General features: G+C 70.2%; 106 protein-coding genes, 1 tRNA gene and 1 pseudogene. 50 read left to right on the plus strand and 58 right to left on the minus strand.

Annotated features, from left to right (window positions below):
• Positions 1–24 precede the first annotated feature (24 nt).
• From SOM13_RS12220 to SOM13_RS12245, 6 genes are all read right to left on the minus strand, one after another.
• Entirely contained in the window at positions 25–1,779 is a 1,755-nt protein-coding gene (locus SOM13_RS12220; protein WP_320479863.1) for an ATP-binding protein, read from the minus strand.
• A gap of 70 nt (positions 1,780–1,849) precedes the next feature.
• Positions 1,850–2,542 (minus strand): response regulator transcription factor, encoded by a 693-nt coding sequence (locus SOM13_RS12225; RefSeq protein ID WP_146852589.1) that lies wholly within the window; start codon positions 2,540–2,542, stop codon positions 1,850–1,852.
• An 80-nt stretch (positions 2,543–2,622) separates the two neighbouring features.
• The gene (locus SOM13_RS12230; protein WP_192061370.1) at positions 2,623–3,186 is read right to left on the minus strand and encodes a hypothetical protein; all 564 of its coding nucleotides are present in this window, start codon (positions 3,184–3,186) and stop codon (positions 2,623–2,625) included.
• Complete coding sequence (locus SOM13_RS12235; RefSeq protein ID WP_192061371.1) at positions 3,183–4,817, minus strand: DNA repair helicase XPB; 1,635 nt, start codon at positions 4,815–4,817, stop codon at positions 3,183–3,185. Before SOM13_RS12235 ends, SOM13_RS12230 begins: the two co-directional genes overlap by 4 nt.
• A 70-nt stretch (positions 4,818–4,887) precedes the next feature.
• Positions 4,888–6,747, minus strand: coding sequence for a helicase-associated domain-containing protein (locus SOM13_RS12240; RefSeq protein ID WP_320479864.1), 1,860 nt, complete (start codon positions 6,745–6,747; stop codon positions 4,888–4,890).
• A gap of 40 nt (positions 6,748–6,787) precedes the next feature.
• On the minus strand, positions 6,788–7,066 hold the full coding sequence (locus SOM13_RS12245; protein WP_243215664.1) for a hypothetical protein: 279 nt from the start codon (positions 7,064–7,066) through the stop codon (positions 6,788–6,790).
• A gap of 84 nt (positions 7,067–7,150) precedes the next feature.
• Here SOM13_RS12245 and SOM13_RS12250 point away from each other — a divergent pair, with 84 nt between their 5' ends.
• Complete coding sequence (locus tag SOM13_RS12250) at positions 7,151–7,528, plus strand: cold-shock protein (protein WP_192061374.1); 378 nt, start codon at positions 7,151–7,153, stop codon at positions 7,526–7,528.
• Complete coding sequence (locus SOM13_RS12255) at positions 7,521–8,222, plus strand: DUF3027 domain-containing protein (RefSeq protein WP_320479865.1); 702 nt, start codon at positions 7,521–7,523, stop codon at positions 8,220–8,222. The genes SOM13_RS12250 and SOM13_RS12255 overlap by 8 nt, the downstream gene beginning before the upstream one ends.
• Before the next feature lie 107 nt (positions 8,223–8,329).
• On the opposite strand, the gene serC is transcribed toward SOM13_RS12255, so the two are convergent.
• The gene (serC, locus tag SOM13_RS12260) at positions 8,330–9,448 is read right to left on the minus strand and encodes a phosphoserine transaminase (protein ID WP_243215659.1); all 1,119 of its coding nucleotides are present in this window, start codon (positions 9,446–9,448) and stop codon (positions 8,330–8,332) included.
• Positions 9,449–9,536: 88 nt separating this feature from the next.
• Here serC and SOM13_RS12265 point away from each other — a divergent pair, with 88 nt between their 5' ends.
• The 4 genes from SOM13_RS12265 to SOM13_RS12280 all read left to right on the plus strand — a co-directional run bounded on the left by SOM13_RS12265 (position 9,537) and on the right by SOM13_RS12280 (position 12,413).
• Positions 9,537–10,229, plus strand: coding sequence for a metal-dependent transcriptional regulator (locus SOM13_RS12265; protein ID WP_192061377.1), 693 nt, complete (start codon positions 9,537–9,539; stop codon positions 10,227–10,229).
• A 226-nt stretch (positions 10,230–10,455) separates the two neighbouring features.
• The gene (locus tag SOM13_RS12270; RefSeq protein ID WP_320479866.1) at positions 10,456–11,376 is read left to right on the plus strand and encodes a C40 family peptidase; all 921 of its coding nucleotides are present in this window, start codon (positions 10,456–10,458) and stop codon (positions 11,374–11,376) included.
• A gap of 312 nt (positions 11,377–11,688) precedes the next feature.
• Positions 11,689–12,186 carry an HNH endonuclease gene (locus tag SOM13_RS12275; protein WP_320479867.1) on the plus strand — a complete coding sequence of 166 codons (498 nt, stop codon included), beginning with the start codon at positions 11,689–11,691 and terminating at the stop codon, positions 12,184–12,186.
• A gap of 155 nt (positions 12,187–12,341) precedes the next feature.
• A tRNA-Arg gene (locus SOM13_RS12280) sits at positions 12,342–12,413 on the plus strand.
• A 149-nt stretch (positions 12,414–12,562) separates the two neighbouring features.
• On the opposite strand, the gene SOM13_RS12285 is transcribed toward SOM13_RS12280, so the two are convergent.
• A complete protein-coding gene (locus SOM13_RS12285; protein WP_320479868.1) occupies positions 12,563–13,906 on the minus strand; it encodes an APC family permease in 1,344 nt (447 codons plus the stop codon).
• A gap of 234 nt (positions 13,907–14,140) precedes the next feature.
• Between SOM13_RS12285 and SOM13_RS12290 the strand changes: the two genes are divergently transcribed.
• Both SOM13_RS12290 and SOM13_RS12295 read left to right on the plus strand, forming a co-directional pair.
• Positions 14,141–14,710: a CrcB family protein gene (locus SOM13_RS12290; RefSeq protein ID WP_320479869.1), complete on the plus strand. Its 570-nt coding sequence runs from the start codon at positions 14,141–14,143 to the stop codon at positions 14,708–14,710.
• A complete protein-coding gene (locus SOM13_RS12295; protein ID WP_320477539.1) occupies positions 14,707–15,108 on the plus strand; it encodes a fluoride efflux transporter FluC in 402 nt (133 codons plus the stop codon). Before SOM13_RS12290 ends, SOM13_RS12295 begins: the two co-directional genes overlap by 4 nt.
• A 123-nt stretch (positions 15,109–15,231) precedes the next feature.
• Here SOM13_RS12295 and SOM13_RS12300 read toward each other — a convergent pair whose 3' ends face one another.
• The 7 genes and pseudogenes from SOM13_RS12300 to SOM13_RS12330 all read right to left on the minus strand — a co-directional run bounded on the left by SOM13_RS12300 (position 15,232) and on the right by SOM13_RS12330 (position 21,232).
• Positions 15,232–16,467 (minus strand): ABC transporter ATP-binding protein, encoded by a 1,236-nt coding sequence (locus SOM13_RS12300; protein ID WP_320479936.1) that lies wholly within the window; start codon positions 16,465–16,467, stop codon positions 15,232–15,234.
• A pseudogene (locus SOM13_RS12305) lies at positions 16,447–17,190 on the minus strand (ABC transporter permease); the annotation flags it as partial. The pseudogene SOM13_RS12305 and the gene SOM13_RS12300, both read right to left, overlap by 21 nt.
• Positions 17,191–17,228: 38 nt before the next feature.
• Entirely contained in the window at positions 17,229–18,080 is an 852-nt protein-coding gene (gene modA / locus SOM13_RS12310) for a molybdate ABC transporter substrate-binding protein (RefSeq protein WP_320479870.1), read from the minus strand.
• Positions 18,077–18,487, minus strand: a complete 411-nt coding sequence (locus tag SOM13_RS12315) for a TOBE domain-containing protein (RefSeq protein WP_320479871.1) — start codon at positions 18,485–18,487, stop codon at positions 18,077–18,079. Before SOM13_RS12315 ends, modA begins: the two co-directional genes overlap by 4 nt.
• 245 nt (positions 18,488–18,732) lie before the next feature.
• The gene (locus tag SOM13_RS12320) at positions 18,733–19,371 is read right to left on the minus strand and encodes a class F sortase (RefSeq protein ID WP_320479872.1); all 639 of its coding nucleotides are present in this window, start codon (positions 19,369–19,371) and stop codon (positions 18,733–18,735) included.
• Positions 19,372–19,457: 86 nt separating this feature from the next.
• On the minus strand, positions 19,458–20,174 hold the full coding sequence (locus SOM13_RS12325) for a CHRD domain-containing protein (protein WP_320479873.1): 717 nt from the start codon (positions 20,172–20,174) through the stop codon (positions 19,458–19,460).
• Entirely contained in the window at positions 20,171–21,232 is a 1,062-nt protein-coding gene (locus SOM13_RS12330; RefSeq protein WP_320479874.1) for a DMT family transporter, read from the minus strand. The genes SOM13_RS12325 and SOM13_RS12330 overlap by 4 nt, the downstream gene beginning before the upstream one ends.
• Positions 21,233–21,265: 33 nt before the next feature.
• On the opposite strand from SOM13_RS12330, the gene SOM13_RS12335 reads away from it, so the two are divergent.
• Complete coding sequence (locus SOM13_RS12335; protein ID WP_320479875.1) at positions 21,266–21,910, plus strand: TetR/AcrR family transcriptional regulator; 645 nt, start codon at positions 21,266–21,268, stop codon at positions 21,908–21,910.
• Positions 21,911–22,208: 298 nt separating this feature from the next.
• Here the strand turns inward: SOM13_RS12335 and SOM13_RS12340 are convergent, their stop codons facing one another.
• From SOM13_RS12340 to SOM13_RS12365, 6 genes are all read right to left on the minus strand, one after another.
• Positions 22,209–22,583: a hypothetical protein gene (locus SOM13_RS12340; protein ID WP_320479876.1), complete on the minus strand. Its 375-nt coding sequence runs from the start codon at positions 22,581–22,583 to the stop codon at positions 22,209–22,211.
• Positions 22,584–22,884: 301 nt separating this feature from the next.
• Positions 22,885–24,027 (minus strand): NAD-dependent epimerase/dehydratase family protein, encoded by a 1,143-nt coding sequence (locus SOM13_RS12345; protein ID WP_320479877.1) that lies wholly within the window; start codon positions 24,025–24,027, stop codon positions 22,885–22,887.
• Positions 24,028–24,106: 79 nt separating this feature from the next.
• On the minus strand, positions 24,107–24,328 hold the full coding sequence (locus SOM13_RS12350; RefSeq protein ID WP_320479878.1) for a hypothetical protein: 222 nt from the start codon (positions 24,326–24,328) through the stop codon (positions 24,107–24,109).
• 67 nt (positions 24,329–24,395) lie between these two features.
• Positions 24,396–24,914: a hypothetical protein gene (locus SOM13_RS12355; RefSeq protein WP_192061389.1), complete on the minus strand. Its 519-nt coding sequence runs from the start codon at positions 24,912–24,914 to the stop codon at positions 24,396–24,398.
• A 144-nt stretch (positions 24,915–25,058) separates the two neighbouring features.
• Positions 25,059–25,484 (minus strand): hypothetical protein, encoded by a 426-nt coding sequence (locus SOM13_RS12360; RefSeq protein WP_192061390.1) that lies wholly within the window; start codon positions 25,482–25,484, stop codon positions 25,059–25,061.
• Positions 25,485–25,681: 197 nt separating this feature from the next.
• Positions 25,682–25,879: a hypothetical protein gene (locus SOM13_RS12365; protein ID WP_192061391.1), complete on the minus strand. Its 198-nt coding sequence runs from the start codon at positions 25,877–25,879 to the stop codon at positions 25,682–25,684.
• 193 nt (positions 25,880–26,072) lie between these two features.
• Here SOM13_RS12365 and SOM13_RS12370 point away from each other — a divergent pair, with 193 nt between their 5' ends.
• Entirely contained in the window at positions 26,073–27,482 is a 1,410-nt protein-coding gene (locus tag SOM13_RS12370; RefSeq protein WP_320479879.1) for a hemolysin family protein, read from the plus strand.
• 4 nt (positions 27,483–27,486) lie between these two features.
• Here the strand turns inward: SOM13_RS12370 and SOM13_RS12375 are convergent, their stop codons facing one another.
• The 6 genes from SOM13_RS12375 to SOM13_RS12400 form a co-directional block, all read right to left on the minus strand.
• The gene (locus SOM13_RS12375) at positions 27,487–28,812 is read right to left on the minus strand and encodes an MFS transporter (protein ID WP_320479880.1); all 1,326 of its coding nucleotides are present in this window, start codon (positions 28,810–28,812) and stop codon (positions 27,487–27,489) included.
• An 85-nt stretch (positions 28,813–28,897) separates the two neighbouring features.
• Positions 28,898–29,494, minus strand: a complete 597-nt coding sequence (locus tag SOM13_RS12380; protein WP_320479881.1) for a helix-turn-helix domain-containing protein — start codon at positions 29,492–29,494, stop codon at positions 28,898–28,900.
• Positions 29,495–29,600: 106 nt separating this feature from the next.
• Positions 29,601–29,849 carry a hypothetical protein gene (locus SOM13_RS12385; RefSeq protein ID WP_320479882.1) on the minus strand — a complete coding sequence of 83 codons (249 nt, stop codon included), beginning with the start codon at positions 29,847–29,849 and terminating at the stop codon, positions 29,601–29,603.
• 50 nt (positions 29,850–29,899) lie between these two features.
• Complete coding sequence (locus tag SOM13_RS12390) at positions 29,900–30,379, minus strand: nucleoside deaminase (protein ID WP_320479883.1); 480 nt, start codon at positions 30,377–30,379, stop codon at positions 29,900–29,902.
• A gap of 184 nt (positions 30,380–30,563) precedes the next feature.
• A complete protein-coding gene (locus tag SOM13_RS12395; protein WP_320479884.1) occupies positions 30,564–31,142 on the minus strand; it encodes a YdcF family protein in 579 nt (192 codons plus the stop codon).
• A complete protein-coding gene (locus tag SOM13_RS12400) occupies positions 31,139–31,396 on the minus strand; it encodes a hypothetical protein (protein WP_320479885.1) in 258 nt (85 codons plus the stop codon). The genes SOM13_RS12395 and SOM13_RS12400 overlap by 4 nt, the downstream gene beginning before the upstream one ends.
• 155 nt (positions 31,397–31,551) lie before the next feature.
• On the opposite strand from SOM13_RS12400, the gene SOM13_RS12405 reads away from it, so the two are divergent.
• Entirely contained in the window at positions 31,552–32,166 is a 615-nt protein-coding gene (locus SOM13_RS12405; RefSeq protein WP_320479886.1) for an acetyltransferase, read from the plus strand.
• Positions 32,167–32,199: 33 nt separating this feature from the next.
• On the opposite strand, the gene SOM13_RS12410 is transcribed toward SOM13_RS12405, so the two are convergent.
• The 7 genes from SOM13_RS12410 to SOM13_RS12440 form a co-directional block, all read right to left on the minus strand.
• Positions 32,200–33,123 carry a PhzF family phenazine biosynthesis protein gene (locus tag SOM13_RS12410; protein WP_320479887.1) on the minus strand — a complete coding sequence of 308 codons (924 nt, stop codon included), beginning with the start codon at positions 33,121–33,123 and terminating at the stop codon, positions 32,200–32,202.
• Between the two features lie 89 nt (positions 33,124–33,212).
• Entirely contained in the window at positions 33,213–33,644 is a 432-nt protein-coding gene (locus tag SOM13_RS12415) for a DUF2255 family protein (protein WP_320479888.1), read from the minus strand.
• A 63-nt stretch (positions 33,645–33,707) separates the two neighbouring features.
• The gene (locus SOM13_RS12420; RefSeq protein WP_320479889.1) at positions 33,708–34,109 is read right to left on the minus strand and encodes a cupin domain-containing protein; all 402 of its coding nucleotides are present in this window, start codon (positions 34,107–34,109) and stop codon (positions 33,708–33,710) included.
• Entirely contained in the window at positions 34,106–34,450 is a 345-nt protein-coding gene (locus SOM13_RS12425) for a carboxymuconolactone decarboxylase family protein (RefSeq protein WP_320479890.1), read from the minus strand. Before SOM13_RS12425 ends, SOM13_RS12420 begins: the two co-directional genes overlap by 4 nt.
• Positions 34,451–34,561: 111 nt before the next feature.
• Positions 34,562–35,332, minus strand: a complete 771-nt coding sequence (locus SOM13_RS12430; RefSeq protein WP_320479891.1) for a glucose 1-dehydrogenase — start codon at positions 35,330–35,332, stop codon at positions 34,562–34,564.
• Between the two features lie 81 nt (positions 35,333–35,413).
• Positions 35,414–36,631 carry an MFS transporter gene (locus tag SOM13_RS12435; protein WP_320479892.1) on the minus strand — a complete coding sequence of 406 codons (1,218 nt, stop codon included), beginning with the start codon at positions 36,629–36,631 and terminating at the stop codon, positions 35,414–35,416.
• 86 nt (positions 36,632–36,717) lie between these two features.
• Positions 36,718–37,605: a helix-turn-helix transcriptional regulator gene (locus SOM13_RS12440; protein WP_320479893.1), complete on the minus strand. Its 888-nt coding sequence runs from the start codon at positions 37,603–37,605 to the stop codon at positions 36,718–36,720.
• 220 nt (positions 37,606–37,825) lie between these two features.
• On the opposite strand from SOM13_RS12440, the gene SOM13_RS12445 reads away from it, so the two are divergent.
• The 4 genes from SOM13_RS12445 to SOM13_RS12460 all read left to right on the plus strand — a co-directional run bounded on the left by SOM13_RS12445 (position 37,826) and on the right by SOM13_RS12460 (position 41,718).
• A complete protein-coding gene (locus tag SOM13_RS12445) occupies positions 37,826–38,860 on the plus strand; it encodes a zinc-binding dehydrogenase (RefSeq protein WP_320479894.1) in 1,035 nt (344 codons plus the stop codon).
• Positions 38,861–38,932: 72 nt separating this feature from the next.
• The gene (locus tag SOM13_RS12450; protein ID WP_320479895.1) at positions 38,933–39,523 is read left to right on the plus strand and encodes a cyclophilin-like fold protein; all 591 of its coding nucleotides are present in this window, start codon (positions 38,933–38,935) and stop codon (positions 39,521–39,523) included.
• 96 nt (positions 39,524–39,619) lie between these two features.
• Entirely contained in the window at positions 39,620–40,615 is a 996-nt protein-coding gene (locus SOM13_RS12455; protein WP_320479896.1) for an alpha/beta hydrolase, read from the plus strand.
• Entirely contained in the window at positions 40,612–41,718 is a 1,107-nt protein-coding gene (locus SOM13_RS12460; protein WP_320479897.1) for a PQQ-dependent sugar dehydrogenase, read from the plus strand. Before SOM13_RS12455 ends, SOM13_RS12460 begins: the two co-directional genes overlap by 4 nt.
• 51 nt (positions 41,719–41,769) lie before the next feature.
• Here the strand turns inward: SOM13_RS12460 and SOM13_RS12465 are convergent, their stop codons facing one another.
• A complete protein-coding gene (locus tag SOM13_RS12465) occupies positions 41,770–42,261 on the minus strand; it encodes a hypothetical protein (RefSeq protein ID WP_320479898.1) in 492 nt (163 codons plus the stop codon).
• A gap of 146 nt (positions 42,262–42,407) precedes the next feature.
• Entirely contained in the window at positions 42,408–43,109 is a 702-nt protein-coding gene (locus tag SOM13_RS12470; RefSeq protein WP_320479899.1) for a DNA polymerase ligase N-terminal domain-containing protein, read from the minus strand.
• Between the two features lie 122 nt (positions 43,110–43,231).
• On the opposite strand from SOM13_RS12470, the gene SOM13_RS12475 reads away from it, so the two are divergent.
• Together SOM13_RS12475 and SOM13_RS15385 are read left to right on the plus strand one after the other, a co-directional pair.
• Positions 43,232–43,801: a recombinase family protein gene (locus SOM13_RS12475; protein ID WP_320479900.1), complete on the plus strand. Its 570-nt coding sequence runs from the start codon at positions 43,232–43,234 to the stop codon at positions 43,799–43,801.
• Positions 43,802–43,806: 5 nt separating this feature from the next.
• Complete coding sequence (locus SOM13_RS15385; RefSeq protein WP_414655526.1) at positions 43,807–44,280, plus strand: HIT family protein; 474 nt, start codon at positions 43,807–43,809, stop codon at positions 44,278–44,280.
• 92 nt (positions 44,281–44,372) lie between these two features.
• On the opposite strand, the gene SOM13_RS12480 is transcribed toward SOM13_RS15385, so the two are convergent.
• Positions 44,373–44,966 carry a TetR family transcriptional regulator gene (locus SOM13_RS12480; protein WP_320479901.1) on the minus strand — a complete coding sequence of 198 codons (594 nt, stop codon included), beginning with the start codon at positions 44,964–44,966 and terminating at the stop codon, positions 44,373–44,375.
• 80 nt (positions 44,967–45,046) lie between these two features.
• On the opposite strand from SOM13_RS12480, the gene SOM13_RS12485 reads away from it, so the two are divergent.
• The 3 genes from SOM13_RS12485 to SOM13_RS12495 all read left to right on the plus strand — a co-directional run bounded on the left by SOM13_RS12485 (position 45,047) and on the right by SOM13_RS12495 (position 47,451).
• The gene (locus SOM13_RS12485; RefSeq protein WP_320479902.1) at positions 45,047–45,973 is read left to right on the plus strand and encodes an aldo/keto reductase; all 927 of its coding nucleotides are present in this window, start codon (positions 45,047–45,049) and stop codon (positions 45,971–45,973) included.
• Positions 45,974–46,037: 64 nt separating this feature from the next.
• Positions 46,038–47,000 carry an aldo/keto reductase gene (locus tag SOM13_RS12490; RefSeq protein ID WP_320479903.1) on the plus strand — a complete coding sequence of 321 codons (963 nt, stop codon included), beginning with the start codon at positions 46,038–46,040 and terminating at the stop codon, positions 46,998–47,000.
• 91 nt (positions 47,001–47,091) lie between these two features.
• Positions 47,092–47,451 carry a cyclophilin-like fold protein gene (locus SOM13_RS12495; protein WP_192043271.1) on the plus strand — a complete coding sequence of 120 codons (360 nt, stop codon included), beginning with the start codon at positions 47,092–47,094 and terminating at the stop codon, positions 47,449–47,451.
• A gap of 71 nt (positions 47,452–47,522) precedes the next feature.
• Here the strand turns inward: SOM13_RS12495 and SOM13_RS12500 are convergent, their stop codons facing one another.
• From SOM13_RS12500 to SOM13_RS12515, 4 genes are read right to left on the minus strand one after another with little or no spacing between them, the layout of a single operon-like run.
• Positions 47,523–48,956 carry a carboxylesterase family protein gene (locus tag SOM13_RS12500; protein ID WP_320479904.1) on the minus strand — a complete coding sequence of 478 codons (1,434 nt, stop codon included), beginning with the start codon at positions 48,954–48,956 and terminating at the stop codon, positions 47,523–47,525.
• 19 nt (positions 48,957–48,975) lie between these two features.
• A complete protein-coding gene (locus SOM13_RS12505) occupies positions 48,976–50,301 on the minus strand; it encodes a replication-associated recombination protein A (RefSeq protein ID WP_320479905.1) in 1,326 nt (441 codons plus the stop codon).
• Complete coding sequence (locus SOM13_RS12510; protein ID WP_320479906.1) at positions 50,298–50,657, minus strand: MmcQ/YjbR family DNA-binding protein; 360 nt, start codon at positions 50,655–50,657, stop codon at positions 50,298–50,300. Before SOM13_RS12510 ends, SOM13_RS12505 begins: the two co-directional genes overlap by 4 nt.
• Positions 50,654–51,040 (minus strand): MmcQ/YjbR family DNA-binding protein, encoded by a 387-nt coding sequence (locus SOM13_RS12515; RefSeq protein ID WP_320479907.1) that lies wholly within the window; start codon positions 51,038–51,040, stop codon positions 50,654–50,656. Before SOM13_RS12515 ends, SOM13_RS12510 begins: the two co-directional genes overlap by 4 nt.
• A 71-nt stretch (positions 51,041–51,111) precedes the next feature.
• On the opposite strand from SOM13_RS12515, the gene SOM13_RS12520 reads away from it, so the two are divergent.
• Positions 51,112–51,669 carry a TetR/AcrR family transcriptional regulator gene (locus SOM13_RS12520; protein WP_320479908.1) on the plus strand — a complete coding sequence of 186 codons (558 nt, stop codon included), beginning with the start codon at positions 51,112–51,114 and terminating at the stop codon, positions 51,667–51,669.
• 21 nt (positions 51,670–51,690) lie between these two features.
• Positions 51,691–52,695 carry a zinc-binding dehydrogenase gene (locus tag SOM13_RS12525; RefSeq protein WP_320479909.1) on the plus strand — a complete coding sequence of 335 codons (1,005 nt, stop codon included), beginning with the start codon at positions 51,691–51,693 and terminating at the stop codon, positions 52,693–52,695.
• An 8-nt stretch (positions 52,696–52,703) separates the two neighbouring features.
• Here the strand turns inward: SOM13_RS12525 and SOM13_RS12530 are convergent, their stop codons facing one another.
• Positions 52,704–53,180: a hypothetical protein gene (locus tag SOM13_RS12530; RefSeq protein WP_320479910.1), complete on the minus strand. Its 477-nt coding sequence runs from the start codon at positions 53,178–53,180 to the stop codon at positions 52,704–52,706.
• A 232-nt stretch (positions 53,181–53,412) separates the two neighbouring features.
• On the opposite strand from SOM13_RS12530, the gene SOM13_RS12535 reads away from it, so the two are divergent.
• On the plus strand, positions 53,413–53,871 hold the full coding sequence (locus SOM13_RS12535) for a hypothetical protein (RefSeq protein ID WP_320479911.1): 459 nt from the start codon (positions 53,413–53,415) through the stop codon (positions 53,869–53,871).
• On the plus strand, positions 53,831–54,169 hold the full coding sequence (locus tag SOM13_RS12540) for a transcriptional regulator (protein WP_243214692.1): 339 nt from the start codon (positions 53,831–53,833) through the stop codon (positions 54,167–54,169). The genes SOM13_RS12535 and SOM13_RS12540 overlap by 41 nt, the downstream gene beginning before the upstream one ends.
• Before the next feature lie 116 nt (positions 54,170–54,285).
• Here the strand turns inward: SOM13_RS12540 and SOM13_RS12545 are convergent, their stop codons facing one another.
• Together SOM13_RS12545 and SOM13_RS12550 are read right to left on the minus strand one after the other, a co-directional pair.
• Positions 54,286–54,783 (minus strand): DUF2231 domain-containing protein, encoded by a 498-nt coding sequence (locus tag SOM13_RS12545; protein ID WP_320479912.1) that lies wholly within the window; start codon positions 54,781–54,783, stop codon positions 54,286–54,288.
• A gap of 46 nt (positions 54,784–54,829) precedes the next feature.
• Positions 54,830–55,627 carry a hypothetical protein gene (locus SOM13_RS12550; RefSeq protein ID WP_320479913.1) on the minus strand — a complete coding sequence of 266 codons (798 nt, stop codon included), beginning with the start codon at positions 55,625–55,627 and terminating at the stop codon, positions 54,830–54,832.
• A gap of 118 nt (positions 55,628–55,745) precedes the next feature.
• Here SOM13_RS12550 and SOM13_RS12555 point away from each other — a divergent pair, with 118 nt between their 5' ends.
• The 4 genes from SOM13_RS12555 to SOM13_RS12570 are packed head-to-tail and all read left to right on the plus strand — an operon-like array spanning position 55,746 to position 58,912.
• The gene (locus SOM13_RS12555) at positions 55,746–56,546 is read left to right on the plus strand and encodes a phosphatase PAP2 family protein (protein ID WP_243214690.1); all 801 of its coding nucleotides are present in this window, start codon (positions 55,746–55,748) and stop codon (positions 56,544–56,546) included.
• Positions 56,543–57,178, plus strand: a complete 636-nt coding sequence (locus SOM13_RS12560) for a DedA family protein (RefSeq protein WP_320479914.1) — start codon at positions 56,543–56,545, stop codon at positions 57,176–57,178. Before SOM13_RS12555 ends, SOM13_RS12560 begins: the two co-directional genes overlap by 4 nt.
• 10 nt (positions 57,179–57,188) lie before the next feature.
• Positions 57,189–57,860 carry a response regulator transcription factor gene (locus SOM13_RS12565; RefSeq protein ID WP_320479915.1) on the plus strand — a complete coding sequence of 224 codons (672 nt, stop codon included), beginning with the start codon at positions 57,189–57,191 and terminating at the stop codon, positions 57,858–57,860.
• Complete coding sequence (locus SOM13_RS12570; protein ID WP_320479916.1) at positions 57,857–58,912, plus strand: HAMP domain-containing sensor histidine kinase; 1,056 nt, start codon at positions 57,857–57,859, stop codon at positions 58,910–58,912. Before SOM13_RS12565 ends, SOM13_RS12570 begins: the two co-directional genes overlap by 4 nt.
• A 55-nt stretch (positions 58,913–58,967) precedes the next feature.
• On the opposite strand, the gene SOM13_RS12575 is transcribed toward SOM13_RS12570, so the two are convergent.
• Complete coding sequence (locus SOM13_RS12575) at positions 58,968–59,369, minus strand: MerR family transcriptional regulator (protein ID WP_320479917.1); 402 nt, start codon at positions 59,367–59,369, stop codon at positions 58,968–58,970.
• Positions 59,370–59,464: 95 nt separating this feature from the next.
• Here SOM13_RS12575 and SOM13_RS12580 point away from each other — a divergent pair, with 95 nt between their 5' ends.
• Positions 59,465–60,466 (plus strand): arsenic resistance protein, encoded by a 1,002-nt coding sequence (locus SOM13_RS12580; protein ID WP_320479918.1) that lies wholly within the window; start codon positions 59,465–59,467, stop codon positions 60,464–60,466.
• Positions 60,467–60,517: 51 nt separating this feature from the next.
• Here the strand turns inward: SOM13_RS12580 and SOM13_RS12585 are convergent, their stop codons facing one another.
• The gene (locus tag SOM13_RS12585) at positions 60,518–61,636 is read right to left on the minus strand and encodes an MFS transporter (protein ID WP_320479919.1); all 1,119 of its coding nucleotides are present in this window, start codon (positions 61,634–61,636) and stop codon (positions 60,518–60,520) included.
• Positions 61,637–61,811: 175 nt separating this feature from the next.
• Here SOM13_RS12585 and SOM13_RS12590 point away from each other — a divergent pair, with 175 nt between their 5' ends.
• The 3 genes from SOM13_RS12590 to SOM13_RS12600 all read left to right on the plus strand — a co-directional run bounded on the left by SOM13_RS12590 (position 61,812) and on the right by SOM13_RS12600 (position 63,498).
• Positions 61,812–62,423 carry a TetR/AcrR family transcriptional regulator gene (locus SOM13_RS12590; protein WP_320479920.1) on the plus strand — a complete coding sequence of 204 codons (612 nt, stop codon included), beginning with the start codon at positions 61,812–61,814 and terminating at the stop codon, positions 62,421–62,423.
• Positions 62,424–62,526: 103 nt separating this feature from the next.
• Positions 62,527–62,934, plus strand: a complete 408-nt coding sequence (locus SOM13_RS12595) for an SRPBCC domain-containing protein (protein ID WP_320479921.1) — start codon at positions 62,527–62,529, stop codon at positions 62,932–62,934.
• Between the two features lie 222 nt (positions 62,935–63,156).
• Positions 63,157–63,498 carry a hypothetical protein gene (locus SOM13_RS12600; protein WP_320479922.1) on the plus strand — a complete coding sequence of 114 codons (342 nt, stop codon included), beginning with the start codon at positions 63,157–63,159 and terminating at the stop codon, positions 63,496–63,498.
• A gap of 24 nt (positions 63,499–63,522) precedes the next feature.
• Here the strand turns inward: SOM13_RS12600 and SOM13_RS12605 are convergent, their stop codons facing one another.
• Entirely contained in the window at positions 63,523–63,792 is a 270-nt protein-coding gene (locus SOM13_RS12605) for a DUF4190 domain-containing protein (RefSeq protein ID WP_320479923.1), read from the minus strand.
• 202 nt (positions 63,793–63,994) lie between these two features.
• On the opposite strand from SOM13_RS12605, the gene SOM13_RS12610 reads away from it, so the two are divergent.
• A complete protein-coding gene (locus SOM13_RS12610; protein WP_320477759.1) occupies positions 63,995–64,663 on the plus strand; it encodes a hypothetical protein in 669 nt (222 codons plus the stop codon).
• A 140-nt stretch (positions 64,664–64,803) separates the two neighbouring features.
• Here SOM13_RS12610 and SOM13_RS12615 read toward each other — a convergent pair whose 3' ends face one another.
• From SOM13_RS12615 to SOM13_RS12625, 3 genes are all read right to left on the minus strand, one after another.
• Entirely contained in the window at positions 64,804–65,475 is a 672-nt protein-coding gene (locus tag SOM13_RS12615) for a DUF4166 domain-containing protein (protein ID WP_192059018.1), read from the minus strand.
• Positions 65,472–66,173 (minus strand): SRPBCC family protein, encoded by a 702-nt coding sequence (locus SOM13_RS12620; RefSeq protein ID WP_320479924.1) that lies wholly within the window; start codon positions 66,171–66,173, stop codon positions 65,472–65,474. Before SOM13_RS12620 ends, SOM13_RS12615 begins: the two co-directional genes overlap by 4 nt.
• A 76-nt stretch (positions 66,174–66,249) precedes the next feature.
• Positions 66,250–66,897, minus strand: a complete 648-nt coding sequence (locus SOM13_RS12625; RefSeq protein WP_243213954.1) for a LysE family translocator — start codon at positions 66,895–66,897, stop codon at positions 66,250–66,252.
• Positions 66,898–67,067: 170 nt separating this feature from the next.
• Between SOM13_RS12625 and SOM13_RS12630 the strand changes: the two genes are divergently transcribed.
• Both SOM13_RS12630 and SOM13_RS12635 read left to right on the plus strand, forming a co-directional pair.
• On the plus strand, positions 67,068–67,727 hold the full coding sequence (locus tag SOM13_RS12630; RefSeq protein ID WP_320477761.1) for a hypothetical protein: 660 nt from the start codon (positions 67,068–67,070) through the stop codon (positions 67,725–67,727).
• Positions 67,724–68,227, plus strand: a complete 504-nt coding sequence (locus tag SOM13_RS12635; protein WP_192059012.1) for an RNA polymerase sigma factor — start codon at positions 67,724–67,726, stop codon at positions 68,225–68,227. The genes SOM13_RS12630 and SOM13_RS12635 overlap by 4 nt, the downstream gene beginning before the upstream one ends.
• 785 nt (positions 68,228–69,012) lie before the next feature.
• On the opposite strand, the gene SOM13_RS12640 is transcribed toward SOM13_RS12635, so the two are convergent.
• From SOM13_RS12640 to SOM13_RS12650, 3 genes are all read right to left on the minus strand, one after another.
• Positions 69,013–69,858 carry a hypothetical protein gene (locus SOM13_RS12640; RefSeq protein ID WP_320479925.1) on the minus strand — a complete coding sequence of 282 codons (846 nt, stop codon included), beginning with the start codon at positions 69,856–69,858 and terminating at the stop codon, positions 69,013–69,015.
• Positions 69,859–69,860: 2 nt separating this feature from the next.
• Positions 69,861–70,418, minus strand: a complete 558-nt coding sequence (locus SOM13_RS12645) for an RNA polymerase sigma factor (protein WP_320479926.1) — start codon at positions 70,416–70,418, stop codon at positions 69,861–69,863.
• A 125-nt stretch (positions 70,419–70,543) separates the two neighbouring features.
• A complete protein-coding gene (locus SOM13_RS12650; protein ID WP_192059004.1) occupies positions 70,544–71,143 on the minus strand; it encodes a TetR/AcrR family transcriptional regulator in 600 nt (199 codons plus the stop codon).
• Between the two features lie 117 nt (positions 71,144–71,260).
• Between SOM13_RS12650 and SOM13_RS12655 the strand changes: the two genes are divergently transcribed.
• Positions 71,261–71,926 (plus strand): SDR family NAD(P)-dependent oxidoreductase, encoded by a 666-nt coding sequence (locus SOM13_RS12655; RefSeq protein WP_320479927.1) that lies wholly within the window; start codon positions 71,261–71,263, stop codon positions 71,924–71,926.
• Positions 71,927–71,988: 62 nt separating this feature from the next.
• On the opposite strand, the gene SOM13_RS12660 is transcribed toward SOM13_RS12655, so the two are convergent.
• A complete protein-coding gene (locus SOM13_RS12660; protein WP_192059000.1) occupies positions 71,989–72,417 on the minus strand; it encodes a hypothetical protein in 429 nt (142 codons plus the stop codon).
• A 250-nt stretch (positions 72,418–72,667) separates the two neighbouring features.
• Here SOM13_RS12660 and SOM13_RS12665 point away from each other — a divergent pair, with 250 nt between their 5' ends.
• The 3 genes from SOM13_RS12665 to SOM13_RS12675 all read left to right on the plus strand — a co-directional run bounded on the left by SOM13_RS12665 (position 72,668) and on the right by SOM13_RS12675 (position 76,493).
• Positions 72,668–73,924, plus strand: a complete 1,257-nt coding sequence (locus tag SOM13_RS12665; protein WP_320479928.1) for an FAD-binding protein — start codon at positions 72,668–72,670, stop codon at positions 73,922–73,924.
• Positions 73,917–74,888 carry an aldose 1-epimerase family protein gene (locus SOM13_RS12670; RefSeq protein WP_320479929.1) on the plus strand — a complete coding sequence of 324 codons (972 nt, stop codon included), beginning with the start codon at positions 73,917–73,919 and terminating at the stop codon, positions 74,886–74,888. Before SOM13_RS12665 ends, SOM13_RS12670 begins: the two co-directional genes overlap by 8 nt.
• Before the next feature lie 63 nt (positions 74,889–74,951).
• On the plus strand, positions 74,952–76,493 hold the full coding sequence (locus tag SOM13_RS12675; RefSeq protein WP_320479930.1) for an LCP family protein: 1,542 nt from the start codon (positions 74,952–74,954) through the stop codon (positions 76,491–76,493).
• Positions 76,494–76,511: 18 nt separating this feature from the next.
• Here the strand turns inward: SOM13_RS12675 and SOM13_RS12680 are convergent, their stop codons facing one another.
• Complete coding sequence (locus SOM13_RS12680) at positions 76,512–76,823, minus strand: hypothetical protein (protein ID WP_192058996.1); 312 nt, start codon at positions 76,821–76,823, stop codon at positions 76,512–76,514.
• 483 nt (positions 76,824–77,306) lie between these two features.
• Between SOM13_RS12680 and chvE the strand changes: the two genes are divergently transcribed.
• The 8 genes from chvE to SOM13_RS12720 all read left to right on the plus strand — a co-directional run bounded on the left by chvE (position 77,307) and on the right by SOM13_RS12720 (position 88,844).
• A complete protein-coding gene (chvE, locus tag SOM13_RS12685; protein ID WP_192058994.1) occupies positions 77,307–78,434 on the plus strand; it encodes a multiple monosaccharide ABC transporter substrate-binding protein in 1,128 nt (375 codons plus the stop codon).
• A 115-nt stretch (positions 78,435–78,549) separates the two neighbouring features.
• Positions 78,550–80,079: a multiple monosaccharide ABC transporter ATP-binding protein gene (gene mmsA / locus SOM13_RS12690; RefSeq protein ID WP_197981772.1), complete on the plus strand. Its 1,530-nt coding sequence runs from the start codon at positions 78,550–78,552 to the stop codon at positions 80,077–80,079.
• Positions 80,066–81,334, plus strand: coding sequence for a multiple monosaccharide ABC transporter permease (gene mmsB / locus SOM13_RS12695; RefSeq protein ID WP_192058989.1), 1,269 nt, complete (start codon positions 80,066–80,068; stop codon positions 81,332–81,334). The genes mmsA and mmsB overlap by 14 nt, the downstream gene beginning before the upstream one ends.
• A 105-nt stretch (positions 81,335–81,439) precedes the next feature.
• The gene (locus SOM13_RS12700) at positions 81,440–82,477 is read left to right on the plus strand and encodes a LacI family DNA-binding transcriptional regulator (protein ID WP_192058987.1); all 1,038 of its coding nucleotides are present in this window, start codon (positions 81,440–81,442) and stop codon (positions 82,475–82,477) included.
• The gene (locus SOM13_RS12705; protein ID WP_192058985.1) at positions 82,474–83,484 is read left to right on the plus strand and encodes an LLM class flavin-dependent oxidoreductase; all 1,011 of its coding nucleotides are present in this window, start codon (positions 82,474–82,476) and stop codon (positions 83,482–83,484) included. Before SOM13_RS12700 ends, SOM13_RS12705 begins: the two co-directional genes overlap by 4 nt.
• Positions 83,485–83,562: 78 nt before the next feature.
• On the plus strand, positions 83,563–84,642 hold the full coding sequence (locus SOM13_RS12710) for a helix-turn-helix transcriptional regulator (protein WP_192058983.1): 1,080 nt from the start codon (positions 83,563–83,565) through the stop codon (positions 84,640–84,642).
• Positions 84,643–84,818: 176 nt separating this feature from the next.
• Complete coding sequence (locus SOM13_RS12715) at positions 84,819–87,983, plus strand: S8 family serine peptidase (RefSeq protein ID WP_320479931.1); 3,165 nt, start codon at positions 84,819–84,821, stop codon at positions 87,981–87,983.
• A 159-nt stretch (positions 87,984–88,142) separates the two neighbouring features.
• Positions 88,143–88,844, plus strand: coding sequence for an endonuclease/exonuclease/phosphatase family protein (locus SOM13_RS12720; RefSeq protein ID WP_320479932.1), 702 nt, complete (start codon positions 88,143–88,145; stop codon positions 88,842–88,844).
• Between the two features lie 142 nt (positions 88,845–88,986).
• Here the strand turns inward: SOM13_RS12720 and SOM13_RS12725 are convergent, their stop codons facing one another.
• Complete coding sequence (locus SOM13_RS12725) at positions 88,987–89,268, minus strand: hypothetical protein (protein WP_192058979.1); 282 nt, start codon at positions 89,266–89,268, stop codon at positions 88,987–88,989.
• Positions 89,269–89,583: 315 nt separating this feature from the next.
• Between SOM13_RS12725 and SOM13_RS12730 the strand changes: the two genes are divergently transcribed.
• Positions 89,584–90,420, plus strand: a complete 837-nt coding sequence (locus SOM13_RS12730) for an aldo/keto reductase (protein ID WP_243215774.1) — start codon at positions 89,584–89,586, stop codon at positions 90,418–90,420.
• A gap of 120 nt (positions 90,421–90,540) precedes the next feature.
• Complete coding sequence (locus SOM13_RS12735; protein ID WP_320479933.1) at positions 90,541–91,380, plus strand: Pr6Pr family membrane protein; 840 nt, start codon at positions 90,541–90,543, stop codon at positions 91,378–91,380.
• Here SOM13_RS12735 and SOM13_RS12740 read toward each other — a convergent pair.
• Positions 91,269–92,858, minus strand: a complete 1,590-nt coding sequence (locus SOM13_RS12740) for a flavin monoamine oxidase family protein (RefSeq protein ID WP_320479934.1) — start codon at positions 92,856–92,858, stop codon at positions 91,269–91,271. The two genes, SOM13_RS12735 and SOM13_RS12740, sit on opposite strands and share 112 nt — an antisense overlap.
• A gap of 134 nt (positions 92,859–92,992) precedes the next feature.
• Entirely contained in the window at positions 92,993–93,790 is a 798-nt protein-coding gene (locus tag SOM13_RS12745; RefSeq protein WP_192058969.1) for an alpha/beta fold hydrolase, read from the minus strand.
• 108 nt (positions 93,791–93,898) lie between these two features.
• Between SOM13_RS12745 and SOM13_RS12750 the strand changes: the two genes are divergently transcribed.
• A complete protein-coding gene (locus tag SOM13_RS12750) occupies positions 93,899–94,651 on the plus strand; it encodes an NAD(P)H-hydrate epimerase (protein WP_320479935.1) in 753 nt (250 codons plus the stop codon).
• Positions 94,652–94,729 lie beyond the last annotated feature (78 nt).

Raw genomic sequence — 94,729 nt, forward strand, 5'->3', positions numbered from 1 at the left:
CGCGGGCGCCGGCGCCGCGGGCGGCTAGGCGGGCTGCGGGCCGGCCGCGGGGGCGGTGGTGACGGCGGCGTCGGCGGGCATCAGGGGCAGGGCCACCTGGAACGTGGCGCCGCCGCCGGGGGTGTCGCGCACGTCGACGCTGCCGCCGTGCGCCGCGACGATGCCCGAGACGATCGCGAGTCCCAGCCCGCTGCCCCCGGTGTCGCGGGTGCGGGACGAGTCGGCTCGCCAGAACCGCTGGAAGATCTTCTCGCGGATCTGCGGCGGGATGCCCTCGCCGTGGTCGACGATCGCGAACGTCGCGACGCCGCGACCCGGGTCCGACTGCACCACGATCTCGATCGGGCTGTCGTGCTCGGTGAAGCGCATGGCGTTGCCCATCAGGTTGGTGATCACCTGACGGATCTTGTTCTCCTCGCCGATGACGATGGCGTGCGCCTCGTCGAGGGGTGTCTGCTCGACGGGCACGACGGCCGCGCTGCCGTCCGCGTTGCGGCCGCCGCGGGCACGCAGGCTCCGGAGGCGCGCGAGGGTGGCCCCCGCGAACGTCGCCGGTGCGCCGCCCGCCGTCGCCGACCCCGGCGCGACGGGCGCCACCGGGCCGGTCATCCGGCTCTCGACCGGGGCGCCGGGCGCCGCGTCGACCGCGGGCTCGGCCGCCTCGCCGTCATCCGCCGGGGTGGCCGTCGGCGCGACCGGGTCGAGCACGAGCACCTCGATGTCGCGGTCGGGGTTCGAGGCCATCGTGTCGAGGGCGGAGTCGCGGGCGAGCTGCACGAGGTCGACCGGGCCGAGCTCGAGGGGCTTCGACTCGTCGAGACGAGCCAGCTGCAGCAGGTCCTGGACGAGGACCCCCATCCGGATGGCCTCTTTCTCGATCCGCTCCATCGCCTGGGCGACGTCCTCCTCTTTCGTGAGGGCGCCCATGCGGTACAGCTCGGCGTAGCCGCGCAGACTGACGAGCGGGGTGCGGAGCTCGTGGCTCGCGTCGCCGACGAAGCGCCGCATCTGGTCGATGGTCTTCGCGCGGTCGTCGAAGGCGTCGTCGATGCGGTTCAGCATCGTGTTGAGCGATCGATTGAGTCGCCCGACCTCGGTGTTGGGCGTGGTCGAGTCGAGACGCTGGCTGTAGTCGCCGTCGGCGAAGCGCGCGGCCGTGGCCTCGACGTCACGCAGCGGGGAGAACGTCGACGTGACGAGCAGCCGGGTGAGGGCGGCGCCGAGCACCACGACCGAGACGCCGAAGCCGAGGAAGATCCCGCCGAAGCGGTTGATCGTCGCGTTGGTCGCGGCGAGGTTCGTGCCCGTGACGATGGTGGCGTCGATGGTCTGCGTGGAGCCGGTCGTCGAGGTCAGTGTGAGCGGCTTGACCGTGGCGTAGACCCGCCACTCCTGATCGTGGGTGCGGTTGTCGACGCTCTGCGCCTCGCCCCCGGCCGACTCGGCCACGGTGACCCCGCCGAGCACGGGCCCGACGCCGTCCTCCAGCAGGTCGCTGGTGTCGCAGATCATGCTGCCGTCGGGGTTGAGGATCGCCAGGTAGCTCGACTTGTCGCCGAAGTTGATGGTGCACGACGTGCCGTTGCGCGATGCGCCGGTGAAGCTGTCGGCCGACGTCTTCAGCTGCGTGTCGACCTGCCCGTAGAGATAGGTGCTCAGCACGGTCATGGTGCCGAGCCCGGCGACGAGGAGACCGAGGGTGACGAGGGTCACCGTGATGCCGGTGATCTTCGTGCGGATGGAGATCTCGTTCCACCACTGCGAGAGGCGTGCGTGCATAAGGGCGTCAGACTACCGAGAACGCCTGGGAGCCGAGGCTCCCAGGCGTTCGTGACGGCGGTGCGGGCGACTAGCTCTTCGACGCCTTGAGCATGTAGCCGAAGCCGCGCTTGGTCTGGATGATCGGCTCGGCCGAGAACTGGTCGAGCTTGCGGCGCAGGTACGAGATGTAGCTCTCGACGATGCCGGCGTCGCCGTTGAAGTCGTACTCCCACACGTGGTCGAGGATCTGGGCCTTCGACAGCACGCGGTTGGGGTTCAGCATGAGGTAGCGCAGCAGCTTGAACTCGGTCGGGCTGAGCTCGATGGCCGTCTCGCCGATCGTGACCTCGTGGGTGTCCTGGTCCATCGTGAGCTCGCCGGCGCGGATGATCGCGTCTTCGTCCTCGTTCATGGTGCGGCGGAGGATCGCCTTGATGCGGGCGACGATCTCGTCGAGGCTGAACGGCTTGGTGACGTAGTCGTCGCCGCCGACGGTCAGACCCGTGATCTTGTCTTCGGTGTCGTCTTTCGCCGTGAGGAACAGGATCGGCGACGTGTAGCCCGACGACCGCAGGCGCTTGGTCACGCCGAAGCCGTTCATGTCGGGGAGCATCACGTCGAGGATGATCAGGTCGGGCTCTTCTTCGAGGACGGCCGAGATGGCCTGCGCGCCGTTGCCGACTGCCCGGACTGCGAAGCCCGCGAATCGCAGGCTCGTCGTCAGGAGGTCGCGGATGTTCGGTTCGTCATCGACGATAAGGATCTTCGGGCCGTCACTCATGGGATAAGTATCTGCGCGCCTCCTCGGTGTTCCCTGTGAGCAGGAGGCACGTCAGCCGCATGCGGGCATCGTGTCGGCCCTCAGGACGCCGGGTCGGTCCATTCGACGTTCGGCACGAGCGCGATGCGGGTCGTCAGCTCGAGCAGCTCGTCGGGCACGGCGAGGGTGAAGTCGACGCCCTCGCGATGCTCGAGGACGGCGGTGTAGCCGGAGGCGCGGGTGATCTGCCACCCCGGGAACTCCTCGACCGGGGCTGCGACGACCCGCGCCTCCTCGGCGTCGTCGGTGGCGCCGATCGCGGTGAGACCGGCGAAGAGGTGGTCCTTGACCGGCGAACCAGCGAGGAGGTCGCTTCGGTCGAGCACGTCGGGGTCGGGGCTCCACGTGACGATGCTGAGCTGCGAGCCGGCGTGCAGCCCGCCCTGGACCTCGTAGGTGCGCTCGACGGCCACGACCACCGATGCGTCCCAGTCGGCGAACCGGGCGCGCTGGCCGCGGAACTCGATCGCGTCGTGCTCGAGCGACGCGACGAGCGGACCGAAGGTCGCGAACGGGGCCTGATCGGCCGCGAACACGCGACGGAGTCCGTCGCGCCAGAGGTCGTCGTCGCCGAGCGGCAGATCGGACTCGGAGGCGGTGCTCATGCGGCGAGGGCCGGCGAGTCGAGGATCGTGTAGCTGTAGCCCTGCTCGGCCAGGAACCTCTGGCGGTTCTGCGCGAAGTCCTGATCGACCGTGTCACGGCTCACCAGCGTGTAGAACGACGCCGGCAGCCCCGACTTCTTCGGGCGGAGCAGGCGGCCGAGCCGCTGCGCCTCCTCCTGGCGCGAGCCGAACGACCCGCTCACCTGGATGGCCACGGTGGCCTCGGGCAGGTCGACCGAGAAGTTCGCGACCTTCGAGACGACGAGCACCTTCACCTCACCGTCGCGGAACGCCTGGTAGAGCCGCTCGCGCTCGTCGATCGGCGTGGCACCGGTCAGGGTCGGGGCGTCGAGGGTCTCGGCGAGCTGCTCGAGCTGGTCGAGGTACTGCCCGATCACGAGGATCTGCTCGCCGTCGTGGCGGGCGACGAGATCGCGGACGACACCGAGCTTGGCCGGGGCGGTGGCCGCGAGACGGTACCGCTCGTCGTCGGGGGCGGCCGCGTACTCGAGCCGCGCCTCCTGCGGGAGGTCGACCCGCACCTCGTAGCAGGACGCCGGCGAGATGTAGCCCTGCGCCTCGATCTCCTTCCAGGGAGCGTCGAAGCGCTTGGGGCCGATCAGGCTGAAGACGTCGCTCTCGCGGCCGTCTTCGCGCACCAGCGTCGCCGTCAGGCCGAGTCGACGGCGGGCCTGCAGCTCGGCCGTCAGCTTGAAGACCGGAGCGGGGAGGAGGTGCACCTCGTCGTAGACCACCAGACCCCAGTCGAGGGCGTCGAGCAGCGACAGGTGCGTGTACTTGCCGCCCCGACGCGCCGTGAGGATCTGGTACGTCGCGATCGTGACGGGCTTGACCTCCTTGACCGAGCCCGAGTACTCGCCGATCTCGTCTTCGGTGAGCGAGGTGCGCTTCAGCAGCTCGTCGCGCCACTGCCGGGCCGACACCGTGTTGGTCACGAGGATGAGCGTGGTCGTGCCCGCCGCGGCCATGGCGCCCGCGCCGACCAGGGTCTTGCCTGCGCCGCAGGGCAGCACGACGACGCCCGAGCCGCCGTCGAAGAAGTTGTCGATCGCCTGCTGCTGGTAGCCGCGCAGCTGCCAGTCGCCCTGGTCGAGGTCGATCGCGTGCGGGGTGCCGGGCGTGTAGCCGGCGTGGTCCTCTGCGGGCCAGCCGAGCTTGACGAGCTGCTGCTTGACCTCGCCGCGTGCCCAGGGCAGGAGCTCCCACACGGTGTCGCTGCGGCGGACGCCGAGCAGCTCGCCGATCTTCTTGACCCGGGTGACCTCGCGCAGCACGGTGTCGTCGGTGCCGCGCAGCACGAGCGTGTCGCCGTCGCGCTCGATGACGATGCGCCCGTAGCGGGCCACCGTCTCGGCGATGTCGACCGAGACGCTCTGCGGCACGGGGAACTTCGAGTACTTCTCGAGCGTCTCGAGCATGTCTTCGGCGGTGTGACCCGCGGCCCGCGCGTTCCACAGGCCGAGTCGGGTGATGCGGTAGGTGTGCACGTGCTCGGGCGCCCGCTCGAGCTCCGCGAACACCGAGAGGTCGTGACGTGCGTCGTCCGACTGGGGGTGCGCGACCTCGAGCAGGACGGTGCGATCGCTCTGGACGATCAGGGGGCCGGTCATGAGGGTCGAGTCTAGGCGCGCCTCCTGCGGTCGTCCTCAGGTGGTGCGGGGACGCCGCGGGCGGGTCGGATCAGCGCGAGCTCGACACCGCGACCACGTGCGAGAGCGGCAGGGTGCGCTCGACGTCGGACTTCTTGTCGCGCCCGCGCAGACGGCCGCCGCCCACGCCGGTGGGCTCCATCTCGAGCGACGACGTCGTGCCGTCGGGCTGCTCGATCGAGATCGTGACGGTCAGCCGGCCCTTGACGGCCGCGTCGAGCTGGCGGGCGATCCAGGCGCGGTCGGTCGTCTCGGTGCTGCCCTCGTTCTCGGCCGACAGGCGTTCGACCATCTCGCGCAGCTGGTCGCGCGCCGGTGCGGGCACGGGGCGTCGGGGGCGGCGGCGGACGGGCGGCGTGACCGAGATGCCCGTCTCGTCGAGCACCACGACGGGGTAGCGCTCGTCGCTGAGGGCCCAGAAGACCGTGTCGCGCTCGAAGCGGCTGACGATGCGGAGCCCGTCGAGGCGGCGCAGCGCGAGCGGCGACAGCGCGTGGTCGACCTCGAGGGTGTCGATGCTGGTGTGCTCGTCGGCCTCGACGAGCGTGACGGCGTCGGCGGGGAACCCGGGCGTGCCGGGCTCGACGCCCGACACCCGGTAGCGGCCGTGCCGCTCGGCGGACTGCTGCACGAGGTAGTCGAGCGGCTGGGGGATGCCCGTCGCCGAGATCTCGCCGAGGAACGCCCGGAGCGTGTCGGCCGTCTCGCCCTCGCTCAGCGCCCGCTGCACGCCGCCCTCGGTGATGCGGTACGTGGCGGCGAGCCCGGCGCTCTCGACGACCGCGATGACCCGGAGGCGCGCATCCAGTGCCGGGGACAGCGGACCGGGCGAGACCACGGTGAGGTCGTGCTGCAGATAGACCTGCTCGACCGCCTCGGGCAGCAGCTCGGCGACCCGCGATCGTGCGGCGCCGGCGCCCTCGCGGAACAGCGCGAGCGCCGCCGAGGTGGGCACCCCGCCGGAGCTCAGACCGAGCAGCTCGGCGGAGCGCGAGAACGCGGCCAGGCGCTCGGGCACCCACGCCGCACCCGCGGGGTAGGCCCAGAGCGTGAACTCGCGGAGCGGCTCGCCCCACGAGGTCTCGACGCGCTGACGCAGCACGGCGACGATCTCGGGCGGCAGCGATTCGAGCCACGAGCTCGTCAGGGCCTCCCAGCGGTCGGGCCACGACGAGGCCAGCCAGGCGTTCGCCTCGGCGGTGACGACCCAGCCGTCGGGGCTCGTGCGGGCGAGCCCGGCGCGGGTCGTGATGCCCAGCAGCGTGCTGACGTCGTCGACGTCGATGCGCGCGGCCTCGGCGAGGCGGCGCGTCTCGGGCAGCGCGAGCCCGCCCTTGGCCAGCTCGCGGGCCGGCGACTGCTCGAGCGCACGGAGGATCTCGGCGACCTCGATCACGATGGCGTAGAGGCGCTCGGACGATCGCGCGTCGACGGCCTCCCGATCGATGTCGTCGACCGCCTCGAGCACGACCGGCGGTCTCTCGTCGGCCAGCCGCTCGGCGGAGAGCAGCGGGTCGTCGTCGAGGCGCTCGCCGACGGCGTCGGGGGTGGCGACGATCCGGCCGTCGGTCGACGGCACGAGCAGGAAGAGGTCGAGGAGGTGCGCGACGGCCGTCTCGACCGGCGAGAGGGCGTCGTCGGCGGGGCTCGCGAGCCGCTCGGCCAGCGTCGCCGTGTCGGCCGGCTCGCGCGCCGCCTGCAGCAGTCGCAGCTCGGTGCGGTCGAGGCGCGACAGCACGTCGCGCACCGAGGCCGGCTCGAGCAGCGAGTCGGCGAGGTCGAACGCGTCGTGGACGGTCGAGGGGCGCAGCTGTCTGGCCGACAGGCGTCGGAGCAGATCGTCGGTCGGGGCGCTGCGAAGCACGCCCGCGAGATCGAGTGCACTGGTCATTGGGGTCGACCTCCGAAGATTGCGCAGCCGGGTGCTGCGTCTACCGTGTGGTGCCCCGGTTCTCTCGCACACGTCGGGCAGCGCTGGCGACGACGTAGGCGATGATCAGCAGGATGGCGAGGGGGAGACCGATGAGCGGCAGCACGCTGATCGCCGGCCAGACGCCGACCGTGTAGTCGGAGACGCCCGTGACGCTTCCGATCAGACGGACGACGAAGGCGACGATCGACAGGACGACGATCGCCGCGATCATGAAGATCAGCACGCGTTCAGTACGATGGACGCTCGTCGGCGTGCTCTCGTCGGTCTTCTCAGCCACCTGCACAGGATAGCGGGGGCGCGCCCCGACCTCTCGCTCTAAACTGAGGTCGCTTTCACCCCCACCTCTTCTAGGAGTCAAGTCATGCCCACCGGCAAGGTCAAGTTCTACGACGACGAGAAGGGCTTCGGCTTCATCAGCAGCGATGACGGCCACGAGGTCTTCCTCCACGCGTCGGCCCTGCCCGCCGGCACCGTGGGTGTCAAGGCGGGGACCCGTCTCGAGTTCGGCATCGCCGACGGCAAGCGCGGTGCGCAGGCCCTCTCGGTGCGCGTGCTCGAGGCCGCACCGAGTCTCGCGAAGATGAGCCGGCGCTCGGCCGACGACATGGCGGTCATCGTCGAGGACCTCGTGAAGGTGCTCGACAAGGCCGGCGGAGACCTCCGCCACGGTCGCTACCCGCAGAACGGCGCCCGCATCGCCGTCCTCCTCCGAACCGTCGCCGACTCCTTCGATGCCTGACGCCGTGACGACCCCCTGGTCCGAGCTCGCGCGCCGCGCCCTGCTCGAGATCACCCCCGACGAGACGATCGGCGCCGAGGCCCCGGCCGTCGACGACGAGCCGGGAGTCACCTCGGTCCGGTTCGCGACCCTGCTGCCCGGTTACCCCGGCTGGTTCTGGACGGTCAGCGTCGCGCACCTCGAGGGCGAGGAGCCCTCGGTGCTCGAGGCCGAGCTGATGCCGGGCGACGACGCCCTCATCGCACCCGACTGGGTGCCGTGGGCCGACCGGCTTGCCGAGATGCAGGCCCAGGAGGCGCGCGACGGCGCCGAGGGCGACGACGAGTCGGACGATGACGAGTCCGACGACGAGGACGACTCGGATGACGACGACTCCGACGATGACGACGACGATTCAGACGACGAGGACTCCGATGACGAGGACGAGTCGGACGAGGGCGACTCCGACGACGATGCGCCGCGCGGCAGCATCGTGCACGGGGGCGACGTCGACGGCGTCGACATCGACGACCTCGACGTGACGACGGACGGCGGATCGTCCGACGACGACGACGACGACGACGACGATGACGACGATGACGACGACGACGACTCGGACGACGACGACTCCGACGACGGCCAGCAGCCCGACGCGGGCTCGACCCGGGGCGAGCAGTCCGGCAGCGGCAGGCCGCGGAGGCGTCGCCGGCGGTAGATGATCTCAGGGGCGCACGGCGCGCCTCCTCGGCCCTCCACGGTGTCGGACGACGAAGACCCCCTCGCCTGATGCGAGGGGGTCTTCGTCGTCTGCGGACCCGACCGTCAGACGGCCAGGGCGCTCACGACGTGGTCGATCGAGCGGATGAGCTGGCGGACGTCGTCGGGCTCGATGGCCGCGAAGGTGGCGACGCGCAGCTGGTTGCGCCCGAGCTTGCGGTACGGCTCGGTGTCGACGATGCCGTTCTGCCGCAGGACCTTCGCGACCGCGGCGGCGTCGATCGACTCGGCGAAGTCGATCGTGGCGACGACCTGCGAGCGGTGCGACGGGTCGACCACGAAGGGCGTCGCGTAGTCGGACGCGGTCGCCCAGTCGTAGAGGGCCGACGACGACTCGCGCGTGCGGGCGTCCATCCCGGCGAGGCCGCCGTTGTCGAGCATCCAGCGCGTCTGGTCTTCGAGCAGCAGCAGGGTGGTGAGCGCCGGGGTGTTCAGCGTCTGGTTCAGCCGCGAGTTGTCGACGGCGTTCTTCAGGCTGAGGAACTCGGGGATGTACCGGCCGCTCGCGGCGATGCGCTCGACGCGCTCGATCGCCGCGGGGGAGAAGAGGGCGAGCCAGAGACCGCCGTCGCTGGCGAAGTTCTTCTGCGGGGCGAAGTAGTAGACGTCGGCCTGCGTCGCGTCGAAGTCGATGCCCCCGGCCGCGCTCGTCGCGTCGACCACGGTCAGCGCGCCGGCGTCGCCGTCGACCCGGGTGACGGGGGCCATCACGCCGGTGGACGTCTCGTTGTGCGGCCAGGCGTAGACATCGACGCCCTCGAGCACCTCGACCTCGGCCAGTGCTCCGCCCTCGGCCGTGATCACGTGCGGCGCCTCGAGCCAGGGCGCCGCGTTGGCCTTGGCGAACTTGGAGCCGAACTCGCCGAACGACAGGTTCTCGGCGCGCTTCTCGACGAGGCCGAACGCCGCGGCGTCCCAGAAGGCGGTCGAGCCGCCGTTGCCGAGCACGACCTCGTAGCCCTCGGGGATGCGGAACAGCTCGCCGAGGTCGGCGCGCACCCGCCCGACCAGGTCTTTGACCGGCGCCTGCCGGTGCGAGGTGCCGAGGAGGCTCGCCCCCGCGGTGACCAGGTGCTCGAGCTGTGCGCCGCGGATCTTCGACGGCCCGCAGCCGAATCGACCGTCGGTGGGCAGGAGGTCAGTGGGAATCGAGATGTCCGCCATGCGTCGATCCTAGTGACCGCGGCGGAGCGCCCAGCGTGCAGCCACTAGGCTGACGGGGTAGTCCACGCGTTCCACCGGGAGGCCCCTGTTGACCGATCTCGTCGACACCACAGAGATGTACCTGCGCACGATCCTCGACCTCGAAGAAGAGAACATCGTGCCGCTCCGTGCGCGCATCTCCGAGCGCCTCGGCCACTCCGGTCCGACCGTCTCGCAGACGATCGCCCGGATGGAGCGCGACGGTCTCGTCGTCGTCTCGGGCGACCGCCACCTCGAGCTGACCCACGATGGGCGCAGCAAGGCGACCCACGTGATGCGCAAGCACCGCCTCGCGGAGCGCCTCCTCGCCGACGTCATCGGCCTCGACTGGGCGTACGTCCACGACGAGGCCTGCCGGTGGGAGCACGTGATGAGCGAGCAGGTCGAGCGCCGCCTGCTCGAGATGCTCGACCACCCGACCGAGTCGCCCTACGGCAACCCCATCCCCGGTCTCGACGAGCTCGGCGACTCGCCGGCCGGTCGGTTCCTCGACGGGGTCGTCAACCTGGTGCAGGTCGTGGCCGAGAACCCCGAGGGCGTCACCCGCCCGATCCGCCGTCTGGCCGAGCCGGTGCAGTTCGAGCCCGAGCTGCTGCAGCAGCTGCAGAACGCCGGGGTCATGCCCGGCAGCTCGGCGACCGTCACCGCTGCCGGCTCGTACGTCTTCGTGCAGGCCGAGGGTCGTGACGAGGGCCTCGAGCTGCCCAACGAGGTCGCGCAGCACATCTACGTGTCGAGCTGATTCCCAGCCCTCGTTCGGCTGTTTACCAATTCGTTACAAATATCCCTCTCGAGGATGATTTCACGCAGGGCTTCGCGTACAGTCGCAGAGTCCCTCGGCCAGGAAGCCGGTCGCGGGATCCGTGGCAAGACGTCTCGCAGCTCCCGTCTCTTGCCATGAGACGTTGATCTGACGAACGGACGGGCCAGCATCCCTAGTGCTGTCGAGACGCCGGAGAACCACCCTCTTGACCCAGCCTGTTCCCGCCCGACACGAGAACGAGCAGCCGAAGACCGCTGCCCTCCGCACCCCCTCCGACCTCCCGACCCGTTCGTCGCTCCGACGCGCCGCGGCCGCCGCCCCTGCACCGCGACGCCGCACGAGCGCTCGCCGCACGGCCGTCTCGGTGACCGTGATGACGCTGACCGCCGGTCTCTTCGGCACGCTGGCCCTGCCCGCGTTCGCCCAGACCCCGGGCGCGACCGGTGCGTCCGACGTGTCGACGGAGTCCGCGGCCTCCGCCGCGCTGACGAAGTCGCGCACCGCCGACGCGCAGACCGTCTCGGTCGCCGACGGCGTGGCCGCCGCCGACACGGGTCGCGACGGCTACACCGCGACCTCGCAGGCGACTCTCGACCAGGCCGCAGCGGCGGCCGCCGAGGCCGTCGAGCGCGAGCAGGAGCGCGCCCAGCTGGCCGAGCAGTACGCGAGCTACAGCGGCCCGACCGCGTCGGAGTACGTCGCGACGGCCGGCGAGGCCACGTCGTCGACGTCGGCCGCGGCAGCCGCCGCTCCGGCCGCCGGCGCCGCGACCCCCGGGGCCTTCAGCCTCGACGCCGTCTACCAGACGGCCCTGCAGTACCTCGGCACCCCGTACGTCTACGGCGGAGCGACCCCGGCTGGCTTCGACTGCTCGGGCTTCATCATGTTCGTCTACGCCCAGTACGGCATCTCGCTGCCGCACTCGGTGCCCGCTCAGGGGGCGCTCGGCACGCCGATCTCGGCCGCCGAGGCGCAGCCCGGCGACGTCATCATCTTCAACGACGGCTCGCACGACGGGTTCTACGCCGGCAACGGGATGATCCTCGACGCGCCCAAGCCCGGCGGCGTCGTGAGCGTGCGGCCGCTGTGGACGGACGCCGTGCACTACGTGCGTTTCGGGGTCTGACCCGACCCGCGCCTCCTCGGCTCCGCGTGAACAGGCTGTGAAGAGCCGCCCCGCCTCTAGGCAGGGCGGCTCTTCGGGGTTAACCTGGCGATCTCGGAGCACCGCTGAGACCAGGAGAGTCACATGCCTCGCACGACCGCCGCTCGCACCATGGGTGCGCGGTCGAGCGAGCACATACGACGCCCAGCCGACCGATAGAGCACTGCCCTGAGGGGCGGTGCTCTCTTTCGTTCGGAGGGCACTGCTGGGCCCGGCTGCTGCGAGACGGATCGAATCCCTGGAAGCCGTCCAGGGTGCTTCGAAAGGGACAGCATGCGCACTCTCGTTCTCAACGCCGGCTTCGAACCGCTGGCCGTGGTGTCCGATCGGCGGGCCCTCGTGCTCGTCATGACCCAGAAGGCGACGGTCGTGTCGGCCGACGCCGAGCATCCGGTGCTCGCCGCCCACGCCTCGTACGACCGGCCGTCGGTCATCGTGCTGACGCGGTACGTGAGGATCCCGCACGGGCGGACGATCCCGGTGTCGCGGCGCGGGGTGCTGCGACGCGACGCCCACCACTGCGCCTACTGCGGGCGGGGTGCGACCACGATCGACCACGTGCAGCCGCGGTCGCGCGGCGGCGCCGACAGCTGGGAGAACCTCGTCGCGTGCTGCCTCAAGTGCAACAACCTGAAGAGCGACCGGACTCCGGCCGAGATGGGGTGGTCGCTGCGGTGGGCGCCGAAGGCTCCGCACGGGGTGGGGTGGGTGGTGCGCGGGGTCGAGCGGCCGCAGCGCGAGTGGGACGAGTTCCTGGCCGCCGCTGCGTAGAGGTGCCGCGTGGGCGGGCCGGGGTCGTCGACCTCACCCGCGATGAACCGCGTTCGCGAAGATGAACCACGATAGAACGCGGTTCATCTTCGCGAACGCGGTTCATGGTGCGCCCGGACGGGGGGAGGCGCGGGTTCGGTAGACTCGCCGGGTCAGCCTCTGTAGCTCAATGGAAGAGCAGTTCCGTCCTAAGGAAAGGGTTGGGGGTTCGAGTCCCTCCAGGGGCACCCTAACGACGCTGCGCGCCGATGTGCCCCTGGAGGGACTCGAACCCCCGCGGCCCCGCGCCCGACTCGGCACGACGCCACGAGATGGACACGACGCCAGGAGTTCTTCTGGCGTCGTGTCCATCTCGTGGCGTCGTGGGGGCGGCGGGTCAGCGGGCGGCGGGGGCCTTCGAGCGGAGGCGCGCCACGATGAAGAGCACGGCGCCCGCGGCGAGCAGGATGCCTCCGAAGAGCCAGACCTGCCCGCTCTGCTGCGTCAGCAGCAGCACGCACGAGGCCACGCCCAGCACCGGCACGGCCGTCCACACCCGGAAGTGCTCGTGCTCGACCCGGTCGCGACGCAGCACGAGCACCGCCACGTTCGTGCTGATAAAGACGAAGAGCAGCAGCAGCACGACGGTCTCGGCCAGCGTGCCGATGTCGCCGATCAGCGTCAGCCCCATCGCCACGGCCGTCGTCACGAGGATCGCCGCCCACGGCGTCTTGCGGCGGGGCAGCACGGCGCCGAGCGCGCGGGGCAGCAGACCCTGCTCCGCCATTCCGAACGTGACGCGGCTCGCCATGATCATCGTCAGCAGCGCGCCGTTCGCGACAGCCACCAGGGCGATCAGGCTGAAGACCCACTCGGGGATCCCGGCGCCCGAGGCCGAGACGACGGCGAGCAGCGGTCCGGTCGAGTCGGACAGCTCCGACGCGGGCAGGGCGATCGAGCTCGCGAGCCCGACGAGCACGTAGACGACGCCGGCCGTGATCAGCGAGGCGAAGAGGGCGCGAGGGTAGACGCGCGACGGATCACGCACCTCCTCGGCGATGTTGGCGCTCGTCTCGAAGCCGACGAACGAGTAGTACGCGATGATCGCGGCGCCGAGAGTCGCGATGGCGGGGTTCGCGTCGACGGGGAACTCGCCGATCCGGCCGACGTCGCCGCCCCCGCCGCCGAGCATCATCGCCACGACGGCGATCACGACGACGAGACCGGACACCTCGATCACCGTCATGATCACGTTGCCCTTGAGCGACTCGCTGATGCCCCGTGCGTTCAGGCACGCCACCAGGGCGAGGAACGCGATGGCCGTCGGCACGGCCGGCAGGTCGACGAACGTGCCGAGGTAGTCGCCCGCGAAGGCCAGCGACAGACCGGCCGCGCTCGTCACCCCGGCGGCCAGCATGCTGAACCCGACCAGGAACGAGATGACCGGCTGACGGAAGGCGCGCTCGGCGAAGATCGCCGCGCCTCCTGCCTTCGGGTACTTCGTGACCAGCTCGGCGTACGAGCCCGCCGTCAACAGTGCCAGCAGCAGCGCGAGCAGCAACGGCGCCCAGAGCGCCCCGCCGACCTCGGCCGACAGCGTGCCCATCAGCGCGTAGATGCCCGCACCGAGCACGTCGCCGAGGATGAACAGGTACAGCAGCGGCCCGGTGATCGCCTGCTTGAGCTTCGACGGCGAGCTGTCGGACGCCGCGGGGGCGCTGTCGGGGGCGGGGGTGCTCATGGGTCTCCTCGAGGTCGGGTGCCTCGGACAGTCAATGCGGAAACGGCCGAGGAGGCGCGGTCCGCCCCATGAGGCCGCGAGGGGTTGACAACGGGGGCGGGCTTCCGGTCTCGGGTCCGCTCCGGAGTCGGAGTCGGAGTCGGAGCCGGAGCCGGAGCCGGAGCCGGGGCCAGACGCGGGTACCCTCGGCGGGGCGCGTATCGGCGCGCGATCGAGGGACGACGAGGAGGCGCGGTGACAGACGACCCGGCATCCCACTCCGGCGACGGCCACGGCTCGCGACCCGCCGCCACCCGGCCCCTTCACCTGCGGTGGAGCTCGCTCGGCCTGGTCGCGCTCGGCGGCATGGTGGGGACCGCGCTGCGCGAGGGGCTGGCGCTGACGTTCGCCGCGCCTCCCGGGGGGTTCCCGGTCGCGATCCTCGTCATCAACCTCGTCGGCTCGTTCGCGCTGGGTCTGCTGCTCGAGTCGCTGGTGCGCCGGGGATCGGACGAGGGGCGGCGTCGGACGGCGCGGCTGCTCGTGGGGACGGGGCTGATCGGCGGCTTCACCACGTACAGCGCCTTCGCGGTCGACGTCGGACTGCTCGGATCGGGGGGCGGCCTCGTGATGGCCCTCGCCTACGCCGTGTCGTCGGTGGTGCTCGGGACTCTCGCCGCCGGGGCCGGCATCGCCCTGGCTGGACGACTGCACCGACGCGACGACCGACGTGGCGACCGGCGCGACGACCGGCGTGGCGACCGACGTGGCGACCGGCGCGTGGACCGCCGCCCGCCCGGACACGGGCAGGGAGGCACGGCATGACCGGCCCGCTCGTCTTCGTCGCCATCGCGCTCGCGGGCGGGGTGGGTGCGGCGCTGCGCCTCGTCGTCGACGGGATCGTGCGGTCGGCGATCGCGGCGCGGACGCGAGTCGACTCGGCGCCGCGACGGCTGCCGCTCGGCACCGCGCTGATCAACGTGACGGGGTCGTTCGCGCTCGGGCTGCTGACCGGGCTGGCGTCCACCGGCGGGATCTCGCACGAGGTGCTGCTCGTCGCGGGCGGCGGACTGATCGGCGGGTACACGACGTTCAGCACGGCGAGCGTCGAGACCGCGCGACTGCTCGCGGACGGGCGTCGCGGCGCCGGCGCGCTGAACGTCGTCGGCGTGCTGGTGCTGTCGGTCGGAGCCGCGGTGCTCGGGGTGGCGATCGGGGGCTGAGCCTCGAGCAGAGCGGCAGGTCGGGCTGCGGCTGGGGTTGAGGCGCGGGCTGCGGCGTGGGCCAGGGCGTGGGCTGGGGTCGGGGTCGGGGTCGGGGCCGGGTCCGGGACCGCGGGCGTGCGCTCAGCGGCGATCGACGGGGTAGACCTCGGCGGCCGCGCGGTCGAACGAGAACCAGACGGGGTGCCCGACGCGGTCGTCGAGCTCGGCGGCCCGCCTCGGGCTGAGGTCGGCCGACAGCAGCGCGCCCCGCAGCCGGACGACGTCGCCCCGCGGTTCGAGGTCGAGCAGCTCGCCCCGGACGTATTCTCGCGAGGCGTCGTCGGGCCGATCGAACGACACGGTGACCAGGGCAGGAGGCACGGCGAACGACACGGCGCCTCCTTCGGTCATGAGGCGGTCGGCTCCCGAGCCGGTGCCGACGCCGAGGCGCGTGTCGGCGTCGACCCGCACCGCGCCCCGGTCGACGACCCCGGTGACCAGGTTCACGCCGGCGAGCCGCGCAGCGAAGCGCGTGCGCGGACGGTCGAAGACCTCGGTCGGCGTCCCCTCGTCGACGATGCGACCGCCCTCGACGAGGACGACGCGATCCGCGAGCGTGTAGGCGTCGAGCGCGTCGTGCGTGACGATCACCACGGTGCGATCGGCGAGCACGCGCCGCAGGGTCCGACGCAGGGCGGGCGTGACGACCACGTCGAGCGCCGCCAGGGGCTCGTCGAGCAGCAGGACGCCCGGCTCCGACGCGAGCGCCCGGGCGATGGCGACCCGCTGAGCCTGACCGCCCGACAGCTCGGCCGGATTCCGGCCCGCGAGATCGAGCACCCCGACCTCGTCGAGCCGGCGCCGGGCCGCGCGGCGTGCCTCGTCGGCGGGGCGCCCTGCGCTGCGCGGGCCGAACGCCACGTTCTCGAGCACGGTCAGATGCGGGAAGAGCAGCGGCTCCTGCGCCAGGAGCGAGACGCCGCGGAGGTGCGGTGCGAGCCACGACGACGCGTCGCCCCGGTCACGACCCGCCTCGGCGAGCACGGCGTCGTCGAGGGTGATCCGACCCGCATCGGGTCGCACGAGCCCGGCGACGGCGCCGAGCAGCGTCGACTTGCCCGCGCCGTTCGGGCCGAGCACGGCCACCGTCTCGCCCGGCGCGACGACGAGGTGGAGGTCGACGTCGCGCTCGTCGACCCGGAGGGTCACGTCGAGACGACGCGCAGGCGCGGTGGGCGGGGAGGAGCGCAGCGGAACGCGATCCGCTCGCAGGCCGCCGTCGGCACGGTCGGGAGCGTCCGTCGACGGGCGGTCCGGGGGCGCCGCCCCGCGGGTGGGCGCGAACCCGCCGACCCGATGCGCGACCGCGACGATCACGACGGCGACGACGACCAGTACGAGCGAGAGGGCGACGGCCGTGTCGGGGTCGGTCTCGCGCTGCAGGTAGATCTCGAGCGGGAGGGTGCGGGTCGTGCCCTGCAGGCTGCCGGCGAAGGTCAGCGTCGCGCCGAACTCTCCGAGGGCCCGGGCGAACGACAGCACGGCGCCAGAGATGACCGCGGGCAGCACGAGAGGCAGCGTGACGCGGCGCAGCACGGTCGTCGGTCGGGCGCCGAGTGTCGCGGCCACGACCTCGTACCGCGTGCCGACGGTGCGCAGGGCGCCCTCGAGACTGAGTACGAGGAACGGCAGGGCGACGAAGGTCTGCGCCAGGACGACCGCCGTCGTCGAGAACGCGATCTCGACGCCGAGCACGTCGAGCACCCCGCCGAGCAGCCCTCGCCGGCCGAACGTGTAGAGCAGCGCGATGCCGCCCACCACGGGTGGGAGGACGAGCGGCAGCAGCACGAGCGCGCGCAGCAGCTGCTGCCCGCGGAATCGCGCCCGTGCCAGCACGACGGCCATCGGCACGCCGAAGACGACGCAGAGGGCGGTCGCGGCGACGGAGGTGCGGAGGCTGAGGAGGAGCGCCGACAGCGACGACTCCGATGTGACGAGCGGGATGAAGCGGGGCCAGTCCACCCGCAGCACCATCGCCGCGAGGGGCAGCACCACGAATGCCGCGCCCAAGGCGGCTGCGATCAGCACACCCCCCGGGATGCCGAGGGCGGGTGCGCGGCCGACGGGCCCGCGCCTCGTCACGGCGACCCGAATCCGGCCGCCGAGAGCACCGCTCGGCCGTCGGGACCGGCCACGTAGTCGACGAACGCCTGCGCCGCATCCGACTCACGGGAGTCGGTGAGCGCCACGATCGGGTACGTGTTGACGGCCTCGGTCGACTCGTCGAAGGGGACGCCCTCGACGGCGTCGCCCGCGGCGGCGATGTCGGTCACGTAGACCAGCCCCGCGTCGGCTTCGCCCGACGTGACCTTGCCGAGCACGTCGGTGACGGAGGACTCCTCGCTGACCGGGGTCAGCGCGACCCCCGCCGCCTCCGTGACGGTGGTCGTCGCCGCGCCGCAGGGCACGGCGGGGGCGCAGACGACGACCTTCAGATCGGGGTCGGCGAGATCGGCGAGGTCGCGCACGCCGGCGGGATCACCCGGAGGCACGGCGATCTCGAGCATGTTCGTCGCGAAGTCGACCGGGTCGCCGTCCGCGAGGCCCGCGTCGACCACCGTGCTCATGTTCTTCGCATCGGCCGAGGCGAAGACGTCGGCGGGCGCCCCCTCGACGATCTGCGTGGCGAGATCGGACGAGCCCGCGAGGTTCAGGTCGACCGACACCCCCGGATGCGCGGCCTCGAAGTCGGCGGCCAGGTCGGTGAACGAGCCCGTGAGCGATGCGGCGGCGAAGACCGTCACGCTGCCCGACAGCTCGTCGCCGCCCGACGAGTCCGACGCCGAGGTCGCATCGCCGCCGGATGCCCCGCACGCGGTCAGCGCGAGAAGCGTCAGCGCGACGGTGCCGAGCACGCCGGTGCGGCGGGTGCGGAGACTGCGCCCCGAGCGAACGGGACCGCCGGCACTCCGGGCCGCGGGGGTGCTCATGCGCCCACCGGTCGCTGAGGCGTCTCGACGATCACGGTCGTGGCCTTCACCACGGCGACGGCCACCGAGCCGAGCTCGAGACCGAGTTCGCGCACCGCCTCGCTGCTCATCAACGAGACGACGCGATGCGGGCCGCACTGGATCTCGACCTGCGCCATGACGGTGTCCATCACGATGTCGGTCACGAGCCCGACGAAGCGGTTGCGCGCCGATCGACCGATGCCCGAGGGGTCGTCGGGCAGCACGGCGTTCTCACGCGCGAGTCGAGCCAGGGCGAGCCCGTCGACGACGGTGCGCGACGAGGCGTCGCGCTCGCCGACGAGGGTGCCGTCGGCGATCCACCGGCGGACGGTGTCGTCGCTGACGCCGAGGAAGAGCGCGGCGTCTCGGATCCGTATCTGAGCCATGGAGGCCAGCATAAGTCCGCATCTGCGTCGAAGTGAAGCTGACCAGCCCTCGTGTGCGTCTCGGAATGCGTACCGGAAGCACCCCGAGTCGTTGGTCAGAAGATGCCCTCTGGGGCGGCGGGAAGGGCGCGAAGCGACCACCGTGCGCCGATTCGCGGCAAGGCCCCGCGTCGAGTGGTCGGAAGATGTCCTTCCCTCGGCTGGGAAGAGCATCTTCCGACCACTCGATCGGCAGGGGTGAGTGCCTACGACACGCGCTCGGCGAAGACGACGCGGTTGTCGTCGTAGTGCCCGACGCTCCGGTCGAAGAATCCGCCGCAGGTGATGAGGCGCAGCGAGTCGTCGGCGGTCGCGCCGAAGACCCTGGCCGTGGGGAAGTCCGCCTTGGCGAAGTCCTCGACCTCGGTCACGGCGTAGCGGGCGGGCGTGCCGTCGGCGTCGAGCACCTCGACCTCGTCGCCCACCACGACCTCCGACAGTCGCGCGAACACCGCCGGCCCCGTGGTCGAGTCGACGTGCGCCGCGATGACGGTCGGTCCCCTCCCGCCGGGTCGACCGCCTCCGGTGAACCAGCCCACGTCGTCGAAGTCCGTCGGGACCTCCATCCGTCCGTCGGCGGCGATGCCGAGGTCGATGAGGGGCTCGTCCAGCTCGATCGACGGAACCGACACCCTGATCGGGGCGACCCCGTCGGCGATCGCCGGCGGCGCCGCCGGGGTCGGTGCGGCCGTTGGAGCGGAGGACCCGGCAGGAGGCGCGCTCGGCTCCGCCGTCGGACCCGACCCCGTCGGGGCGGTGACCTCCGTCGGGGTGGCCGGCGCGCCTCCTGAACCGGGCGCACCTCCTGAACCGGGCGCGCAGCCGGTCAGCACGAGGGCGACCACCGCGGCGGCCGAGACGACCAGGGGCGCGGCCGCCCGACGGGTGCGCCGCTCACGCAGCGCACCCGTCGTGTGGCGACCGCGGGAGATCAGGACTCCTGGCGGCGGTGACGACGCGCGACGAGCACGCCGGCGGCACCGAGCAGTCCGAGGGCGCCGAACGCGCCGGCGCCGATCAGGGCCGAGTCGCCGGTGGAGGCGTTCGCCGCGCCTCCTGCACCCGTGTCGACACCGCCGACCGGCACCTGGGTCAGCTGGCCGCGGACGACGCCCGCCGCGAAGTCGGCCGTGTGCGAGTCGCCCGTGAAGCCGGCGGGGTTCGCCTCGATCTGCGCGAGCGTGAAGCCCTCGCCGGTGTCGGCGCCCGCATCGCTCGTCACGCCCGTGGTGAACGGGCCCTGCATGCAGCCGCTGCTGGTGCGCTCGCCCGAGCCGTCGTCGACGGGGTTCGGGAACGCGATGCGCGGCGGGCCGGACTTGCCCGCGGCGGCCTCGTGGATGTGCGTCGCGGTCTTGGCCGGGCTCATGTAGTCGCCCGTCACGCCCGAGAGCGTGATGTCGTAGCAGATGATGTTCTGATCGCTGTTGATGCGGAAGTCGAAGGTGCCGGTGGCGCCCTCCTGGCCGGGCGTCGCCACACCGTCGTTGTTGATCACCTGGTCGGGCGTGGCCATCACCGTGAAGGCGCTGGTGAAGCTCGAGGGCTCGGCGACCTCGGTCTCGGCGCTCGCCGGAGCGGCGGCGAACAGGGTGAGGGCGGCCGCGGCAGCGCCTCCGATGGTCAGGGTGCGGACGGAACGGTTCATCTTCGACATGCTTCCTCTGCCTCTCGCGGGGCGTGATCCGGTCGGACGACGCTTGTGGAGGGGCTTACGACGGCGAGATGCGGATCGTTCACGCGCGCGTCGATTTTCTTCGCGGGGGCGGGGGCGGTGGCGGCGTCGGGGGCGGCGGCGGCGGCGACCGGGCGGTGGGCGCGGTCGAAGACCAGCACCAGGGCGACTCCGGAGGCGCACAGCACGAACCCGACGATCGTCCAGCCGGTCAGCGGCTCGCCGAACATCGCCGTGCCCGCGAGGGCCGTCGTCGGTGCGACCAGGAAGAGCAGCGCGTTCAGCGCCGTGATGCCGACCCGGCGCAGCAGCCACCAGTAGAGGCTGTAGGCGACGAGGCTCGGCAGGGCCGCCGACAGCAGGGCTGCCAGCCAGAACTGCGGGTCGGCCGGCGGCACGAGTGCGCCCGTCGCGACGGCGAGGACGATCAGGGCGGCCGCGCCGACGGAGACGTGGATGGTCATGATCGTGAGCACGGGGAGGCGCGCCTCCGACCGGCGCGCGACGAACGTCCCGACGATGAGGCACGCCATGGCCAGTGCGGGCAGCAGATACGCCGCCGCGGGGGCCGTCGAGCCGCCGAGCTGCGAGCCGACGACGGCCGCCACGCCGACCGCGCCGAGCGCCAGGCCCGCCCACTGGGCCCCCCGCACGCGCAGACCGAGCAGCGGCCCGACGAGCGTCGCGACCACGAGCGGCTGCACGGCGTCGATCAGCGCCGTGGTGCCGGTGGCGATGCCCGAGCCGACGGCGGCGTAGACGAAGGCGCAGTAGCCGAACTGGGCGAAGAGGCCGATCACGGCCTGTCGGCGCAGCTCGACGCGGGGGACCCCGCGGAAGGCGCCGGTCGCGGACGCCACGGCGAGCAGCACGACCGCCAGTGGAGCGAACCGCCAGACGAGCAGGGTCGCCGCGGGCACGTCGGCGGTGGCGATCTTGGCGATGACGAATCCGGAGCTCCACGAGGCGACGAACGCGAGGGAGGCCAGCACGGTGACGACCGCACCGAGTATACCGATCTGTTTACTCATGCCGTCGACTATACAGATCGGTAGACTGAGTGGGTGACCGAATCCGGAACGACCTCGCGCCTCCTGCTCGCCGACCCGCCCGCCGGGCTGCCCCCGCTGCCCGAGTTGACGCCCGGAGCCCGCCGCGTGCTGGACGCCGCCTCCCGCCTCTTCTACGAACGCGGCATCCACGCTGTCGGCGTCGACACGATCGCCGCCGAGGCCGGCGTCACGAAGAAGACCCTGTACGACCGCTTCGGATCGAAGGAGGCGCTGGTCGTCTCGTACCTGCGGCATCGCGACGAGAGATGGCGCGAGCACATCGCCGCGCAGCTCGCCCTCGTGCCCGAGCCCGGCGTCGACCGGGTGCTGGCCGTCTTCGACGCCACGATCCTCTGGGTGCCCGACAACGACCGCAAGGGCTGCAGCGCGATCAACGCCCGCGCCGAGATGGGGGTCGGGGGCGGCGAGAGCGACATCGAGCTCGCCCTGCCCGAGGTGGTGCGGCAGAAGGCGTGGATGCTCGAGCTGTTCGTCGCCCTGTGCCGCGAGGCGGGGGTGCGCGACGCCGAGGGTACGGCGCGGCTGCTCATGCTGCTGCACGAGGGCGGACTCGTCACCCTCGGCATGCGGACCTTCGCTTCGCCGTTCGCCGTGGCGCGGGCGGCGGCTGCCGACGTGCTCGCGGCGCGGGTCTGAGCGCTGCGCGCGCCCTGGGGCCGGGGCGCCCGGGCTGCACGGTGGGCGGAAGCGGCCCTTCGTGGGGCGCGGAGGGGCGTCTTCTGGCCGACGTGGGCCGTGGGGGTCGGGGGCGTCGTGCACGGTGGGCGGAAGCGGCCCCTCGTCGCGTGCCGAGGGGCGTCTTCTGACCAACGTGGGCCGTGGGGGCCGGGGGTGTCGTGCAGGGTGGGCGGAAGCGGCCCTTCGTGGGGCGCGGAGGGGCATCTTCTGACCGACGTCGGCGGGTGAGGTCAAACCCTGCCCGGGGCGCAGCGGCTCAGCCGAGGACGACCGTCAGGGGCGCTGCGACGATGAACGAGACGGGCGGGACGAGGCAGACGCCGCCGATGATGCCGAGTGTCCTGCCGAAGCGCCCGGCGAGCGATCCGGCGAGGATCGCGAGCACGATGCTCGCAGGCAGCAGCACCCCGAGCGCCAGCCAGGCGACGTGCGCGACCGGGCTGTCCCAACCGAGCCAGGCGGTCTCGGATACGGCGGTCACCAGGCAGAGCACGAGGGCGGCGATCGAGAGGAGTCGACCCCGCGCCGTCCCCTCGAGCGAGGCCGGGCTGGCGACGATCGGCTCACGCGACGGGAGCGCGGCGGCCTCGGCTTCGGCCCGTGCCAGCTCCTCGCGATCGATGTCGTCCATGGCGCGAATCTACCGCCGTCGACGGCTCGATTCGGCGATGTGAACGGAAGCTCACCAGTACTGGGGTGTCGTGCTCAGCCGGTGGCGTGCTGGCCGGGCGACTTCGTCGGGCGAGGCCGGGGGTGGCCTGCAGGGTGGGCGGAAGTGGCCCCTCGTGGGGTGCGGAGGGGCGTCTTCTGACCGACGTGGGCGGTGGGGGCTGGGGGTGGCGCGCAGGGTGGGCGGAAGCGGCCCTTCGTGGCGCGCGGAGGGGCGTTTTCTGACCGACGTGGAGCTGCGGGCGGGGCGGAGGAGGTGCGGGTCAGGTCGCGCGGGAGCCGAGCTCGGCGAGCAGGGTCGCGTGGTCGGCGCTCGACAGTCCGCTCGGCCGCGTGTCGGGGTCGGGCTGTCGAGACCTCCAGTCGAGGGCGTCGCGCAGGGTCTCGACGAGGAGGCGCGGCTCCAGCCCCAGAGACCGCGCCCGGACGGTCGACCGCGCGTTCATGCCGTGCCAGGCGCGGTCGGCGATCCAGAGCGGCATCGACCGCGGCCCCGCCCACTGGCCCACGCCCTGAGCCAGCAGCCACTCGGCCGGAGCCCGCACGATCGACGCATCGCTCGCCGCGGCCCGGCGTGCGGCCTCGAGATGCTCGTCGAACGAGACGACCTCGCCCAGCGCGTTCGCCACCCCGTTCGCGCCCTGCTCGACGCAGCGCACGAGCCAGTCGGCGAGATCGCGCACGTCGAGCACCGCCGTGGGGAGGTCGGGTGCCTCCGGCGCGAGCACGATGCCGGGCTCGCCGGGCTCGCCGAGATCCCTGGCCTCGCCCTGCTCGCCGCGTTTGCGACGCTCGGCGGGCTCGCGACGCTCGGCGGGGGCCCCGGGTGCCGAGGAGGCGCGGGCCGGGTGCGCGAACCGCCAGACCCAGTGGTCGGTGCGGCCGGTCGGGTCGCCGGGGCCGCCGATCAGACCCGGGCGCACGATCAGCGACCGGTCGGGGCCGAAGGAGCCGAGGACGGCGTCTTCGCAGGCGGCCTTCGCGGGGCCGTAGTCGTCGGGGCCGTCCATCAGGTCGGCGGCGAGCGGCTCGACGCGCTCGGCCGTCTCGTCGGCGCCGAGTTCGGCGTCCGAAGCGTAGACGCTGGTCGTCGACACGAAGAGGTACCGGTCGGCGACCGGCTCGAGGGCGCGGACCGCTCGGCGCACATGACCGGGCTCGCGGGCGACGTCGATGACGGCGTCCCAGCGAGCGGCGGCCCCGGCGGCCCCGACGTCCCCAGCGGCACCGATGAGGGCGGCACCGACGAGGGCGTCGTCGCGGTCGCGGTCGGCACGCACGAGCGTCGCGCCGTCGGGCACGTCTGTGCCGCGGGCGAGGCACGTCACCTCGTGACCGGCGCCGATCGCTGTCGACGCGATGTGGCGGCCGAGCCACGCGGTGCCGCCGAGCACGAGGATCCTCATGCCCAGAGAGTGTCAGCCGAGGTCGTCAGGAGGCGCGGGGTTCGCTCTGAGCACACCGCGCGACGATGCACCGTCCGTTTCACTTCGCGGGGTCGGCGGGGTCGGCGGGGTCGGCCGGGTCGTCCCCGGTGGCGAGGAGCAGGTCCATGCGCAGCTCCCGCTCGCGTACGGACGACTGCAGGGCCTGGATCACCCAGAGCAGCGTGCGGACGAGCAGGACCCCGAGGACGACGGCGAACCCGAGGACGACGACGTAGGTGAGCAGGACGACGATGGAGTACGTGCCGATCGAGTTCATCATGCGTCGAGCCTACGAGCCTCGACGACTGCGCACTTCGCCTGCGCGGGGGAGCTGTGGACGGTGCGGGTCAGCCGGGGGTCGATGCGCTGTGGGCGGGGGCGGTCACGGCGGCGGCCTCGGCCTCGACGAGGGTGTGGCGCCGGGCGGTGGCGAGACGGTCGAGTGCGAGCGACCCCGCCCCGACGGCGATGCCCATCGCGGCGATGATCCAGCGCGGCCGGTCGATGCCCGCCCGCACGAGGGAGACGTGCAGGCGTTCGTCGAGCGCCTCGGTGGTGCGTGCGAGAGCGAGGACGACCCCTGCTGCCCCGGCCGCGCCTCCGGCGGCGATCTTCGGGTCGGAGAACGGCTCGCGAGTCAGTCCGCTGGCCATGCTCGCGCCCGCCAGCCCGGCGAGGGCCGCGTGGTACGCGACGCGGACGGCGGGCCCCGAGGAGGCGGGCCTCACGAAGCAGAGACCGACGCACCCGAGCACGACGCCCAGCTGCACCACCCGGTCGCGGCGCTCGGCTCGGCCGAAGAGGTCGTCGACGCCGTCGAGGTCGATGGTCGCGGGGCTGCTGTCGTCGCGGGCACGATCGGTCATCGCCTCACTCTGCCAGGTCGACGCCCGCCCGGGAAGCACGAACCCGCCGAGCCCCGTGGCGGGAGTCGGCGGGTTCGAGTCGTCGGTGGGTTCGAGTCACCGGCGGGCGTCAGCCGCGGGGGCGTCAGCCGCGGGGGCGTCCGCTCAGCAGTCGGCCTTGGTAAAGGCGAGTGCGAGCTCGTCGCCGCCCTCGACCTCGTAGGTGTACTTCATGCCGATGTCGCGGTCGAGGATGTCGCGGGTGGCCTCGGTGCCGCACAGCTGGGGGAGCACGGACTCCGAGAGGAGGTCCTCCGTGACGTTCTCGACTCCCTCGCCGGCCAGCGTGTAGTGGTAGTGGATCGCGTCGGACTCGGCGGTGATGTCGTCGAGCACCGTGACCTGGTCGATCTGCTGCGGCAGGTCGTACTGCCCCTTCGCCTCTTCCACGCTCTCGGCGATGACGTCCTCCTTGGAGTCGCCGGAGAACGCCTGGAACGCCATGCGCACTCCGAACGAGACGATCACGGCGACGACGATCGCCACCGCCGCCCCGATGATCCGATTGCGTGTCGATGCCTGAACGGCCATGTCTTCCCCCTGATCGCGCCGTCTCCGGCGACGTCTCAGCCGACAGGCCCGTGTGATCTCAGGCCCCGTCGGCGCCGGACCATCCGGCTGAGGGAGCCCCGCGACCCGACGTCGGTAGAACCCCCTGTCCGCACCCTAGCCAGTTCGCGAACGCCCGGGTGCGCGCGGAGGGTGCGCGCGCCTCCCCAACTCGGGGGTCAGTCTTCGGTGTCGCCGGCGTTCTCGGGTTCGGTCTTCGTCTCGTCCATGCGATCGCGGAGGTGGTCGGCCATGGCGCCGGCGCCCTCGTGCCCGTGGTCCTGCTCGACCTGCTCGATCAGCCCGCTGAGCTTCTCGTCGTTGGTCGCTTCGGTGGCGCCGTCCATGACGGGCTCGGTCTGCTTCTTCTCGGTCATGGCTCGACGCTACGCCGTGGCCCGCAGGAGGCGCGCAGGAGTCCGCATCCCGCGGCCGGTGTTTCGCAGCCTCCAGCCGGTACTCTCCTCCCATGAAGCGCACAGCAGACTCATCGTCCTCGTCTTCCGACTGCCATAGTCCGGGCGCCCGGAAGACCCCGGGCACCACCCGGTCGATCGTCATCACGACCCGATGAACGGCGACCTCGTCCTCAACATCGTCCTGGTCGTCGTCTTCGTCCTCGTCGGAGGTGTGTTCGCGGCCACCGAGATGGCCCTGGTCACGCTGCGCGAGAGCCAGGTCAACGCCATCGCCGCCCGTGGCAAGCGCGGCGAGAAGGTCGCGGGTCTGGCCCGCGATCCGAACATGTTCCTCGCCGCCGTGCAGATCGGCGTCACGGTCGCCGGCTTCGCATCGGCCGCCTACGGCGCATCCTCGATCGCGCCCTCGGTCACGCCCGTCCTGGTCTCGTGGGGGCTCGGCGAGCAGGCCGCCGCCACCGTGGCCACCATCGGCCTCACGCTGATCATCGCCTACCTCTCTCTCGTGCTCGGCGAGCTGGCCCCGAAGCGCCTGGCCATCCAGCGCAACGCGTCGTTCGCGTACGCCGTCGCCCCCGTGCTCGCGGTCTTCGCGGTGCTCATGCGCCCGGTGATCTGGCTGCTGTCGATCTCGACCAACCTCGTCGTCCGGATGCTGGGCGGCGATCCGCACAAGACGGGCGAGGAGATGACGGAGGAGGAGCTCCGCGACATCGTCTCGAGCCACGAGGGTCTGCCCGACGACGAACGGCGGATCCTCGACGACGTGCTCTCGCTGCGTCATCGTCAGCTCAGCCAGGTCATGCGCCCGCGCCCCGAGGTCACGGCCGTCGACGGCACGGGCACGGTCAGCGACGCCGCCACCGAGGTGCACGACCGCCCGTACTCGCGGTACCCCGTCATCGACCGGTCGATCGACGACATCATCGGGTTCGTGCACGTGCGCGACCTCTTCGAGGCCATCACGAAGGACCCGAGCACGCCCGTGCGCGACATCGTGCGCGACATCTCGTATCTGCCGGCCACGGCGCGCGTGCTGCCCACCCTGACCTCGATGCGGGCGGGCGGTCACCACATCGCCGTCATCATCGACGAGTACGGCGGAACCGACGGCATCGTCACGCTGGAGGACCTGGTCGAGGAGGTCGTCGGCGAGATCTTCGACGAGTACGACACCGAGTCGGCGGCGGAGGACCTCGACGCCGGCGGCGGCACGGTCGACGGTCGGCTGAACTTCCAGGACTTCGAGGAGGCCACGGGCATCCACCTGCCCGACAGCGCCTCCGACACGGTCGCCGGGTTCGTCATCGAGAGCCTGGGTCGTCTGGCCCGGGTGGGCGACGTCGTCGAGATCGACGGCGCGCGCCTGCAGGTGACGGTGATGGACCGCCGACGCATCTCCGAGCTGCTGGTCATCCCCGACGAGATCGAGGGCGAGGGCGACGTCGAGCACATCGAGCTGGCGGGCGCCCCGAGGACGGCCACGGCTTCGGCCGCGGCCACGTCTTCGTCCGCCGCTTCGTCCGCTGACGATGAAGCGGATCGGGGTCGGGCCGTCTGACCCGTCACGCCCCACGCCCCTCCTGACGATCGTCGATCGGAACGGCCCCGCCCCCGCCGGGGCCGTTCTGCTGCTCGGGAGGGTCGTCACCGGCGGTCGCCGTCGAGTCGAGTGCGACGCGACCGCGTTCCATCTGTCGCCAGGACCCGCCGAGCAGGGGGGTCAGCGTCGCGAGTGTGTACGCGACGGCGATCACGCCGAAGGCCACGGCGAGTCCGACGGTGTCGGCGGCGACCCCGCCGAGGAGGGCCCCGAACGGCACGCCGGCCCATGCCCCCGCGTTGATGAGGCCGAAGACACGACCCCGCAGGTGCTCGGGAACCCGTTCGAGCTGGACGGCGCCGAGGATGGGATTGATCGATCCGGCGGCGAGCCCCGCGATGGCCGTCGCCGCCACGAGGACCGGCAGCGGTGCGCCGAGGGCGAAGGCCGTGCTGGGCGGCCCGCCGGCGAGGGTGAAGCAGATCGTGAGGGTGACGCGACGTGGCATGCGGTGGGCGACGAACCCGAAGCCCACGTTGCCGATCAGGGCGCAGCCGCCCATGACGGCGACGAGCAGGCCCAACGAGGCCGCGCCTCCGAGGCGGTCGTTCGCGTAGAGGGGCAGCAGCGACGACCCTCGCGCGGCGTCCAGCAGGTTCGTGAACAGCACGAGCCCGACGATCAGGCGCATGAGCCGGTCTCGCATCACGAAGCGGAACCCATCGGCGAGATCGGACCAGTAGGAGGCGCGGGTCGAGTCGTCATCGCCGTCGCCTCGCGGCGCGGTCGCCGACGGCGTCGCGGGGACGAAGGCGCCGGTGAGCCCGGCCGAGAGGGCGAACGTCGCCGCCGTGACGAACAGGGCGGAGATCGGCCCGACCGTGGCGACGAGCAGCCCGGCGGCGGAAGCGCCGATGAGTTTCGCGAAGCGCTCGGAGCCGTCGAGCAGACCCACGCTCTGCTCGAGCCGGACGCCTGCGCGGTCGGTCAGGCGGGGCAGCATCACCCGGCGGGCCGTCTGGCCGGGGGTGTCGAGCAGACCCCCGGCGAAGACGAGGAGGAGGAGCGCCCAGAACGGGAGGCCGAGGGTGAGGGCGAGGACGGGCATCGCGAGGACTGCGGCGCCGCTGACGAGGTCGGCCACGATCGCCGCCCTGCGGTGGCCGACCCGATCGACGACCACCCCGCCGAGTGCTCCGCCGACGACCACCGGCGCCGTGGCGGAGAACGCTGCGATGCCGACCTCGACGCCTGAACCGCCGAGGCCGAGCACGTAGAAGGGGACCGCGAAGGCCGTGATCACGTTGCCGGTCTGCGACACCGCGTGAGCGCTCAGCAGGGCGGTCAAGGCGCCGATCGCCCGGCGGTCTCGTGGGCCGCGCGTCGTCGGGGCCTTCTCGGGCGCCTCCTCGCGCCCCGATGCGCGCGACACCTCAGGGCCGCCGGTAGGCCTGGTAGACGAGCACGACCGACTCCGCGCCGCCGCCGTCGCCGTCGTCGTCGGGGTCGCGGGTCGCGCTCGCCGCGACCCAGCGCTCGACGAGAGCCTCGAGCTCGCCCCGCAGGGTGGCCAGCTCGTCGACGGTGAGTCGCAGGCTGCGATCACCGCTCGCCGCGGCCGCGACCCACTCGCGGGGCAGGCCCGGTGCCGCATCGATGTAATCCGTGTAGCGGTTCGCGTAGGCGTGCGCGATCGACTTCTGCAGGGCCGACGAGGCGGCGAGGGCGGCGGGGTCGTCGAGCAGCTCGGCGGGCTCCCACGAGGTCAGCATCGTGGTCGCCTGCCACCAGCGCTCGCGCTGATCCGTGTTCGGGGGCGCCGCGGGCTCGATGAGATCGATCGACGCCAGCTTGCCGAGGTGGTAGCTGATCGTGCCCGGCGCCTCGTCGACGAGGTCGCCGAGGAGGGCGGCGGTCTGCGGGCCGCGCTCGCGGAGGAGGCCGAGGAGGCGCAGCCGCGTCGGATGCGCCATCACGCGCATCGAGGCGGCCGAGGTGAGTGTCGACCGGGGGGTCTCGCGAGGGGTCATACGACGACGATAGAACCCACAAGGGGTGTTGCGCAAGAACTCTTGTGCATCACTCTCGAAGAGCATTGCCGGTGGCGGGATCGGTGTCGACCCGCGCCTCCTCGGGTCAGAGCAGGAGGGAGGCCGCCGCCGCGCTGAGTGCGATCGCGAGGATGGGCAGCCCCACCGCGACCGCGACGACGACGACCGCGCCGAGGGTCGCCAGGACGGCCGACCCGAGTCCGAGCGCGGCGGCCCCGGCGAGCGTGTCTCGCGACACCGTGTCGCCCCGGGCCACGGTCTCGGGCTCGGATCCGTCGGGCGACCGGAAGAGCGCCCGCGCGTCGGTCAGTCCGTCGTCGGTCGGCGGTTCCACGCCGCCCCCCGGTTCCACGACGCCCCCCGGGTCCGTGCCGTCGTGACGCATCACGACGGGTGTCGTGCGGTCCACTCGACGAAGGGGGCGACGGCGTCGTCGGCGCGGCCCTTCTCGGCGCGGAGCGTCCGCTCGTCGAGGGGCTTCGCGTACTCGTCGTAGAACGTGTCGAGGGTCATCAGGCGGTTGCCGTCCTCGTAGTGCTCGCCCTCCTCCTCCCGGCTCACCGCGTAGATCACGCGGTCTGGCTGCGCGTAGTACAGCGCTCCGAGGCACATCGGGCACGGGTAGGCCGTGACGTAGGCGTCGATGCCGCGCAGGTCGGTGAGCCCCTGCTCGGCCGCGAGACGGATCGCTCGGATCTCGGCGTGCGCCGTCGGATCGCCGGTCTGCGCCACGTGGTTGGTCGCCTCGACGACGACCTCGCCGTCGCGCACCAGCAGGCAGGCGAACGGCTTGCCGCCCTCCGCGACGTTCTCGCGGGCGCGCTGCACGCTGAGGGCGGTGAAGGTGTCATCTCGATCGGTCATGACATCGAGAGTGCTCCCGGTCGACGCGGTGGCGCTCAGACTGCCCGGGGCTCGGCCTTCCGGACGGCGATGAACCGCGTTCGCGAAGATGAACCGCGTTCTATCGGAGTTCATCTTCGCGAACGCGGTTCTTGGCGCGGCGGGAGGCGGGAGGCGCGGCGAGCGGCAGGAGGCGCGGGTCGCGTCAGAGGGACCGCAGGCTCCACAGGCCGCGGACGGCCCCGTAGGGCTTCAACAGCGGGACCTCGCCGAGGCGGTGCTCGCGAGCTCGAACGAGCCTCCGGGCGAGATCCGGTCGCTGCTTCCGGAGATGAGCGCGCGCCTTCTCGGCGTGCAGGGAGTTCGAGGCGATCTTGACGACGTCGAACTCCTCGATGAGCGGGATCGCGTGCTCGATGTTCTGCCACGTCGTCGTGCTCGTCCGGTCGAGCAGCACGGGGCCGTCGTAGCCGAGCACGCCGCGCAGGTGACGGAGCAGGAGGTCCGCCTCGGCGATCTCGCCCCCGACGGCCCCGCCGCAGAGCACGATGACGGACTCGTCGCGATCGCTGTCGATCGAGCGGAGCGCGACGCGGAGTCGATACCGGTTGATGTAGTTGGCGCGCCGGCCGCGGTTCCGGTACCCGAGGACGATGATCGCCTCACGACCGCCGCGTGGTGCGACGTCGCCGAGCCGCCTCCCGCTCGACCGCGCGTGCACCCACTCCGACCAGCCCAGCGTGCCGACGAGGATCACCCCGGCCGCCGCGACGGCCCACCTCATTCGCGTGGCGCCGTCGTGCCGGGCTCGTCGGACGGCCGCAGAGCGCGGCGGACCGCCCTGTAGCCGAAGAAGAGACCGAGCACCACCATGGGCAGCCCCGCCCAGGGGGTGTCGAGCGTCAGGACGAGAGTCAGACCCACGGTGCCGAACACGATCGCGAGGGCGACGTCGTTCGAGTCCGACTCGTCCTCGCCGTCGTCGGCGGGCGTGCCGCTCTCGGGGTCGGACACGGGGCGCTCCTCGGGCTCGTCCATGAGTCGACGCTACTTCGCCGACCGGCCCCGCGCCTCCTTCGGGCGACGGATGGAGCGGGACCGGCCCCGCGCCTCCTTCGGGCGACGGATGGAGCGGATCGAGGCAGCGGGCCGGGTTGCACGGGGCGGTGGCGGGCGAGAGGATCGGGGATGTGATGGCGACGAAGGTGATGCGTGCCGATTCTCCGCAGCGGGCCGAGCTCGAGGCGCAGGGCTGGTCGGTGGCGGCCCGGTCGTTCGGTGCTCGGCTCGACGCCGATCGCGTCGACGAGTCGCGTCTGCGGCGTCTGCGGCGTCTGCGGCGTCTGGTCGAGCAGGTCGCCGTCAGCGTCTCGGTCCGATCGCTCGACGGCCGCGACGTCGACGCGGTGCTGGCCCTCGACGCGGCGACGGCCGACGACTACCCCGGCAGCGTGGCGACTCGGCACGCCCTGCTCGATCGGGAGGGAGCGACGCCGACCCCCGCGCGGCGCGGTTTCGGCGCGTTCGGCCCCGACGGCGAGCTCGTCGCCATGACCTTCGTCGACGTCGAGACCGACGGCGACGGCAGCGCGGCCGAGACGGACTTCACGGTCGTCCATCGAGCCTGGAGGAGGCGCGGGCTGGCCGTCGCGGTCAAGGCGGCCTCCGTGCTGGCCCTGTCGGCGGAGGGTGTCACGCGCTTCCGCACCGGCGGCTCGGCCGACAACGCGGGGATCATCCGCGCGAACACCGTGCTCGGCTACGTCCGCGACGAGGAGTGGATCACGCTCGAGCGCGCCGCCGACTGAGCGTTCACGCGGCAGACGCCGCCTGCGCCGGCATCACACGATGTGCGCCGCGGTGCCCGTCACCGTGATGCCGCCTGCCGGAGGCACGTGGACGACCAGCAGACTCGGTCGCCCCACATGCCGACCCTGGTGCACGACGACCCGGGCAGGAGGCGCGATCAGCTCGAGCGCTCGCAGATACGCCCCGAGAGACGCGGCCGCCGAGCCGGTCGCCGGGTCTTCGGTGATGTCGCCGACGGGGAAGAGATTGCGCGTCTCGACGACGAGATCACCTGTCGCATCGGCCTCCCGGCGGTGGACGACGGTGACGGTGCCGGCCCAGTCCCGTTCGTCCATGAGCGACCTCATCTGGGCGGGGTCGAAGCGGAACGCGTCGAAGACGGCCTGCTCACGCACGGCGACCACGGGGTGCCAGTTGCCGGCGTACGACTCGCGGAGGGGCCAGCGGTCGTCGAGGTCGGAGCGCTCCAGCCCGAGCAGCGCCAGCAGCCGGTCGGCCACGATCGGGTCGAGGTCGCGGAGGGCGGGCTCGACGCTCGTGAACGACGCCGTGATCGGGAGGGGCGCGGAACCGGTGGTGCCGTCGCCGACGCGACCCGCGCCTCCTTCGGGTCGCGCCGTGTCGATCACGATGCGGCCGACGGGGGTGTCGAGGGCGAGGGGGCCGACTCCGCGGCGTTCGGCGAGGGCCACCGCGGTCGCGACGGTGGCGTGACCGCAGAACGGCACCTCGGCGCCGGGCGAGAAGTAGCGGACGCGCACGGTGCGATCGTCGGAGGCGGCGCCCGGGTCGACGACGAAGGCCGTCTCGGCGTACCCGACGTCGGCCGCGATGCGCTGCATCTCGACGTCGGTCAGCTGCGAGGCGTCGAGCACGACACCCGCGGGGTTGCCGCCGTCGGGCTCCGCGGCGAACGCGGTGAGTCGCAGGATCTCGACGGCGTGCGGATCGGTCATGACGCCACTCTGCCGCAGTCTGCGACGCCGAGATTCGACCATTCTTCTGTTCCGTGGGGAAGATCGTCGTCATGGTCCGGTGATCGACGTCAGTCGACGTTGCTACCAGGACGCCCGTCCTGGTTCCTCGATGACGGGGCGCCTCCCGGGCGAGGTCTGATCTCGACGGTCGCAGCGACCGTCGAGGCGGTGAGCATGGGACGCAGGTAAGGGCTACCCGAGTACTTCAGCCGGTAGGCGGCATCGATCTCTGCGTCGGCCTCGCCTGCTGCGGCTCGGAAGGTCACCTCGTGTTCGGCTCCGTCGGCACTGATGCGCCCGGCGCCTTGCTGCATCGCGGCCTGGTACCAGCGCGAGGCCGTGCCGTTGTAGGCGCGGACGAAGAGGGCGTCGTCGACGACGACGGACCAGATCCAGGTGGGCGTGCCGTAAGTCGTACCGTCGCCCCGGAACGGTGACACATGGAGGTCGTCGCTCTCGGCGATCCTCGCAAGGGTGTCGCTGCTGAAGGTGATCATCATGTTCCTTCCCTGTCGCGTATCGTCCAGGAGCGGCACGGTGCGGCAGACCCGTGGCTGCTCTTCTCATCTTCCGGCGAAATCGTCGTCGGTGATGTGCTCGAGCCAGGTGGTGGTGGTGGCCGGGTCGTCGCCGTTCTCGAGCATCGCGATGTGCTCCATGAACACGCCGGGGGCGGCGGCGTGGAAGTGCTCCTGGCCGGGCGGGGTGTAGATCGTCTGACCGGGGTGGACGTCGATGATGCGACCGTCGCGGGTGCCGAAGCGGCCGACGCCGGCGGTGACGCGCAGATACTGGCCCTTCTCGTGGGAATGCCAGGCGGTGCGGGCGCCTGGGGCGAAGCGCACGGTGGCGACCACCATGTGCTGGCCGTCTTCGTGCGGCATCGCGATCGGGTCGAGCCAGACGTCGCCGGCGAACTGCTCGGGCGGGTTCCTGGTCGTGGGGGCGGCGGGTTCGATGTTCATGAGGCGTCCTGTCCGTCGGTGGTGAAGTGCTGCTTCGCCACGCCCATCGCGGCCATGCCGTTGGGCCAGCCCGCGTAGAGGGTGACGTGCGTGATGGCCTCGACCAGCTCCTCCTGGCTGACGCCGTTCTCGACGGCCCGGCCCAGGTGGAACTCGAGCTGGCCGGTGTTGCCGCCGGCGGCGAGGACGGCGACGGTGATGAGACTGCGATCGCGTGCGGACAGCTCGGATCGGTTCCAGACGTCCTCGAAGAGGACGTCGTCGGTGAGCGCGGCGAGCTTCGGGGCGAACTCCCCGAACATGCTCCGTCCGCCCCCGACCTGCTTCGGCTGGTCTGCCATGACTCTTCTCCTGTCTGATGCGTGGTCGGCGATGTCGTCACCGCCTGGATGCCACGAAACGCCGGACGAGAGTCCTGAGGGAGGCACTGATGTGACACCCCGGCCAGGGCGTCAACCGATGGTCTGGCCGCCGTCGACGACGAGGGTGTGTCCGACGGCGAACCCGCCGTCGTCGGAGGTCAGCCACAGCACGGCCGAGGCGATCTCCTCGGGCTTACCGAGCCGGCCGATGGGCTCTTGGGCGATGACGTCGGCGTAGCCGTCGTCCGTGCCGCCGGTGAGGCGCTCGATCATCTTCGTGTCGATCATCCCGGGGGCGACGACGTTCACCCGGATGCCGTCAGCGACGTACTCGAGGGCCGTGGACTTGCTGAGTCCGATGACGGCGTGCTTCACCGCAGCGTAAGCGGCCTGGCCTGAGATGCCCATGACGCCGGCTCCCGAGGAGGTGTTGACGATCGCGCCGCCTCCGGTCGCCTTCATGTGGCGGATCTCGTGCTTCATGCAGAGGTAGACGCCACGGACGTCGACACTCAGGATGCGGTCGAACTCGGCGTCGTCGAGGTCGGCGGTGAGGGTCTGGGTCTGCTCGAGGCCGGCGTTGTTGAAAGCGACGTCGAGGCGTCCCCAGGTGGAGACGACCTGGTCGAGGGCAGCGACCACCTGCGCGGCGTCGGAGACGTCGAGGTCGATGGCTGTTGCGGTCCCGCCTGCTGTGGTGATCATCGAGGCTGTCTCCTGGTGGCCGGCGCCGGGAAGGTCGGCGACGGCGACACGGGCGCCTTCTGCGGCGTAGGCGAGGGCGGTCGCGCGGCCGATCCCACCGGCGCCGCCGGTGACGAACGCGACTTTGTCCGTGAAACGGGGAGTGGTGATGCTCATGATTTTCTCCTTCTGACTGTGGGTGGGTAGGGGAGTGACAGTGATGTCGTCGCTTCGCCTGTGGGGGCTACAGGCGGAGGGTCAGAGTCGGGCGGGGAAGGCGTTCCTACGGCCGATGAATGTGAGCGCCAGAGCGATGGCTCCGAAGATGATCAACACGCTGGGAAGGACCAGTCCGTCGGCCACGGTCAGCAGGCCGGCGCCGACGATCCCGGCAGCGAAGATGGCGACGTTGAAGGCCACGGGCAGGAACGAGTTGGCGACATCGGCGTTGTCGCCGCCGGCCGTCGTGAGAGCTGCCTGCAACTGTGCGGCGGCGCCGCCGAAGGTCAGGCCCCAGAACACCGCGGCGATGAGAACGGCGGGTGCTGAGGCGTGCCCGACGAGGAGGATCAGGCCCACGCCGACGAAAACCGCCAGGCTGCCGTGCAGCAAGGGTCGCGGGTGACGGTCGAGAAGAGCGCCCGTCACGATGATCCCGCCGATCGACGAAATGCCGTAGACGAGCAGGGTGAGGTCGACGCCGAGACCTGAACCGCCGGTACGGAGATACGGGGCGATGTAGGTGTAAAGGGTGTTGTGGGCGATCATCCACGTCGCGATGACAGCCAGGATCATCGCGACACCGGGGATCCTGATGACACGGGTCAGGGGCAGGCGCGACGTCGCGGGTGCCGGTGCTGCATCGGCGACGACGGTGAGCACGAGGATCAGGACGATGGCGCCGAGGATGCTGAGGCCTCCGAAAGACCACCGCCAGTCCAGAGTCGTTCCGATCCAGGAGCCCAGCGGGGTGCCGAAGGCGAACCCGACGGGTGCTCCGGCCGAGACGATGGCGAGGGAGCGTCCGGCTTGCTTCTCGGGGCTGATCCTGCGCCCGTAGGCGGCGAGCATGCCCCAGATGGTCCCCGAGAAGGCTCCGGCGATGAACCGTGCCACGAGGGCCACGGCCACTGTCGGGGCTACAGCGGTGACGAGGTTGGACAGGATGAGGCCGGTGAGGGCGGCGGCGAGCAGTGGCCGTCGGCGAACTCCTCGGGTGAGGGTGATCGCTGGGACGGTGGCGATGACTGTGCCGAGAGCGTAGGCGCTGATCAGCAGTCCGACGGTGCCCTCGCCGGTGTCGAGCCCGCTGGCGATCTGCGGGAGGAGCCCGGCCGGCATCGTCTCCATGGCGACGAGGATGAACCCGGTCGTCGCGAGCACGACGAGGGAGACCAGCGGGAGCCGGCCAGCAGGGGAGTCAGCACCCTCCGCAGACGGTGAATCGATCGGGACGGAAGCGGTCGGAGTGGTCACGAGGTCCTTTCGGGCGCAGCAGAGCGCGGCAGGAGAGCGAGGGGTTCAGGGAAGTCCGGTCCGATGCGGGGACCGGGAGGCGCGGGTTAGATCGCGTGCTCGGCGTTTCGCGCGCGTTCCACGATGCGTTCGGTGGCCGCCCAGGTGGCGAGCAGCTGCAGCCCCTCATCGGAGTCGCTGCCGGGGGCAGCGGTATAGACGGTCAGGTAGTGACCGGGGGAGTCTTGTAGGTCCATGGCATGGAAGTCGAGTTCGAGGAGGCCCACGACGGGGTGCCGGAACTGTTTCGCACCGGTGTAGTGACGCCGAACGTCGTGCTCGGCCCACCGGGTGCGGAAGTCGTCACTTCGGATCGAGAGTTCTCCGACGAGGGCAGCGATCCCGGAGTCGTGGGGATCGCGTCCGGCATCGCGCCGGAGGATGGCGACGTTGACGTTCGCAGCGCGCTCCCAGTCCGGGTAGAAATCGTGAGCCCGGGGGTCGAGGAAGATGAACCGGGAGTGGTTCGCCGGCCGAAGCGAACCGCGATACATGTCCGAGTACAGGGCGAATCCGAGGGCGTTGGCAGCGACCAGATCCATGTGGGTGTTCGTGACCATGGCCACCGCCCCGGTCATCGAGTCCAGCATGTGCTGGATGGGGGATTCAGCGATCTTCTGCGCGAGGCTCGGCGCCGGGCGACGACGCGCCGGGGTTGCAGCTCGCGCAAGGTCGTACAGGTGGTCCCGTTCGGCCTGATCCATCTCGAGTGCGCGGGCGATGCTGTCAAGGACGCTGTCGGAGACACCGCCGAGGCTGCCCCGCTCGACCTTCGTGTAGTAATCGACGCTCACACCAGCAAGACGAGCGACCTCGTCGCGCCGCAGCCCCGGTACTCGGCGCCGCCCGCCGGCACTGACGACTCCCGTCATGTCAGGAGTCAGACGCGCACGGCGTGACGAAAGGAACTCCCGCACCTCAGCTCGATTGTCCATACCGTGACGCTACGACTCCTACTAGCAGCCAGCCAGGCCCTGACGGAGCCCCGCTTGACGGAGGTGTCCACGAGTCAAGGGGGTTCTGACCGGGCCTGTTTGCCTGTGGAACGACGGCTTAACGTCTGAGAAGAGCATGGCGTCGTTGCGCGCTGTCCGTCGATTGCAGGGCCTGCGCGACGTGGACGCCCTCCCCGCCACTGACCTGAGAAGGAGCGATATGAAGGCCACCCTGATGTACAAGTCCGGCGACGTCCGAGTCGTCGAGGTCCCGGACCCCGTCATCCAGCAGCCCACCGAGGCGCTCATCCGAGTCACCTACGCCTGCGTCTGCGGATCCGACCTGCACCCCTACCACGACCTCGAGGACACCCCCGAGGGCCGCCGCATGGGCCACGAGGCCATCGGTGTCATCGTGGAGATCGGCGAAAACGTTCGCACCCTGTCGGTCGGCGACACGGTCATCGTGCCCTTCGCCTGGTCCGATGGAACCTGCCCGTTCTGCCAGGACGGCCTGACGACGTCATGCACCCACGGCGGTTTCTTCGACGGCGCCGCCTCAGCCACCCAGGCCGAGAAGCTCATCGTCCCCCAGGCCGACGGTACGGCCGTCGTCATCCCGGAGGGCACTGACGAAGCGCTCATGCCGAGCCTGCTGACCTTGTCCGACGTCTACCTCACCGGCTACCACGCCGCCATCCGCGGCGATGTCGAGCCCGGCAAGACCGTCACCGTCATCGGCGACGGCGCTGTCGGGCTCTCCGCTGTCCTCGCGGCCAAGCAGCTCGGCGCCGAGACCATCATCCTGATGGGCCGTCACACCGCCCGCACCGACCTCGGTCGCGACTTCGGTGCGACCCACGTCGTCGCCGAGCGAGGCGACGAAGGAGTCGCGAAGGTCATGGAGATCACCCGTGGCGAGGGGTCACACGTTGTGCTCGAGGCCGTCGGCCACATGCCGGCCTACGAGCAGGCTGTCGGCATCGTCCGTGCCGGAGGAACCATCAGCCGTGTCGGTGTTCCCCAGTACGAGGAGGCGGCGGTCGGCATGGCGTCCCTGTTCGGCAAGAACGCCACCCTCACCGGCGGCCCCGCCACCGTCCGCGCCTACCTCGAGCAGGTCCTGCCCCAGGTCCTCGACGGCACCATCGATCCGGGCCGTGTCTTCGACCGAGAGATGCCCCTCGACGACATCGCGGAGGCCTACCGCCTGATGGACGACCGCGAAGCGCTGAAAGTCCTCATCCGCCCCTAGCCATGCCGGGCGACACAGAGCAGATGCCCACCCCATCCGCCGTCCGGCACGACGAACGACAGGAACATCTCCATGGTCCCACCCGCCTCCCGACGCAGACGCCTTGCCCCCCAGGTCACGTCGGCGCTCCTTCTCACGACCGCCAGCTTCGGAATCCTCACCGGGTGCTCGAGCGCGACGGGACAGGCCCCTGACCCTGCCGTTGCATCCACGCGGGCGGCCGAACCCTCTGCCGCTGTCACTGTCCAACCGAACCAGGAGACCGTTCCGACCGAGGGGCCCGAGGCTCCCAGCGAGGTCGTCGGGACCGTCGTCAGGTTCAGCGGCGGAGGCAGCGTGGTGGATGTGACACTCCAGGAAGACAACCCGACGACTCGAGATCTCGTGTCGAGGCTGCCCGTGACCCTGGCCTTCGAGGAGTTCGCCGGGCGGGAGAAGATCGCCTATCCCGAGACGGGACTCGACGTCGACGGCTCTCCCGGCTCGGACCCCGAGGACGGGGATCTCATCTACTTCACCCCCTGGGGGAACCTCGGCTTCTACTACGACGCTGCAGGCATCGACTACTCGGACTCGACCATCCACCTCGGCACCTACGACGCCACCGCCGAGCAGCTCTCAGCCTTCGACAGTGCCGACGTGCACCTCGAGATCGTGGAGTAGCCGCGGGCCCGACCCGAGGGTCGATGACCTTCGATCCCACCCTCCCCGAATGCCGACCCGACCACCATCACCGCCACAGAGAAGAGTTCCCGCACCATGCCAATGCAACCCGACGGATACACCTTCGCTCTCGACCCCACCGTGGTCCGCACCTCGGTCCGGTACCGCAATCGATTCGGCATCCTGATCGCCGCCGACCTCTATCAGCCCGCCGACCTCGACGAGAGCACCCGCCACGCCGCCGTGGTGATCGGACCGCCCCACGGGGGTGTCAAAGAGCAGGGTCCCGGCGTCTACGCGAACGAGCTCGCGCGCCGCGGACTCGTCGCCCTCGCCTTCGACCCTTCGTACAACGGCGAGAGCGCGGGCGAGCCCCGACACATCACCTCGCCCGAGGTGTTCGCGGAGGACTTCAGCGCCGCCGTCGACTTCGCCGGCTCGCTCTCCTACATCGACAGGGGTCGCATCGGTGCGATCGGCATCTGCGGCAGCGGCGGATTCGCCCTCACCGCAGCGCAGATCGACCCTCGGATCCGTGCGGTCGCCACCTCGGCGATGTACGACATCAGCGGCGTCAAGCGCGACGGCTGGCAGGGGGCTCAGACGGATGCGGGGCGGAGGGCGGAGCTCGCCGATCTCGCGGCGCAGCGCTGGGCCGACGTGGATGCCGGGCGACCGGCCCTCGGCCCGACGTTCCCCGCCGAGTACGAACCCGAGAGACTCGACCCGGTCACGTCCGAGTTCCAGGAGTACTACGTCCTCGACCGTGGGCACCACCCCCGATCCATCGGCGGGTTCACCCTCACGAGCGAAGCGGCGCACATCGGACACGGAGCCCTGGCGCACCTCCCCGACATCAGCCCCCGGCCGATCTTCCTCATCACCGGCGACATCGCCCACTCCCGCTACTTCAGCGACGAGGTGTACGCGAAGGCGGCCGAACCGAAGCGACTGGTCGTCATCCCCGATGCGCGCCACATCGATCTCTACGACCGCACCGACGTCATCCCCTTCGATCTCCTCGAGGACTTCTTCCGCACCTCCCTCACCTCCTCCGGTTCGACGGACGCGACCCTCGCGGTGCGGGCGTGAACGCAGTGCGAGGTCGGCGGGCGCTGCGGTCCGTCTGCGTGGTGACGGCCGTGGGCATCGTGATCGCCGGGTGCACCGATGCGCAGGCCCCCTCCCCGACGTCGACGCGAACGGCCTCGTCCGCGCCGGCCTCGTTCGACCCGTTGGGAGGCGCGAGGCCGACCGAAGTCACGACCGGCCTCGAGACGCCCTGGTCGATCGCCTTCGTCGGCGACACCGCGCTGGTCAGTGAACGGGACTCGGGACGGGTGCTCGAGGTCGCGCCCGACGGGACGACGCGCACCGTCGCGACGATCGCGGGGATCAGCCATGGCGGCGAGGGGGGACTCCTCGGTCTCGCCGTCGCCGATGACGCCCTCTACGCCTACTCCACCGGAGAACAGGGCAATCGAATCCAACGATTCGCACTCTCCGGTGCGCCCGGCGGGCTCGAGCTCGGCGAACCTGAGACGATCCTCGACGGTCTGGCCTCGGCCGGCTTCCACAACGGCGGACGCATCGCCTTCGGGCCCGACGGCATGCTCTACGCCGGAGTGGGCGACGCAGGCTCGGCGGACCGGGCGCAGGATCTCGACTCGCTCTCGGGGAAGATCCTGCGCATGACCCCCGAGGGCGACGCACCGGACGACAACCCGTTCCCCGACTCGCTGGTCTACAGCTCCGGGCACCGGAACGTCCAGGGCCTGGCCTGGGCGGAGGACGGCACGATGTTCGCCAGCGAATTCGGTCAGAACACCTGGGACGAGCTGAACATCATCGAAGCCGGCGGCGACTACGGCTGGCCCACGGTGGAAGGTGCCGGGGAGGACATCCGCTTCATCGACCCCGTGCAGCAATGGTCGCCCGCCGAGGCCAGCCCCAGCGGCATCACAGTGATCGATGACGTCGTCTACATCGCCAACCTCCGGGGCTCCGTGCTGCGGGCCGTTCCCGTCGCCGAACCCGGCAGCTCCACGGAGTACTTCTCGGGCGCCTACGGCCGCTTCCGGGCCGTCACCCCTGCACCCGACGGCAGCCTGTGGGCCCTCACCGGGAACACGAACAGCCAGGGCACCCCACGTGACGGCGATGACCGGATCGTGCGCGTCGACGTCGGCGACTGACGGGAACGGGCCGCCCTCGCGAATGAGGGCGGCCCGTTCTCCGTCCCGGAATCAGTCCTGGCGTGCGTAGGTGGCGCGGAAACCCTCGGACGGATCCGTCGGCGTCAGCACGAGGGTGTCTCCCGAGACGTCGTAATCCCGGGCGAGGCTCTGACCCACGAGATCACGCGCCAGAGCCGACTCGACCTCGACCGTGAACGAGTCGCCGTCGACCGGTGTGATCTCGCCGTAGAAGGCCTCGTAGCCGCCGACCGTGTACGGGCCGTCGGGGGCCTCGGTGTCGGGGTTCGCGGCCTGCACGGCCATGGTCCCGCTCGCGGTGAAGATGACCTGGCCGCCGTAAGGCAGCGGCTGCAGGTCGCCCTCGGCGCCGACCTCAAGCGAAGTCATCTCCCATTCGCCGACGAGCGGACTCGTCGCAGACGCCGTGGGGCTCGGCTCCGCTGGTGCGGCGGCGTCGGAGGACTGTGTGCAGCCGGTCGTGGCGAGGATCCCACCCAGCAGCAGGGCCATGGCGGAGATGGTGCGGGTCTGTCGGTTCATGGGTCGTGCCTCTCGTCAGGGCGCAGCAGTCGCTCGCGGCGTTGCTCGATCGATCACCGTGCCCCGGCCCGGGAGACGAGCTGCGCCTCCTCGACCGTAGGGCGTTCCGTGAGAAGTAGAGAGGGCCTGTGAGGGCCACGTTGCAGCTACCGCGAAGCGAGACGCTGTGCCAACCAGGTGTTGTGACCCATGCGGGTTGCGCGGGTCAGAGCGAGGCGCCGGGTGCCCAGATCGCCACCCGCCAGAACGACGATGATTCGCGAGTCAGGCGACCACACCTCGCGTTCATATATGCCTGAATCAGTGATCAGGAGTGATGAATTACCTGCGGCTGCCATTGCGATCGCGTAGTCGGGATCGATGAAGTCCAGTGCGTGATCCTCAGTGCGCAGGGCCAAGCGCTTCACTCCGAGTTGTCCCGGTTCTCCTTTGGGGAGCGCCCAGCTCAGCAGCACTCCCTGGTCCTCGAGGCGAAGGTCCCAGTGGTGCGAGCGGGCGTGGTGTTCAGTCAAGAGGAAGCGGCTGGGTGATTCAGGAATTGGGGGCCTCCTTCTGTGGCGGTGAAGTGATCGTCGGTGGCTCACTCGAGCCGGTTGATCGCCGTGGTGGTGTCCTGTCCGGTCTCGGGCACGATCAGGTGTTCCACAAACGTGTCCGGCGTGGTGGGGTGCGGGCGCTCGTGCCCTGGCGTATCTCGTGTCAAGAAGACATGAGCTCGGAAAGGATCCTGTCAGGCAGGTGGCCCGCCAGTGAGCGCTTAGGAGGCCCTGCCATGACCCCTCACCAGGAGAAACGCCGTGGAGTCGGGTAGGTATTTGGTTCCTGCCGCCCCGTAGCCGGTCGTTCATCGGGACGCCTTCTCGGGCCCGTCTTGGCCGGCTGAGGCCAAGTAGCGTCTGGCCTGCGGATTCGCGTATGCCTGTCCCGCAAAAATGCCCGGTGACGGGGGTCTAAACGCTACAGTCATCGGATGCTCATCGGATACGCCCGCGTCTCGACCTCGGGACAAGATCTCGCGGCACAACGTGACGGTCTTGCAGCACTCGGTGTTGACGATCAACACGTGCATGTTGACCACGGCCTCTCGGGTACGACTCGAGCCCGGCCTGGGCTCCGCGAGGCACTAGCTGCGTGCCGTGCCGGCGACGTGCTGGTCGTCACCAAGCTCGACCGTCTCGCCCGGTCGCTGCGCGACGCGACCGACATCGCGGACGAGCTGACGAAGAAGGGCGTCGCGCTGAACCTCGGGGGAGCGGTCTACGACCCCACCGACCCGGTCGGCCGGCTGCTGTTCAATGTCCTCGGTATGGTGGCCGAGTTCGAGGCGGACCTCATCCGCGCCCGTACCCGGGAGGGCATGGCGATCGCGAAGGCAGCAGGCAAGCTCCGCGGCCGCAAGCCCAAGCTCACCCCCTCGCAAGAGAAGCACCTCGTGCAGCTGCACCGCACCGGCGCCCATACCACGAGTGAGATCGCCGAGCTCTTCGGCGTCGCCCGTTCGACGGTCTATCGCGCGATCCAGCGAGGGGAGCAGGCGTGATGGCCATGGGTTCACCAGAGGTGCAAGTTCAGGTGGCCGCGGCGCCCCACGAGGCTGAGCAGTTGGAACCCTGCCCGTTCTGCCGCATCATCGACGGTTCGTCTCCGGCCGTGTGGATAGAACGTGAACACGACGCCGTGGCCTTCGCGCCTCTGCCCGATTCGGCACTCGCTCCCGGGCACACTCTGGTCGTACCCGTCGAACACGCCACGGACCTTCGCACGGCATCGCCTAGCTCGCTGGCGGCGACGATTGCCCTGGTACAGCGCGTCGCGCGAGCGATGCGAGGCGGGCTCGGTGCCACGGGCAGCGTCCTTCTCCAAGCCTCAGGCCAAGACGCTGGTCAGAGCGTCCCGCACCTGCATTTCCATGTCGTCCCGTGCTGGCCTGACGACAAGACCACCCATTGGCCACCACGGCCCTCTATTCACCACTTCGACGGAGACCCCCACGCGGCCCTGGCGGAGATGTTCGAGTAGCGCCCGATAGCCGATCCACGAGCGGTCAAAGATGCCCTCGGTATGGACCGCCCACGTGGGCTTGCTGAGGGCGAGGCAGATTCTCGGGCCGCTCAGGCGGACCGGAGTGTCTCAAACGCGGCGGTCAGCACCTCGTGAACGCCTCGTGTTTCACCGGGTTGCGCCCAGACGGCAAGGGCGCTCGAGAACGTACTGATGCTGACTCCCACGAGAACCTGTGCTCGGAGGTCGATGTCGAGCCCTACCAACCTGTCGGCAACGATCGGCTCGAGTAGGGCGGCCCAAGCTAGGTGCTTCTCGGCATTCCGAGCGTGCAGAGACGGGGCATCCGCCAGTAGCCGCACCGCGATCTTGTCTCGGTCGGTCTGTGGGCGGGTGCGAAGCATCGCGCCGTAAGCGGCCTCGAGTGACTTCAATATCGGTTCGTCCTGGGGGCGCTCCAGAAGAGCATCCCTGACTACCGAGCCGTAGGCGCTGAGGCCCCCGACCACCATGTCCTCCTTGGCCGGGAAGTACCGATGAACGCTGCGAACCGAGACGCCGGCGGCCGAGGCAATCTGCTCGACCGTCACACCGTCGAAGCCTCGTTCTGAGATCAGGTCGATTGCGACGTCCGCGAGTTGCTGGCGAACCGCGTCGCGGGCGGCGGCCCGCAAGCCGCCAACAAGTTGCTTATTCTCCGCCATGAGAGCTACTCTACAGCTGCCATAAGTGGCAGACTCTGCCACTCAAGGCGGAATCTGCCTGGCTGAGGGAGGACACACACATGAAGCAACGGAACCTCGGAGGCCAAGGCCTGACAACGTCACTCCTGGGCTATGGCTCGATGGATAGCGGTCTGGGAAACGGTGGCACGTACGACGACGCATCGGTCGCCGCTATCCGCCAGGCACACGACAGCGGCGTCACGCACTTCGACACCGCGGAGCTCTACGGATGGGGCCGTGGTGAACGCCTCCTCGGCACCGCTCTCGCTCCGGTTCGTGATGAGGTGACGATCGCCACGAAGTTTGGCTTCACACCGTCCTTCGGACAGGACTCGCGGCCCCGACACATCCGCGACGTGGTCGAGAAAAGCCTCAGGGCCTTGGGGACGGAACGCATCGATGTCCTCTACCAACACATCCACGATCCAGCGGTCCCGATCGAAGACGTCGCCGGCGCGATGGCCGAGCTCGTGAACGAGGGCAAAGTGAAGTACCTCGGGCTCTCGAACACGACACCGGAGAATGCTCGCCGCGCCCACGCGGTGCATCCGATCAGCGTTGTCCAAGTGTCCTACTCGCTGTTCGATCGTGGGGCAGAGGAGTACTTCCCCCTGAGCGACGAGCTCGGATTCGGTGTCGTTGCGTATCGCCCCCTGGCGCGGGGGTTCTTGACCGGCGGGGTGAAACACCTCTCGGGCTACCCCGCTGATGACTTCCGACAGCGCAACCCCTGGTGGGCCGAAGGCAACTACGACGCGAACAGGAACATCGTCGACCAGCTCGATGCTCTGGCGCAGAACCTGGGCATGTCCTTGGCTCAGTTGGCACTGGCCTGGCTGCTCACCCGCCGGGCGAACATCGTGCCAATCCCGGGCTCGCGAAATGTTCAACGGGTCCTCGAGAACGCTGCAGCTGCCGACGTCGAGTTGAGCAGCAGCGACCTCGCACGGATCGAGACCATCGTGCCGAACGGTGCACACGTCTAGTTCGTCCCTCTCTTCCAACCGCCTCCTGGCGGCGACATCCTGACCACCACTGAAAGGCACGATCATGCAGCACCGCACACTGGGCCAGCAGGGCCTCACCACGTCCGCCATCGGCTACGGATCCATGGGCATCTCCTCGTTCTACGGTCCCGGCGAAGAGGACGCCGGCGTCGCAGCCATCCGCAAGGCCCACGAGCTCGGAGTGACGCTCTTCGACACCGCTGAGATGTACGGCTGGGGCGAGAACGAGAAAGTCGTCGGCCGCGCGGTGAAGCCTTTCCGCGATGACGTCGTCATCGCCACCAAGTTCGGTTTCAAGCCGGACTTCAGCTTCGACAGCCGCCCCGAGCACATCCTCGAAGTCGTGGAGAACAGCCTCAGTTTCCTCGACATGGACTACATCGACGTCCTCTACCAGCACCGCCCGGACCCGAACGTGCCCATCGAGGATGTCGCCGGCACCGTCAAGGAGCTCATCGACGCGGGCAAGGTCAAGTACTTCGGCCTCAGCGAAGCGGGCCCGGACACGATGCGCCGCGCACACGCTGTTCAGCCCGTCTCGGTCCTGCAGACCGAGTACTCCCTGTTCGATCGAGAGATCGAGAAGCTCTTCCCCGTCCTCGACGAGCTCGGCATCGGGCTGGTCCCCTACTCGCCGCTGGGCCGCGGGTTCCTGACCGGAACCACGAAGCCTGGAGCTGAGTACGACCCGTCCGACATGCGTCACACCGCGGCACGCTGGCAGCCCGGCAACTACGAGAAGAACCTCGACGCCACTCGCCAACTCGCCGAGCTCGGCGAGGCCAAGGGCGCCACCGTCGCACAGCTCGCCTTGGCATGGCTCCTCGCGCAGGGCGAGCACATCGTGCCCATCCCCGGTACACGCAGCGCCACGCGCGTCGAGGAGAACGCCGGAGCCGCCGACGTGACCCTCACCCAGGCAGACCTCGACCGCATCAGGGAGATCCTGCCCACCGGCGGGTTCGGATCCCGATTCCCCGCTGGCATGACCGCTGAGTGGGAGTGATGACCTCCTGAACCCCCAGGGGGCGAGGAAGCTGCGCTGCCTCGCCCCCTGACCTCCGGGTCCCTGTTCCACTTCTAAGAAGGAGCACCACATGAAGATCCAGATCACTCTCCCCGATGGCGAGGCCACCGGAGAGATCGTCGACTCAGCGGCCGGCCACGAGCTCATGGCTCTGCTGCCCGTCACGATCGAGATGTACGACCTCTTCGAGCGGGAAAAGCCAGGCCCGCTCCCTCGCCCCTTGGTCACGGCCACCGACACGATGCTCACCTACAGCGTCGGCCAGATCGGTTACTGGGCCGACAGCCACGACATCATCTTCTTCACCGCTGATGACGGCAAGCTCGAGATCCCGGAACCCGGCATCGTCCACCTCGGCACCGTGACCAGCGGCCTCGAGATCATCGCTGATGCCGGCGACGCCTTCACCATCACGATCGACAAGCTCTAGCTACAAGCAACAGCACAGCCCCCGACGGGCCGGATCGTTCACACGATCCGGCCCGTCGGGGGCCGTCTTTCTCAGGGCCTGTCGATGCCCTCGAACGTGCGGAGCACCTCGAGCGCGTGAGCTGTCGGGTCGTAGGGAGGGCTCCCGATCCCCTTCGCCGTGAGCTCAGCCGAGACGGGCGCCCAAAGCGCATCGCGTCGACCCTCGGCGAGGTTAAGCAGTGCGTCGCGGACGAAGCTGTCGCGGGCCACTTGCTCCTCGCTGGAGTCCGGGCGCGTCTGCCCGACGATGCCGTACATTTCTGTCCCGTGGAAGGCAGGGGCGCCTTCGGCGGGGCCGATCGACAACAGATACGCCGTGCCACCAGCGCCCGCGTGAGCGAGGGCCCCACGGGTCTGCGGCAGGGTGAAGGTGAGATCAGTCAGCAGTGCCCCTCTGACCTCGATGGGGGTGCGCCCGTCGACGTCGTACTCCGCAACGATCTTCTGGGCACGACTTCGGGGAATGCGGTTCCGGTCCGAGAAGTCATCGACGATGGCGTCGATGCTTCCGGGGTCGAAGTCCTTCGTCCGGTAGAGGACCCAGTAGTCGATCTCATGTGTCGTGCTGCTGAACAAGATGTCGACGTCGCGGTGCTGGCCCGAGCGGAGGACGTCCATGGGCCGACTGGCGAGGACACCGTGTGGCTGGTCTCTGTCGTCGACGAGACCGATCATGTCGTTGTCCACACCGTGGGCGGCGCCTGGATCAGATGACTGGGTCTTCGCCATCGCTTCCGCAAGCTCGAACGCGTCGACGTCGAGCAGCTGTTCGGGGTGGTCCTCAAGGCCAAGAGCTGTCAGCACCGCATGGGCACGTTTCTCGGCCCCCCATGCCGGCACGAGGCGTGCGGGCATCCCGGAGAACGCAGCTAGGCGGTGGAAGAGGCCCGCAGCAGAGGGCGCAGCCAGGAGGTTCAGGGTCGAGTAGGCGCCAGCACTGTGGCCCGTGACCGTCACGTTGTCCGGGTCACCACCGAACCGGGCGATGTTCTCACGCACCCACCGGAGGGCCGCGATGATGTCTTGGAGGGCGAGGTTGCTCGCTTCACTGAGCGCCCCACCGTAGTGGGAGAGCGAGAGCGCGCCGAAGGCGCCCAGACGGTAGTTCACCGCGACTCCGATGACTCGCCCGGTCGCGGCGAGACCGGAGGCGTTGGAGGTGGTCTGTGTATTCGACCCGAGCATCCAGCCGCCACCGTAGATGTAGACGACAACCGGCAGCGGCTCTTCGCCGGCGGTCTCGGGTGCCCAGACGTTGAGGTTCAGGCAGTCCTCGCTGAAGCCGCTGTCGGCCTCGAGCCAGGTGGTGTCGCCCGCTTGCAGCGGCGCCGGGCCTTTCTTCTCATACGGCAGGTCGGGGTCGAAGGGGACGGTCTGTGGGCTGCGGAAACGGGCCGCGGTGGCGTAGGGGATTCCGAGCCACGAGCGGACTGATGTCTGGTCTTGGGTGGGGGCGGTGTCCATCGGGGTGTTCCTTTCGGTGTCAGTCGTCGACGTGAGGCGAGTGGTGGTGGGATGCGGCTGGATGCTCGCGGAGAGTGGCCCAGTGGCGGAGGCGTTCGGTGATGGCGCGTTCGTAGCCACCGGTGCTGGGTTCGTAGAACGTCTCGCGGGGCATCCCCACAGGGAAGTAGTCGGCGCCAGAGAAGCCGGTGTCGGTGTCCGGGTCGTATTGGTAGCCCTCGCCGTAGCCGAGATCCTTCATCAGTCGTGTGGGTGCGTTCAGGATGTGGGCGGGCGGCATCAGCGAACCCGTGCGTCTCGAGGCTGCCTGCGCCCGGGTGAACCCGCGGTACACGCCGATCGACTTCGGGGCCGTAGCCAGGTAGACCACCGCCTGCGCGATGGCGAGCTCCCCCTCCGGTGAGCCGAGGCGGTCGTAGACGTCCCAGGCCGCCAGGGCCTGCTGGACGGCTGCAGGGTCGGCCATCCCGATGTCCTCGGTGGCGAACCTGGTGAGGCGGCGCGCGATGAACAGCGGGTCTTCCCCTCCCTCCAGCATCCGGGCGAGCCAGTACAGGGCCGCATCCGGGTCTGAACCGCGCAAGGACTTGTGAAGCGCGGAGATGAGGTTGTAGTGCCCCTCCTGTGTCTTGTCGTACAGCGGTGCCCGCTTCTGCACGGCCGCCGCGAGGGTCGCCTGATCGACGGGCGCGGGCAGGTAGCGCACTTGCTCGACCATGTTCAGCAGGTACCTCCCGTCCCCGTCCGCCATAGCTATCAGCGCCTCGCGGGCTCCGGCAGTGAGGGGCAACGGTCTATCAAGGAGCTCCTCGGCGCGGTCAACGAGCGTGTCGAGGGCTCCCTCGTCGAGTCGGCGGAGGACGAAGACCTGACTGCGCGACAGGAGAGCACCGTTGAGCTCAAAGCTCGGGTTCTCCGTCGTCGCACCGACGAGGACGACCGTGCCGTCCTCGACATAGGGCAGGAACGAGTCCTGCTGAGCACGGTTGAAGCGATGGATCTCGTCGACGAAGAGCATCGTGCCCTGCCCGATCTCGCGGCGCCCCGACGCTGCTCGGAACACCTTCCGCAGGTCGGCAACACCAGAGAACGTGGCCGAGAGCGGCTCGAACGCGAGGCCGGTCTGGTCAGCGAGGAGCCGGGCGATGGTGGTCTTCCCGCAGCCCGGAGGCCCCCACAGGATCATCGACACAAGTCGATGCGCCGTCACCATGCGGCCGATGGGCGAGTCCGCGTCGAGGACGTGACCTTGCCCGACCACGTCGCCCAGCGTCCGGGGCCGCAACCGGTCGGCGAGGGGCTGAGACGAGTCGTCGACGTCAAACAACGATGGCTGCGCGCTCATGAGCGTCGGCCCATCTGGCCGCCGGCGGCGAGGTCGTGGGAACCGCGCACTAAGTCCTCGACGAGACGCTTCGTCACACCAGAACCCTCGCCGACCGAGATCCAGTGGTCCTTGTCGAGGTATCGCCCCGGAGTGATCGACTCATGGTCGCGGCGGAGCGCGTCGGCGTAGTGCGGATCGACCTTCACCGTGATGATCTGCAGGTCAGGATCGTCGTCCGTAACTATGAGGAACACCTTGTCCCGCACCTTCCAGACCTCCAGGTGCGGGGTGAACGGGTGCCCACGGCTGACGTACTCCAGCGTCGAGGCTGCGTCACGGGCCACCTTCTGCAGCTGCACGCCCGAGAAGATCATCGCTCGTGCCGGCCGAACGTCGTCGGGTCCACGGGCCGTCTCACGTGGGGGAGGCCCTCAACGACCAGCAGATACGACTCGGTGACCAGGTCGTCAACGAGGGGAGCCGAAAGATCACCTCCCGGGTGGACGGTGATCCAGTGCTTCTTGTTCATGTGGTAGCCGGGCGTGATGTCGTCGTGCTGCTCGCGAAGGGCTTTCGCGTCCTCTGGTGCGGCTTTGAGGACAACGATCGGTTCCCCGGTGATCTCCGTCGTGAGCATGAAGGCCTTGCCCCGGACTTTGAACACGTCCCAGTCCGGACCAAACGGCTGCACGAGGTCTGCACCAGGCAACTCCGTAGCTCGTGCCCGGGCGTGCTCCTGCATGGTGTCGGCCTTCATGTGTCCTCCACGATCGTCAACTCCGGAAAGTACGTACGATGGTACGCACTTGGACTGACAAAGGAGAATGAGTGCGGAAAGGCAAGCCCAACGACCCTGAACGGCGTGCGCGCATCTTGAGCGCCGCGCTGCAGGTGATCCGCACCGAGGGAGTCCACGCGGCCTCCTACCGGCGGATCGCCAGCACTGCGGGTGTTCCGCTGGGCTCGGCGACGTATTACTTCTCCGACCTCGACGGGCTCATCGTCGCCGCGTTCGAATCACTCGAAAGCGAACTCGAGTCGAGATTCGCCGCACCACTGCGAGCTGCATCCTCGACAGATGCGGTCGTCGCGGCCCTCGTCTCAGCGACCATAGGAGCGACCAGCCCCGGACGCCAAGACCTTCGCCTCTACAACGAGCTTTCCCATTACGCCGCCAGGAGCACCCGCGCAGCGGAAGTCCTCCGTCGCTTCCAGGAAGAGTCGCTCGTCATCCTCCGAAGCAGGCTGTCTGACTCGACCTCCCGAGCAGTCGATGCGCTCATGTGGGGCTGGTGGAGCTATCGCCTGTTCCACGACGACGCACCGCTCGACGAGGCCATGGTGCGCCGCGCCTTCCACGCCCTGCTCGAAGATCGTCAGCCGTGATGAACCCCAAGGAGATCCGCAATGCCTGACACCATGAAGGCCATTCGACTCACCGGCCCAGTCACCCCAGACGGGCTTATCGTCACCGAAGTTCCCCCGCCCCCAGTCTCGGCGGGGCAGGTGCGCATCCGTGTCCGCGCGTTCAGTGTGAACGAGTCCGAGGTGACCAGCCGAAGAGGAGAATCCGGGCCCGACTTCACATTCCCGCGCATCCTCGGCATTGAAGCAGTCGGCACCGTCGACGCAGTCGGAGAGGGCGTAGATCTACCCCTCGGTCAGAAGGTCGCCACCATGATGGGCGGCCTCGGCCGCACCACCGATGGCAGCTACGCCGAGTACACCGTCGTCGATGCTTCGAACACCATCCCCTTCACCACCGAACTCGACTGGGCCGTCGTAGGCGCCCTTCCAGAGATGCTGCAGACAGCCCACGGCGCCCTGATGACCGGCCTACGCCTGCAGCCCAACCAATCCGTGCTGATCCACGGAGGAACCTCGACCGTCGGGTTGACCGCCATCGCCATCGCACACCTCCTCGGTGCCCACGTGATTGCAACCACCCGAAACGAGGACCGCACTGAGCTCCTTCTCCGCATCGGTGCCGACCACGTCCTCCTCGACGACGAGACCTTCACCGACAAAGTCGGCGCACTCGCGCCCGACGGGCTCGACGGAGTCCTCGAATTCATCAGCGCCGCCCGCCTCCCGGACATGCTCACCCTCGTGAAGCACGGAGGAACGGTCTGCTTCGTCGGCGCTCTCAGCGACACGTGGACGATTCCAGAATTCTCCCCGTTCACGATCCCAAACGGCACCAACCTCACCAGCTACGGCGGAGAAGCAGCCGACCTTCCCGCCGCCGCTCTGAACACATACCTTCAGGCGATCGCAAACGGCACACTCACCGTCGTCATCGCGAACATTTATCAGGGACTGGACCACGTGGCAGATGCTCATCGGGCATTCGACTCCAGTCGCACGCCAGGGAAACACGTTGTGACACTTCTAGCCGAGAGTGTCCGTTAGGGGATCGGTTACCGAACTGGCGGTGCTTCTCGTCGCGCCAATCGTCGCAAGCTCAAGACCGCCGTGATGCCAGCACTTAGAGCAGCAATCAGACCGATGAACGCTCCGGAGAAAACGGCTTGAGTGAGGAGACCCACAGCTATCCCTGCTGAGATCCCGACAACTGCCGCTGCGGCCGATGCAGCTAGCGCCTGGCTTCTCGACCTGCCCCAACGCAGGCGCTGCCGCCACAGCGACGCGCAAATGAATCCAGCGACAGCCCCGATGAGGGCAAAGGCCACGGCAGCAGGAACGGCATAGATAAGGCAGATCAAGATCCATTCGGTGATCCCGCCGCCGTCGAGTCCGCCAAAGGCGCTCCATACGACCACCCACAGGACGGGCAAGATCAGCGCGCCGCCGGCGCCGATCAGGGCTCCCGTGAGGACCAAAACACGTCCGTCCGACCGCTGTGGGCGTACCGGACGCTCCAAGGTAATGCTCATTACGGCTCCTCCTTCGCATCAGGTTAGGGCCTGCCTACGGGGACGAGTACTCCAAGAATCAGGGGCTTCAGCGCGTGCAGCTCCCAGGGGTGTGCATCATGGGAAGCGAGCCCCCTTCTTCGGGTGACCCGTGTCCGATAGGGGATTGGTTAGGGAGACAAGTGACGGAGCGTCAAGCAGGGTCGCAAGCTGACCCTTGCTTTCCGCATGGTTAAGTGAATAACTTGTCCACATGGAAAGCAATCATGCTCAGAGTCCTATCTCTGCTCGCGATGCCTTGCGTGGTCTCGAGGGTGACAGGCTCGAACTGGCGCGAAGGACGCGTTCGCCACGCTGGTACTACCCGGGGCTGGCGCTGTTCACGGCGGCGATACCTCTGGCTCCCCTTGCTGGAGGCGTGTGGGTCTTCGTTGTCATAGCTTTCGCTTGTCTCGGGCTCGTCGGCCTCGAGCGGGCCTTCGTACTCACGACGGGCATCTCCACCAACAGGGTTCCTGGCCCCAGATCGTTGCTCGTCCTCGTCGCGATGGGCATCGTGGTGCTCACGATGGTCTTCGTTTCCGGCCTCGCCGTGCATGCCGACTCGACTGCCTGGGCATTGACGGCCGGCGCGGTGAGCTTCCTCGTCATGTTCCCGGGCGGATACGTCTATGACCACTTCTACGGCCAGGAGCTGCGGCGTGGCGTCTAGAGCACGATTTGACGAATCGATCCATGCTCCAACGAGGCTCCGCCTGTGCGCTCTTCTCCGCCCCGTCGACCACATCGATTTCTCGGTCCTCGCCACGACTCTCGGGCTGAGCGACGCGAACCTGTCCAAGACCGTCCGCGCGCTCACGGAACTCGGGTACATGAGCACGACGAAAGAGGCCTCCACGACCAGGCGTGACGCGCGTCGAACCACCCGCATCGCACTCACACCCGCGGGCCGGGACGCAATCGACGGGCACCTCGCCGCCCTTCAAGACCTCGCATCAGCCAGGACCTGAGCGGTACGGCAATCGACCGTTGACTGCCCGATAGCCGATCGGTAGCCGGGCGTCACCGGCTCGTGTGATGGCTTCGCTGTCGGTCATCACAGGTTTGTGCGAGCGGACCGGGGCGCTCAGGTGGCCGATGAGTCGGACCAGACCGCCTTTGCGCCCGAGTCGCCGATGCGGACCGTCGTGACGATCCCGCCGATGCTGGTGCCGACGACCAGCACCGTCAGCACGGCGCCCACGACCAGGCGCACGTCGCGCCGGAGGGCCGGCCGCGGGCGGTGCGCCTCCGGCGTGAGCACCCAGTGCTGCCACGCCCACTGCGCCACGGCGACCACGAACACGGCGATCGCCCACGGCAGCAGGGTGTCGCCCAGCTGCGTGTGGGCCTCGAGCAGTGCGCTGGGGCCGACCCGCTCCTCCAGTGACTCGCCGGAGGACGTCGCGAGGGGCACCGCGATCAGCGACACCAGGGCTATCAGCGGGGTGATGACGCCCAGCCGTCGACGGAGCGCGGGCCAGAACGCGCCGATCAGGATCAGCAGTGACGCCGTCGGGAACGCCACGGTGACGAGGTGGACGACGAGCGGGTGCATCGGGAGGCCGTTGATCTGCCAGTCCATGGGGTCTTCTTTCTCGAGGGCGTGGTGAGGGAGGAGGGCGGGGCGGTCAGACGCGCAGCGCGGGTCGCGCCGGTCGTCGCACCGTGAGCACGACGACGAGCGCGGCGATCGCGGCGAGGAAGACGACGCTCGTGACGGTCGACCCGAGGCCGAGCCCGCCGTCGGCTGCCGGCTGCGACAGGAAGTCTCCGACGGAGGCGCCGAGCGGCCGGGTGAGGACGTACGCGGCCCAGAAGGCGAGCACCGACCCGACGCCGGCGAACCGGTGCGCCAGGGCGACGACGGCGATCGCCGCGGCGAACAGCAGCGCCGAGGGCAGGTAGCCGAGCGCGAGCTGCTCGCCGAGGAGGTCGCCGACCGCGGTGCCGAGCGCGAAGGTCATCAGCACGGCGGCCCAGTAGAAGGACTCGCGACGCGGGGTCGTGACCTCGTGGATCGAGAGGGTGCCCTCGATGCGGTGCCAGACGACGAACACGATGACCAGCGCCACCGCGAAGACGGCCGTCGACACCCACAGGCTGACGCCGAGCGAGTCGGTCAGCGTGTCGGTCAGGAGGGTGCCGACGACGCTGATCAGCACGACCGCGAGCCAGTAGACGACGGGCACGTAGACCCGCGTCCTGAACTGCACGACCAGCGCCACGACGAGCAGGGCAGCCATCACCACACTCGTCACGGTCAGCCCGAGTCCGAGGCCGTCGGCGAGGAAGTCGGCGAAGGTCTCGCCGACGGTGGTGCAGAGCACCTTGATCACCCAGAAGGCGACGGTGATCTCGGGGACCTTGTTCAGCAGGGCCCGGCGGTCGGGGGCCGTGGCCCCGGTCGGAACAGCGCGTGTCGTCATGCGATGACGGTCGCGTGTCGCCTCCCAGAAACCGCTCAGAGCCCGAGACGAGGAGGCGCGGGTCGGCCCGCCAGGGCATCTGGGCGGTTTCTGGGACCTTCGGGCGGAGCCTTCGTGTATGACCGTCCTGCACCGTCCGCCCTCGTCGGCGCTCCCTCACGGCCGCACCGCGCCTCCTCCGTTCCCCGCCGTCCGCGCGGTCGTCCACGACCGGGCGTGGGCGGCGTGGGGCGCGACCGGCGTCGCCGGCGTCGTCGTCGCGGGGCTGCTCATCGACTCGGGCGCCGGCGGCGTGGACGAGGTTGACCTCGACCTCGTCCAGCACGCCAGCCGTGCCCACGTGCCGGTGCTCGACCAGGCGGCGCTGCTCGTCGACCGGCTGCTCGGCCCGCAGCTGGGCGCAGCCCTCGTGCTGTTGCTGGCCGTCGCGGTGTGGGTGGTCACCCGTCGGGCGACCGCCGCCCTGACGGCCCTCGGCGTCGCGGTCGGTCCGTGGGCCGCTGCCGAGCTGGTCAAGCTCGTCGTGCAACGCGACCGGCCCGACCCTGGGCTCCTCGTCGACCCTCTGATCGTCGAGCCGCACTCGTTCTCGTTCCCCAGCGGGCACACGGCCCTGGCGACCGGACTCGCGCTGGCACTCGTACTGCTCGTCTGGGGGAGGCGCTGGACGCCGGTCGTGGTCGGGGCCTCCGCCCTCGCCGTGGCCGTCGTCGGGCTTTCTCGCGTCTGGGCGGGCGTGCACTGGCCGAGCGACACGGTCGCCTCGGTCGTGCTCGGCTGCTCGGTGGTGGCGCTGGCCCTGCCGCCGTGGCTGCGCCTCCTCGACCGGATCGAGCAGCGCTCGGTGTCGGCCCACCCCCTCGGGCCGTCGGCGCCGAACCCCTCCGCGACCACCGACCCAGGACGGACCCGCTCATGAGCATCCTCGACCCCCAGACCCTCCTCGCAGGCATGGGCCCGTGGGCCCTCGGCGGCCTGTCGCTGATGATCTTCGTCGAGTCGGGCCTGCTGTTCCCGTTCCTGCCCGGCGACTCGCTGCTCGTCACCGCCGGCCTGCTGCACCAGAGCCTCGGCCTCAGCGTCGCGGTGATCGCGCTCTGCGCGTTCCTCGCAGCGGCGGCCGGCGACCAGGTCGGGTTCTTCCTCGGACACCGGTTCGGGCGCCGCTGGTTCCGCCCCGACGCCCGCGTGCTGAAGACCGCGCACCTCGAGCAGGCCGAGGCGTTCTTCGAGCGGCACGGCGGCAAGGCGCTCGTCCTCGGCCGGTTCGTGCCCGTCGTCCGCACCTTCGTTCCCCTGGCCGCCGGCACGAGCGGCTACCCGTATCGCAAGTTCATCGTCTGGAACCTCACCGGCGCTCTCCTCTGGGCCGTTGGCATGACCGTGCTCGGATCGCTGCTGGGTGGCCTACCGTTCGTGGCAGACCACATCGACCTGCTCGCCGTCGGGCTCGTCGTCGTGTCGGTGCTGCCGATCGTGGTCACCGCCCTGCGGCGCTCGCGCGCCGCTCGGGCCGGGAGGACGGCCGCAGCGACGACGACGAGGGACTAGGAGGCGGTGGGTGACCGGTCCTGACGCGCGCCCGCGCCTCCTGCTGGTCGAGGACGACCCCGGGCTCGGGCCCATCGTGGCCGACGTGCTCGGCGAGGCCTGGCAGGTCGACCTCGAGACCGACGGCCGACGCGGGCTCGACGCCGCCCGGGCAGGAGGCCACGCGGTGCTCGTCGTCGACCGCCGCCTCCCGGGGCTCGAGGGCACCGAGCTCGTCGCGACCCTCCGTCGCGAGCACGTGACGACCCCCGTGCTGATGCTGACCGCGCTCGGCACGACCGCCGACCGGGTCGCGGGGCTCGACGGCGGCGCGGACGACTACCTCGTCAAGCCGTTCGAGTTCGACGAGCTGTTCGCCCGGCTGCGCGCCCTGACGCGGTCGTTCGCCGTCGAGGAGCGCTGGCTCGACGTGGGGGAGGCACGCTTGTATCCCGAGAGCCGCATCGTCGTCACTCCCTGGTCCAGCCGCGTGGTGCTGAGCGAGCGGGAGAGCGCCCTGCTCGCCGAGCTCGCGCGACGCCCGGACCACACCTTCGACAGGGCCGACCTGCTCGCGCGGGTGTTCCCGCACGGGGAGCAGCTCGGCACCGTCGACACCTACGTCAGCTACCTGCGCCGCAAGATCGACCGCGACGTCGTGCTCACCGTGCGCGGGCGCGGGTACCGGATCGGAGCGCTGTGACCAGGCGACGAGGGCCGGCCCGTGGCCAGGCCGATCCCGAGACCGCGGCCCTGCAGGCCGCCGCCCGGTCGATCGGCCGACAGATCGTGCTCGTCTCGGGCCTCGTCGTCGTCGGCGCCCTCGCACTCACCGTCGCGTGGGTGCTGCACCAGACCGTCCCGCAGGAGCGCCTCGAGCAGGTCGCCGCCGCGGGCCAGGGCGAGGTCTTCGTCTCGGCCACGGACGTCGTGGCCGGCCTCGTCGTCCTCGGCGTAACCGGCGTCGTCTTCGCCGGCCTCGTCACGGTGGTCATCGCCCGCCGTGCCGTCCGGCCCCTCGGCGAGGCCCTCCGCCTGCAGCGCCAGTTCGTCGCCGACGCCAGCCACGAGCTGCGCACGCCCCTAACGGTGCTCGACGCCCGCCTCCAGGCGCTGCAGCGGAAGATCACCGGAGGTGCTGCCACCGCCGACGAGCACGTCACCTCCGATCTGGCGAGACTCCGCGACGACTCTCGAGCCCTGGTCGACATCGTCGGCGACCTGCTCGAGGCAGCGGGTGGCGACCCTGCCGGCCCGGCTGTCGTGCGCGACGCGGTGTTCCTCGACGACGTGGTCGCGGACGTCCTGCGGTCGATGTCCGTGCTCGCCGACCAGCGCGACGTGGCTTTGAGGCACGACCGCACGACCGCCTCGTGGGTCGGAGTGCCGCGCGCGAGCCTCCGGCGGGCGGTGCTGTCCCTGCTCGACAACGCGATCGGCCACGCGCCCCCTGGCTCGACCGTCACTCTGTCGACCCGGGAGGAGCGAGGCTCGGCCGTGCTCGCGATCAGCGACGAGGGGCGAGGGATCACGGGCATCGAGCCCACGCGTGTCTTCGACCGGTTCGCCCGGTCTGAGCCGGCAGACGGAGCCTCGTGGCGTGCCGGCGGCGGCACCCGACCGAGCTTCGGAATCGGTCTCGCCCTCGTCAGGGAGATCGCCGTTCGCCACGGAGGCAGCGTCCGGGTTGCGTCGACTTCTACCGCGGGTACGACGCTCGAGCTGGTCCTGCCAGCCTCCACCGATACGACCTGACGCAAACCATCGACCGTGTCCAGAATGAAGATTGCCGTCCGGAGACGGATAGTCCCTAGGTGCCGCTGTGGAAAACACACTCGGTCGAGCACCGCTCGGACCGGTCAGGACACTCGGCGAGGTCGTGTTCGGCACGACCAAGGCGTGACCGGAGCCGGTCGAGCCGGGCCTGCTTCTCCTCGATCTGACGCACCTGCTCGGCTAAGAGCGGCCGCAGCGCCTCCCGAACATCGGTGCAGGACGTCGATTCCATGGTGCTGAGGTGCGCGCCGATCTGATCGAGGGGCAGGCCGAGTTCCTTGCTGGCCTCGATCAGGTCGAGCCGGTTCAGCACGTCCGGGGTGTAGTCCCGGTACCCGTTCGAGGTCCTGGCAGGGGTCAATAGCCCGATGGACTCGTAGTAGCGAAGCGCCGTGGCGGGGACGCCGCTGCGCTGGCTGACCTCGGAGATTCGCACACCGCGACCCTAGAGCCGCCGACGCCGCTTGACCTTCAAGCGGCTTGAACCTCTACGGTCACTGACGTGCCCTTCTCCTCCACACCGGTCCTGCCGTGAACGCGGTCGTTTCCTGGCTCGAACACCGGCAGATCGGCCTCTACCTGGTCGCGATCCTGGTTGCCGGCATCGCCGGCCTCACCGTGCCGGGAGCACACCACCTAGAGGCAACGATCGAGCCTGTGCTCGCGCTGCTGCTGTTCGCGACGTTCCTCGCAGTCCCGTTCGCCGCGATCGGGAAGTCCCTCCGAGACGGACCATTCCTCGCCGCGGTCGGGGTGCTGAACTTCAGCGTCGTCCCCCTCGTTGCCTACGGGCTGTCCCGGTTCGTTGCGGCCGAGCCGGCACTGCTGTTCGGGGTGCTGCTGGTGCTGCTGACCCCGTGCATCGACTACGTGATCGTGTTCGCCGGCCTTGCTGGCGGCGCGTCAGAACGGCTCCTCGCTGCGGCACCGCTGCTGATGCTGGCGCAGATCCTGCTCCTGCCGCTGTACCTGCTGCTGTTCATCGGCCCAGAGGGCGTCGCGGTAGTCGAGGTCGGCCCCTTCGCCCGGGCCTTCCTCCTCCTGATCGTCGTCCCGCTCACCGCGGCCGCGCTCGTGCAGGCACTCGCCCGGCGACACCGATCAGGGGTCGTCATCGAGCGGACGATGCTGGGCCTGATGGTGCCGCTGATGATGGCGACCCTGTTCGCCGTCGTGGCTTCACAAGCCGGAGCTGTCGGGGACTCCCCGGGGCAGCTGCTCGTGCTGGTGCCGCTCTACGCCGCGTTCCTCGTCGTCATGGCAGCGCTAGGGATCGGCGTCGGCCGCATCTTCCGGCTCGACGTGCCAGCGACACGAGCCCTGGTGTTCAGCGGTGCGACCAGGAACTCGCTCGTGGTCTTGCCGCTCGCGCTGGCCCTGCCGGCGTCGCTGTCGCTCGCTCCGGTCGTCGTCGTCACGCAGACGCTCGTCGAGCTCATCGGCATGGTGATCTTCGTCCGGCTCGTCCCTCGTCTTGTACCGAGCCAGCGCGCCCGGATCGAACTCGAGGACGTCAAACCGGTGTCTCGATAGGGGATCGTTTACCGGGCGCTTCTGGCCAGAAATTCCGATCGGCGGGGCTGCTCAGCGCGGCGGGAAGGCTGTCCTGCGTCCGAGGGCGACGGTCAGCAAGGCGATTGCCGAGAGGGCGATCATCGCGATGGGAATTGCGGCAGGCCCGATGCCGTCGACGAGGATGGCGCCGGCCGCTCCTCCACCGAAGATGGCGAGGTTGAAGGCTGTGGTGAGCATGGCGTTGGCGACGTCTACGCTCTCGCCGGCGGCATTGCCCATCGCTGTCTGCAGTTGTGTTGCGGAGCCGCCGAAGGCGATACCCCACAAGGCGATCGCAGCGATCGTGGCGGGAGCAGAGGTGGGGACGGCGAGCAGTAGTGCTCCGGCGACGATGAACATCGCCGTGCTGATGAGAGCGAGGTGCCGCAGTGATCGATCGATGAGTGCGCCGGTGATCCAGATGCCGACGAGTGCCGCCAAGCCGAAGGCGAAAAGGGCGACATCGGGGCGGATGCCGGTGCTCGTGCCGGCGAGGTAAGGGGCGATGTAGGAGTAGAGCAGGTTGTGCGCGAGCATCCAGGTGAATACGACAGTGAGGATCACGGCGATGCCGGGGATCACGAGTACTCGGCCGAGGGGGAGTCTCGAGCTCGAACGCTGACCTGGCGCGTTCGGCACGTGCGAGAGCACGAGCAGGACGACGACCACCGTGATCGCAGAGACCGCGGCGAAGGACCATCGCCAGCCGACTGTCGCACCCAGCCAGGCCCCGAGCGGGGTGCCGATGGAGAGTGCGATAGGTGTGCCGGCCATAGCGATCGCGAGGGCTTGTCCGGCGCGCTCGGGGGCGGCGATACGGCGGGCGTAGCCGGCGAGCATGCCCCAGATCAGGCCGGAGAAGGCGCCTGCGATGAAGCGCACGACGAGGGCGATCGCTAACGTCGGCGCGATCGCGGTGAGCGTGTTGGCGACCAGGAAGCCCAGTAGCCCGATGACGAGCAACGGCTTGCGCGATGCCCCCCGGGTCAGCGCGATCGTGGGGATGGCTGCGACGACGGTGCCGAGTGCGTACACCGTGATCAGCTGGCCGGCGGTCCCGTCGCTGACATCGAACGCGTCGGCGAGCTGGGGTAGGAGGCCTGCTGGAAGCGTCTCGGTCATGATGATGATGAACCCGCTGAGTGCCATGAGGACGAGTGGCAGTACCGGGAGGGAGCGCTCGTCCTGGTGTCGCTGTCTGGCTGTCGTTTCGGTTCGGGGGTGGGACACCGATCACTCTTTTCTTTTTATGGAATGGTCGATCCAATACTGATGAGTCGAGGCAGGTGTGTCAAACTGGATCGAACGATCCGAAAGGGTGAAGATGTCACAGCAGGGACGACCGAGAGCCTTCGTCGAGCATGAGGTGCTCGACGCGGCGATGCTGGTGTTCTGGCGCCACGGGTACGAGGCGTCATCCATCGCGCAGTTACGTGCGGCGACCGGGCTCTCATCGGCGAGCCTCTACGGTGCCTTCGGCTCGAAGGAAGGCTTGTTCGAGCGCGCGGTCGAGCACTACACCGCTGGCCCCGGGCGAGTGAGCGAGCTCGTCGGTGACCTGACGAGAGATCCACTCGAGGCTCTCAGTTCGATGCTGCACGGAACGATCGACATGCAGTCGGACGCCGCCCACCCGGGCGGCTGCCTCGTCACGCTCTCCGCGACCCTCGGCGCGGACGGGGACGACGACATCGCTGCGAGGTCCGTCGTGGCCGCGCGGCGCGCCGAGGACCGAGCGCGCATCGAGGCATGTCTTCGTCGAGGGCTCACCGCAGGCGTGACCCGTGCCGACCTCCACCCCGCTGTGGAAGCGATGATGGTGCACTCATTCGTGCTCGGGCTATCGACGCAGCTGCTCGATGGTGTGGAACCTGCGATGTTGCACGCTGCCGCAGACCGCATCGTCGACGGAGTGCGCCGCGATGACCAGGCGTGACTAGGGAGCGGCTGCGGACGATCCCGCGCGTGGAGGTGTGCGATAGCCCATCGTTGGCCGGTACATCGGCACCGGTGCTGGGCAGACGCACTAGCGTCTGAGCATGTGCGCTGACTCGCTGTCGATCACCGTCGCATCGATGTCCTCCGTGGAGGGGCTGTGGTGCGCGCTTACGGACGAGCGCGACTCCTGGTGGCCTGAGCTGGTGCTGACTCCCGAGGTCGGCTCGGCCGTGCGCGAGACCTGGACCGAGGGCGGCCGCGAGCACGTCGCTGACGGTCGCGTGACGGAAGCAGTACCGCCGAGTCGGCTGGCCTTCGTGTGGCAGCAGCCGGAATGGCCGGCGCCACTCACGGTCCGCTTCGACATCCGTAGTGACGGCGAGCTGAGCACGGTCACGCTGACGGAACGAGGTTTTGGGCAGCTCCCGGATGGCGACGGACTTCGAGCCGCACACGAGGAGGGATGGAACTTCCATCTCGCAAACCTGCTCAGGGCGGCGTCCCGATAGACGATCGTCTGCCGGGCTCAGAGCGTTCGCTGCCCTCGACGTCCCTGCCGTGCTGGCGGCTATCATCAACAGCAACACTGCCGAGCAGATCTCACAGGCGTCTTCTGAGCGCGGCGTCGACGTGTCGCCAGTGGTCACGACCGAGCCGGTTGTCGACGTGCCTCGGGTCCCGACACGGGCTGTCGATCGCACCGCGATCGACAGCCCGCACATGCCCCCTGAGTGCAGAGAGCGCATGGCCGAGCGCTACGACTGCCTCCGGGCCCCCTCGAGGAGCGCGGCGCGACGATCGCGGCTGCGCAGCCCGAGTGGGCGAAGCAGCTGGGCGGGGTGCCGGCAGAACCCGCCCGTCGTGAGGAGTGGACCCAGCTCGCGGCCGAGATCGACGTCTTCCGCCAGCAGTACCACGTCGACCTGCAGGCGCAGCAGCGGGCCCGGGCCGCGAAGTTGCAGGAGCAGCTGCGCCGTTCCGGCGTCAAGGTCGCCCCGACCCGCGACGGCGACCGCACGGCGATCGACCGTCAGAACGAGCGGGTTCGAGACCAGGGTGGCCGCGAGCGTTAGGTCAACGCGGCCGACGGTTCTGGACTAACTGAGCCCGTTGATTGCCGACGAGATGAATCTGATGATGGACATCAGCGTGAGGCCGTAGCCCAAAATCAGGCCCACCCAGGCCAGCACGGCACCACGGGTCTTCGAGCGCTTGATGTCCTGCAGGGCCAGATGTCCGAGTCCGACACCAAAGGCTGTGACGAGCGTCGGCGCACCAAACGCCCAAAGCAAAACCAGCGCCAAAATGCCGACTGCTAGTGAGGCCAATGCTTGGCGGCTCACGCGCTCCGGGGTTTCCTGGGTCACATCACTTACCTCTCCTATTGGCAACACATGTTGTCGAAACTTGCAGTTTACTCATAGCTGATTCAGTCCTGACGCTGCTCCAGCACCGTCCCGGTAGCCGATCGTCATCCGGTCGCAGACTCTTTGAGATCGCGGATGGGCGTTACTATCGCGTCGAGGGGGAGCCGTGAGAGGGAGACGAACAGGTCTGCTCATGCTGGCGATGGGTCTGACCCTGACTGGCTGCGCGTCCGAGGCAGTCGATCCCTCGCTCGCCGAGCGCGTACGGCCCGAGGCGGCAGCCCTGGCGGACGATGCTCTGGCGTGGCCCGGTTCGGCATCCGCTCCTCGTGTCACTGTCGCCCGCGAGGACACCTGTACGGTCGCCGAGCCGTCGGACTGGTTCGTCGACGCGACTGGGACTCGGTGCGCACAGCAGGGCCGAGTCGTCTATGCGCTTCTCGGCGCTGCCACTCCTGAGCAGGCGCTCGAGCAAGCTGCTGCTGCCCTCGAAGACTCGAACATCTCGCCGGTGGACCCGTTCGCGGGCTCATCGGACCTTGACTCGCTTGCTGATCCCACCTTCAGCGTTCTGACCACGCATCCCGCCTCGAAAGCGTATGGAACGGACGAGACGACGATCGTCGTCGCGACCGTCGACGGTCTGTCGGAGCGTGGCTACCACCACCCGACGGATGTCGTCGTCTCGTCCACGGCTGGGTCGGAAGGGGATGAGCTGGCCACGGCGATCGGCGCCACGGGGGCTGCGTACGTGCTGGCGATCGAGTACAGCCGCGAGTACTTCGACAGCAGATCCGGAGGAGTGAACAGGGCGCCTCGCACCGATCAGTCTCCCTGCTTCGGTACGAGCGGCGACTGCCCCGGCGGGTGAGGCCCGGTAGCATCAGGTGAGCGACGGCCGTTCATCCCCTGCACCGGAACAAGCATGAGAACGCCCGACGTGGCCCGCCGCCGACAGAGATCAAGACGAGGTCGAGGAGAACGGTTCTTGCCGGCAGCCATCGGTCCAGGCTATGTCCGGGTTTCGGTCCGTCGCGGTTTGAGTCGGTCCGGTGCGTCCGTGGCGGGCGTCCACTCGCAGGTGAACGCACCGCGGTATCCGAAGAGGAATCCGAAGACGCGGTTCCGCACCTCCATGTCGACATGGAAAGCCTGGTCGTCGTCCGACCACCACTCGTGCAAAGTCGCCCGACCGCTGAGCAGCATCGGGAACGTGAACGCGACAGGCCCCTCATAGAAGCGCTGCGCATCGGATGTGAGAACGAGACCGCCTCTGTCGTCGACGGTGAGGTCGAGGTCGACCGCGAGGTGCTGGTGCGACCCTAGGTAGTCGAGCACCCGGCCCTCGACCAGCACCATCGTGGCGTCGAACCGCGCGGTCCGGCCCGGCTTGGTCGTGTAGGTGCGGACGAAGGTGACCGTCTCGCGTCCGTTGCGGTCGCGGTAGGGGTAGTTCTCGATGGTGAAAGGCACATCCCGGCCGACATCTGGCACCAGGATGTTCCGCAGCCGACCGATCTGCAAGAACGGTACCGTCCACCAGGGGCCGCGCCGGATGGAGGACATGACGCCGCGGCCGATGCACGCTTCGGCAGAATCGAGACCCACACCGAACCGCCGACGCATCATCGGGTGCAGTCGCTGGAAGTCCGCGCCAAGCGCCTTCTCGAACACCGACGTCATCGGTCGCCTCTCGGGTCAGGGAGCGCCATCAGAGTGGCAGGCGCATCCCTCAGGTGGTCGCTTCGACGGGACATTCCAGCAGGTGCCCGGAGCGTCCTGGAGGCGCGAGGCCGATCCTGACGCCAGATCTGCAGCACCGAGGCGAGTGGCCAGGCCTCCGGTTCTGCTCCTCCCTCGAGCCAGATCCGCAGACGATCGAAGCTCCATGCGGTCGCCCAGCCGAGGAGCGGCCGCACGATGAGGTCGATCAGGCCCCATCCGCCGTCATAGTCATAACCGGTGATGAACCGCGTGCGCCCATCGCCGGTCGGGATGTACCGCCAGTATCCACGTCCCGTGCGGATCGGCGAGAGCCAGTCGGTCGTGCTGAAGCGCAGTGCCGAGGTTCGGGACCCGTCGGGTCGTCGGCTCTCCCCGATGCTCACCCCGGTCCCGTGCACGTCGTGCAGGGGAGAACGGCGGACGTAAGTGAACCGCACTGGGTCGTCGTCGACCCTGCGATCCGGGACGATCTCCGAGAATCGAACGTCCCACCGCACGTGCTGTGTCGGGTCCTGTGTTGCCGCCCACACCTCTTCGACGTCGGCGGCGATCACGGTCTCGACGTAGATGCCCCGGTTCCCCACTCTCAGAGAGTAGTGACACGCGCCGCCAATGGCGATGGCGTGCACGTTCCGTGGCTCGTGGACGTCAGCCATCTTCCCGCTGCAACCCTGTCCGCATGACACTTCGTCGGATCAATCGCCCTGTGTGCAGGTGCCCGATAGGGGGTCGCTATCCGGCCGTGGCCGGTGCAGGCGCGTCGAGGGCGAGCTTGACGCCGACGGCGCCGAGGAGGGTTCCGGTGGCCCATCGCTGCCATCGCATCCAGCTCGGTCGGCGGCGGAGGAAGACCGCGATGGACCCGGCGGCGACGATGATGCCGGCGTTGACGGCGAGGCTGACCGCGATCTGGACGGCCCCGAGCTGGAAGCCCTGGCCGACGACGCTGCCGGCGTTCTGGTCGACGAACTGGGGGATGAGGGCGAGGTACATGATCGCCGCCTTGGGGTTCAGCAGATTCGTCACGAGTCCCATTCGGAACAGCTTCGCGGCGGAGTCGCGGGGCAGGTCGCGGGTGTCGAAGACGGAGGCGCCACCGGGGCGGAGGGTCTTGTAGGCCAGCCAGAGCAGGTAGGCGGCACCGGCGATCTTCAGGGCCGTGTAAAGCCACGGGACGACGACGAACACTGCGGCGAGGCCGACGTTGGCCATGGTCATGTAGACGACGAACCCGACCGCGGTGCCGGCGAGCGAGACCAGACCCGCGCGCCGCCCCTGGCTGATGCTGCGCGAGACGAGGTACATCATGTTCGGGCCCGGAGTGAGCACCATGCCCAGGGCGACGAGGGCCATGGCGGAGGCAGCGGTCAGCGAGATCATGCCGGTGTCTTTCTCGAGGGTGCGGAGGCGGCGTCATCGGCACCCGTCGTGCTCCTAGCTTGGTGCACGCTCGACAACATCTCATAATGTGCCGCAAGGAGGTGGGCCGCGGGTATGGACATTTCTCCCTGAACCGGACACGTACAGGGTGAACCCACCTTGGAGGAGCTATGACCCACACCCCCGATCACCTCGACGTGCTCCTCGCCGACAGTGCACCAGCGGAGACGAGCGTCTCCCCAGCACTGCGCCACGACCTAGCACTCATGGCCATCGAGGCCCGATCTGCCTCGCGGCTTCGGCGTCGGCCGCTCCGAGTCGTCGCGACCGCGGGCATCGCAGCTCTGCTCGTCAGCGGAGCGGGCACGGCTGTCGCAGCCTCGGTGTTCGACTGGGCGCCGTGGGCCCAGGACCCTGATCTCGCCTATCCCTTCGTCCTGCCAAGTGGTCGCGCCTGCGAGGCGCGGGTCGCGGTCTACGATATCGAGAGCGTCGACAGCGACGGTGCCGTCACACGGTTCGACCCGGCGAACGACAGCGATTTCGCCCGCCACCTCCGAGACTCCGACCTCATCGACCAGGCCGATGTCGATGCATCCATCACGGAAGTGCGCCAGCGCGACACGAGCATCTCCTACGTCGCCGTTCTCCCGGGCGGGTACCTCGAGGACGTCCACGCCACAGCGTCCGGCCCCACCGAGGACGACGTCTACGCCGCGGCCGTGTCGAACGCCGTCCGCGACGTGCTCAACGCCGAGGCAGCCATGTTCGAGGGCGGCCACGACTACACCGCAGACGAGTCGATCCTCTGCGAGACGGTCACCCCGTGATCGGCGACCGCAAGCGCGCCCTGCGGTCGGCTCTGGAGGCCAGCTCGGTCGACCTGCTGTCCTACCTGCGCCGGCGCACGGATTCTGACGACGCGCCGGACCTGCTGGGCGAGACATTCGTCGTCGCCTGGCGCCGCCTCGATGACCTGCCCGAGGAGCCCATGGGGGCTCGGATGTGGCTCTTCGGCATCGCCCGCGGCGTTCTGCTCAACCACGCGCGAGGCGTGCACCGGCGGTGGGCGCTCGCTGATCGCCTCCGCGGGCACGCCGCCCTCACGTCGACCACAGCACCACCAGCAGATGAGCACCTCGAAGTCAGGGACGCGATCTCACGTCTCGAACCGGACATGGCGGAGCTGATCCGTCTCGTGCACTGGGATGGTTTCAGGATCACCGACGCAGCCCAGGTCATGGGCATCCCGGCATCGACCGCACGGAGCCGATATCAGCGCGCCAAGGAACTGCTACGCCTCGCCCTCGACCCCGCGGTCGCTCCATGAGGTCGAGCCCTCGAGCCCTCGATGAGCTCGGCAACGGCCAGTCGGCACGTCGTGAGGGGACCGGTACCGTGAGCGCATGACGGCGAGTTCCCTGCGATGAGGCTGCCCCGATGGAGCCAGCGGTCTCGCCCGACCACTCCGACCGGTCCAGCCACGATCTCCTACCCGGAGCTGCCCACGCCTGCCGCGGCCGCCGCGTTCGCCCAGTGCGAGAGCCGCCTCATCTATGAGGCCTGGTTCGCAGAGGCGAGGGCCCGAGACCTGAACGGACTCGGCGCAGCCTCGCCGAGCTTCGTCGTCCCGTGGCTCGTCTCGCCCACGCGGGCCTCGAGCGGAGTCGCGGAGGACACGAAGGGGAGGGGGCCTTCGCGTGGCGACATGCAGGAGGTCATCGACTGGCTCGTCCTCGCTGGTGCGCTGCGTCCGTTGCCAGAGTCCCAGCGTGCCGAACTCGTCCGAGCGGGCGAAGCTCAGCGTGTGGCACGCGATCCCGAGGGCCGCTTCCGTTCCCTCGAGCCCGAACACGCGGCAGCGTTCGAGGCCTTCCACCGAGAGGAGGACCGTGATTCGTGGGAGGTCATCCCGGACGTGATGGCGAGGTCTACCCGGAGCTGCGGACCACGAAGACCAAGACCGCCTGGGGGGATCTGCCAGGCCCCGAGCGCCCCTGAGGCGCCGGTGACCCGAGCGTGCGCCGCGTGAGCGTCACTCCCCGTCGCCCTGCATCTCCGACGCGTCGCCGTCGGCGCACTCGGACACGGCGGAGATGCTGTAGCTGCGACTCGCTACCGCGGCAGCGTCGGCTCGGCGTCGTCGATGACGGTGCCGTCACGCATCGTCAAGCTGTACGTCAGAGAGGGGGCTGGCCCGCCGTTGCCCTCAGTCTCGTCGCCGAACGCGCGACCTGGCCACCAGGCGACGAAGCGCCCGTCGTCGACGGTGGCCTGCACGGTCTGGCCGTCGGCATCGACGATCGTCACCGCGGCGACGTCGGACCCGACGTCGCCGACGTTGAACGACACCGTCGGCCGGGCCCAGAGGCCGAACAGCCCGCCGCCGCCGAATTGACTGATGGATCCGTCGGTGAACTGACCACCGATCGGTACGGCGCCCTGTCCGCCGCTGCTTCCCCACGTCAGCGACTCGGCGTGATCGCTTCCGGTCGGAAGGTGCATCAGGCAGCTCGTCGTCGCGGGGACTTCAGCGTTCATCTCGCCATCGATGACGACGCCGACCCATTCTCCGCGACGCTCCGCGAGCAGAGGCCGGGCCGACTTCAAGCCGCCGTCCGATTGGAGGCAGGCGGTGACCGCGATCGTGCGCTCGGCCTCGGTGAGGGTGCTCGGCACGGGGGTCCACGACGCGTAGGCGGGGTCGGGCCGGGTGACTGTCGGCACGATCACGAGAGCGCCGATCGCGATGACGGCCACGGCCGAAAGGGCCAGCCATCGGGTCTTCGGAGTCGGTCGGAGCGGGGAGACGCGCGGGGGAGCAGCGGGCGTGCCCGAGGGGTTCGCAGCGAGGATCTGCTCGAGTCGTGCCTCGGCCCGCCGGCGGGATGCCTCGTCGGGGGTCCGCCGCGGCGCGGCGTCCAGGGTTCGCAGGGTGCGGAAGAGGGTGTCGTCGTGCATGGTCAGGACTCCGTCGCAGTCGTGGTTCGGAAGATCGCCGAGGAGGCGGGGGTGTCGATCAGACGTCGGAGGGCGCCGCGGGCACGGTGCAGTCTGATCCGGTAGGCGGCCGCCGAGATGCCCAGCACCCGGCCGGCCTCCGCCGAGGAAAGGTCGTCCCAGATCGCGAGGGACAGCGCCTCCTGCTGGTCGGGGAGGAGTCGCGGCCATGCCGCCTGCAGATCGAGTCGGAGCGAGACTTCACGGTCGACTGCTCCGGTGTCGGTGTCGTCACGCTCGGCCGCCAGGCGGATCGGCAGCGCGTCGCGCCGGGCGGCCCAGCGTCGATCGCTCAGGAGGCAGTTGCGTGCGGTGGTGAACAGCCACGCACGAGCGGCTCCGTGCTCGACGGGGATGTCGTCGAGTCGACGCCACGCCACCAGGAAGGCCTCGTGGGCGACGTCGTCGGCGACTTCCGGTCCGGCCCGTCGGTGGACGAAACGCACGACGTCAGCGTGGGTCGTCTCGTAGAGGTCGCGGAACCGACTCGCACGGAGCGTGTCGTCTGAAGGGGGTCTCATACCTATGACATGTCTGACAGGAGGCGGGTGTTACCGGCAGCTTGGCAGGAACGAGTGTCAGAGGGAGGCCTTCGTCGATGTGCGCTTCGAAGGCTCGATGAGGCGCCGGGCCTTGCTGACTCGAGCTAGTCGGTCCAGGCCGCAGCAAGACCACGATCGACGACACGCCTCCAACCGTCGGGCGCTGCAGGATCGCGGCTCGCCGTCCCGGCCATCCAGAGCACGGCCATGAGGTCGTCGGGGGTGAAGTCTTCCGACAGCGCGCCCGCGGTGTGGGCGTTCTCGACCAGTTCCTTCCCGAGTGCCGTCGATCGCTCGCAGGCGGTGATGAGTGCGGTGGCGTCCGGGTATCGCCGGAGCATGGCGTCGTTCATGACGGGGTCGCTGAGCTGCAGGTCGATCATCTCCGAGATGAACGTCTCCAGCTGTCCGCGCGGGGACTGCTGGCTCAGAGTCCTCTCGGTCAGGACCATCAGCTTCTCGCCCGCGACGGCAGGCACGACTGCATCGATCAGTGCCTCCCTCGAGCCCACCCGGTTGTAGAGCGTCCCGATGCTCACACCGGCCTCACGGGCGATGTCCTCCAGCGGCGCGGACAGCCCGCGGCTCGAGAACACCGCGAGGGCAGCCGTGTGCAGCTTCTCGAGGTTCGCCTGCGCGTCACGGCGAAGGCCCGGGGTCTTTTTCACGGCAACTCCACTGGATATTGAGGGTGGTCTCAACATAAGCTGGCGCTTGATTGAGGACGACCTCAACATAAGCTGGCGCTTGATTGAGGACGACCTCAACTTATCTCACCAGCACGACGCCCCGACGACCGACGGGCCACGGAAGGAAGCACCATGCCTCTCATCACCATCATCGGAGCGGGCCCCGGCCTGGGCCTCGAGATCGCTCGCGCCTTCGGGCGGAAGGGCTTCGACGTCGCCCTCGTCGCCCGCGACCAGGCCAAGCTCGACACCCTCGCGAAGACCCTCGAGGGTGAAGGCGTCCGTGCCCAGGGGTTCACCGCCGACGTCAGCCGCCCCGAGACGATCACGAGCGCCCTCACCGAGATCAAGGGCACCCTCGGCCCGATCGACGTCCTCGAGTTCTCGCCCGCCGACCCAAGCCTGGCACCCGTCGACGTCCTCGACGTCACGATGGAGAACCTGCAGCCGCAGATCGACTTCTACCTCGGCGGAGCCCTCGCCTCCGTCGGATGGGTGCTGCCCGACATGATCGAGGCCGGGAACGGAACGGTCCTGGTCACCACCGGGGGCGGGTCGATCAGTCCGATGCCCTTCCTCGGTAACGTCAACATCGCCGCCGCGGGTCTTCGGAACTGGACTCTGAACCTCCACGACTCACTCGCCGAGAAGGGCGTCTACGTCGCCCACGTCGGGATCACCGCCCTCATCGGAGCCGGCCACCCCGACGCCGAGCCCGACATCATCGCCCGGGCCTACGTGAAGCTGTACGACGAGCGTCAGGCTGCCGAGCTGCACCACGTCGCGTACGACGGTTGACGCGTCCGACAGCCCCGGGTGCTGCGCGCGTGCCGAATCCGACCGCCTGCGGCGGTGCGCGATCAGCCGGCGAGGCCCCGGTACCGGGCGGGGATCGGCGGGACGCGCAACCAGGAGGCGCGGCGCACGCCGTCGGGCGACGTCCAGTCGACGAAGACCGTACCGAGCGAGACCAGGGCGGCGAGCGACTCGGGCGACGCGATGCCCACCGACGATCCCCGGCGCAGGCGCGCGGTGCCCACGGTCGAGTCGTCGGGCAGGCGGACCTCCACGAGCCGGGGGTCGTCTCCGCCGATCGACCGCAGCACGAGGCAGCTGCCGGCGGCCACCGAGCGGTCGTCCGAGGCCTGCGGCGCGTCGAGGTAGGTGAGGTAGAAGCGGGGGGACCTCCGGAGGCGCGGGGCGCGTTCCGAACGGATCCTCCCGAGGGTCCGCGGGGCCCGGTGGACGACGTCGGACGGCTGATCCGTGCCGGATGCGGCGGTGTCCATCGTGATCGTCCCCTGGTCGTCTCGGTCGCCGGCGATCCCTCGCGTGGCGTCCCATTCCAGACAACCCGCTCCCGGTCGATCGGACCATGCCCGCCCCCTCCCCAGTGAGGGGGGTCGCGCCTCCCCAGTCCGGGGGGTCCGCCGCGTGTCGTCCCCGGGTCGCTTCGCTCGCGGGGCACGCATGTGAGCGCTCACTCCGAGGGGGCGTCGAGGTCTAGAGTGAACGGGCAACCGAGCCGAAGGAGTCCCGATGCACAACTGGGCCGCCAACGTCGAGTACTCGACGACAGACCTGCGCCGTCCCACCACCGTCGACGAGGTGAGCGACGTCGTCACCTCCTCCCGCAGGGTGAAGGCCCTCGGCTCGCGGCATTCGTTCAACCGGGTCGCCGACACCGACGGCACGCTCGTGTCGCTCGACCGGCTCGACGTGCCGATCGAGCTCGACGCTGAGGCGGGCACCGTCCGCGTCGGGGCCGGCACGACCCACGCCGTCCTGGCCGCCGAGCTGCAGCGGCACGGTCGCGCGCTGCCGAACCTCGCCTCGCTGCCACACATCTCGGTCGCCGGTGCCGTGCAGACCGGCACGCACGGCTCGGGGGTCGGCAACCCGGCCCTGTCCGCCTCCGTCGCCGCCGTCGAGATCGTCCGGGCCGACGGCTCGCTCGAGGTCGTCCGACGTGGCGACGACGCCTTCGAGGCCTCCGTCGTCGGTCTCGGCGCTCTCGGTATCGTCACGGCCCTCGTGCTCGACACGGTGCCGACCTTCGACGTCGTGCAGACCGTCCACTCCGCGCTGCCCTGGCGGACGGCGCTCGACCGCTTCGACGAGGTGGTCGGCAACGCCTACAGCGTCAGCCTCTTCACGCGCTACACGGGCGACTCCGTCGACCAGGTGTGGTCGAAGTCCCGCGTCGGCGACCCGGTCGGCCTCGATCTCGCCGACCTCGGCGCCGTGCCCGCCGAGGTCGCCGTGCACATGCTGCCCGACACCGCGGCCGACGCCGTCACGCCCCAGCTCGGGGTGCCCGGCCCCTGGCTCGACCGCCTGCCGCACTTCCGCGCCGACTTCACCCCGAGCGCGGGGGAGGAGATCCAGAGCGAGTACCTCGTGCCCGCCGAGCACGCCGTGGCCGCGGTCGAGGCCCTGCGCGCCATCGGTCACCGCTTCGCCGACGTCCTGTTCGTCAGCGAGATCCGCACCATCGCGGCGGACGACGCCTGGCTGAGCCCGAGCGGCGGTCGAGCCAGCGTCGCGTTCCACTTCACCTGGCGGCGACTCGCCGACGAGGTCCTCGCGGTGCTGCCCTTCGTCGAGGAGGCGCTGGCCCCGTTCGACGCGCGCCCGCACTGGGGCAAGGTGGCTACGCTCGACCGCGCGACGCTGCGTGAGCGCTACCCGCGACTCGACGACTTCGCCGCGCACGCCCGTGCCGTCGACCCCGACGGCCGGTTCCGCAACGAGCACCTGTCTCGCACCGTCTTCGAAGAGGCCCCCCTTGACTGACCCGACCCGCACCTCCTCGTCCGCCTCGCTCGCGGGGTCGGCCTCGACCCTGCCCGTCAGCGGTTCGGCGAGCACCATCGAGCACGGGCCCTACCGGGCGGAGATCGCCGGGGTCGGGGCGACGCTGCGCGCTCTGACGCACGAGGCGCGCGACCTCGTGGTGCCCTTCGGCGTCGACGAGGTCAGGCCGCTCTACCGCGGCGCGCTGCTCGCACCGTGGCCCAACCGCGTGGTCGACGGCACGTACGACGACGAGGGCGTCGAGCGGCAGCTGCCGATCACCGAGGCCGAGCGCGGTCACGCCCTGCACGGGCTGGTCCAATGGGCCGAGTGGGCGGTCGAGCACCACACCCCCGACCGCGTCGTCCTGGCCACGCAGCTCGCGCCGAGCGACGGCTACCCGTACCGCCTCGACCTCCGGGTCGAGTACCTGCTCGACGACGACGGGCTGCGCACCACGGTGCTCGCGCTCAACGCCGGGACGGGTCGCGCCCCCTACGGCGTCGCCCCGCACCCCTACCTCGTGGCCGGCGAGGGGCGCGTCGACGACTGGACCCTCACCCTCGCCGCCGACAGCTACCTCGAGGTGACCGACGACCGCCTGGTGCCGCTCGGCGTCCACGGGGTCTCCGAGCGCGACGGGTTCGACTTCCGTGAGGGGCGTCAGATCGGCGACCTCTTCGTCGACCACGCCTTCACCGACGTCGCGGCCGCGCCCGGCGGACTGCAGGAGGCGCGGGTCACCGCCGCAGACGGCCGCGGCGTCCGCATGAGCTGGGGCCCCGAGCTGCCGTGGGTGCAGGTGCACACGGGCGACCGGCCCGAACCCGAGAACCACCGCCGCGGGCTCGCCGTCGAGCCGATGACCTGCCCGCCCGACGCGTTCACGAGCGGCATCGACCTCGTCCGTCTCGGCCCGGGCGAGTCGCACGAGGCGGGCTGGCGCATCGCGGCCGTCGTCTGACCCGTCGGGTCATCCGCACGGGATCGTCAGGAACCCTCGCCGGTCGTCTGGTTACCATCGAGTGTGAGCAGACGACCCGGACGATACGACGAGACGGCGCCCCACGAGGGCGGCGACGCCGCCGCGACGGACGGGCGCACGCCCCCCAGGCACGCGAGGGCCCGTCGCCGACGAGTGGTGGTGCTGCCCGCCGTCGCGGGCGTGATGGCGGCGCTGCTGCTCCTCACCGGCGGGTACGCCGCCTACAGCTACAACCGCTTCGTGGGCGGGGTCACGACCGTCGACGCCATCCCCTCTCCGGGCGGCGGCGGGAGCGACGACAGCGACGACGTCGACGGCGTGGCCCAGAACATCCTCCTGGTCGGCGACGACCACCGGCCCGACAACGCCACCCCCGAAGAGCTCGCCCTGCTCAGCACGGACTCCGACGGCGGGGCGACCAACACCGACACGATGATCGTGCTGCACATCCCGGCCGACGGCGCGAGCGCCACCATGATCTCGATGCCCCGCGACTCGTACGTCGACATCCCCGGCTACGGCAAGAACAAGCTGAACGCCGCGTTCTCGCTCGGCAAGCAGAGCGGCGGCAGCGATGCGGCCGGCGCCCAGCTGCTCATCCAGACCGTGCAGAACCTCACCGGGCTCACCATGGACCACTACGTGCGGGTGTCGCTGATCGGCTTCTACCGCGTGGTCGACGCCCTCGGGCCGGTCGATGTGTGCCTCAACCAGGCGGCGGTCGACAGCTTCTCGGGGGTGAACCTGCCCGCCGGCGTCTCCACGCTCGACGCCAAGCAGGCGCTCTCGTTCGTGCGGCAGCGGCACGGGCTGCCCGGCGGCGACCTCGACCGGCAGGTGCGCCAGCAGTACTTCCTCAGCGTCGAGGCCCGCAAGATCCTCTCGGCCGGCACCCTCCTGAACCCCGCCAAGCTCGGTTCCGTGCTCGACGCCGTCAGCTCGTCGATGGAGACCGACGCGGGGCTGAACTTCCTGCAGCTCGCCAACCAGGTCAGAGACCTCCGTCCCGAGAACGTCCGCTCGGCCACCATCCCGATCCTCGGGACGCCCACGGTCTACGTCGGCGGCAGCGCGCTGTCGGTCGTCGAGGTCGACGAGGGCGCCATGCCCGCCTTCATCCAGGGTCTCGTCGGTCCGCCCCAGGCGTACACCGACGCGACGGCGGCGGCTCCCGCCGACGTGTCGGTCAGCGTGGCCAACGCCAGCGGCGTGACCGGCGCCGCCACCGTGGCCACCGACGCGCTCGCCGCGGCGGGCTTCGTCACGGCGGCACCGGCCTCGGCCGAGTCGACGGCGGCCACGGTCGTCAACTACCCCGCCGGCCAGGAGGCCCAGGCGAAGGCCGTCGCGGCGTACCTGCCGGGTGCCGTCGCCGTGGCCTCCAGTCAGGTGACGAGCGTCACGGTCGTGCTGGGCGCCGACGGCGTCACCGTGCAGGCCCCCGCAGTCGCTCCCGCTCCCGAGACTCCCGCTGAGACCGCGGCCCCCGACGCCCCCGAGACCCCCGAGACCACCGCCCCCGAGCCCGCCCCCAGCCCGTCCCCCGTGGGCACCAGCTACGCGGCCGGCGCCTGCATCAACTGACTCCGGGCGCCGCTCCGGCTAGGCGGGCATCTGCGCGACGGCGTCGATCTGCCACGTCGTCGCCGAGACCGAGCCGGCCGACAGTCGGTTCAACGCGCCCTCGAGCGCACGTCGCGTGCGGCGTGCCGAGAGCTCGTCTCGCACCACCATGTCGAACCGCAGCATCTCGGTCGACTCGGTGAGCAGCACGGTGCCCGCGTCGGCGAGCTGCACGAGGTACTGACCCTCGCCGACCCTGGCCGCGACATGCTCGGACAGCAGCCGCCGCGACAGCCAGAACAGGCCCGCGGGGTCGTGCGCGGTGTGGACGGTGACCGTCGCGGTGATCATGGGCACACTGTGCCGTGCCTTCCGCTCAGCGACGTGAACGGCATGTGGCGAGCGTGTTAACCGCGCCGGGGGACAGCCGACTTGACACGCGCCTGCGCAGCGCGCATCATTGGCGAGCGCTCGGATGTGAGCGCTCACATTGGAAGCAGTCCCTGACGAAGAGGTCACCTGTGTACACCTGCATCACCACCCGACACGAGAGTCGCCGACCGCTTTCGGCGACCGTCTCATCCCCGTCTCCCTCCCGCGGCACGTCCTCGCGCCTCCTCGGCTGACGTCGGCCGCCTCCCGCGCGGCCATCGCATCCTCCCCGCCCCGCATCCCGGGGCGGCAGCGACCCGAGGCGCCCGTCGCCTCGTCTCGCCACCCGCACCCTCCTGCCCGTGTGACCGGTCACTCAGACCCGTCCGCAGAGTCACCCACCCCCTCCCACCGTCATCGACGACGTCGTCGAGATGACACGGACACCGAAGGAATCACACAGTGAAGAACAAGAAGCTCCTCTCCGGCATCGTCGCCGTCGGACTCGTCGCATCGCTGGCCGCCTGCTCGGGCGGCGGCCGCGGCGCCGACGCCGGCAGCGGCGACAGCGGCGGCGACAACTCGGGCGCCCTCGTCGGCGTCGCGATGCCCACCAAGGTCTCCGAGCGCTGGATCAAGGACGGCGACGCCGTCAAGAGCGCCCTAGAGGACAAGGGCTACAAGGTCGACCTCGAGTACGCCGACAATAAGATCCCCCAGCAGGTCCAGCAGGTCAGCAACATGATCACCAAGGGCGCCAAGGTGCTCATCGTCGCCTCGATCGACGGCGGCTCGCTGAGCGACCAGCTCGACTCGGCCGCCAAGGCCGGCATCAAGGTCATCTCGTACGACCGCCTCCTGACGGGCAACGAGAACGTCGACTACTACGTGTCGTTCGACAACTACAAGGTGGGCGTCGACCAGGCGACCAGCCTGCTGACCGGTCTCGGCCTCGCCGACGCCGACGGCGCCAAGATCGACGGCGCCGAGAAGAAGACCATCGAGGTCTTCGCCGGCAGCCCCGACGACAACAACGCCACCTTCTTCTTCAACGGCGCGATGGACACCCTGAAGCCCTACATCGAAGACGGCTCGCTGACCATCGGCTCCGGCCAGGACCAGTTCACGCAGGCCGCCACGCAGCAGTGGGACCCCGCGACCGCCAAGGCCCGCATGCAGAACCTGATCGCCTCGACCTACTCGGGCGGAACCAAGCTCGACGGCGTGCTGTCGCCCTACGACGGCATCTCGATCGGCATCATCTCGGCGCTGCAGGGTGCCGGCTACTCCGACGCCGACCTCCCCGTCGTCACCGGTCAGGACGCCGAGGCCGCCTCGGTCAAGTCGATCATCGCCGGTCAGCAGTACTCGACCATCTACAAGGACACCCGTCAGCTCGCCGACCAGTCCGTGATCATGGCCGACGACCTCCTCAAGGGCGACACCCCCGAGACGAACGACGACAAGACGTACGACAACGGCGAGAAGGTCGTCCCGACGTTCCTCTTCCAGCCGACCATCGTCACCGAGGACAACTACAAGGAGGTCCTCGTCGACAGCGGCTACTTCACCGAGGCCGACCTGAAGTAGGTCCCTCCCGAGAACGCAGGAGGCGCGGCGCACCCGCACCGCGCCTCCTGCGCTCCATCGCTCCACCTCACCCCAGGCACGAAAGAAGGAACACGTGGCGAACACGATCCTCGAGATGCGCGACATCACGAAGACGTTCCCCGGCGTCAAGGCACTGCAGAACGTCACGCTGGAGGTCGAGCGCGGCCAGGTCCACGCGATCTGCGGCGAGAACGGCGCCGGCAAGTCGACGCTGATGAAGGTGCTGTCGGGGGTCTACCCGTCAGGGTCCTTCGACGGTCAGATCATGCTCGACGGCCAGCCCGTCGACTTCAAGAACATCAACGACTCCGAGGCCGCGGGCGTCGTCATCATCCACCAGGAGCTGGCGCTCAGCCCCTTCCTGTCGATCGCCGAGAACATCTTCCTCGGCAACGAGCAGTCCAAGGGCGGCTTCATCGACTGGAACAAGACAAACCTCGACGCGGCCGGTCTGCTGGCCCGCGTGGGTCTCCGCGACAACCCGGTCACCAAGGTGACGGACATCGGCGTCGGCAAGCAGCAGCTGGTCGAGATCGCCAAGGCGCTGTCGAAGAAGGTCAAGCTGCTGATCCTCGACGAGCCGACCGCGGCGCTGAACGACGACGACTCGGCCCACCTGCTCGACCTCATCAAGAGCCTGCAGGGCCAGGGCATCACCTCGATCATCATCAGTCACAAGCTGAACGAGATCAAGGAGATCGCCGACAAGGTCACGATCATCCGCGACGGCAAGACCATCGAGACCCTCGACATGCACGCCGGTGAGGTCTCCGAAGACCGCATCATCAAGGGCATGGTCGGCCGCGACCTCGAGAGCCGCTACCCGTCGCACGAGTCGACCATCGGCGACGAGCTGCTGCGCATCGAGGACTGGACCGTCCACCACCCGCTCGACTCGAGCCGCGAGATCATCCACCAGGCCAACCTGAACGTGCGCGCCGGCGAGATCGTCGGGATCGCGGGCCTGATGGGCGCGGGTCGCACCGAGCTCGCGATGAGCGTCTTCGGCCACAGCTACGGCACCGGCATCTCGGGCACCGTCTACAAGCGCGGCGAGCCGATCAAGATCAACACGGTGAGCAAGGCCATCGCGGCCGGTCTCGCCTACGCCACCGAAGACCGCAAGAAGTACGGTCTCAACCTGATCGACGACATCACGCGCAACGTCTCGGGCTCGGCCCTCGGCAAACTCGCGAACTGGGGTTTCGTCAACCGGTCCGAAGAGAGCACGGTCGCCGAGCGCTACCGCAAGAGCATGAACATCAAGGCGCCGAACGTGGCGGCCGTGACGGGCAAGCTCTCGGGCGGCAACCAGCAGAAGGTCGTGCTGTCGAAGTGGATGTACGCCGACCCCGACGTGCTCATCCTCGACGAACCCACGCGCGGCATCGACGTCGGCGCCAAGTACGAGATCTACACGATCATCAACCAGCTCGCGGACGCCGGCAAGGGAGTGATCGTCATCTCGAGCGAGCTGCCCGAGCTGCTCGGCATCTGCGACCGCATCTACACCCTCTCGGAGGGGCGCATCACGGCCGACGTGCCGATCGCCGAGGCGACCCCCGAGTTCCTCCTGAAGTACATGACCCTCGAACGAGAGAGCCCCGTCAATGAGCGCGCCTAGCCCCACCCAGGCCACCGACCCGAAGCCCACCGGCGGGTCGCCGTCGTCCCGTCAGCCGCAGTCCGGCTCCGGTGGCAACCCGATCGTCGGTGCGTTCTCGTACCTCGGCGGCCAGCTGCGCCAGATCGGCCTCTTCATCGCGCTGATCGTCATCGTGCTGTTCTTCCAGATCACGACCAACGGCATCACCCTGGCGCCGATCAACGTCTCGAACCTGATCGTCCAGAACAGCTACATCCTGATCCTCGCCATCGGCATGGTGATGGTCATCATCGCCGGTCACATCGACCTCTCGGTGGGGTCAATCGTGGCCTTCACCGGCGCCATGGCCGGCGTCATGATCACGCAGTGGGGTCTGCCCTGGCCCGTCGCCGTGGTGCTCTGCCTCGTGCTCGGCGGCCTGGTCGGCGCCTGGCAGGGGTTCTGGATCGCCTACTTCGGCATACCGGCGTTCATCGTCACCCTGGCGGGCATGCTCGCCTTCCGCGGTGCCGCCCAGATCGCCCTGCAGACGCAGCAGATCTCGCCGTTCCCCCAGGGGTTCCGCGACATCGGCTCCGGGTTCCTCCCGACGTTCGGCACGACCGGCTACGAGCCGCTCACCCTGGTGCTAGGCGCCATCGCGGCGGTCGCGCTGATCGGCACGGGCCTCCGCGGTCGTGCCACGCGTCGCAAGTACCAGCTCGAGGACGAGCCGTTCCTGTGGTTCGTCACGAAGCTCGTCTTCACGGTCGCGCTCGTCATGTACATCGGGTTCCTGCTCGCCAGCTACTCGGGCACCCCGATCGTCCTCGTGGTCCTCGCCGTCCTCGTCGTCGTCTACTCGACGGTCATGAAGAACTCGGTCTTCGGCCGCCACGTCTACGCCATCGGCGGCAACCTGCACGCGGCCGAGCTGTCGGGCATCAAGACCAAGCGCGTCACGTTCCTGCTGTTCGTCAACATGGGCGTCATCTCGGCTCTGGCCGGCCTGGTCTTCACCGGTCAGCTGAACCTGGCCAGCGGCAACGCCGGCAACGGCTTCGAGCTCGACGCGATCGCCGCCGTCTTCATCGGCGGTGCGGCGGTCACCGGCGGCATCGGCACCGTCACCGGCGCCATCGTCGGCGGTCTGATCATCGGCATCCTGAACAACGGCATGTCGATCCTCGGTGTCGGCACGGAGTACCAGTCGCTCATCAAGGGCCTGGTGCTGCTCGCCGCCGTCGCGTTCGACGTCTTCAACAAGCGTCGCGCCGCCTCGGCCACCAAGTAGCGAGAGCGACCCCCTCAGGAGGCGCGGTTCCCGATCACGGGAGCCGCGCCTCCTCGTCGTCCGGGCCCGTCCGACCCGCGAAACGAACAGACCTAGGATCATCACGTGGCAACCCTCTTCGACGTCGCGGCAGCAGCCGGCGTCTCGCACCAGACCGTCTCGAGGGTCGTCAACGGCGACCCGTCGGTGCGACCGGCCACGAAGGCGAAGGTCGACGCCGCCGTCGACGAGCTGAACTACCGGCCGAGTCTGGCCGCGCGGGCCCTCGCCAGCCGCAAGACGACCTCGATCGGCCTGATCAGCACCGGGTTCCCGTACTACGGCCCGTCGAGCACCATGCACGGCTTCAACGGTGCGGCACGCCGCGCGGGCTACCAGGTGTCGATGGCGACCCTCGACGTCGCCGACCGGAAGGGCATGCAGCAGGCCCTCGACGCGCTGCTCGGTCAGAACGTCGCCGCCCTCGTGCTGATCGCCCCCGACCCCGAGGTGCTGCGGGTGCTCCGCCGGGCCGAGGTGTCGGTGCCGCTCGTCACCGCCGACAGCGAGGCCGAGGCCGGCCACCACACGGTGTCGCTCGACCAGGTGGCGGGCGCGGAGTCGGCGGTCGAGCACCTCGCCGCGCTCGGCCACACCCGCATCGCGCACGTCGCCGGCCCCGAGGGCTGGATGGACGGCCGCGACCGCGAACGCGGCTGGCGAGGAGCCTGCACCCGGCTCGGACTCGACCCGTCGGTGCTGCTGCGCGGCGACTGGACCCCCGCCTCGGGGCACCGCGTCGGCCGCGAGCTCGTCGACCGCGTCGCCGCCGGCGAGGTGACGGCCGTGTTCTGCGGCAACGACCAGATGGCGCTCGGCCTCGTGCACGCCTTCGCCGAGGCCGGGGTGTCGGTACCCGGCGACGTGAGCATCGTCGGCTTCGACGACATCCCCGAGGCCGCGCACTTCCTGCCGTCGCTGACGACCGTGCGGCAGGACTTCGAGGCCCTCGGGCGTCTCATCATGACGACGGTCGAGGCGGTGCTGGCCGGCGACTCCACCCCGGTGGCGTCCCTCCCGACCGAGCTCGTCGTCCGGGGGTCGACGGCCGCGCCCCCGACCTCGGGCATACGCCGCGCCTCCTCGGTGTTGCCCCCCTCATGAGCATTCCCCTCTCGATCCTCGACCTCGCCCCCGTCGCCCCCGGAGAGACGGTGCGCGACAGCTTCGCGGCCTCCGTCGCGCTCGCACAGCAGGCCGAGGCGAGCGGCTACCGGCGGGTCTGGTACGCCGAGCACCACAACATGGCGTCGATCGCGTCGAGCGCCACGTCGGTGCTGATCGCGCACATCGCCAGCCAGACGAAGACCATCCGGCTCGGGTCGGGCGGCGTCATGCTGCCGAACCACTCGCCTCTGACCATCGCCGAGCAGTTCGGCACGCTCGAGACCCTGCACCCGGGTCGTATCGACCTCGGGCTCGGGCGGGCCCCGGGCAGCGACCAGGCGACGTTCCGGGCGCTGCGCCGCGACCCGGCGTCGTCCGAGCGGTTCCCCCAGGACATCCTCGAGCTCCAGGCGTTCCTCGCCGGCGAGTCGCGCATCGCCGGCGTGCAGGCGGTGCCCGGCGGCGGCACCAACGTGCCGCTGTACATCCTCGGCTCGTCGCTGTTCGGGGCGAAGCTCGCCGCCGCGCTCGGTCTGCCCTACGCGTTCGCCTCGCACTTCGCGCCGAACGACCTGATCGACGCCGTGACCGCCTACCGTCGCGAGTTCCAGCCGTCCGAGCAGCTGGCCGAGCCCTATGTGATCGCGGCCGTGAACGCCGTGGTCGCCGACGACTCCGACGACGCCGACGCGCAGTTCGCCGTCGTCAAGCGTCAGCGCCTGCTGATGCTGCTGCGTCAGAGCGGTCAGATCGACGTCGCCCGCGAGTTCGACGACGCCGAGCTCGATCACCTGCTGCGCACCCCGGTGGGGCAGCACGTGCTGTCGATGACGACCTACACCGCGGTCGGCACCCCCTCCGAGGCGCGCGAGTACATGGAGCAGTTCGCCCGCACCGCGCAGGCCGACGAGCTGATCGTGGCCCACGCCGGGTCGTCGAAGGAGGCGCGGCTCCGGTCGGTCGCGCTGCTCGCCGACGCGATGCGGCTCACCCCCGCCGCGTAGGCCGCGCGCCTCGCGGCGCTGCACCGGGCTCCGTCGGCGGGTGCAGAGGCGGGCGCGGGCGCGGCTAGGGTCGAGCGCATGAGTCTGCCCGAGCTCTCGGCGCTCGGCGTCGACGCGGTCGCCGCCGAGGTGTACGAGGTCGTCCTCGCCGAGTCCGACGGCGTCGGCGTCGACGCCCTCGGGGCCGGGCTGCCGCACCTCGAGCAGGCGGCGGTCGAGGCCGGTCTCCAGCGGCTCCGGGCGCTGGGGCTCGTGCACGAGAGCGCGCCGGGCGTCACCGCGTCGGCGCGCTGGGCGGCGGTCGACCCCCGGGTCTCGGTGCCGGCCCTCGTCGCGAGGCGGGCCGATGCGCTCGCCTCGGCCCGCGCCTCCACGGGCGTCCTGGCCGAGCTGTTCGACGAGACGCGTCGCCGGGCCGACCCGTCGGCGGTCACCCGCACGCTGGTCGGCGCGGCCGCCATCGGCGACCGGTACACGCGACTCGAGCTGACCGCGACCCGGTCGTTCGTCGCGTTCGACCGGCCGCCCTACGTCGTCGTCGGCAACGAGGGCACCGAGCGCACCGCACTCGCACGGGGCGTCCGCTGGCGGGCCGTCTACACGATGGACAGCTTCGCGGCCGACGGACGCTGGCAGGGCGTCCACCGCCTGGGCGGTCACGGCGAGGAGGCGCGGCTGACCGACTCGCTCCCCGTCAAGCTCGCCGTCGCCGACGAGCGGATCGCCCTCGTCTCGCTCGGTCACGACCCCGCCGCCCCGGAGGCGCTGGTCACCGAGTCGCCGGCTCTCGTCGCGGCTCTCGTCGAGCTGTTCGAGCAGCGCTGGCGTGCCGCGGTGCCCGTGCCCGTCGACCGGTCCGCCACCGCGGGCGCCGGGGGAGGGGGCTCGGGGTCGCCCGACTGGTCGCTGATCGCCGCCCGGGTCGCCGACGAGAGCCGCCCGACGGATGCCGCCGCGTCGCCGCGCCGCGGGCCGAGTCTCGAAGAGCGCGACCTGATCGCCCTGATGGCCGCCGGCGCCACCGACGAGGTCGTCGCCCAGCGGCTCGGTCTCTCGGTGCGCACCGTGCGGCGCCGCGTGCATGACCTGTTCGGCGAACTCGGGGTGACCAACAGGTTCCATGCGGGGGTCGAGGCCGCACGTCGGGGCTGGCTCTGACGTCGGCCACGTGGCGGACACGGTGTCCCCCGAACGGGTCACGGCAGGTTAACAATGCGGCCTCGCGCGGCCAGTGGCAGCTTTCGGCCACCACCCCCGCTTGAGGGTCAGATGAATTCTCAGGTAACTCTTACTCGACGACTTCGCCATGGGGGCGACAGCGTCGGAAGGCACCCGTGATCACTCCATCCGGCCCTCGTCGGCCGAAAGCCCCTCTCGCCGCGCTGCTCGCCTCCGGGCTCTTCGCGACCGCACTCGTCGCCGGGGGAGTCGTCGCGCTCCCCGCGACGTCGGCCCTCGCCGCCGAGGGTCCGGCCGTCGTCGGCGACACGTCGTTCTCGGCGGGCAAGTACATCGTGACCCTCCGCGAGCCCGCGGCGGCCACCTACGAGGGAGGCACGGCGGGGCTCCCCGCGACGGCCACCCCCGAGGGCACCCGGCTCGACGCGCGCGCCGCTCCGGTGCAGAAGTACAGCGACCACCTCGAGGAGACCCAGGCGGACGTCGCCGCGGCGGTCGGAGCCTCGGTCGACGCCCACTACTCGGTCACGACGAACGCGTTCGCCGCCGACCTCACGGCCGACCAGGCCCGGTCGCTCGCGAGCGACCCGTCGGTCGCCGCCGTCTCGAAGAACGAGCTGCTGAAGCTGCAGGCCACGCCCTCGACCGAGTTCCTCGGTCTCGGCGACGCCCAGGGCGCGGGCGGCGTCTGGGACTCCCTCGGCGGCCGGGACGCCGCCGGCGACGGGGTCGTCGTCGGCATCATCGACTCCGGCATCGCCGCGGGCAACGCCTCGTTCGCGGGCGACCCGCTCGGCGAGGCGAGCGCCACCGAGCCGCACCTAGAGGGCTCGTCGACGGTCTTCCCGCGCGGCGACGGCGGGACCTTCCGGGGCGTCTGCCAGACCGGCGTGCAGTTCACCGCGGCCGACTGCAACACGAAGCTGATCGGCGCGCGCTACTTCGTCGACGGCTTCGGCGTCGGCAACATCGGCACCGAGGAGCAGGGCGAGTACCTCTCTCCCCGCGACGGCAACGGCCACGGCTCGCACACGGCGAGCACCGCGGCCGGCAACGCCGACGTCGAGGCCCAGGTCGCCGGTCGCGACTTCGGCACGATCTCGGGTGTCGCCCCCGCAGCGAAGATCGCCGCCTACAAGGTCTGCTGGGACGGCCCCGACCGCGTCTCGACCGAAGACGACGGCTGCGCCACCCTCGACCTGATCGCCGCCATCGAGGCGGCGGTCACCGACGGCGTCGACGTCATCAACTACTCGATCGGCGGGGGCGGCGCGACCAGCACCTACTCGGCGACCGATCAGGCGTTCCTCGGCGCGGCCTCCGCCGGCGTCTTCGTCGCCGCCTCGGCCGGCAACGACGGCCCGTCCGAGACGACGGCCGACAACGCCGCGCCGTGGATCACCACGGTGGCCGCGAGCACCATCCCGAGCTACTCCGCCACCGCCCGCACGGGCGACGGCACCTCGTACCTGGGCGGCTCGATCACCGTGCCCGTCGGCGACGAGGGCCTGACCGGCACGCTCGTCGACTCGCAGGCGGTGAAGCTGGCCTCGGCGTCGACCGCCGACGCCCTGCTCTGCACGCCGGGCACGCTCGACGCCGCGCTCGTGCCCGACGACGCCGTGGTCCTCTGCGACCGCGGAGTGGTCGGCCGCACCGACAAGAGCGCCGAGGTCGACCGGGTCGGCGGCATCGGGATGCTGCTGGTCAACAAGACCTCGAGCTCCGTCGACCTCGACGAGCACGTCATCCCGACGGTCCACGTCGACGCCGAGGGCTACACCGCGCTGCACGCCTACGCGGCCACCGCGGGCGCCACGGTGACGCTGCTCGACGGCAACCCCGAGGGTCTGCCCGAGCCCGCGACGCCCCAGATCGCCGGCTTCTCGTCGCGCGGTCCGGTGACGGCCGACGGCGGCAACCTGCTCAAGCCCGACATCTCGGCGCCCGGCGTCGCGATCCTCGCCGACGGGGCCAACGCCGCGGGCGAGGCGGGCTCGTACGAGTTCCTGTCGGGCACGTCGATGTCGTCGCCGCACATCGCCGGTCTCGCCGCGCTCTACCTCTCGGCGACCGCGCACCCCGACTGGTCGCCCGACGAGGTCAAGTCGGCCATGATGACCACCGCGTACGACCTCGTCGGACCCGACGGTCAGCCGAGTCGCGACGTCTTCGCCCAGGGTGCGGGTCACGTCGACCCGACGAGGTTCCTCGAGCCGGGTCTGCTCTACGAGAACGGCCCCGAGCAGTGGCAGGCCTACGTCGACTCGATCGACACGGTCGAGGGCACCGACTCGTCGATGAACCTCCCCTCGATCAGCGTCGGCTCGCTGGCGGGCACCGCGACGGTCACCCGCACGGTGACGGCGACCGAGGCGGGCAGCTACAGCGTCGCCCCGGTCGAGATGCCCGGCGTCTCGGTCGAGGTGTCGCCCGCGACGCTGGACTTCGCCGCGGCCGGCGAGAAGAAGGAGTACACGGTCGAGTTCACCCGCACGACGGCGCCGCTCGACGAGTTCGCCACCGGCTACCTGACCTGGAGCGACGGCACGCACGACGTGCGGAGCCCCCTGGCCGTCCGCCCCGTGCAGCTCGACGTCGCGTCCGAGCTGGCCGGCGAGGGCGCGACGGGCGAGGCCTCGCTCGACGTCACGGCCGGCGACGCGCTGTCGCTGCCGCTGGCTGCGGAGGGGCTCGCCAAGGGCGCCGTCGCGACCGGCTCGGGCACCGCGGGCGGCGATCCCGCCCTCGTGCCGCTGACGATCGCCGAGGGCACGACGCACGGCCGGTTCGTGCTCGACTCCGCAGACGACACCGCCGACCTCGACCTGCTGCTCTACTCGGCCGATGCGGCGGGCGAGCCCGACACGCTGGTCGACTACGCGGCGACGGGATCGGCCGACGAGCAGCTCGACGTCGAGGCGCCCGAGGCGGGCTCCTACGTGCTGATGATCGACTTCTACTCGGGGGCCGGCGATCTCGGCTACTCGCTGACGTCGTATCTGCTCGATCCGGCCCAGGCCGTCGGCGACTTCTCCGTCGACCCCGCGTCGATCGAGGCGGCGCTCGGCGAGACCACCACGGTCACGACCTCGTGGTCCGGTCTCGACTACGACGCCAGCTACCTGGGTCGGGTCTCGTACGGCGACACGGGCACCGTCACCTACGTGACCGTCGCCTCGGGCGCCGAGCCCGAGCCCGAGGAGCCGCCCACCGAGCCCGGCACGCCCGGCGGCGGATGGAACCTCGGGGCGATCATCGACTGGATCTGGAACGCCATCGGCGATCTGATCCACCACTGGTGGCCGCGCTGGCGCTGAGCCTGAGGCAGCCCGCGCCGAGAACCGGTCGCGGACGGTGACCAGGAGGCGGTCCGCACCTTCCGAGAGAGGGTGCGGACCGCCTCCTGCCGTCCCCGGAGCGAATATCGTGCCGAACCTGCACGTCGTCGAAACATCGGTGGGCTAGGTTCGGTCCCCGTGAAAGAAGAAGACGGCAACTCGATGCGCGTGATCAGCTACAACCTCCGCGAGCACACGGCGAAGGGCGAGATCGAAAGCCTGGCGCGCGACCACCGAGCCGACGTGCTCTGCCTGCAGGAGGCCGACACGAACGACATCCCCGACCGGCTGGGCGACCTCGTGCTGGCGACGTCGACGCGCAACAACCGGCTCGGACTCGCGGCGTACTACCGCCCCGACCGCTTCGAGCTGCACGGCTCGCAGGTGTACGCCCTGAAGAAGTCGATGCACGACCGGGTCATGTCGCCCGCCCACGAGCGGTTGCTGGCGATGCACCTCGCCGACCGCGTGTCGAAGACCGACGTGCTGGTCGGGTCGTTCCACGCCGCTCCGCTGACCGCCACGAACGGGCTGCGCCGCAAGCAGGTCTCGTCGGCGCACGAACTCATGCGGGCGCTGGCGCCGCGGGCGCCCATGCTGATGGTGGGCGACTTCAACTACCCGTGGTTCCACCAGGGGCTGCGCAAGCGGATCGAGCGCGACGGCTTCATCCTGACCCGCAGCGACACGCCGACCTACCTCGGCTACCGGTACGTCAAGGGCCACTTCGACTTCGCGACGAGCATCGGCCTCACCATCGACGACATCGTCACGCTGCCGGCCGGCATCTCCGACCACCGGCCGATCCTGGTGCGGGCGCAGGGTCTCGCGACCGCCTGAGTCGCGGACGACCCTCCGAGTCGCGGGCGGTCGTCCGAGTCGCGGACGACGCAGAACCGCCCGATCGGCTGAGCCGGTCGGGCGGTGCGTGCGTGTCGGCCGCCGCGGGGCGGGCCGGGTGCCGGGGTCGCCGGCTGCGGGGTCAGGCGGCGAGCAGCAGTGCCGCCGTGTCGACCGAGTAGGCCTGCACGATGGTGCGGCTCGGCTCGCGGCGCCAGCTGCGACCGGGGATGACCCAGCCCTCGGTGCCGGAGACCGTGACGGTGGCGCCGACGCGGACGGCGTCGGTCACGACGTCGCTCCAGGCGCGGACGGCGAACTCGGCGCCGCGGGCGTCGACGACGACGAACTCGACGAGGCGGGCGGTGGTCAGGGTCGGGACGGTCGTGACCGTGCCCGTGATGGTGGTGATGGTGCTCTTCATGTTCGGTTCTTTCGATGTGCTCTACGGCACGCAGCGTCTCGGCTTGCGTGGGCCGTCGTGATGCGACGGCGGTGCGGACGGTGTCCGGTCGGGCCCGTGTCACGACGATCGGAGGAGTGAGCACCCGTGAGGGGTGGCTCCGATGGTGTCGTCGGGCTGTTCGGATCAGGAGGACGGTGTGGACTCGGCCAGAGCTGTTCCGGGAACGATCAGAGAGGATCCGTTCCAAGCGACTCATGACAGTAACACACCCGGGGTACAGGCACCAGGGGCTTTCTTGGAAGCATCGAGCCGCCCCGGTGGTTGGCTTATGACATGACCACGATCCCCACCATCACTCTGAACAACGGAATCCAGATCCCCCAGCTCGGGTTCGGCGTCTACCAGGTCGACCCGGCCGAGACGAAGGACGCGACGCTCACCGCCTTCGAGGTCGGCTACCGCCACATCGACACCGCCGAGATGTACGGCAACGAGGCCGGCGTCGGCGAGGCCATCGCCGAGAGCGGTCTCGACCGCAGCGACATCTTCGTCACCTCGAAGCTCAACAACGGCTTCCACAAGCGCGACGACGCGCTGAAGGCGTTCGACGGCACCCTCGACGCCCTCAAGCAGGACTACGTCGACCTGTTCCTCATCCACTGGCCCCTGCCCGGCATCGACGTCGACTACATCGAGACCTGGAAGGCCATGGAGGAGATCTACGCCAGCGGCCGCGCCAAGTCGATCGGCGTCTCGAACTTCCAGCAGCCGCACCTCGAGCGCGTCCTCGCCGAGGGTTCGGTCGTGCCGGTCGTCAACCAGATCGAGGTGCACCCCTACCTCACACAGGACGCGCTCCGCGAGTTCGGCGTCTCGAAGGGCATCCACACCGAGGCATGGTCGCCCATCGCCCAGGGCGGCGTCCTGAAGGACGAGACCATCACCGAGATCGCCGAGCGCGTCGGCAAGTCCACCGCGCAGGTCACGCTGCGCTGGCACATCCAGCGCGGCGACATCGTGTTCCCGAAGTCGGTCACCCGCTCGCGCGTCGAAGAGAACTTCGACCTGTTCGACTTCGAGCTGACCGACGCCGACGTCACGGCCATCACGGCCCTGAACAAGGACGAGCGCACGGGCCCGAACCCCGACGAGTTCAACTACATCCCGTAAGCAGCCCCTGCTGAGACTCCGGCCGGGCCGCCGCGCATCTCGCGCGGCGGCCCGGCCTCTGTCATGGGGCGCTAGTACGCTCGGTCCTTTCGAGACGACGGCCTGGGAGTGTGTGACGACGTGCGACGACTCGTGGGCGTGCTCCGGCTGGCCGCCGCCGCCGCGGGGCTCTCGGCCCTCGTCTCGTACTTCGTCTACGTGCTCGGGTTCAGCACCTTCAGCACCATCAACTACTTCAGCTACTTCACGCAGCAGAGCAACATCGCCAACGTCGTGGTGCTGACCGTCTCGGGTGTGCTGATGCTCAGAGGGGTGCCAGAGCCGCGGTGGTTCGCCTCGCTGCACGCGCTCGTGACGACGTACGTGATCGTGTCGGGACTGGTCTACGGCGTGATCGTCATCGAGTCGGCCAGTCACAACTACACGATCGGCGTCCCCTGGTCCAGTCAGGTGCTGCACTTCTACCTGTCCACCTTCGTGCTGATCGACTGGGTCTTCGCTCCCGGGCGGACGCGCGTGCGCTGGCGCCTCGTGCTCGCCGCGCTGCCGTTCCCGATCGTCTGGGGGCTCTTCACGATCTGGCGCGGTGCGCGGGTCGGCTGGTACCCGTACTTCTTCCTCGACCCCGCGCAGGTGCGCTGGCCCGACGAGTTCGTGCTCTACAACGGCATCGCCATCGGCACCATCATCGGTGTGACGGTGGGGCTCGTCGCACTCAGCCGTCTTCGTCGGCGGAACCGGCCCGCGGTGCCGGGCGCGCCTCCTCGGATCCCGTCGATCAGGGTCGGGGCCGGTCTCTCGCCGGAGGCGCGGCGCAGGCCGGTCGGTGGCCGCCCGTCGGTCGCGACTCAGCTGCCGGGGGTCGCCTCGCCGGATGCCGGGGTCTCGTCTGGTGAGCCGGTCTCGCCTGGTGCGCCGGTCTCGCCGGGTGCGGGCGAGGCCGACACGAGGTCGAGGTAGGGCGCCAGCGATGCGAGGGCGGCGGTGACCGCCTCGTCGTCGTCGAGCGCGGCCGTGGCCCGACCGGCGTCGCCGCCGGTCAGCGAGACGAGGACGGGCTCGCCGGTCGCCGGCAGCAGGTTGACGAACAGGCGGTCGCTCGCCGTGTCGTCGAGCACGGCCCAGACGGTCGCCTCGGTCGACCAGAAGGCCTGGTCGAAGCGCAGCCAGAGGACCTCCTGGTCGCCCATGCCGAGCGACTCGATCGCCGACGCGTAGGCCGCGGGCAGGGCGGGCTCGAACTCGACGGCGCCCTGCTTGAGCACACCCAGCGGCAGGGTCGAGACGACCCGGTCGGCCGACAGCGATTCTCCGGTGGCGAGCCGGAGCCCCACCCCCTGGTCGCCGTACTGGATGCGGGCGACGGTGCTGCCGCGCAGCACGTCGAGGCCGTCGAGCAGACCCGTGACGAACGTCTCGAGGCCACCGGTGACCAGGGTCGCGTCGAGAGGCAGCAGATCGTCGCCGACCTGCGTCATCGCGAGCTCGCCGGCCTCGGCGCCGTACCGGGCGGGCACGATGCGGTCGAGGAGGAACGCGACACGATCGGCGTCGGAGACCCCGGTCGCATCGGGCGTGGTCGAGACCCGGTCGGCACCGGACTCGGCGAAGACCTGACGGGCGGAGCGACCTGCGCCCGTGCTGCTGCCGCCGCCTGTTCCACCGCCGGTCGCGCCGCTGTCGGGGCCGTCGGTGCTCTCGGCCCAGGACACGGCGGTGCTCAGGGCCGTCGCGACGGCCTGCGTCAGATCGGTGGGCGTTCCGTCGGCGGTACGGGCATCGAGCTGGGCGGTGCCGGTGCCGGTCTCGCGGAGGCGGACGGTGTCGACCCCCGCGAGGGCGAGCGCGCCGACGAGCGCCGGAGCCGCCTCGCCGAACAGGGTCGACACGCCGAGCTCGACGGCGAAGGGCCAGTCGTCGTCGGTGACCGTGTGGATGCGGCCCCCGATCCGGTCGCGGGCCTCGACGACCACGACGTCGAAGCCCCGGTCGGCCAGGGCGCGGGCGGCGGTGGCCCCGGCGATGCCCGCGCCGATCACGATGACGCGCTCGCCCTCGGAGGCGACCGTCGCGATCTCGTCGGCGACGTCGAAGCCCGAGGCCCTCGCGCCGTAGACGGTGCCGGCGTTACGGGAGGCGACGGCCTCGCCGGCGAAGAACAGGCGGTCGTCGAGCGACCCGGCGAGCGTCAGACGGTCGGTGATCGTCGACCCGGTGGCGAGGTAGCTCGACGACCCGCCGGACAGCGCGTCGTCGGCCCACGAGCTCCGGAGGAACCCGGCCGCGGCCAGACCGGCGGGCACCGTCGGATCGACGGTCGGCGTCGGAGCGCCGCTCGTGGGCGCGGGGGAGGGCGCGTCGGGGGTGCAGGCGGCGAGCACGAGCACCGCGGCGCCCGAGAGCGAGCCCGTCAGGAACGCGCGACGACTGATGCCCATGGTCCCGTCATTCTCGCAGCCCGGCACGCTGTCCGCGCACCCCGTGCCGCGTGCCGGCACCGCGCCTCCTCGGCGGGACCGTCTGCCGGCGCCGCGCCTCCCCGGCTGCTCTCGCCGCGCCTCCTCGGCCCCGGTCAGGCGTCGACGGCCTCGAGATAGGTGCGGAGCAGGTCGGTGACCTGATCGACGGGGAGAAGCGACGACGCGTGATCCTGGCCGACGAGCGAGTAGAAGGCGGCGGCCGGCATGCGGCGTGCGGCCTCCTGCGACTCGCGGTGCCGGTCGACGTCGCGGGTGCCGGCGAGCAGGAGGGTGGGCACGGTCACCGAGTCGAGCTGGTCGACGGTCAGACCGCCGCCGGTCTCGGCCGCGGTGAAGAAGGCGGCCAGCGCCTCGGGGTCGTCCTGCATGAACGCGAGACGGGTCTCGGGGTCGATCGGACGGCCGATGGTCTCGCCCCACCGGTCGACGAAGCGGGCCATGCCGCCGGTGGTGAGCGCCTCGTGCCAGTCGGGGGCGAAGGTGGCGCCGATGTTGCCGTTCATGGGTGCCCAGCTGCCGCCGATCGTCGTCAGCGTGCGCAGCAGCCGCGGAGTGTGGGCCGCGATCGAGAGGCCGATCCGGGCGCCGAACGAGTAGCCGACGTAGTGCGCCGGCTCGAGCCCGGTCGCGGTGAGCACGGCCTCGACGTCGCCGCGGTGGAGGTCCATCGTGTACGACGCGGGATCGTGCGGCTTGCCGCTCTTGCCGTGACCCCGCATGTCGAGGGCGACCACCGTGAAGTCGCGCTGCAGATCGCGCAGGTAGCCGAGCCCGCGCCAGGTGCCGCGCGAGAGGCCGGAGCCGTGCACCAGCACCAGGGGAGGGCCGTCGCCGTCCACCTCGTAGGCGATCTCGGTTCCGTCGACGGGGTTGTTCGCCTGAGCACGCATCCGTCCAGTCTGGCAGCAGGGCGGGCGTCGGCGCCTCGCGTGCGGCGAGTCGGCGCCTCGCGTGCGGCGAGTCGGCGCCTCGCGTGCGGCGAGGGGCAGAGTGGAGGCATGACCGATGCCTGGACCGCCGCCCAGATCCGTGCCGCCGAGAAGCCGCTGCTCGAGGCCGGGGAGCCGCTCATGCAGCGGGCCGCCGACGGACTCGCGGGGGTCGTGTCCGGGCTGCTGCGCGCCTCCTCGGCCCCGCGGATCCTGCTGCTCGTCGGCAGCGGCGACAACGGCGGGGACGCCCTCTACGCCGGCGCATCGCTGGCGCAGGAGTTCGTGCCCGGGGGCGTGGTGACCGTGGTGCCCACGGGATCGCGACTGCACGAGGCGGGGCTCGCTGCCGCCCTGGTCGCCGGCGCGACGGTCGACGCGCTAGGCCCCTGGACGGACCCCGCGGCGGCGCCCGGGCTGCTGCGCGGGTACGACGTGGTGCTCGACGGGATGGTGGGCACGGGCGCCAGCGGCGGGTTGCGAGGGGACGCACGGCGCGTGGTGGCGGCGCTGGGCGGGGGCGCGGGGTCCGTTGGGGAGGGGGCTGGTGCGGGGTCTGCGGGACCGGGGGCTGGTGGGCCGGGGCCCTCGGGGCCGTCGGGGCCGGTGCTGGGGCGTCCGCTGGTGGTCGCGGTCGACCTCCCCAGCGGCCTCCATCCCGACGACGGATCGGCCGAGCTGGTGCTGCCGGCGGACGTGACCGTCACCTTCGGCGGACGCAAGGCGGGGCTCCTTCGCGGCAGCGGACCGATGCTCGCAGGCCGCGTCGTCCTGATCGACATCGGTCTCCGCCTCGGAGCCCCCGAGCTCTCCACCCCCTAGCCCCCGGCGCCCCCGCCCGCTCCCGCCCCGCCCCGCGCCCCGCCGCCCGCGCCCCGCCGCCCGCGCCTCGCCCCCGCC

Source organism: Frigoribacterium sp. CFBP9030 (genome assembly GCF_034045195.1).
In the GTDB taxonomy this organism is placed as follows: Bacteria; Actinomycetota; Actinomycetes; order Actinomycetales; family Microbacteriaceae; genus Frigoribacterium.

Excerpts from the sequence above, each read along its gene's own strand:
- SOM13_RS12220 (WP_320479863.1), bottom strand. The coding sequence starts at position 1,779 with ATGCACGCACGCCTCTCGCAGTGGTGGAACGAGATCTCCATCCGCACG.
- SOM13_RS12225 (WP_146852589.1), bottom strand. The coding sequence starts at position 2,542 with ATGAGTGACGGCCCGAAGATCCTTATCGTCGATGACGAACCGAACATC.
- SOM13_RS12230 (WP_192061370.1), bottom strand. The coding sequence starts at position 3,186 with ATGAGCACCGCCTCCGAGTCCGATCTGCCGCTCGGCGACGACGACCTC.
- SOM13_RS12235 (WP_192061371.1), bottom strand. The coding sequence starts at position 4,817 with ATGACCGGCCCCCTGATCGTCCAGAGCGATCGCACCGTCCTGCTCGAG.
- SOM13_RS12240 (WP_320479864.1), bottom strand. The coding sequence starts at position 6,747 with ATGACCAGTGCACTCGATCTCGCGGGCGTGCTTCGCAGCGCCCCGACC.
- SOM13_RS12250 (WP_192061374.1), top strand. The coding sequence starts at position 7,151 with ATGCCCACCGGCAAGGTCAAGTTCTACGACGACGAGAAGGGCTTCGGC.
- SOM13_RS12255 (WP_320479865.1), top strand. The coding sequence starts at position 7,521 with ATGCCTGACGCCGTGACGACCCCCTGGTCCGAGCTCGCGCGCCGCGCC.
- serC (WP_243215659.1), bottom strand. The coding sequence starts at position 9,448 with ATGGCGGACATCTCGATTCCCACTGACCTCCTGCCCACCGACGGTCGA.
- SOM13_RS12275 (WP_320479867.1), top strand. The coding sequence starts at position 11,689 with ATGCGCACTCTCGTTCTCAACGCCGGCTTCGAACCGCTGGCCGTGGTG.
- SOM13_RS12285 (WP_320479868.1), bottom strand. The coding sequence starts at position 13,906 with ATGAGCACCCCCGCCCCCGACAGCGCCCCCGCGGCGTCCGACAGCTCG.
- SOM13_RS12295 (WP_320477539.1), top strand. The coding sequence starts at position 14,707 with ATGACCGGCCCGCTCGTCTTCGTCGCCATCGCGCTCGCGGGCGGGGTG.
- modA (WP_320479870.1), bottom strand. The coding sequence starts at position 18,080 with ATGAGCACCCCCGCGGCCCGGAGTGCCGGCGGTCCCGTTCGCTCGGGG.
- SOM13_RS12315 (WP_320479871.1), bottom strand. The coding sequence starts at position 18,487 with ATGGCTCAGATACGGATCCGAGACGCCGCGCTCTTCCTCGGCGTCAGC.
- SOM13_RS12325 (WP_320479873.1), bottom strand. The coding sequence starts at position 20,174 with ATGAACCGTTCCGTCCGCACCCTGACCATCGGAGGCGCTGCCGCGGCC.
- SOM13_RS12330 (WP_320479874.1), bottom strand. The coding sequence starts at position 21,232 with ATGAGTAAACAGATCGGTATACTCGGTGCGGTCGTCACCGTGCTGGCC.
- SOM13_RS12340 (WP_320479876.1), bottom strand. The coding sequence starts at position 22,583 with ATGGACGACATCGATCGCGAGGAGCTGGCACGGGCCGAAGCCGAGGCC.
- SOM13_RS12345 (WP_320479877.1), bottom strand. The coding sequence starts at position 24,027 with ATGAGGATCCTCGTGCTCGGCGGCACCGCGTGGCTCGGCCGCCACATC.
- SOM13_RS12350 (WP_320479878.1), bottom strand. The coding sequence starts at position 24,328 with ATGATGAACTCGATCGGCACGTACTCCATCGTCGTCCTGCTCACCTAC.
- SOM13_RS12355 (WP_192061389.1), bottom strand. The coding sequence starts at position 24,914 with ATGACCGATCGTGCCCGCGACGACAGCAGCCCCGCGACCATCGACCTC.
- SOM13_RS12360 (WP_192061390.1), bottom strand. The coding sequence starts at position 25,484 with ATGGCCGTTCAGGCATCGACACGCAATCGGATCATCGGGGCGGCGGTG.
- SOM13_RS12365 (WP_192061391.1), bottom strand. The coding sequence starts at position 25,879 with ATGACCGAGAAGAAGCAGACCGAGCCCGTCATGGACGGCGCCACCGAA.
- SOM13_RS12370 (WP_320479879.1), top strand. The coding sequence starts at position 26,073 with ATGAACGGCGACCTCGTCCTCAACATCGTCCTGGTCGTCGTCTTCGTC.
- SOM13_RS12380 (WP_320479881.1), bottom strand. The coding sequence starts at position 29,494 with ATGACCCCTCGCGAGACCCCCCGGTCGACACTCACCTCGGCCGCCTCG.
- SOM13_RS12390 (WP_320479883.1), bottom strand. The coding sequence starts at position 30,379 with ATGACCGATCGAGATGACACCTTCACCGCCCTCAGCGTGCAGCGCGCC.
- SOM13_RS12395 (WP_320479884.1), bottom strand. The coding sequence starts at position 31,142 with ATGAGGTGGGCCGTCGCGGCGGCCGGGGTGATCCTCGTCGGCACGCTG.
- SOM13_RS12400 (WP_320479885.1), bottom strand. The coding sequence starts at position 31,396 with ATGGACGAGCCCGAGGAGCGCCCCGTGTCCGACCCCGAGAGCGGCACG.
- SOM13_RS12405 (WP_320479886.1), top strand. The coding sequence starts at position 31,552 with ATGGCGACGAAGGTGATGCGTGCCGATTCTCCGCAGCGGGCCGAGCTC.
- SOM13_RS12410 (WP_320479887.1), bottom strand. The coding sequence starts at position 33,123 with ATGACCGATCCGCACGCCGTCGAGATCCTGCGACTCACCGCGTTCGCC.
- SOM13_RS12415 (WP_320479888.1), bottom strand. The coding sequence starts at position 33,644 with ATGATGATCACCTTCAGCAGCGACACCCTTGCGAGGATCGCCGAGAGC.
- SOM13_RS12420 (WP_320479889.1), bottom strand. The coding sequence starts at position 34,109 with ATGAACATCGAACCCGCCGCCCCCACGACCAGGAACCCGCCCGAGCAG.
- SOM13_RS12425 (WP_320479890.1), bottom strand. The coding sequence starts at position 34,450 with ATGGCAGACCAGCCGAAGCAGGTCGGGGGCGGACGGAGCATGTTCGGG.
- SOM13_RS12430 (WP_320479891.1), bottom strand. The coding sequence starts at position 35,332 with ATGAGCATCACCACTCCCCGTTTCACGGACAAAGTCGCGTTCGTCACC.
- SOM13_RS12440 (WP_320479893.1), bottom strand. The coding sequence starts at position 37,605 with ATGGACAATCGAGCTGAGGTGCGGGAGTTCCTTTCGTCACGCCGTGCG.
- SOM13_RS12445 (WP_320479894.1), top strand. The coding sequence starts at position 37,826 with ATGAAGGCCACCCTGATGTACAAGTCCGGCGACGTCCGAGTCGTCGAG.
- SOM13_RS12450 (WP_320479895.1), top strand. The coding sequence starts at position 38,933 with ATGGTCCCACCCGCCTCCCGACGCAGACGCCTTGCCCCCCAGGTCACG.
- SOM13_RS12455 (WP_320479896.1), top strand. The coding sequence starts at position 39,620 with ATGCCAATGCAACCCGACGGATACACCTTCGCTCTCGACCCCACCGTG.
- SOM13_RS12465 (WP_320479898.1), bottom strand. The coding sequence starts at position 42,261 with ATGAACCGACAGACCCGCACCATCTCCGCCATGGCCCTGCTGCTGGGT.
- SOM13_RS12470 (WP_320479899.1), bottom strand. The coding sequence starts at position 43,109 with ATGAACGACCGGCTACGGGGCGGCAGGAACCAAATACCTACCCGACTC.
- SOM13_RS12475 (WP_320479900.1), top strand. The coding sequence starts at position 43,232 with ATGCTCATCGGATACGCCCGCGTCTCGACCTCGGGACAAGATCTCGCG.
- SOM13_RS15385 (WP_414655526.1), top strand. The coding sequence starts at position 43,807 with ATGGGTTCACCAGAGGTGCAAGTTCAGGTGGCCGCGGCGCCCCACGAG.
- SOM13_RS12480 (WP_320479901.1), bottom strand. The coding sequence starts at position 44,966 with ATGGCGGAGAATAAGCAACTTGTTGGCGGCTTGCGGGCCGCCGCCCGC.
- SOM13_RS12485 (WP_320479902.1), top strand. The coding sequence starts at position 45,047 with ATGAAGCAACGGAACCTCGGAGGCCAAGGCCTGACAACGTCACTCCTG.
- SOM13_RS12490 (WP_320479903.1), top strand. The coding sequence starts at position 46,038 with ATGCAGCACCGCACACTGGGCCAGCAGGGCCTCACCACGTCCGCCATC.
- SOM13_RS12495 (WP_192043271.1), top strand. The coding sequence starts at position 47,092 with ATGAAGATCCAGATCACTCTCCCCGATGGCGAGGCCACCGGAGAGATC.
- SOM13_RS12500 (WP_320479904.1), bottom strand. The coding sequence starts at position 48,956 with ATGGACACCGCCCCCACCCAAGACCAGACATCAGTCCGCTCGTGGCTC.
- SOM13_RS12505 (WP_320479905.1), bottom strand. The coding sequence starts at position 50,301 with ATGAGCGCGCAGCCATCGTTGTTTGACGTCGACGACTCGTCTCAGCCC.
- SOM13_RS12510 (WP_320479906.1), bottom strand. The coding sequence starts at position 50,657 with ATGATCTTCTCGGGCGTGCAGCTGCAGAAGGTGGCCCGTGACGCAGCC.
- SOM13_RS12515 (WP_320479907.1), bottom strand. The coding sequence starts at position 51,040 with ATGAAGGCCGACACCATGCAGGAGCACGCCCGGGCACGAGCTACGGAG.
- SOM13_RS12525 (WP_320479909.1), top strand. The coding sequence starts at position 51,691 with ATGCCTGACACCATGAAGGCCATTCGACTCACCGGCCCAGTCACCCCA.
- SOM13_RS12530 (WP_320479910.1), bottom strand. The coding sequence starts at position 53,180 with ATGAGCATTACCTTGGAGCGTCCGGTACGCCCACAGCGGTCGGACGGA.
- SOM13_RS12535 (WP_320479911.1), top strand. The coding sequence starts at position 53,413 with ATGGAAAGCAATCATGCTCAGAGTCCTATCTCTGCTCGCGATGCCTTG.
- SOM13_RS12540 (WP_243214692.1), top strand. The coding sequence starts at position 53,831 with ATGACCACTTCTACGGCCAGGAGCTGCGGCGTGGCGTCTAGAGCACGA.
- SOM13_RS12545 (WP_320479912.1), bottom strand. The coding sequence starts at position 54,783 with ATGGACTGGCAGATCAACGGCCTCCCGATGCACCCGCTCGTCGTCCAC.
- SOM13_RS12550 (WP_320479913.1), bottom strand. The coding sequence starts at position 55,627 with ATGACGACACGCGCTGTTCCGACCGGGGCCACGGCCCCCGACCGCCGG.
- SOM13_RS12555 (WP_243214690.1), top strand. The coding sequence starts at position 55,746 with ATGACCGTCCTGCACCGTCCGCCCTCGTCGGCGCTCCCTCACGGCCGC.
- SOM13_RS12560 (WP_320479914.1), top strand. The coding sequence starts at position 56,543 with ATGAGCATCCTCGACCCCCAGACCCTCCTCGCAGGCATGGGCCCGTGG.
- SOM13_RS12585 (WP_320479919.1), bottom strand. The coding sequence starts at position 61,636 with ATGGCACTCAGCGGGTTCATCATCATCATGACCGAGACGCTTCCAGCA.
- SOM13_RS12590 (WP_320479920.1), top strand. The coding sequence starts at position 61,812 with ATGTCACAGCAGGGACGACCGAGAGCCTTCGTCGAGCATGAGGTGCTC.
- SOM13_RS12595 (WP_320479921.1), top strand. The coding sequence starts at position 62,527 with ATGTGCGCTGACTCGCTGTCGATCACCGTCGCATCGATGTCCTCCGTG.
- SOM13_RS12610 (WP_320477759.1), top strand. The coding sequence starts at position 63,995 with ATGGGTCTGACCCTGACTGGCTGCGCGTCCGAGGCAGTCGATCCCTCG.
- SOM13_RS12615 (WP_192059018.1), bottom strand. The coding sequence starts at position 65,475 with ATGACGTCGGTGTTCGAGAAGGCGCTTGGCGCGGACTTCCAGCGACTG.
- SOM13_RS12620 (WP_320479924.1), bottom strand. The coding sequence starts at position 66,173 with ATGGCTGACGTCCACGAGCCACGGAACGTGCACGCCATCGCCATTGGC.
- SOM13_RS12625 (WP_243213954.1), bottom strand. The coding sequence starts at position 66,897 with ATGATCTCGCTGACCGCTGCCTCCGCCATGGCCCTCGTCGCCCTGGGC.
- SOM13_RS12630 (WP_320477761.1), top strand. The coding sequence starts at position 67,068 with ATGACCCACACCCCCGATCACCTCGACGTGCTCCTCGCCGACAGTGCA.
- SOM13_RS12640 (WP_320479925.1), bottom strand. The coding sequence starts at position 69,858 with ATGCACGACGACACCCTCTTCCGCACCCTGCGAACCCTGGACGCCGCG.
- SOM13_RS12645 (WP_320479926.1), bottom strand. The coding sequence starts at position 70,418 with ATGAGACCCCCTTCAGACGACACGCTCCGTGCGAGTCGGTTCCGCGAC.
- SOM13_RS12650 (WP_192059004.1), bottom strand. The coding sequence starts at position 71,143 with ATGTTGAGACCACCCTCAATATCCAGTGGAGTTGCCGTGAAAAAGACC.
- SOM13_RS12655 (WP_320479927.1), top strand. The coding sequence starts at position 71,261 with ATGCCTCTCATCACCATCATCGGAGCGGGCCCCGGCCTGGGCCTCGAG.
- SOM13_RS12660 (WP_192059000.1), bottom strand. The coding sequence starts at position 72,417 with ATGGACACCGCCGCATCCGGCACGGATCAGCCGTCCGACGTCGTCCAC.
- SOM13_RS12665 (WP_320479928.1), top strand. The coding sequence starts at position 72,668 with ATGCACAACTGGGCCGCCAACGTCGAGTACTCGACGACAGACCTGCGC.
- SOM13_RS12680 (WP_192058996.1), bottom strand. The coding sequence starts at position 76,823 with ATGATCACCGCGACGGTCACCGTCCACACCGCGCACGACCCCGCGGGC.
- mmsA (WP_197981772.1), top strand. The coding sequence starts at position 78,550 with ATGCGCGACATCACGAAGACGTTCCCCGGCGTCAAGGCACTGCAGAAC.
- mmsB (WP_192058989.1), top strand. The coding sequence starts at position 80,066 with ATGAGCGCGCCTAGCCCCACCCAGGCCACCGACCCGAAGCCCACCGGC.
- SOM13_RS12705 (WP_192058985.1), top strand. The coding sequence starts at position 82,474 with ATGAGCATTCCCCTCTCGATCCTCGACCTCGCCCCCGTCGCCCCCGGA.
- SOM13_RS12710 (WP_192058983.1), top strand. The coding sequence starts at position 83,563 with ATGAGTCTGCCCGAGCTCTCGGCGCTCGGCGTCGACGCGGTCGCCGCC.
- SOM13_RS12725 (WP_192058979.1), bottom strand. The coding sequence starts at position 89,268 with ATGAAGAGCACCATCACCACCATCACGGGCACGGTCACGACCGTCCCG.
- SOM13_RS12730 (WP_243215774.1), top strand. The coding sequence starts at position 89,584 with ATGACCACGATCCCCACCATCACTCTGAACAACGGAATCCAGATCCCC.
- SOM13_RS12740 (WP_320479934.1), bottom strand. The coding sequence starts at position 92,858 with ATGGGCATCAGTCGTCGCGCGTTCCTGACGGGCTCGCTCTCGGGCGCC.
- SOM13_RS12745 (WP_192058969.1), bottom strand. The coding sequence starts at position 93,790 with ATGCGTGCTCAGGCGAACAACCCCGTCGACGGAACCGAGATCGCCTAC.
- SOM13_RS12750 (WP_320479935.1), top strand. The coding sequence starts at position 93,899 with ATGACCGATGCCTGGACCGCCGCCCAGATCCGTGCCGCCGAGAAGCCG.